The sequence below is a fragment of the Paenibacillus sanguinis 2301083 = DSM 16941 genome (assembly GCF_000374825.1).
Lineage (GTDB): Bacteria > Bacillota > Bacilli > Paenibacillales > Paenibacillaceae > Fontibacillus > Fontibacillus sanguinis.
Genome location: NZ_KB895380.1, coordinates 230,687 through 333,590, shown reverse-complemented (window position 1 = coordinate 333,590; position 102,904 = coordinate 230,687). Strand labels below are relative to the sequence as shown.

Annotated in this window: 89 protein-coding genes, 9 tRNA genes, 1 rRNA gene and 1 other RNA gene (1 of these 100 only partly in view); 75 read left to right on the top strand and 25 right to left on the bottom strand. The window is 49.0% G+C overall.

Going from position 1 to position 102,904, the window contains the following annotated elements; translation table 11 throughout:
- From C557_RS0110855 to C557_RS0110730, 26 genes are all read left to right on the top strand, one after another.
- Positions 1–237, top strand: a 23S ribosomal RNA gene (locus C557_RS0110855); the annotation flags it as partial.
- A 119-nt stretch (positions 238–356) separates the two neighbouring features.
- Positions 357–448: transfer RNA gene (locus C557_RS0110850), tRNA-Ser, on the top strand.
- A 23-nt stretch (positions 449–471) separates the two neighbouring features.
- A tRNA-Met gene (locus C557_RS0110845) sits at positions 472–548 on the top strand.
- Positions 549–557: 9 nt separating this feature from the next.
- Positions 558–633 (top strand) — tRNA-Val (locus C557_RS0110840).
- A 29-nt stretch (positions 634–662) separates the two neighbouring features.
- Positions 663–738: transfer RNA gene (locus tag C557_RS0110835), tRNA-Thr, on the top strand.
- 10 nt (positions 739–748) lie between these two features.
- Positions 749–825, top strand: a tRNA-Asp gene (locus tag C557_RS0110830).
- A gap of 185 nt (positions 826–1,010) precedes the next feature.
- Positions 1,011–1,083: transfer RNA gene (locus C557_RS0110825), tRNA-Phe, on the top strand.
- A gap of 54 nt (positions 1,084–1,137) precedes the next feature.
- Positions 1,138–1,223 (top strand) — tRNA-Tyr (locus C557_RS0110820).
- A gap of 10 nt (positions 1,224–1,233) precedes the next feature.
- Positions 1,234–1,306 (top strand) — tRNA-Lys (locus C557_RS0110815).
- Between the two features lie 144 nt (positions 1,307–1,450).
- Entirely contained in the window at positions 1,451–2,542 is a 1,092-nt protein-coding gene (locus C557_RS0110810; protein ID WP_018751887.1) for a PucR family transcriptional regulator, read from the top strand.
- Positions 2,543–2,664: 122 nt separating this feature from the next.
- Positions 2,665–3,786, top strand: coding sequence for an ABC transporter ATP-binding protein (locus C557_RS0110805; protein ID WP_018751886.1), 1,122 nt, complete (start codon positions 2,665–2,667; stop codon positions 3,784–3,786).
- A 254-nt stretch (positions 3,787–4,040) separates the two neighbouring features.
- Complete coding sequence (hprK, locus tag C557_RS0110800; protein ID WP_018751885.1) at positions 4,041–4,982, top strand: HPr(Ser) kinase/phosphatase; 942 nt, start codon at positions 4,041–4,043, stop codon at positions 4,980–4,982.
- An 11-nt stretch (positions 4,983–4,993) separates the two neighbouring features.
- Positions 4,994–6,037 carry a prolipoprotein diacylglyceryl transferase gene (gene lgt / locus C557_RS0110795; RefSeq protein WP_018751884.1) on the top strand — a complete coding sequence of 348 codons (1,044 nt, stop codon included), beginning with the start codon at positions 4,994–4,996 and terminating at the stop codon, positions 6,035–6,037.
- A 7-nt stretch (positions 6,038–6,044) separates the two neighbouring features.
- A complete protein-coding gene (gene ppaX / locus C557_RS0110790) occupies positions 6,045–6,698 on the top strand; it encodes a pyrophosphatase PpaX (RefSeq protein ID WP_018751883.1) in 654 nt (217 codons plus the stop codon).
- Positions 6,695–7,225 carry an acyltransferase gene (locus C557_RS0110785; protein ID WP_018751882.1) on the top strand — a complete coding sequence of 177 codons (531 nt, stop codon included), beginning with the start codon at positions 6,695–6,697 and terminating at the stop codon, positions 7,223–7,225. The genes ppaX and C557_RS0110785 overlap by 4 nt, the downstream gene beginning before the upstream one ends.
- 226 nt (positions 7,226–7,451) lie before the next feature.
- A complete protein-coding gene (locus C557_RS0110780; RefSeq protein WP_018751881.1) occupies positions 7,452–8,639 on the top strand; it encodes an acyltransferase in 1,188 nt (395 codons plus the stop codon).
- A 164-nt stretch (positions 8,640–8,803) separates the two neighbouring features.
- Entirely contained in the window at positions 8,804–10,006 is a 1,203-nt protein-coding gene (locus tag C557_RS0110775; protein ID WP_040676784.1) for an ATP phosphoribosyltransferase regulatory subunit, read from the top strand.
- A 60-nt stretch (positions 10,007–10,066) separates the two neighbouring features.
- Complete coding sequence (hisG, locus tag C557_RS0110770) at positions 10,067–10,711, top strand: ATP phosphoribosyltransferase (protein WP_018751879.1); 645 nt, start codon at positions 10,067–10,069, stop codon at positions 10,709–10,711.
- Positions 10,712–10,848: 137 nt separating this feature from the next.
- Complete coding sequence (hisD, locus tag C557_RS0110765) at positions 10,849–12,150, top strand: histidinol dehydrogenase (RefSeq protein WP_018751878.1); 1,302 nt, start codon at positions 10,849–10,851, stop codon at positions 12,148–12,150.
- Positions 12,147–12,758, top strand: coding sequence for an imidazoleglycerol-phosphate dehydratase HisB (gene hisB / locus C557_RS0110760; protein ID WP_018751877.1), 612 nt, complete (start codon positions 12,147–12,149; stop codon positions 12,756–12,758). The genes hisD and hisB overlap by 4 nt, the downstream gene beginning before the upstream one ends.
- Before the next feature lie 3 nt (positions 12,759–12,761).
- A complete protein-coding gene (gene hisH, locus C557_RS0110755) occupies positions 12,762–13,394 on the top strand; it encodes an imidazole glycerol phosphate synthase subunit HisH (RefSeq protein ID WP_018751876.1) in 633 nt (210 codons plus the stop codon).
- Between the two features lie 157 nt (positions 13,395–13,551).
- Positions 13,552–14,292, top strand: a complete 741-nt coding sequence (gene hisA, locus C557_RS0110750; RefSeq protein ID WP_018751875.1) for a 1-(5-phosphoribosyl)-5-[(5-phosphoribosylamino)methylideneamino]imidazole-4-carboxamide isomerase — start codon at positions 13,552–13,554, stop codon at positions 14,290–14,292.
- Positions 14,293–14,469: 177 nt separating this feature from the next.
- Positions 14,470–15,228, top strand: a complete 759-nt coding sequence (gene hisF, locus C557_RS0110745; RefSeq protein WP_018751874.1) for an imidazole glycerol phosphate synthase subunit HisF — start codon at positions 14,470–14,472, stop codon at positions 15,226–15,228.
- Complete coding sequence (gene hisIE, locus C557_RS0110740; RefSeq protein WP_018751873.1) at positions 15,225–15,932, top strand: bifunctional phosphoribosyl-AMP cyclohydrolase/phosphoribosyl-ATP diphosphatase HisIE; 708 nt, start codon at positions 15,225–15,227, stop codon at positions 15,930–15,932. The genes hisF and hisIE overlap by 4 nt, the downstream gene beginning before the upstream one ends.
- A gap of 15 nt (positions 15,933–15,947) precedes the next feature.
- A complete protein-coding gene (gene hisJ / locus C557_RS0110735) occupies positions 15,948–16,775 on the top strand; it encodes a histidinol-phosphatase HisJ (RefSeq protein WP_018751872.1) in 828 nt (275 codons plus the stop codon).
- A 137-nt stretch (positions 16,776–16,912) separates the two neighbouring features.
- A complete protein-coding gene (locus C557_RS0110730) occupies positions 16,913–17,848 on the top strand; it encodes a ribose-phosphate diphosphokinase (protein WP_018751871.1) in 936 nt (311 codons plus the stop codon).
- A 276-nt stretch (positions 17,849–18,124) separates the two neighbouring features.
- Here the strand turns inward: C557_RS0110730 and C557_RS0110725 are convergent, their stop codons facing one another.
- Complete coding sequence (locus tag C557_RS0110725) at positions 18,125–18,418, bottom strand: hypothetical protein (RefSeq protein ID WP_018751870.1); 294 nt, start codon at positions 18,416–18,418, stop codon at positions 18,125–18,127.
- A 402-nt stretch (positions 18,419–18,820) separates the two neighbouring features.
- On the opposite strand from C557_RS0110725, the gene C557_RS0110715 reads away from it, so the two are divergent.
- Complete coding sequence (locus C557_RS0110715; protein ID WP_018751868.1) at positions 18,821–20,557, top strand: tetratricopeptide repeat protein; 1,737 nt, start codon at positions 18,821–18,823, stop codon at positions 20,555–20,557.
- Positions 20,558–20,683: 126 nt separating this feature from the next.
- Positions 20,684–21,637, top strand: a complete 954-nt coding sequence (gene trxB / locus C557_RS0110710) for a thioredoxin-disulfide reductase (RefSeq protein WP_018751867.1) — start codon at positions 20,684–20,686, stop codon at positions 21,635–21,637.
- A 283-nt stretch (positions 21,638–21,920) separates the two neighbouring features.
- Here trxB and C557_RS0110705 read toward each other — a convergent pair whose 3' ends face one another.
- From C557_RS0110705 to C557_RS0110685, 5 genes are all read right to left on the bottom strand, one after another.
- Positions 21,921–22,664, bottom strand: a complete 744-nt coding sequence (locus C557_RS0110705) for an ABC transporter permease (RefSeq protein ID WP_018751866.1) — start codon at positions 22,662–22,664, stop codon at positions 21,921–21,923.
- Positions 22,665–22,667: 3 nt separating this feature from the next.
- Positions 22,668–23,384: an ABC transporter permease gene (locus C557_RS0110700; RefSeq protein ID WP_018751865.1), complete on the bottom strand. Its 717-nt coding sequence runs from the start codon at positions 23,382–23,384 to the stop codon at positions 22,668–22,670.
- Complete coding sequence (locus tag C557_RS0110695; RefSeq protein WP_018751864.1) at positions 23,381–24,295, bottom strand: ABC transporter ATP-binding protein; 915 nt, start codon at positions 24,293–24,295, stop codon at positions 23,381–23,383. Before C557_RS0110695 ends, C557_RS0110700 begins: the two co-directional genes overlap by 4 nt.
- A gap of 125 nt (positions 24,296–24,420) precedes the next feature.
- Positions 24,421–25,818, bottom strand: a complete 1,398-nt coding sequence (locus tag C557_RS0110690) for a sensor histidine kinase (protein ID WP_018751863.1) — start codon at positions 25,816–25,818, stop codon at positions 24,421–24,423.
- On the bottom strand, positions 25,815–26,495 hold the full coding sequence (locus C557_RS0110685; RefSeq protein ID WP_018751862.1) for a response regulator transcription factor: 681 nt from the start codon (positions 26,493–26,495) through the stop codon (positions 25,815–25,817). Before C557_RS0110685 ends, C557_RS0110690 begins: the two co-directional genes overlap by 4 nt.
- Positions 26,496–26,731: 236 nt before the next feature.
- Here C557_RS0110685 and C557_RS0110680 point away from each other — a divergent pair, with 236 nt between their 5' ends.
- From C557_RS0110680 to C557_RS0110600, 17 genes are all read left to right on the top strand, one after another.
- Positions 26,732–28,021, top strand: coding sequence for a DUF438 domain-containing protein (locus C557_RS0110680; protein ID WP_018751861.1), 1,290 nt, complete (start codon positions 26,732–26,734; stop codon positions 28,019–28,021).
- Between the two features lie 221 nt (positions 28,022–28,242).
- Positions 28,243–29,193 (top strand): ROK family glucokinase, encoded by a 951-nt coding sequence (locus C557_RS0110675; protein ID WP_018751860.1) that lies wholly within the window; start codon positions 28,243–28,245, stop codon positions 29,191–29,193.
- A gap of 74 nt (positions 29,194–29,267) precedes the next feature.
- Entirely contained in the window at positions 29,268–30,158 is an 891-nt protein-coding gene (gene rapZ / locus C557_RS0110670) for an RNase adapter RapZ (protein WP_018751859.1), read from the top strand.
- A gap of 81 nt (positions 30,159–30,239) precedes the next feature.
- Positions 30,240–31,184 (top strand): gluconeogenesis factor YvcK family protein, encoded by a 945-nt coding sequence (locus C557_RS0110665; protein WP_051082438.1) that lies wholly within the window; start codon positions 30,240–30,242, stop codon positions 31,182–31,184.
- Positions 31,185–31,189: 5 nt separating this feature from the next.
- Entirely contained in the window at positions 31,190–32,119 is a 930-nt protein-coding gene (gene whiA, locus C557_RS0110660) for a DNA-binding protein WhiA (RefSeq protein ID WP_018751857.1), read from the top strand.
- A gap of 106 nt (positions 32,120–32,225) precedes the next feature.
- The gene (locus tag C557_RS0110655; RefSeq protein ID WP_018751856.1) at positions 32,226–32,495 is read left to right on the top strand and encodes an HPr family phosphocarrier protein; all 270 of its coding nucleotides are present in this window, start codon (positions 32,226–32,228) and stop codon (positions 32,493–32,495) included.
- Between the two features lie 144 nt (positions 32,496–32,639).
- Complete coding sequence (locus C557_RS0110650; RefSeq protein WP_018751855.1) at positions 32,640–33,395, top strand: SIMPL domain-containing protein; 756 nt, start codon at positions 32,640–32,642, stop codon at positions 33,393–33,395.
- Positions 33,396–33,736: 341 nt separating this feature from the next.
- On the top strand, positions 33,737–34,579 hold the full coding sequence (locus C557_RS0110645) for a hypothetical protein (protein ID WP_018751854.1): 843 nt from the start codon (positions 33,737–33,739) through the stop codon (positions 34,577–34,579).
- Positions 34,580–34,857: 278 nt separating this feature from the next.
- Positions 34,858–35,238 (top strand): hypothetical protein, encoded by a 381-nt coding sequence (locus C557_RS0110640; protein WP_154656207.1) that lies wholly within the window; start codon positions 34,858–34,860, stop codon positions 35,236–35,238.
- Between the two features lie 17 nt (positions 35,239–35,255).
- Positions 35,256–35,804, top strand: coding sequence for a hypothetical protein (locus C557_RS0110635; RefSeq protein WP_018751852.1), 549 nt, complete (start codon positions 35,256–35,258; stop codon positions 35,802–35,804).
- 355 nt (positions 35,805–36,159) lie between these two features.
- Complete coding sequence (locus C557_RS0110630; protein WP_018751851.1) at positions 36,160–37,134, top strand: ABC transporter ATP-binding protein; 975 nt, start codon at positions 36,160–36,162, stop codon at positions 37,132–37,134.
- Positions 37,131–37,982 carry an ABC transporter permease gene (locus C557_RS0110625; protein ID WP_018751850.1) on the top strand — a complete coding sequence of 284 codons (852 nt, stop codon included), beginning with the start codon at positions 37,131–37,133 and terminating at the stop codon, positions 37,980–37,982. Before C557_RS0110630 ends, C557_RS0110625 begins: the two co-directional genes overlap by 4 nt.
- On the top strand, positions 37,979–38,785 hold the full coding sequence (locus C557_RS0110620; RefSeq protein WP_018751849.1) for an ABC transporter permease: 807 nt from the start codon (positions 37,979–37,981) through the stop codon (positions 38,783–38,785). The genes C557_RS0110625 and C557_RS0110620 overlap by 4 nt, the downstream gene beginning before the upstream one ends.
- A gap of 85 nt (positions 38,786–38,870) precedes the next feature.
- Positions 38,871–39,917 (top strand): ABC transporter substrate-binding protein, encoded by a 1,047-nt coding sequence (locus C557_RS0110615; RefSeq protein ID WP_018751848.1) that lies wholly within the window; start codon positions 38,871–38,873, stop codon positions 39,915–39,917.
- 160 nt (positions 39,918–40,077) lie between these two features.
- Positions 40,078–40,869 carry a DUF3298 and DUF4163 domain-containing protein gene (locus C557_RS0110610; protein ID WP_018751847.1) on the top strand — a complete coding sequence of 264 codons (792 nt, stop codon included), beginning with the start codon at positions 40,078–40,080 and terminating at the stop codon, positions 40,867–40,869.
- A 300-nt stretch (positions 40,870–41,169) separates the two neighbouring features.
- The gene (uxaC, locus tag C557_RS0110605; protein WP_018751846.1) at positions 41,170–42,579 is read left to right on the top strand and encodes a glucuronate isomerase; all 1,410 of its coding nucleotides are present in this window, start codon (positions 41,170–41,172) and stop codon (positions 42,577–42,579) included.
- Between the two features lie 21 nt (positions 42,580–42,600).
- Positions 42,601–43,608, top strand: a complete 1,008-nt coding sequence (locus C557_RS0110600; RefSeq protein ID WP_018751845.1) for a LacI family DNA-binding transcriptional regulator — start codon at positions 42,601–42,603, stop codon at positions 43,606–43,608.
- A gap of 90 nt (positions 43,609–43,698) precedes the next feature.
- Here the strand turns inward: C557_RS0110600 and ade are convergent, their stop codons facing one another.
- From ade to C557_RS0110585, 3 genes are all read right to left on the bottom strand, one after another.
- Positions 43,699–45,501 carry an adenine deaminase gene (gene ade, locus C557_RS0110595; RefSeq protein ID WP_018751844.1) on the bottom strand — a complete coding sequence of 601 codons (1,803 nt, stop codon included), beginning with the start codon at positions 45,499–45,501 and terminating at the stop codon, positions 43,699–43,701.
- A gap of 119 nt (positions 45,502–45,620) precedes the next feature.
- Positions 45,621–46,220 carry an ATP-dependent Clp endopeptidase proteolytic subunit ClpP gene (clpP, locus tag C557_RS0110590; RefSeq protein ID WP_018751843.1) on the bottom strand — a complete coding sequence of 200 codons (600 nt, stop codon included), beginning with the start codon at positions 46,218–46,220 and terminating at the stop codon, positions 45,621–45,623.
- Positions 46,221–46,513: 293 nt separating this feature from the next.
- Positions 46,514–46,588 (bottom strand) — tRNA-Arg (locus tag C557_RS0110585).
- A gap of 319 nt (positions 46,589–46,907) precedes the next feature.
- Between C557_RS0110585 and C557_RS0110580 the strand changes: the two genes are divergently transcribed.
- The 6 genes from C557_RS0110580 (at position 46,908) to eno (ending at position 54,246) form a co-directional block, all read left to right on the top strand.
- A complete protein-coding gene (locus C557_RS0110580; protein ID WP_018751842.1) occupies positions 46,908–47,939 on the top strand; it encodes a sugar-binding transcriptional regulator in 1,032 nt (343 codons plus the stop codon).
- A gap of 105 nt (positions 47,940–48,044) precedes the next feature.
- On the top strand, positions 48,045–49,055 hold the full coding sequence (gene gap, locus C557_RS0110575; RefSeq protein ID WP_018751841.1) for a type I glyceraldehyde-3-phosphate dehydrogenase: 1,011 nt from the start codon (positions 48,045–48,047) through the stop codon (positions 49,053–49,055).
- Between the two features lie 253 nt (positions 49,056–49,308).
- Positions 49,309–50,490, top strand: coding sequence for a phosphoglycerate kinase (locus C557_RS0110570; RefSeq protein WP_018751840.1), 1,182 nt, complete (start codon positions 49,309–49,311; stop codon positions 50,488–50,490).
- A gap of 58 nt (positions 50,491–50,548) precedes the next feature.
- Positions 50,549–51,301 carry a triose-phosphate isomerase gene (tpiA, locus tag C557_RS0110565; RefSeq protein ID WP_026263411.1) on the top strand — a complete coding sequence of 251 codons (753 nt, stop codon included), beginning with the start codon at positions 50,549–50,551 and terminating at the stop codon, positions 51,299–51,301.
- On the top strand, positions 51,302–52,849 hold the full coding sequence (gpmI, locus tag C557_RS0110560; protein WP_018751838.1) for a 2,3-bisphosphoglycerate-independent phosphoglycerate mutase: 1,548 nt from the start codon (positions 51,302–51,304) through the stop codon (positions 52,847–52,849).
- Between the two features lie 104 nt (positions 52,850–52,953).
- A complete protein-coding gene (eno, locus tag C557_RS0110555; protein ID WP_018751837.1) occupies positions 52,954–54,246 on the top strand; it encodes a phosphopyruvate hydratase in 1,293 nt (430 codons plus the stop codon).
- Positions 54,247–54,372: 126 nt separating this feature from the next.
- On the opposite strand, the gene C557_RS0110550 is transcribed toward eno, so the two are convergent.
- Positions 54,373–56,379 (bottom strand): methyl-accepting chemotaxis protein, encoded by a 2,007-nt coding sequence (locus C557_RS0110550; RefSeq protein ID WP_018751836.1) that lies wholly within the window; start codon positions 56,377–56,379, stop codon positions 54,373–54,375.
- A 365-nt stretch (positions 56,380–56,744) separates the two neighbouring features.
- Here C557_RS0110550 and secG point away from each other — a divergent pair, with 365 nt between their 5' ends.
- Complete coding sequence (secG, locus tag C557_RS0110545) at positions 56,745–56,978, top strand: preprotein translocase subunit SecG (protein WP_018751835.1); 234 nt, start codon at positions 56,745–56,747, stop codon at positions 56,976–56,978.
- A 364-nt stretch (positions 56,979–57,342) separates the two neighbouring features.
- The gene (rnr, locus tag C557_RS0110540) at positions 57,343–60,105 is read left to right on the top strand and encodes a ribonuclease R (protein ID WP_040676783.1); all 2,763 of its coding nucleotides are present in this window, start codon (positions 57,343–57,345) and stop codon (positions 60,103–60,105) included.
- Positions 60,106–60,326: 221 nt separating this feature from the next.
- Here rnr and C557_RS0110535 read toward each other — a convergent pair whose 3' ends face one another.
- The 4 genes from C557_RS0110535 to C557_RS0110520 are packed head-to-tail and all read right to left on the bottom strand — an operon-like array spanning position 60,327 to position 64,666.
- A complete protein-coding gene (locus C557_RS0110535; RefSeq protein WP_018751833.1) occupies positions 60,327–61,166 on the bottom strand; it encodes a PHP domain-containing protein in 840 nt (279 codons plus the stop codon).
- Positions 61,167–61,988: an energy-coupling factor transporter transmembrane component T family protein gene (locus tag C557_RS0110530; protein WP_018751832.1), complete on the bottom strand. Its 822-nt coding sequence runs from the start codon at positions 61,986–61,988 to the stop codon at positions 61,167–61,169. It lies immediately after the preceding gene.
- A complete protein-coding gene (locus C557_RS0110525) occupies positions 61,963–63,786 on the bottom strand; it encodes an ABC transporter ATP-binding protein (RefSeq protein WP_018751831.1) in 1,824 nt (607 codons plus the stop codon). The genes C557_RS0110530 and C557_RS0110525 overlap by 26 nt, the downstream gene beginning before the upstream one ends.
- Positions 63,779–64,666: a DUF8171 family membrane protein gene (locus C557_RS0110520; RefSeq protein WP_018751830.1), complete on the bottom strand. Its 888-nt coding sequence runs from the start codon at positions 64,664–64,666 to the stop codon at positions 63,779–63,781. Before C557_RS0110520 ends, C557_RS0110525 begins: the two co-directional genes overlap by 8 nt.
- A 211-nt stretch (positions 64,667–64,877) precedes the next feature.
- Here C557_RS0110520 and C557_RS0110515 point away from each other — a divergent pair, with 211 nt between their 5' ends.
- Positions 64,878–65,732: a MurR/RpiR family transcriptional regulator gene (locus C557_RS0110515; RefSeq protein WP_018751829.1), complete on the top strand. Its 855-nt coding sequence runs from the start codon at positions 64,878–64,880 to the stop codon at positions 65,730–65,732.
- 115 nt (positions 65,733–65,847) lie between these two features.
- Here the strand turns inward: C557_RS0110515 and C557_RS0110510 are convergent, their stop codons facing one another.
- From C557_RS0110510 to C557_RS0110500, 3 genes are all read right to left on the bottom strand, one after another.
- The gene (locus C557_RS0110510) at positions 65,848–66,498 is read right to left on the bottom strand and encodes an isochorismatase family protein (RefSeq protein WP_018751828.1); all 651 of its coding nucleotides are present in this window, start codon (positions 66,496–66,498) and stop codon (positions 65,848–65,850) included.
- Between the two features lie 45 nt (positions 66,499–66,543).
- Positions 66,544–67,911, bottom strand: a complete 1,368-nt coding sequence (locus C557_RS0110505) for a uracil-xanthine permease family protein (RefSeq protein ID WP_018751827.1) — start codon at positions 67,909–67,911, stop codon at positions 66,544–66,546.
- 76 nt (positions 67,912–67,987) lie between these two features.
- Complete coding sequence (locus C557_RS0110500; RefSeq protein WP_018751826.1) at positions 67,988–68,665, bottom strand: FadR/GntR family transcriptional regulator; 678 nt, start codon at positions 68,663–68,665, stop codon at positions 67,988–67,990.
- A 300-nt stretch (positions 68,666–68,965) separates the two neighbouring features.
- Here C557_RS0110500 and C557_RS23345 point away from each other — a divergent pair, with 300 nt between their 5' ends.
- Positions 68,966–70,162, top strand: coding sequence for an MFS transporter (locus C557_RS23345; protein WP_018751825.1), 1,197 nt, complete (start codon positions 68,966–68,968; stop codon positions 70,160–70,162).
- A 39-nt stretch (positions 70,163–70,201) separates the two neighbouring features.
- Here C557_RS23345 and C557_RS0110490 read toward each other — a convergent pair whose 3' ends face one another.
- A complete protein-coding gene (locus tag C557_RS0110490) occupies positions 70,202–70,879 on the bottom strand; it encodes a DUF421 domain-containing protein (protein WP_018751824.1) in 678 nt (225 codons plus the stop codon).
- Between the two features lie 307 nt (positions 70,880–71,186).
- Between C557_RS0110490 and smpB the strand changes: the two genes are divergently transcribed.
- Positions 71,187–71,666: an SsrA-binding protein SmpB gene (smpB, locus tag C557_RS0110485; RefSeq protein WP_018751823.1), complete on the top strand. Its 480-nt coding sequence runs from the start codon at positions 71,187–71,189 to the stop codon at positions 71,664–71,666.
- 133 nt (positions 71,667–71,799) lie between these two features.
- Here the strand turns inward: smpB and C557_RS23340 are convergent, their stop codons facing one another.
- On the bottom strand, positions 71,800–72,813 hold the full coding sequence (locus C557_RS23340; RefSeq protein WP_018751822.1) for a DUF2167 domain-containing protein: 1,014 nt from the start codon (positions 72,811–72,813) through the stop codon (positions 71,800–71,802).
- Between the two features lie 355 nt (positions 72,814–73,168).
- Between C557_RS23340 and ssrA the strand changes: the two genes are divergently transcribed.
- Both ssrA and C557_RS0110475 read left to right on the top strand, forming a co-directional pair.
- Positions 73,169–73,534, top strand: a transfer-messenger RNA (tmRNA) gene (gene ssrA, locus C557_RS24465).
- Positions 73,535–73,750: 216 nt separating this feature from the next.
- The gene (locus C557_RS0110475) at positions 73,751–74,485 is read left to right on the top strand and encodes a uracil-DNA glycosylase (protein WP_018751821.1); all 735 of its coding nucleotides are present in this window, start codon (positions 73,751–73,753) and stop codon (positions 74,483–74,485) included.
- Positions 74,486–75,003: 518 nt separating this feature from the next.
- Here C557_RS0110475 and C557_RS0110470 read toward each other — a convergent pair.
- Entirely contained in the window at positions 75,004–75,510 is a 507-nt protein-coding gene (locus C557_RS0110470) for a hypothetical protein (protein ID WP_018751820.1), read from the bottom strand.
- 676 nt (positions 75,511–76,186) lie between these two features.
- On the opposite strand from C557_RS0110470, the gene C557_RS0110460 reads away from it, so the two are divergent.
- Both C557_RS0110460 and C557_RS0110455 read left to right on the top strand, forming a co-directional pair.
- Complete coding sequence (locus C557_RS0110460) at positions 76,187–76,702, top strand: DJ-1/PfpI family protein (protein ID WP_018751818.1); 516 nt, start codon at positions 76,187–76,189, stop codon at positions 76,700–76,702.
- 354 nt (positions 76,703–77,056) lie between these two features.
- On the top strand, positions 77,057–79,474 hold the full coding sequence (locus tag C557_RS0110455) for a polyprenyl synthetase family protein (RefSeq protein ID WP_018751817.1): 2,418 nt from the start codon (positions 77,057–77,059) through the stop codon (positions 79,472–79,474).
- Positions 79,475–79,879: 405 nt separating this feature from the next.
- Here the strand turns inward: C557_RS0110455 and C557_RS0110450 are convergent, their stop codons facing one another.
- The 4 genes from C557_RS0110450 to C557_RS0110435 all read right to left on the bottom strand — a co-directional run bounded on the left by C557_RS0110450 (position 79,880) and on the right by C557_RS0110435 (position 82,595).
- Positions 79,880–80,707, bottom strand: a complete 828-nt coding sequence (locus tag C557_RS0110450; RefSeq protein WP_018751816.1) for a serine/threonine protein kinase — start codon at positions 80,705–80,707, stop codon at positions 79,880–79,882.
- A 191-nt stretch (positions 80,708–80,898) separates the two neighbouring features.
- On the bottom strand, positions 80,899–81,432 hold the full coding sequence (locus C557_RS0110445) for a sigma-70 RNA polymerase sigma factor region 4 domain-containing protein (RefSeq protein ID WP_240472946.1): 534 nt from the start codon (positions 81,430–81,432) through the stop codon (positions 80,899–80,901).
- Positions 81,422–81,871, bottom strand: coding sequence for a hypothetical protein (locus C557_RS0110440; protein WP_018751814.1), 450 nt, complete (start codon positions 81,869–81,871; stop codon positions 81,422–81,424). The genes C557_RS0110445 and C557_RS0110440 overlap by 11 nt, the downstream gene beginning before the upstream one ends.
- A gap of 280 nt (positions 81,872–82,151) precedes the next feature.
- Complete coding sequence (locus tag C557_RS0110435; RefSeq protein ID WP_083930115.1) at positions 82,152–82,595, bottom strand: DEAD/DEAH box helicase; 444 nt, start codon at positions 82,593–82,595, stop codon at positions 82,152–82,154.
- Positions 82,596–82,784: 189 nt separating this feature from the next.
- Here C557_RS0110435 and C557_RS0110430 point away from each other — a divergent pair, with 189 nt between their 5' ends.
- Positions 82,785–82,979, top strand: a complete 195-nt coding sequence (locus tag C557_RS0110430) for a hypothetical protein (RefSeq protein WP_018751812.1) — start codon at positions 82,785–82,787, stop codon at positions 82,977–82,979.
- A gap of 26 nt (positions 82,980–83,005) precedes the next feature.
- On the opposite strand, the gene C557_RS24945 is transcribed toward C557_RS0110430, so the two are convergent.
- Positions 83,006–83,149, bottom strand: coding sequence for a hypothetical protein (locus C557_RS24945; protein ID WP_154656204.1), 144 nt, complete (start codon positions 83,147–83,149; stop codon positions 83,006–83,008).
- Positions 83,150–83,270: 121 nt separating this feature from the next.
- Between C557_RS24945 and C557_RS0110425 the strand changes: the two genes are divergently transcribed.
- The 14 genes from C557_RS0110425 to C557_RS0110360 form a co-directional block, all read left to right on the top strand.
- The gene (locus C557_RS0110425) at positions 83,271–84,737 is read left to right on the top strand and encodes an FAD-dependent oxidoreductase (protein WP_018751811.1); all 1,467 of its coding nucleotides are present in this window, start codon (positions 83,271–83,273) and stop codon (positions 84,735–84,737) included.
- Between the two features lie 236 nt (positions 84,738–84,973).
- Positions 84,974–85,762, top strand: a complete 789-nt coding sequence (locus tag C557_RS0110420; protein WP_018751810.1) for a sensor domain-containing protein — start codon at positions 84,974–84,976, stop codon at positions 85,760–85,762.
- A 211-nt stretch (positions 85,763–85,973) separates the two neighbouring features.
- A complete protein-coding gene (locus C557_RS0110415) occupies positions 85,974–86,594 on the top strand; it encodes a DUF4352 domain-containing protein (protein ID WP_018751809.1) in 621 nt (206 codons plus the stop codon).
- A 385-nt stretch (positions 86,595–86,979) separates the two neighbouring features.
- Positions 86,980–88,290 (top strand): BaiN/RdsA family NAD(P)/FAD-dependent oxidoreductase, encoded by a 1,311-nt coding sequence (locus C557_RS0110410; protein WP_018751808.1) that lies wholly within the window; start codon positions 86,980–86,982, stop codon positions 88,288–88,290.
- Positions 88,291–88,326: 36 nt separating this feature from the next.
- Positions 88,327–89,646, top strand: coding sequence for a BaiN/RdsA family NAD(P)/FAD-dependent oxidoreductase (locus C557_RS0110405; protein ID WP_018751807.1), 1,320 nt, complete (start codon positions 88,327–88,329; stop codon positions 89,644–89,646).
- 243 nt (positions 89,647–89,889) lie between these two features.
- Positions 89,890–91,050, top strand: a complete 1,161-nt coding sequence (locus tag C557_RS0110400; RefSeq protein ID WP_018751806.1) for a cobalamin-independent methionine synthase II family protein — start codon at positions 89,890–89,892, stop codon at positions 91,048–91,050.
- 212 nt (positions 91,051–91,262) lie between these two features.
- Positions 91,263–91,961, top strand: a complete 699-nt coding sequence (locus C557_RS0110395) for a Na-translocating system protein MpsC family protein (protein WP_018751805.1) — start codon at positions 91,263–91,265, stop codon at positions 91,959–91,961.
- 129 nt (positions 91,962–92,090) lie between these two features.
- Complete coding sequence (locus C557_RS23335) at positions 92,091–93,605, top strand: ATP-binding protein (RefSeq protein ID WP_018751804.1); 1,515 nt, start codon at positions 92,091–92,093, stop codon at positions 93,603–93,605.
- A 311-nt stretch (positions 93,606–93,916) separates the two neighbouring features.
- On the top strand, positions 93,917–94,612 hold the full coding sequence (locus C557_RS0110385) for a Na-translocating system protein MpsC family protein (protein WP_018751803.1): 696 nt from the start codon (positions 93,917–93,919) through the stop codon (positions 94,610–94,612).
- Positions 94,613–94,924: 312 nt separating this feature from the next.
- A complete protein-coding gene (locus C557_RS0110380; protein ID WP_026263408.1) occupies positions 94,925–95,821 on the top strand; it encodes a glycine betaine ABC transporter substrate-binding protein in 897 nt (298 codons plus the stop codon).
- Positions 95,822–96,189: 368 nt separating this feature from the next.
- Positions 96,190–98,226: a pectate lyase family protein gene (locus C557_RS0110375; protein ID WP_051082436.1), complete on the top strand. Its 2,037-nt coding sequence runs from the start codon at positions 96,190–96,192 to the stop codon at positions 98,224–98,226.
- A 220-nt stretch (positions 98,227–98,446) separates the two neighbouring features.
- Positions 98,447–99,712: a class I SAM-dependent methyltransferase gene (locus C557_RS0110370; protein WP_018751800.1), complete on the top strand. Its 1,266-nt coding sequence runs from the start codon at positions 98,447–98,449 to the stop codon at positions 99,710–99,712.
- A 3-nt stretch (positions 99,713–99,715) separates the two neighbouring features.
- Positions 99,716–102,301: a metallophosphoesterase gene (locus C557_RS0110365; RefSeq protein WP_018751799.1), complete on the top strand. Its 2,586-nt coding sequence runs from the start codon at positions 99,716–99,718 to the stop codon at positions 102,299–102,301.
- 250 nt (positions 102,302–102,551) lie between these two features.
- Positions 102,552–102,904, top strand: the 5' portion of a protein-coding gene (locus C557_RS0110360) for a MerR family transcriptional regulator (RefSeq protein WP_018751798.1). Its footprint extends 952 nt past the window's final position; the window shows 353 of its 1,305 coding nt (coding positions 1–353); its start codon is at positions 102,552–102,554; its stop codon lies beyond the right edge, outside the window.

The window sequence follows — 102,904 nt, the reverse complement described above, 5'->3', positions numbered from 1 at the left end:
GTACGAGAGGACCGGGATGGACGCACCGCTGGTGTACCAGTTGTTCCGCCAGGAGCATAGCTGGGTAGCTAAGTGCGGAAGGGATAAGCGCTGAAAGCATCTAAGCGTGAAGCCCCCCTCAAGATGAGATTTCCCAGTATGTAAGACCCCTTGAAGACGACGAGGTTGATAGGCCTGAGGTGGAAGTACAGCAATGTATGGAGCTGACAGGTACTAATCGGTCGAGGGCTTATCCAAAAATCACTCGGAAGAGTGGCGTCAGGCTGAGCAAGCCGTGAAGAGCACTCCAAGAGAACTAACACGCAAATACGTTTCGTATCCAGTTTTCAAGGATTAATACCTTGAATTTATGGCTTGGAGAGATACCCAAGTGGCTATAAGGGGACCCTCTGCTAAGGGGTTAGACTGCGTAAGCGGTGCGAGGGTTCGAATCCCTCTCTCTCCGCCATTTTTATAAGATTAACTTAATATGGCGGTGTAGCTCAGCTGGCTAGAGCGTACGGTTCATACCCGTGAGGTCGGGGGTTCGATCCCCTCCGCCGCTACCATATTATCTCGGAGGCTTAGCTCAGCTGGGAGAGCATCTGCCTTACAAGCAGAGGGTCGGGGGTTCGAGCCCCTCAGCCTCCACCATCTATACATCTTCTTTTTTATTACACCGTGCCGGTGTAGCTCAACTGGTAGAGCAACTGACTTGTAATCAGTAGGTTGGGGGTTCAAGTCCTCTCGCCGGCACCATTTTTCTTGCGGAGCCGTGGTGTAGAGGCCTAACATGCCTGCCTGTCACGCAGGAGACCGCGGGTTCGAATCCCGTCGGCTCCGCCATTACTTCTTGATTTAAGGATGAGAACCCTAAAAGGGTTCGCCGAAGGATAAGCTTCGTTAGCGAAACACCACAGTCTCGGAGCGAAGCGCAGAGTATCCCATCGGCTCCTCCATTAAGTTTATTTTCACCACAAAGTGGGAAAGTGGACAACTTCACCACTTTATTTTTTTGACCAATTGCATATGGCTCGGTAGCTCAGTCGGTAGAGCAGAGGACTGAAAATCCTCGTGTCGGCGGTTCGATTCCGTCCCGAGCCACTTCTATGTTATATCTGGATCATTTGTGATTCACTCGGGTAACATAGTTATTATGGAGGCTTAGCGAAGTGGCCAAACGCAGCAGACTGTAAATCTGTTCTCTGACGAGTTCGGTGGTTCGAATCCATCAGCCTCCACCAGTTTTTTTATGAGCCATTAGCTCAGTTGGTAGAGCACCTGACTTTTAATCAGGGTGTCGAAGGTTCGAGTCCTTCATGGCTCATCTCTGGAAGTCGTTAACTTTACGGTTAACGGCTTTTTTTGTATTTGGATGGCCCCGGAATAATGGCAAGATTTACGCTTATGGTGAAGTGTATGATAAAATAAAAATATTTAACACTACAAAGGATCGAGGGAAAGTCAGCTCATGGATATCAAATTGCTGAAGCAGCAAGTGGAGAACATCGTGGATACGTCCTTGACGGAATCAAACTGGGAGCTTGAGGCATGGAACGGGCTGATACGGCAATCTGGAGGAAATGAGTTTGGGCCGTTTCGTCAGGGGCAGCGCTGGATTTGGCTATTGAAGTATCAGTCCTCTTCCGTGCTTGCTTTTGAGGCGGAAGCGAAGGCTATCACTGAAGCAGAAGCGAAGCTGATTCAAATGGTCTTGTCCTCCATGCATCCTCCTGTGTCCCCAATTGGCTTAAAGCGCGATGAAGAAGCTCGAAGTCTTCAATTGGGGCAGTGGTTGCAGGAGCGATTGGAGCAGGGAGAATTGGAGCAGTCAATTCCGGACAATATGCCAATCAAGACGAAGCTACGTGGGAGACTTTTACCCTTTTTGCTGAGTTGGGAGCATCAGGGGCAAGCGATTTCGTTTAATCAACTGAACAAGCTGCTTAAGAGCTATTTTGGTGGTGCTATCGTACTTGTTCCCCTTAAAGAGGACTGGTTGATTCTACTCGGAGAGGAGTTGCTCACCAGCCTTAGGGAAGATAGCGAAGAGGTTGCCGAAACGGAAAGAGAGATGTTGAGTGCGCTTTGCGAGGGGTTATATGAGCTGATTACAAATGAATGGGTTGGCGGTCTACACTTGTCCGTGGGCGATACATTGATTGCTGAAGCTGAGTTAACGGCTGCCACCTTGGCATTGCGGCAAACGTTGGCATTGGGCCGAATGTTTAATGTAACTAATCAGATTCATTTGCCTTGGGAGCTGAAGCTGGAACGACTCATTTCAAGCATACCCGAGATCGAGCGGGAGAGGTATATCGCGGAAAGAAGAGATCGCAGCACCCTGCTGCAGGAAGAAGAGACCTTTACTACGCTGGAAACATTCTTTTCACTGGACTGCAATGTAAGCGAAACAGCCAAGCGGCTCTATATTCACCGTAACACTTTGTTATACCGGCTTGATAAGTTCAAGCAGGAGACCGGACTGGATGTTCGAACCTTTGCCGACGCGGTATTGGTCAAGCTTGAGCTCTTATTGTACAAAGTCACGAAAAGGGCGTAAGTTTTTTGTGCAGTTTGTGCATAGATGGGTTTTGCCCTATCGTTTATTATATAACTATAGAATGTATCCGATTTCATAAAACATAAACACAACTAATTTAAATGACTTGGGAGGAATAACAAATGGCAGGCGTACGCTTAGAACACATCTTCAAAACATATCCGGGTGCGGATAAGGCAACTGTAGCTGATATTAACCTCGATATTGCGGACAAAGAGTTTTTGGTACTGGTAGGTCCATCCGGTTGCGGTAAATCGACAACGCTGCGGATGATCGCTGGTCTGGAGGAAATTACAGAAGGTAAATTGTATATTGGCGACCGTGTTGTGAATGACGTAGCTCCGAAAGACCGCGACATCGCGATGGTATTCCAATCCTACGCTTTGTACCCACATATGAATGTGTACCAAAACATGGCGTTTGGTTTGAAACTTCGCAAAGTGAAGAAAGAAGAAATCGACCAACGTGTACGTGAAGCTGCTAAAATTCTCGATATTGAGCATTTGCTGGATCGTAAACCAAAAGCCCTTTCCGGTGGTCAACGTCAACGGGTAGCCTTGGGCCGCGCTATTGTCCGCGATCCTCAAGTCTTCCTGATGGATGAACCGCTTTCCAACTTGGATGCTAAGCTGCGCGGTCAAATGCGTGCGGAAATCACTAAATTGGTAAAACGTCTGGAAACCACTTGTATCTACGTAACACATGACCAAATCGAAGCTATGACAATGGGTGACCGGATCGTGGTTATGCATGATGGTATCATTCAACAAGCAGCTTCTCCGGAAGAGCTGTACAACCAACCAAGCAACATCTTCGTAGCAGGCTTTATCGGTTCCCCTACGATGAACTTTGTACATGGTACTTTGGCAGAAGAAGCAGGCACTGTTCGCCTGAAAGCTGATAATTTGGATGTTGTTGTGCCTCAAGGTAAAGCGGCTGTGCTGAAAGATAAAGGCTACATTGGCAAAGAAGTGATTATGGGTGTTCGTCCTGAGGACATTCATGAAGAGCCTGTATTCCTGGAAGCTTCCCCGCAAACTGCGTTCACAGCTAACGTGTACCTGACGGAAAACCTGGGTCACGAAATGCAATTGTACTTGAACGGTGCAGGCGGCGACGGCTTGATCGCACGCGTAGACGGACGTTCCAATACACGCGAAGGCGACAATGTAAAATTGGCAATCGATATGAACAAGATTCATATCTTCGACAAGGAAACCGAACGCAACGTATTCTACAATTAATTTTTTGATCTTTACGAAAGCCGCCCTTCGGGGCGGCTTTTTTGCGGATAGGCAAACAAAATGTCATCGATATATAGTAGCAAACCGCAGCATTCAGGCGGTGAAGATTGATTTACGGAACATTTTCCATTACGATGAATACATTGAGCAATCCAGAAACAGGATGAATTTATGCCTTATCGCAGCTTATATTTGCAACCGTAGACACAATCGGACATTGTAGGTTCCGGAGTGCCGGTAGGAAGGAAGAACAGATGGCTAAAAAAGTAAAAGTGTCGGAACTGGTCAATCAGTTCGGGCTTGAGGTGATTTCCGGAGAGCAAGGATTGAAACGGACGATTACGGTGGATGATTTATACCGTCCCGGTCTGGAGATGGCGGGTTACTTTGAATATCATCCGCCGGAACGCGTTCAGATCTTGGGCAAAACGGAAATGGCTTTCTTTGAAATGCTGCCGCCTCATGAGCGTAAAGATCGTATGGAACGCTTGTGCAGCAGTGAAGAAACACCATGCATCATTCTGACACGTTCCTGGGAAGTCCCGGATGAGCTGGTAGCTATCAGTGCAGAGAAGCAAATTCCAGTGTTGCGCAGCAGCATGGCGACGACGATCTTATCAAGCCGCATTACTAGCTTCCTGGAACGGAAGCTTGCCCCTACAGCAACAATCCATGGTGTTCTGGTCGACGTATATGGTGTAGGTATGCTAATTACCGGCAGCAGTGGTATTGGGAAAAGTGAAACTGCATTAGAATTGGTCAAACGTGGACACCGTCTTGTTGCAGACGATGCGGTAGAAATTCGACAGACCTCCGATAATCAGCTACATGGTACGGCGCCAGAGCTTATTCGCCATCTGCTGGAGATTCGCGGAGTGGGTATTATCAACGTAATGACCTTATTTGGCGCTGGAGCGATTCGCAACAATAAGCGGATTTCGTTAGTGGTAAGGTTGGAGGCATGGCAGCAAGAGAAGCAATATGACCGGTTAGGGCTGGATGAGGAGACGACGCGGATTATTGATACCGATGTGCCTCTAGCAACTATTCCGGTACGTCCGGGACGAAACTTGGCGGTCATTATTGAGGTGGCGGCCATGAACTTCCGTCTCAAACGCATGGGGTATAATGCGGCTTTGCAATTTACCACCAAGCTGACGGAGACGATCGCAGAAGATATCGACGATTTGGATTAGGAGCGTGAATAATGAGCACCTTGCTATTGGACCCGATTGCCTTTTCTATCGGGAGTATAAACGTGCATTGGTATGGTTTGATTCTGGGAAGTGGCGCTTTATTCGGGCTTCTCCTGGCCATCTGGGAGGGCAAGCGATTCCAGGTTCCACAGGAGCTGTTCATGGACTTGCTGCTGTTTGGTGTACCTTCGGCTATTATTGGCGCGCGTATTTACTACGTGGCTTTTATGTGGGACGAATACAAAAATAATTTCTGGGATATCTTTAAAATTTGGAATGGTGGGATTGCGATTTATGGAGCTCTCATCGGAGCCATTATTTGTGCGGTCATTTTCTTCCGGCGCCGGGGCTATAACTTCTGGCGGATTGCGGATATTTGTGCGCCGTCCCTGATTGCAGGTCAAATGATTGGCCGTTGGGGGAACTTCGTGAATCAGGAAGCGTATGGCGGTCCTGTAACAGAAGCCTTCCTACGGGAGAATCTGCACCTCCCGTCCTTCATTGTTAATCAAATGAATGTGCAAGGGACCTTCCATCATCCTACGTTTTTATACGAGTCACTTTGGAACCTGGCAGGTCTGGTCCTGTTGTGTTTATTGCGTAGACAGAAATTTTTGCGCGCTGGTGAGCTATTTGCTTCTTACTTCATTTGGTATTCTATCGGCAGGTTCTTCATTGAAGCATTGCGGACGGATAGCCTGGCCTTCCAAGGGGCCTCATGGCTGGCGTCCTTCATAAATGGCTTGTGGGCCCCAATGACCTGGCTTGGATTTGAACAAGGTTACTTGGCCCCATCCTACGGTAATGTTCGGATCTCCCAACTGGTAGCCATCGGCCTGATTGTGGCCGCAATTGCGTTTATCATTATCCGCCGCCGCACTGTAGCTGATCTGCCTTATTATAGCGACCCGATTGTATGTACAAAGGCTGCTCCGGCTACGGTTCTGCCAGCTGCTTCAGCGACTGAAGAAGCTGCACAAGTACAAGTGGCTGACGAGCCTGCTGAGATTATAGCAAACCAAGACAATCAGGAAGAGGAAGAGAAGAAGGAGTAAAGACGACATGATCGACACCGTGTTATTTGATTTGGATGGTACTATCATCAATACGAACGAGCTAATTATTACCACATTCATGCATGTCATTGACAAGCATGGCCTCGGGCCGTTCACGCGGGAGCAGATTATTCCGCATATGGGTACCACGCTGGAGCACCAGTTGCGGACCTTCTCCGGACAGGAGAACGTGGATGCATTGGTTGCGGACTACCGAACATATAACCGGAAGCGGCACGATGAACTGATCGCCGAGTTCCCTCATGTGAAGGAAGTATTGGCTGAGCTTCATCAACGTGGTATCACAATGGGAATCGTGACTACGAAGATAAGGGAAACGACTATGCTGGCGCTTGAACGGTTTGGATTTCTTGCTTATATGAAGACCATCGTTACAGTGGACGATGTCAGTCATCCCAAACCGCACCCAGAACCGATTCTGACTGCCTTGAAAGCCTTAAAGGCTGATCCTGCCCGAACATTAATGGTGGGTGATAGTGCGGCAGATCTTCTTAGTGCCAAAGCGGCAGGGGTGCAAGCTGCGGGCGTAGCCTGGTCTCTAAAGGGCGAGATGGAGCTTCGTAAGTACAATCCTGACTACATTATTCAGGATATGACCGACCTGTATGCCATTCTCGAAGGAGAGTCGGTGAAGCCGTGAGGAAGGTAAGGCGCTATCCGGTAGAAGGCCCCAATGCATTATGGCAATTGTACCGGACAGTCAGCCCATGGAAGGGCATCCGCAACTTCATATTCATTCAGATCGCCCGGTATTGTCCTGTATTGTCGGTGAAAAATGCTATTTATCGCCGCATCCTTGGTGTGAAGGTTGGGGATCATACGGCCTTTGGCCTGATGGTGATGCTGGATGTATTTTTTCCCGAGCTGATCACGGTAGGCCGGAATTCAGTAATCGGCTACAATACGACGATTTTGGCCCATGAATATCTGATTAAGGAGTACCGACTAGGTGAAGTGAAGATCGGCGATGAGGTTATGATCGGAGCCAATTGCACCATTTTGCCAGGCGTGACGATTGGGGATCATGCCGTGGTGGCTGCTGGGTCGGTGGTACATAAGGATGTAGAGGCTGGCACCTTTGTCGGAGGCAATCCATTACAACCATTGAAACGCAGGAGTATGGAAAACGCAGAACCTTTGGAACAAGAGGGGCATAGCTACCCGTAGATCCCTCTACACCTTACTGTGATTATCAAAGCCATAAATAAAGCTGCTAACAGCCGATATTTCTCGGGTTGCTGGCAGCTTTATTTTTGCCGGTTCGCTTGAGCTTGGTGATGAGTTTCTGCGGCTTTAATATAATAGACAACCAGGGGGGGATGAATATAATTTAAGGTAGACATCTTATACATAGCTACGGGGTTCTTCTTAAATTAGCTTAGGAGTTGATGACTTGAACAAGATAGTCAAGGAGCGGCTGCCGCAACTGGAGATTTTCCGTGCGTTGGCTATTTTCAGTGTAATTCAGGTTCATGCAGCTTCGTTTGCTGCCGCTGAACAGGCGCTGGAATCGCCTTTTTATTATGTTTATAACTGGATGAACATTTTCTTCAAGATCGGTACTCCGGGCTTTATATTTTTGAGCAGCTTTGTGTTGTTCTACAATTACTATGATCGGCCAATGAGCCGCAAGCTGGTAAGCAATTTCTATAAGAAACGCTTGACGTATATCATTTTGCCTTATGTTTTAGTGTCTAGCTGCTATTTTTTTCTGATTGCCATCCTCTATCGCGGTTTTCTCCAAAACCCTACACTCGCTGATCTCAAATCATTGGGTACCGCCTTACTTACAGGAACAGCTTATACCCACCTATATTTCATCTTTATCAGCATTCAATTTTATGTGCTCCTTCCCTTCCTCTTGTGGTTATTTCAATCCTTCCGTCAAAACAGGCTGCTGTTGAGCTTGATCCTCCCCGTAGGGGTTGCCGTGCAGTGGGGATTCTTCTTCTGGAACCGATACAGTCTGCAACTACCGAATAAGGCGAGCATTGCTTTGACGTACATGGCTTACTACATGCTGGGTGCCGTGATGGCTATTTATTTCCCAACGATCAAGAGCTGGCTTACTGCAAAATGGGGTGAGATGTCGGGACGGCAGCGAGCTGGTTCTGCGGTATTGTGGATGGCTTGGCTGATAGTCGCTTTTGCCCATGTTCATCTCTGGCTAATATACCGGAAGGGAATGGGGGTGCCCGACTCGCTATGGTTTGAATTATTCTGGAATATTCATTGCATGCTGTCAGCACTGGTCCTGCTGCAATTGGCTTTTTATATATATCGAAAAGGTTCGTACACCTTGGTGGCATGGCTTACCCGGCTAGGTGAGTTGTCCTTTGGCATTTACTTATTTCACCCATTCGTGCTGCTGGTCTATCGGTGGTTGTACAACAACAAGCAGGGGCCAGCTAGTGAATCGCTGGGCTATTTACTGTACATTATAGGGGGTTCCTTGCTGTCGCTCTTTGGGTCTTGGATTTTTGTACAGCTCAGCTTCCGTTGGCTGCCCTTTGCTTCCTGGTTCCTGGGAAATACGCCAGCCTCATTGCGGCTAAGAAGCAACGGGGAGCAAGAGGGCTAGTCCATCTCTCCATAATGACTCATTCGCAACAGATGGAACGGTGTTCGGAGGCGTTGACGGTCTGAAAGCAAGTATGATAAGATATGTGATATTCTTTAATTTGGTAGATTGGTAGCACTTTAATGCGATAAATTAATTTTGGAGATATACAAGGGGTGAATTACTTGTCGAAACCAAAAGGATTTGAAAAACCGGCAGGCGTTCGCGACTATTTGCCAATTGCTGTCGATAAGCTGCGTGCGATTGAGCGTCGTGTGCTGGATTGCATGGCTGGCTGGGGTTACCGGCAGATTATGACGCCAACCATGGAGTATTACGATACCGTTGGGGTGGCAAGCTCCACATCGGATCAAAAATTGTTTAAGCTACTGAACAATCGGGGGACGACAATGGTGCTTCGCTCAGACATGACAGCCCCCATTGCCCGGGTGGTTGCCTCTTTACTAAAGGAGGAGCCGCTTCCGTTGCGGTTATCCTATCATGCTAATGTGTTCCGGGCTATTGAGGAGGAAGCGGGCAGAGAGGCGGAATTTTTTCAAACCGGTGTTGAACTGGTTGGAGATGATTCCGCCGATGCGGATGCCGAGGTCATCGCCTTGGCTGTAGCTTCGTTGCAGGCAGCGGGCGTCAAGTCATTTAAAATCGCTGTAGGTCATGTCGGATTTCTTAACGGTTTGCTAGCCGAAGCGGTGCCAGGGCGTGATGATATTCGGGAGGCGCTCAAGGAAGGACTGCTGCATCGTGATTATGTCGGCTATCGGGAGATGCTGGTTGAGTTGTCCTTATCACCACGGCAGCATGAGGAGCTTGAAGGAATTCTTCGGCTGCGTGGAGGCAAGGAAGTGTGTGGTCAAGCGTTGGACCTCAGCGCCGACCCGCTTGCCCAAGCCTCAGTCAAGCATTTGAGTCAGGTGTGGGATGCGCTGGAGGACTTCGGGGTAGCCGAGCATGTGATGATTGATTTAACGATGATTGGCGATTTTTCTTATTATACGGGCATGACCTTTGAGGGGTATGCAGCCGAATTGGGTTTCCCGGTATGCAGCGGCGGGCGGTACGATAACCTGCTGCAGCAGTTTGGAAGACCTGCTCCGGCTACGGGCTTTTCTCTGAAGACGAACCGAATTCTTGACGGTGTTCACGGTCTGGACAGCGAAGCAGAACTACCTGTGGTATTGCAATATGACGGTGCGAATCGAAAACGCGCCTTTACCGAAGCGGAGCGGCTTCGCCGGGAGGGAAAAAGTGTCTTGATGCGACGTGCAGAAAGGCCAGCGGATTTGCTGGTGTCAGGACAAATTGGGGAACGACGGCCGGGACCGTTAGGGCCTTTATATGGAGACATTCTGAACTTTGTGAGCTTCTAAAGAGGTGTAACCAAGTGTCAGTCAAGGATCTAGTCTCCCAGTCAGAAAGGAGGCCATCAATTGGGCCAGATTATAAAAGTAGCCATGCCCAAAGGGCGTATCTATAAGAAAGCATCGGTCTTGTTTCGCGAGGCAGGCATTCTCATTCCAGGGGATGTGGATGATTCGCGCAAGCTGGTTATTCCATTGCCGGAGATCGGCATGGAGTTCATCCTGGCCAAGCCGGTAGACGTACCTACTTATGTTGAATACGGTGTGGCTGATATCGGGATCGTGGGCAAGGATGTATTAATGGAAGAGGAACGGGACGTATACGAACTGCTGGATCTTGGTATTGCCCGTTGCCGTATGTCCGTTATTGCACTGCCGGATTGGAAGCCGGGCATACAGCAGAGAGTAGCGACGAAGTACCCGAATGTGGCCTCAAGATTCTTCCGTGAGCAAGGCCAGCAAGTGGAAGTAATCAAGCTGAACGGTTCAATCGAATTGGCACCGCTGATTGGTCTTGCAGATCGGATTGTTGATATGGTAGAAACCGGACAAACTTTAAAAGAAAACGGACTGGTTGAGCGGGAACAACTCTTTGAAATTACCAGCCGTTTGATCGCCAACAGGGTAAGCTACCGGATGAAGAATGCGGAGATTCAGACGGTTTGCGATGCACTAAGCAGAGTGATTCAGCGGGATCAGGTCAAGCAAGGCTAAGCAAATGGAACGAACAGCGTGGTGAACAAGTTGTTTGTCGAAGAGCGGTATGGAGCGGAAACAGCGAGTGTAAGTCTACACCGGTCGCAGGCTCCCTATGGGTTCACCATACTTTAAATAGAGCAGGGGGATGCGAGATGAAGCTGGTATCGGCAGAGGAATTCGATTTGCGGCGGGACGTGGAATACGGCTCGCCAGAGCAAAATGAGTTGGTAAAAGCCATTGTGAAGGCAGTCAAGCAGGAAGGAGATGCGGCACTGCTTCGTTATACGAAACAATTTGACGGGCTGGCATTGGAGGCCTCGCAGCTACGCGTGATGCCGGAGGAGCTGGAAGCGGCTTATACTAAGGTTGAGCCTTCCTTCGTGGCAGCTATTCGAGCGGCAGCGGAGCATATCCGGCAATTCCATGCCCGGCAGAAGCGCAACTCCTGGATGGACCTGCAAGCCGATGGGAGTCTGCTCGGCCAGATCATTCGGCCGCTAAAGCGGGTCGGAGTCTACGTTCCCGGAGGTAAAGCGGCCTATCCATCCTCCGTCCTGATGAACGTCATTCCGGCTCAGGTGGCGGGCGTGCCGGAGATTGTGATGGTGACGCCGCCTGCGACCGGCGGCAAGGAGGGGATCGACCCGTATATTCTTGTCGCCGCCGCCGAGGCGGGCGTACATGAGATCTACCGGGTCGGCGGGGCGCAAGCGGTGGCTGCACTGGCTTACGGCACCGCTACGATTGCCCCGGTCGATAAAATCTGCGGACCGGGCAACATCTACGTCGCGCTCGCCAAGCGCGAGGTGTATGGGGTCGTCGATATCGACAGTATCGCCGGACCCAGTGAGATCGCCGTCCTGGCCGACGATACAGCAAATCCCGCCTATGTGGCGGCGGACTTGCTGTCGCAGGCGGAGCATGACGAGATGGCTTCGGCGATTCTCGTGACCCCGTCCGAGACGTTCGCCAAGGCTTGTCAGGCCGAGGTGGAGCGCCAGTTGGCCGAGTTGCCGCGCAAGGAGATTGCCGGGGCATCCATCGAGCATTACGGTGCTATCCTGCTGGTCGATTCCATTGAGGCTGGCATTGATGTAATCAATAAGCTGGCGCCGGAGCATTTTGAACTGATCGTAGACAATCCGATGGAGTATCTGGGGCTGGTGGAGAACGCCGGGGCAATCTTCCTTGGTCCCTACAGCTCTGAACCGGTGGGCGACTATTTTGCCGGTCCCAATCACATCATTCCAACCAACGGTACAGCCAGATTTTCATCACCGGTGGATGTGGATGATTTTATCAAAAAGTCCAGTGTTATTTATTATAGTAAGGAAGCGCTGCTGGAGAACGGGGCTACCATCATGGAACTGGCCCGACGGGAAGGACTGGAGGGTCATGCTCGTGCTATTGAAGTTCGGCTGCGTCAAGAAGGAAAGGCAGGGGGATTGCAATGACAACGAATAATGAAAAGGTGCTCGTGCGGGAATCCAGCGTTAGCCGGACTACCCATGAGACGGATATCAAACTTAGCTTTGCTGTGGATGGGACTGGCGAGGCCAAGCTGGAGACGGACGTACCTTTCCTGAATCATATGCTGGATTTGTTCACCAAGCACGGACAATTCAATCTGGCGATGGAAGCCCGGGGAGATATTGAGATCGATGACCATCATACAGTGGAGGATATCGGAATTTGTCTGGGACAGGTGATTCGAGAAGCGTTGGGCGACAAGAAGGGGATCAAGCGGTATGCCAGCGTCTTTATCCCAATGGATGAAGCCTTGGCCCAAGTGGTGATTGATATCAGTAACCGGCCCCACTTTGAATATCGGGCGGAGTATCCGTCGGACCGGGTGGGCAGCTTCGATGTGCAACTGGTGCAGGAGTTCCTCTGGAAGCTGGCGCTGGAAGCGCGGATTACGCTGCATGTGATTGTGCATTACGGACAAAATACGCATCACATGATCGAGGCGGTCTTCAAGGCGCTTGGACGGGCGCTGGATGAAGCGACGAGTATTGATCCGCGCGTCAGCGGGGTGCCGTCGACGAAGGGAGTGCTATAGCCCATGAGAATCGCCATCGTCGATTATGGCATGGGCAACCTGCACAGCGTAGGCAAAGCCGTGGAGCGCCTTGGCTATGAGGGCTTCGTAACGGGAGATGAGGCCCGGATTGTTGCAGCGGACGGCGTGATTCTGCCGGGCGTCGGAGCCTTTGGCGATGCGATGGAGCATCTGCGAGCCACCGGGCTGGACCGCGTGGTGCGGTCGGTAGCCGCCAGCGGCACGCCGCTGCTCGGCATTTGCCTCGGGATGCAACTGCTCTTCGCGGAGAGCGAAGAGTACGGGCGGAACGAGGGGCTGGGCCTGCTGCCGGGCAAGGCAGTCCGGTTTCCCGGCACAGAAGGGTATAAGGTGCCGCATATGGGCTGGAACCGGCTGGAGTTTCGCCAGCCGGAGAGCCCGCTGCTCCAGGGCCTGGAGGAAGGACATGTGTACTTCGTTCACTCCTTCCACGTGCTGCCGGAGCAGGCGGAGGATTTGCTGGCCGTGACAGATTACGGCCAGCCGGTCACGGCGATTGTAGGCCGTGAGAATGTGCTGGGGATGCAGTTCCATCCCGAGAAGAGCGGAGCGCTGGGAATGGCCCTGTTGCGCAACTTCCTGACATTGGTGGAACGTCAAGAGGACGGAGTTTAACGTGCGTTGCGGTACTGCGTAGCAACGTTCATGACAGCTTGGTTGGCAGCAGGCGGGATGTGCTTGTCCAGGGTGAGCCCTGGGCTGCATGCCGCATGCGCGCAAACCAAGCTGTACACGTCTATTATGAGAGCAAAACATACAGGAGGGAATCACGATGTCATCATTTATCATATACCCGGCCATCGACATTCGCGGGGGCCAATGTGTCAGACTGGTTCAGGGCGACTATGACCGTGAGACGGTATATAATGCCGATCCGCTAGAGGTAGCACGTTCCTGGGAGGCCCAAGGCGGTTCGTTTATTCATCTGGTGGACTTGGATGGGGCTAAGGCCGGCCATCCCGTAAATGACGAATTGATCGGGCGCATTGCCAGCCGTGTTCAGGTTCCGGTCCAAGTGGGCGGCGGACTTCGCACGCTGGAGGATGTGCGGCATCTGCTGTCACTCGGCGTTAGCCGGGTGATTATCGGCACGGCAGCCATTGAGGATCGCGCTTTCACCGAAGCCGTGCTGGGTGAATACGGGGACCAGGTAGCTATTGGCATTGATGCAAGAAATGGGCTGGTGGCTACGCGCGGCTGGCTGGAAACCTCCGAGGTACAGGCGGAGGTATTAGCCAAGGAGCTGGCAGCGAAGGGAGCCGAGACTTTTATCTTTACCGATATTTCCCGAGATGGCATGATGCAGGGACCTAATGTCGAAGCGATCCGCTCTCTTGCGATAGCATCGGGTAAGACTGTCATTGCTTCCGGGGGCGTTACGGTTCAGGAGGACTTGCTGCGGCTAGCGAAATATGCCGATCAAGGTATCGGCGGTGCCATTGTGGGCAAGGCGCTGTACACTGGCAATATTCAACTGGCCGAGGCCATCAAGGCCGTTCAGGCCGGGAGCTAAAGTCGCTCTTGAGCAGTTGCGGGTAAAGGTGCAGGAAGGTGGCTTTTGCCAAGTTTTTTTTATAACGGAATAGGTTCTGAACTGATTTGTCTTTAGTTAGTTTACAGTGTGAGTTGCACGACTTATGATCAAAAATGACTTGTTGAACAACCTCTTAGAGAAAGGAAGTTGAACCAGATGCTCGCAAAGCGAATCATTCCCTGTCTGGATGTGAAGGATGGCCGGGTCGTCAAGGGAGTTAACTTCGTCAATCTGCGCGATGCCGGAGATCCGGTGGAGTTAGCGGCCCTGTATGACCGTGAGGGGGCGGACGAGCTTGTATTTCTTGATATTTCTGCCTCGCATGAAGGGCGGGCGACGATGGTGGAAGTGGTCAAGCAAACTGCTGGGGAGATCGCTATTCCCTTTACGGTAGGTGGCGGTATTTCTCAGGTTGAGGATATGAAGCGCCTGCTGCGCGCCGGTGCGGACAAGATTGGGATTAATACCGCGGCGGTGCTAAACCCGGAGCTTATCGCAGACGGTGCGCGCCGGTTCGGCGCCCAGTGTATCGTGGTGGCGGTGGATGCCAAGTATAACGCGGAATGGGGAGAATGGGAAGTGTACACCCACGGCGGACGAAAGGCTACAGGTATCCGTGCGCTGAATTGGGTGCGGGAGGTAGAAAAGCGGGGGGCCGGCGAGATTCTGCTAACCAGTATGGATGCGGATGGCACCAAGGATGGCTTTGATCTGCCACTCACAAGCGCTGTCAGCCAGGCCGTGGGTATTCCGGTGATCGCTTCGGGCGGGGCCGGGAACATGGAGGATTTTTACGATGTATTTACGGAAGGCCGGGCTGATGCGGCACTCGCGGCAACGATTTTTCATTATAAGGAGATAGCGATACCGGATTTGAAAAAAGACTTGAAGGTCAAAGGGGTGGAGATACGATGAGCGTAGCGGATGAACAACCATTGCAGTTACTGGTGTCGTTGGAGGAATTGAACAGGGCGATCAGGTGGGATGCGGACGGACTGGTCCCGACTGTGGTACAAGAGGCAGGCAGCAAGGAAGTGTTGATGATGGCCTACATGAACCAGGAATCGCTGCGCAAATCCGTGGAGACGGGGTTCACCTGGTTCTGGAGCCGCTCACGCAGCGAGCTTTGGAACAAAGGAGCAACTTCGGGCAATACTCAGCGAATTACGGCGTTGCACTATGATTGCGATGGGGATACTCTCCTGGTAGAGGCCCAGTCGGCGGGTCCCGCCTGTCACACCGGAGAGCGGACGTGCTTCTACCGTACGGCGGCCGTTGCCGACGATACTGCATTGCAAGCCGCTGAAGGAAGCCCTATGGCGCGGTTCAAGGTGCTGGCCGAGTTGGAGCAATTAATCGCCGAACGTGATGCTGAGCGCCCGGAAGGAGCGTATACGACGTATTTGTTCGAGAAGGGCATTGACAAGATTCTCAAGAAGGTAGGCGAGGAGACGGCTGAATCCATTATTGCTGCCAAAAATGAAGATAATGATGAGCTTCGTTACGAGGTTAGCGATCTGATCTATCATCTGCTGGTGCTGCTGCGCGAACGCAAGCTGCCGCTAGATGAGGTCATGCAAGAGCTGGAGCGGCGTCACGAACGGCCGCGCCGGGATTAAGGGGGCATTAGTCTCATGCTGATCGATTATCATACGCATCATGAACGGTGCGGACACGCTGTCGGTAAGCTGGAGGAATATATTCAGCAAGGCATAGCCAGGGGCCTGGATCACATCGGCTTATCCGATCATATGCCGCTCTTGCATGTAGACCCGGCCACCTACTATCCGGAGATGGCAATGCCGCTGGCAGAATTGCCACGTTACGTGGAGGAAGCCTTCGCATTAAAGGAGAAATATCGGGGACAGATTGAAGTTAGAGTTGGTCTGGAAGGCGATTATGTGGAGGGCTGGGAGGAAGCAATTAGCAAGCTGATCGAAATGTATCCCTGGGATTATGTGATCGGTTCGGTTCATTTTCTCGGAGAATGGGACGTTACGGATTATCGGCAGGTGCGCCATTGGGAGGGCCAGGATGCGTTGGCCATCTATCAGCGCTACTATGAAGCAGTAACCAAGGCTGCGGCTACGGGCTTCTACGATATCATGGGACATCTGGATGTGATAAAAAGATTTGGGTATAAGCCCGGAGCGGGGTCAGAGCAAGCTGTGCTGGAATTGGAGCGTACGGCGTTGAATGCGGTGGCTCAAGCAGGCGTTGCTATGGAATTAAATGCCTCCGGATTATCCAAGCCTTGCACGGAGATGTTCCCTAGCGAACGGATTTTGCAGAGGGCGATCGAGTTGGGCATTCCTCTGACGTTAGGCTCGGACGCTCACGATCCTCAGAAGCTGGGAGAACATCTGGATACAGCCAGGGCGCTATTGTACCGATTAGGCGTACGAGAGGTTGCCACATTTGAGGGAAGACGAAGAACGATGGTTGCCCTGGAATGTGACTGAGGACGGAGGAAATCAGGGCTTGCTGTGCTGGACGCTGCTTGGAAATGGATGTACGATAAAGACGAGAATGTGTGGTCAGAGATTGAACTCGCACTATAATTCGATTTATTCGAGGAGTGAAGCAGGTGGGTTCCAAGATGCGTATTTTTTCCGGTTCGTCCAACCCAAGGCTGGTATCTGACATTTGTGAACGCCTGGGTGTGGAGCCCGGAAAGGTCAAGCTATCGCGCTTCAAAAGCGGCGAGATTTATGTCCACTATGAGGAGAGCATCCGTAATTCCGATGTATTCCTGGTGCAGTCGCTATCACATCCGATTAATGAGCTGTTTGTGGAGCTGTTGGTGATGATTGATGCGGCGAAGCGGGCTTCTGCTCGTACGGTGAACATCATTATGCCGTATTACGGTTATGCCCGGCAGGAGCGCAAGTCGGCACCGCGGGAGCCGATCTCGGCGAAGATGTTGGCTGATGTGCTGACTACGGCAGGGGCCAGCCGAGTGGTGACTATGGATTTACATGCTCCGGCGATTCAAGGCTTCTTCAATATTCCGGTGGATCATTTAACGGCCCTGGATTTGATGACCGATTATCTGAAGGCGCAAAATATTCCTAACCCTGTCATCGTTTCACCTGATGCCGGACGAGCCTCCATGGCGGAGAAGCTGGCCAATGGGCTGGATTCGCCGTTTGCGATCATGATCAAGAAGCGCCCCTCGCATAATGAATCAGTGATCACACATGTTATTGGAGATGTGGCCGGTCACACCCCAATCATCATTGAAGATTTGATCGATACAGGCACGACCATCGTGAATGTGGTAGAAGGCTTAAAGGAGCGCGGGGCTGCCGATGCTTATGTGTGCGCTACTCACGGGCTGTTCTCCGGGGAAGCACTGGAGAAGCTGCAGCACCCCAACATCCGCCAAGTCGTGGTCACAGACTCCATTGCCCAGCCCGAACTGCATTCTGCTCATATCCAGGTACTATCGGTTGCGCCGATGCTGGCCCGAGCAACGCAGTTCATCATGGAGGGCGGGTCGATCGCAGCTTTATTTAAGGATCGGGGGATTTAGTTTTTAGCTTGCGTATATTTCATTTTTTGGAATAATCAAAAAAATTAAAATAAGACATCTGTCTCCTTAACAAGTAGGTGGATGTCTTTTTTGTGAGGTGGATGTCTTTTTTGTATTTAAAATAGGATTTGAATTGCATTCAGGTCATAATCTCCAACAATCTGATAAGAGCGTAACGTCTTTTCTTTGGTATTATATATGTCAATATAATTTTCCTCATAAATATTAATTTTAACATTATCACCACGAGCTAAATTTATGGAAATTTGATACACTCTATAAGGGTTTAGATTGGAAAAATTTACTTTTTTTTAATTCAATACTTGATAAGCTATGCATCAGTTTTTCGCTGTTACTCACGGTTAGTACAGCTTCCTTTTCTACTTCTGACGATTTGTCATGAAATTTTGTAATATTTATAGATGATACCTCAGAAGAACTAAACGTGTTTGTTACAAGATTATCAAAAGTAGTGGTTGGTGTAGTATCAGGCCAAAATTGAATTATAGCTATCACTAATAGGGCGAAAATAAGAAAAAGGGTATGTTTAGTAAATCTACTTTTGAACATAAATTTAGCGCCCCCTTTTGTATTCTTCGATTAAATCCAGAGGGAGCGACTCGCTCAGCGGAAGCTGTGCCCATCCCTGGGCGTATCTCGTTTGCCTTATTTCCCCCTCTTTTTATAACTAAACAAAAACCAGACCAGAGCGATAAACAATCCGAGAAAGATGCCGGTAATCACAATATTTTCCCATAAAATAGTCATAAAGGATATAGGTTCCTCCCCTCGTATAAGCTCTACAATCCCGCATATAGTCCTCTGTATATTCGTCCCGGCTGATTTATTTTCCTTCCTCTTCCGTTAAGTCCGCTATTTTCCGACAGGATTCCTCGTGGGAGGACAGCTTATACTATGGTATACTTTGGGGTGATGGAAGATTAAGTACGCTATAAAGGGGAGGTGCCTTGCTTGAAGGGAAACAAGCGACCGGCCGGAAATAAACGGGGGAAAGTGCTGCCGATCTCGATGGATGCGGGATTTTTCTTCGAGAGAGCCGTTTTCTCATTGGATCGCTATCGCTATGACAAGGCATTGAAGTATTTTCGTAAAGCTGTAGAATATGAGCCGGGCAATCCGGTGAACCACTGCAATATGGCAGGGATATTGTCCGAAATGGGAGATTACGAAGGCTCCAATGCTGTGCTGAAGACGGTACTGGAAGAGATAGACCCCGGCATGACGGAGTGCTATTTCTACATGGCCAATAACTATGCCAATCTGGATTTGTTTGAAGCCGCAGAGGAAGCGCTAGTTACCTACCTGGAGCAGGATGAGAGCGGTCAGTTCCTGGATGAAGCAGAAGAGATGATTGATCTGCTGCAAGTTGAATTGGATCGGCCGGCTAGACTGCGCGGGATTAAGTCCCGGCAGGGGGTATACGAGCATGACCAAGCTCGTTCTTTACTGGAGGATGGCAAGTTCACGCAAGCGGTGAAACTGCTAGAGCAGTTGGTACAGCAACGCCCGGATTTCTTGGCGGCGCGTAACAATCTGGCGTTGGGCTACTATTATCTTGGCCTGTTCCGTAAGGCACTGGATACGGTGGAGGAGGTCCTGACTCAGGACGGCGGCAATCTGCATGGCTTGTGCAATCTGGCTATATTTTATCAGCATGCCGGAGAGACCGAAGCCTTGGAAGAGCTTGCAAATCAGCTAGCTAGTATCGTTCCATTCCACCAGGAGCATGTGTTCAAGCTGGCAACAACCATGGGAATTCTGGGCCGTCATGAGGAAGCCTTTCACCACTTCGACCGTTTATTGAAGAGCCGGGATATTCCCAAGGATGCTTGCCTTTTTCATTATGCAGCGGTTGCTGCTTATCATACAGGCCGCTTCTGGCAGGCGCGCAAGCTCTGGAGTAAGGCCAAGGGGCACGACCCGCAGGCAGGGGTGGCCGATTTCTACTTGAACCGCCTTGCTGCTGAACAAGAAGGGGAAGCCGTGGATTCCTTGCCGGTCAATTACCAGTATCTGTTGCCTTTTGAGGAGCAGTTCAAGCGCTGGGAATCGGAAGAAGAAGGGCTGCCTTCTGAGGTAAAGGATAATCCGTTGATTCGCTCCTCCTTCTTCTGGGCATTGCGTCACGGCGACGCTCGCACCAAGCTGCAGGTCATTCAGGCGCTGGGCTTGATTGCTGATCAAGAGGTTGAGGAAGCGCTGCAAGCCTTCTTGCTGGAGCCTGACGAAGATGCCTATTTGAAGGAGATGGCTTTATTTGTCCTCCGCTGCCTCGGCGTGAGCAAGCCGTTGCCTGTTCGCTCGGGAAGTACGACTCGCATGGTAGACCCTAGCCGGGTTTCTACAGAGCTGCCGGTATGGCGCAGCGAGTGGCAAGCTGTGGTGGATTTGGCCATAGAACATATGAAGCGAAGCTTTGATCTCCAGCAACAGCATGATATGGAGACGTTGTGGGTGGACTTCATTACTAGGCTTTATCCCGAGGCGCCTGCTATCACTCATTTGGAGGGTTGGGCGGCAGCGCTGGAATACTTGACGGCCAAGATGCACAGGCGTTCTGTCACCTATGAGCAGGTGGCTAAGCGGTACAATATATCTGCCTCCACAGCCAGCCGTTATGTGCGGCGGGTGGATGAAGTATGCGGTGTGAGGGAGAAGATAGAGGCTATTTTCCCGTCTGTTCAGTAGATGAATGTGGGTAAAGCTGTTCCAACTTGGGGAAAACTTGATAGGTAGTATCTATGCAGGATACAAATTTAGCTGTTTTTGACTTGGCTTTGACCTGTGAGAGACCATCCTGAGGAGGTATAGAAGATGCACAAGACAGTGGTTATTGGCACCGGGCCTGCTGGACTGACGGCAGCGATTTATTTGGCCAGGGCGAACCTGAGCCCCATCGTCATCGAGGGGCTGGAGCCGGGAGGGCAACTCACCACCACCACGGAGGTTGAGAATTTCCCTGGATTTCCAGAGGGGATTCAAGGGCCAGAGCTTATGGACCATATGCGTAAGCAGGCGGAACGGTTTGGCGCTGAATTTGTCACAGGTTGGGTGGAGAGTGTGGACTTCTCCGAACAACCGCTTCAGGTGAAGCTGGAAGGGGACAAAATTCTGGAGGCCTCGTCCGTCATCATCTCTACGGGGGCTTCGGCCAAGTATCTGGGCATTCCTGGCGAGCAGGAAAATGTAGGTCGAGGCGTCAGCACCTGTGCAACATGCGATGGCTTCTTCTTCCGCGGGAAGAAGCTGTTGGTTATTGGCGGGGGCGATTCTGCGATGGAGGAAGCGAATTTCTTGACGCGTTTTGCTTCTGAGGTTACGGTGGTGCATCGGCGTGAAGAGCTGCGCGCCTCGAAGATTATGCAGGATCGCGCCAGGGCCAACGAAAAAATCTCTTGGGCGCTGAACCGCTCGCCGCTGGAGGTGGTCACGGCAGAGGGGATTGTCAAAGGGTTGAAGGTCCGTCATAACGAGAGCGGACAAGAGGAGTTGCTGGAGGCGGATGGCATATTTGTGGCCATCGGTCATACGCCGAACACGAAGTTCCTGAACGGAGCCATTGAGACGGACGGGCTAGGTTATATCGTTGTGAAGCCGGGAACGACGGAGACAAATGTGACGGGTGTATTTGCTTGTGGCGATGTGCAGGATACCCGTTATCGGCAAGCGATTACCGCAGCCGGGTCAGGGTGTATGGCGGCCATGGATTGTGAGAAGTTTCTGGAGGGCAGTATGGTCCATGACTGGAGTGGACTGGCAGGCTCGTAAGGTTTTTTAAGTAAAAAAGGATGCTGGCCGTATTACAATGTACCCTATAAGATAGACACTTTTAAAAAGGTCATCTTGTAGGGTACATTTTAGCTTAGAAGGTGGGCCTCGCATCCTTTTTTGTATACGATATTTGGTACAAACAGCCTCGTACATTCAGGAAAATCAGCTCAAGGCTGCCCGACAGAGCCAAGGCGAAGCCTAGACTAGGCTTGCATCCGCCGGACAGTGTGTCACTTATAACAGCCAAGTCCGGTACGCCTAGGGGGAGACGGCGGATAGGTTATATCGCCTTGCGGCGGAAATAAAGCAAGCCAGCAGACAAGAAGACGATAAAGCTGCCGATGACTGTAATGACAAGACTTTCGTAGGGAAGGTTGACGGCCACATAATTGCCGTCCCCTCCGCGTGGCATCATCGCCAGTAGCGGCTGGGCCCAAGGGTAGAACGGCCCGATCCGGGCAGAATTGACAATCAGCAAATTGGGAATCGTCAACGACACGTTGACGGCCAAAGGAGCTGCAAAGCTGGACCATATCAGTGAGATGCCAAGCTGCAAGGTCACCAGCGGCAGGCAGGCGATCAGTCCCCCGAGCAGGCTTGTGACGATCATCCCCCATGGGATCGGGGCGCTCACCTGCTGAACGAACCCAACAATCAACAGGGCGGCAAGGAATAGCAGCTGCGATAGGGCTAGCAGAGAGAATACGATGAGCAATTTGGCGAAATAAACCGCACTGCGAGAGATGGGCAGGACCAGAAGCTGCTTCCAGCCGCCGCCTATATGCTCGTACCGACAGATAAATGAAGGGAACAAGCCGGCCATAATCGGCAGAAAGAGCAGTCCGTGCAGCATGGCCATGGCCTCAAGCAAGGTTCTCCAGGCTTCGTTGTCCGGCGTATGCGACAAATCCGCAAGGACGCCAATCAATGCGGCGAGGGCGGGGCTTGCCAGAAGAACCATCCAAAGATGGGAACGGGCCATTTTCAGGCGTTCTGCGGCGAGCACATGAAGGAATGTCTTCATAGGTTAGTCCACATCCTTTCGGTTAAAGTGAATCATTCCCATGAGCAGGATGAAGCCTCCTGTCAGGAGGCCAGCCAGAATGAACCATTCCCGGTGTGGCCCGGTGAAGCCGAAGACGGGCCAGTTAAGCGGGAACTGTGCAGGCAAGCTCATCATAAACGGAGAAATGATCGAAATGGTCACCCCCAGCGAAACCGGCAAGGACGGGTTGCGGTAGGTGAGCGAAAGCCAAAGCTGCAAGGCTAACAGCGGCAAGGCTGCCAGCAAAGGATAAAAACCCATCCGTGCCAGATCAGCATAAGGCATCAGGTGGCTGTCAAATCCGAAGCATAATCCCAAGATGACCGTGCCAATGGGCAGGAGAATGCAAGATACCGACAGCAGCAGGAAGCATAGCAGGAACTTGGCGCTGAACACTGCTATGCGGGAGATGGGCAGGGCCAGCAACTGCTTCCAGGAGCTGAGCTGATGCTCCACGTTGGCCACCAGTGAACTGACCAGTGTGCATCCCAGGTACAAGGCAATTGGCACAAAGGCGCAGATATTAGTCAGCAGCCCACCCCAAGGGTCATCAGCGTACCGTACGCTCAAGTAGTCGAAGCGCAGGCCATAATTAAGCGCCTGCATGACAACGAGCCCCACAGGGGCCAAAACAATCAGGAACCAGATCCCCTTGCGGCGAATTTTCAGAAAGTCGGCAGATAGAGAACGTAACATCATAGCTGTCCACGCTCCCCAATGACCTGCATGAAAATATCCTCCAGCGATTTCTTCTTCTGCTCCACCCTGTAGATGCTGTGCCCGTTCTCTACCAGCCGTTTGACGAGATGGGCAACTTGGGCATCGGCCATTCCCGGAAAGGTGAGCACGCCGTTCGTCGCTGTTCCGCTCGCACCAAGGTCGCGGGCAATCCACAGTGCAGAATCCGGCTCCGATACAGTAAACTCCATATTATGCGCGGATTTCAGACGGAGGTTATCAATGGTATCCTGGAACACCAATTGACCCTCGCGAATAATGCCTACCTTGCTGGCCATCAGTTCCATCTCGCCTAGCAAGTGGCTGGATACCAGTACGGTAATGCCGTACTGCTCCGGCATATGCTTGATTAATTCACGAATCTCGTGAATGCCTGAGGGGTCCAGCCCGTTCGTAGGCTCATCGAGAATGAGCAGATCGGGGCTGCCCAGCAAGGCGGAAGCGATGCCTAGCCGTTGCTTCATTCCCAGAGAGAAGCCCTTGACTGGGCGGCGAGCCTCACTGGTCAGCGACACAATCTCCAGCACTTCATGGATTCGTGATTTCGGCACTTGTAGGATGCGACGGACGGCCTCCAAATTGTCTATAGCGCTCAAGTGGCCGTAGTAGGAAGGAGATTCGACGAGAGAGCCTATATGCCGGAGGATCTCCAGCTTGTCCTTGGGCATGTCACGCCCAAAGATGCGGATGGACCCGCCGGTTGGCTGAATCAGTCCCAGCAGCATCCGGATCGTTGTTGTCTTCCCGGCGCCATTAGGTCCAAGAAAGCCATAAATATCCCCTTTGGCAATTTCCAGATTCAAGTGATCAACCGCCATGCGGCCGCGATATGTCTTCGTTAAATCCTTCGTTTGAATGATCATCTCACTCACAATTTATCACCTCGTGGATGATCATATCGTCTTGAGGTTAAAAGCAAAGAGGGAGGAAGTTTAAGATTGGTTTAAATTAAGTGTGAAGACAGAAGGAGCACAAGAAGAATACGAAAGAGCGCCCCTTAATCGGACGCTCTCAAAGGATAGATTGATATTGCCGTGCCCGCTGGGGAAGTTTGTGTCTTCCAGGCAAGATACATCTCGCGCAGCAGCAGGTCGACGATTTGCAGGCCCAGGCCGGAGCCGTGAGAGGTGGAGACAACCTCCATGCCGGGCCCGTGGTCGCTAATGACAAGGGCTTCGGCTCCGTTCTCCGACTTCACCGAAATGCCCACATATCCGCCGGAGCCAGCATGGCGGACAAGATTCTGGAACAGATTGTCCAGCACCCGGCGAAAGCCCTGGGCATCTACGGTCCAATACAAAGGCTGCTCCGGCAACTCGATGTCTGCGCTAATGCCGGCCTTCTCCCAGACCGGATACCAGGCCGCAGCGCTCTCACGTACTATCCGCAGCACATCCAGCCGCTCCATGGACAAGGCGTAACGCTTGCTGGTGAGCAGGCTATAGGAGAGTAGGTGATCCATCAGCCCGGAGAGATCGCTAATTTTGGTCTCCATAAGAGAGAGCGACTGTCTGCCCCGATCCGTCAGAGGCTCTTGCCGCAGTGAATAGAGATGGCTGCCCAGCACGGTAAGCGGCGTGCGGAGGTCATGAGAGAGATGACTGATCAAGCTCTTTCGCAGCCCTTCTTCCTCCTGCTCACGCTGTCGGCTACTCTCCAGCTTGTACAGCATCTGGTTAAACGCTTGTTCTAATCGGCCGATCTCATCTGACCGTCCCTCCTGGATCGGTGAGGGCAGCCCGCTTGCTCCCGTTCGGTTCATGGCCGCTTCCAGCCGCAGCAGCCGCTTGCGAATATCGCTGAAGAACAAGACGGACAGCAAAACGAAGGAACCAAGCATGATGGCCAGAAACACGCCATAAAAGCGCCCATCATCCCGCCCCTCATTGGTAATCACCATAAGCTTGCGGGGCAACTCGAAGACCATAAAGCCTTGCTGTGCTTCTTCACTTCCGCCAATAAAGGCGACCACCGTGAACGGGTCTGCGTTCACCCTGGCCTTCATGAAAGCGATGGTATCCTCCAGCGTCCAGTGGGCAGGAACGTCAGCCTGCTCCGGGAGCTGCAATTGGGTGTTCCCCGTCGAGTCCACCCAATACATGGCGGCATCGGGGTATTTGTGTTTCATTGTCTGCAGTGTGTCCCCAATCACTTCAGGTGTGGCATTCCGTAGCTTGGCAGAGGCTTGATGCCAATCCGCTTCAATCTCGGAACCATTACCATACGGGCGAATAGGGGGGGCCGTCCCCTTGGGGTCAAGCAGCAGATTGACGCCCCAGGAAGCGATAAAGCTGACGGGAATGAGCACCGGGATGAAGCACAGTGCAATTGCCAGCAGTAGCACGTAGCGGGTCAGCAGTGATTTGCGGGGTTTGCGAAGCTTCAATGGCTTCATGCTCTCACCCGATAGCCGATCCCCCGAATGGTCTCAATGACCTCCGGGTTGGCAGGGTCGCGCTCCAGCTTTTCCCGCAAATGGCGAATATGGACCATCAAGGTCTTGTCTCCATCAAGATAAGGCTCATTCCATACCGCCTCGTAGATTTGTTCCTTGGTTAATATCTGCCCGAGGTGGCGCAGCAGAAAAGTAAATATATAAAACTGCTTCCCGGTCAGGACGATCTCTTCCCCGGTGGCTTCGTCGATAATCCGGTTCTCCTTTTCATATATTAGCAGGTGCTTCAACCGGATGGGCTCTGCGGCAGGTGATTCCCCGCTGCGGCGCAGCAGCACTTCAATTCGCGCGGCAAGCTCGTCGGGATGAAAGGGCTTGGTCAAATAATCGTCGGCAAACTTCAGTCCCTGCAGCTTATCGTCGATGGACGTTCTGGCAGATAACATCAACACGGGCAAATCGGGATATTGCTGCTTCAGACGTCCTCCAACCGTAAATCCGTCCAGGCCGGGCAACATCACGTCCAGAATCACAAGGTGCTGATGGGCAGCCTGCTCCACCGCCTGCTCGCCGCTGGTCAGCCAGGTCACATCATACCCTCGCTCCCGCAGGTTCTCACTTACCCATTCACCGATTTCAATATCATCTTCAATATATAGCAAGCTTGTTATAGGCATAGGTAAATTCCCCCCTTTTTCTATTTTGGCAAATACGAGGCAAAAAAGAAACGGGATGTAGGCAAGATTTACTCATTTCTTTTGTGACTGCAATCACAAAGTGTGAATTTTCCTCATGCTACATTGTACCTGAGAATGGTTATCATTAAAAAATATCAAGACGATCGTGAAGGTTCTATGTCTTTGCAGGGAGACGAAAAAGCTTATGATTTCTATAGAGAAGGGAGCAGTACGCAATGAGCGAGTTGATCAATAACCGTGAATTTGGGGCGCAGAGTCAAGGCCGCCGTCAGGAGCTGCTGAAGGAGATCATCAAAGAACTGCACCAGGGTAAAAGCGTGGAAGAGGTCAAGGCGCGGTTTGAAGAAGCGGTGGGTGATGTGACCGTTACGGAAATTTCAGCCATGGAACATGCATTGATGGAGGAAGAAGGCATCCCGGTGGAGGAGGTACAACGGCTTTGCTCCGTGCATACCTCCATCTTCAAGGGATCGATCGAGGAGCTCCACCGCTCATCGAAGCCAGAGGAGCAGCCCGGACATCCAGTTCATACCTTTAAGCTGGAGAACCGGGAGATTGAACGGCTGGTGAATTTTAAATTGCAATTGCACCTGGATAAATATCGCAAGGATGGTGGTGCGGAATTAACCTTCAAGCTGCTGGAGGATTTGAATCTGCTGATGGACCTGGATAAACATTACAGTCGCAAGGAGAATTTGCTGTTCCCGTATCTGGAGAAGTATGGAATTTACGGGCCAACAACGGTTATGTGGGGCGTGGATGATGGAATCCGCATGATGATTAAGGAGACGAAGGGCAAGCTGACAGACGGGAGTGCCGATAAGGAGACGGTGTGTCTTGACCTGGAGCGGATCATCAAGGAAGTTAATGAAATGATCTTTAAGGAAGAGAACATCCTGTTGCCGATGGCATTGGAGAAGCTGACCGAGGACGAGTGGTTCAGCATCGCTAAGGAGAGCGATGAGATCGGCTTCTGCTTGACGGCTCCGGAGCAGGAATGGATTCCTGAACGGGTACCTTTACAGGCCACTCCAGGGGAAGATATGAACGCGGATGCTGCTGCGGGGGCGGAACAGGGCCAACAGGAGGACCAGCCGTCACAGGGTTTCGTCAAATTCGAGACCGGGCTGCTGTCCGTGGAGCAACTGGAGGCCGTCATGAATCACCTGCCTGTAGACCTGACATTTATCGATGAGAACGATATAGTTCGTTATTTCTCTCATGGCAAGGAACGGATATTTGCCCGGACGAAGGCGGTCATTGGCCGCACCGTGCAGAACTGCCATCCTCCGCAAAGCGTTCACATCGTCAACCAGTTATTGGCCGATTTTAAGGCAGGGCTTAAAGATGTCGAGGATTTCTGGATTCCGTTCAAGGATAAATTCGTTTATATTCGCTATTTTGCGGTTCGCAGTGAAGATGGCCGGTATCTGGGCACTCTGGAATTCACGCAAAATATTGCGCCGATTCGTGAACTGGAAGGACAGAAGCGGATCATGTCTTGAGCTGGCTTGTGCCGATATTGTTAAATCTATGCATTTCGCCTACCCCGGTGTGCCCAGCGCGCGCCGGGGTTTTCCTCATTCCTTCCTGCGATAACATACGCTGAACCCCTGTTCCTGCTGGGATTTGCCACAGCTTGCTTCTCTTGACCGAATAGGAGGGTTCGCTTATAGTTGGTAACGTAGGAGAAGCATATTATTTGAGAAAAAGGTGGCTTGTAAATATGTCTGAAAACATCTACATTGGCGTTGACCTGGGCGGCACCGCAGTGAAAGTCGGCATTTGCAATGAGGAAGGTCAACTTCTTCATACCTATGAAGGCCCAACTGAAGTGGCAAGAGGTGCAGATGTCATCGTTGCCAATATCGAACACTATGTCCGCACCGTGGTGGAGCAATCTCCTTTTGCCTGGGAGCAGGTAGCTGGGGTAGGCGCAGGTGTTGCGGGATTTACAAATGTTCGTGACGGGGTTATTATTTTGGCGCCAAATGTAGGTTTGAAAGATTTTCCGATTCGCGCGATTCTGGAAGAGCGACTCGGCAAGCCGATCAAAATAGATAATGATGCCAATGTGGCGGCGCTGGGCGAAGCTTGGGGCGGCGCTGGCAAAGGCATCGACAATTGTGTCTGCTATACGCTGGGCACTGGCGTAGGCGGTGGAATTATCATTAACGGGAAAATTTATCAAGGATTCTCCGGCATGGCTGGAGAGCTTGGACATATGTCCGTTGTGCCTGACCTGGAGGCTATCGGCTGCGGCTGTGGTCAAATGGGCTGCCTGGAGACGGTCTCTTCGGCAACCGGAATTATTCGTATGGCGAACGATGCCGTGGCCCGTGGCGATCGCACTTCCCTGTCTCAGGTGGAGACGATCGCAGCCAAGGATGTCTTCGATGCAGCGAAAGCGGGCGACGAAGCATCCATTCGCATTGTCAACCGTGCGGCCTTCTATCTAGGTAAATCAATGGCTGCTGTGGCTGTTGTGCTTAACCCGGAATTGTTCATCGTAGGCGGTGGAGTATCCAAAGCCGGCGATATCCTGTTCAACGAGGTCCGCAGCGTGTTCGCCAAACTAACCCCAGCACCTGTCCAAACGGGTATGCAGATTGTTCCTGCCACGCTCGGCAATGATGCGGGTATAGTTGGAGCTGCCGGTCTGTTCTTGCGGTCTTAATACAATAAAATAGATAAATGGATGGTGTGGAATCAACGATGGGACAAGGTGAATCTCACGAGGAGGGAACTATGATGCCGGATAAAGAAGTAGGCTCGGTCGCCAATCTGATTATTATTACAGGCATGTCAGGGGCGGGTAAATCCCTGGCTGTACGAAGCCTGGAGGATCTCGGATTTTTCTGTGTAGATAACTTGCCACCGGTATTGATTCCCAAATTTGCCGAATTGATCGAGCAGTCCAAGGGCAAGATCGCTAAGGTAGCTCTGGTCATTGATTTGCGTGGCCGCGAGTTCTTTACAGCGTTATCGGAGTCCCTGGCTTACATCAAAGAGCATTTTACGATAAAATGCGAAATATTGTTTCTGGATGCCATGGACTCTGTGCTGGTGCAACGCTACAAGGAGAGCCGCCGCCGTCACCCGCTGGCTCCTGAGGGGATGCCGCTGGACGGCATTCGCCTGGAGCGTAAAATGCTGGATGAGCTTCGCTTGTCCGCTACTCAGCTTATCGATACCAGCAATATGAAGCCAGCCCAACTCAAGGAGAAAATCATTTCTCGCTTTTCGCATCTGGAGAGCAGCAATCTGTCGGTGAACATCACCTCGTTTGGGTTCAAATACGGCATTCCTATTGACGCCGATCTAGTATTTGATGTGCGGTTCTTGCCGAACCCGCACTACATTGAGCAGCTTCGTCCGCACACAGGACAAGACAGCGATGTATATGAATATGTTATGAAGTGGCCAGAGACGCAAACCTTCCTGACCAAGCTGCTGGATATGCTGCATTTTTTACTTCCGCAGTACCACAAAGAGGGCAAAAGTCAGGTCATCATCGCTATCGGCTGTACCGGCGGGAAGCATCGCTCTGTCGCTATAGCTGAATATCTGGGCCGAATGCTCGGTGCAAGCGAGATGGAAACGGTTCGCGTCAGCCACAGGGACGAGGGCCGGGATCGGTAACAAGACCCTGTGAACTCGAGTTAAGAGGTGAACCTAGTGACACATCGGGCCAAGGAACCCAGAATTCCACGGATCGTCGTGATGGGCGGAGGAACCGGACTATCCGTCATGCTTCGCGGCTTGAAAGAGAAACCGCTTGATATCACGGCTATCGTAACTGTAGCTGACGATGGAGGCAGCTCCGGGATTTTGCGTAATGAATTGCAAATGCCGCCACCTGGCGATATTAGGAACGTGTTAACCGCATTGGCTGATGTAGAGCCCTTGCTGTCTGATATGTTGAATTACCGTTTTGCAACAGGCTCGGGATTAGCCGGGCATAGTTTGGGCAACCTGATCCTGGCGGCTATTACCGATATTTCCGGTGATTTTGTAACCGCTGTTCGGGAGTTAAGCCGCGTGTTTGCGGTTCGCGGGCGTGTGTTGCCTGCTGCCGGACAGGCAGTTGTATTGCATGCGGAGATGGAAGACGGCGTCTGTGTCACCGGAGAATCCAAGATTCCCGAGGCGCGTGGTAAAATCAAGCGAGTGTTTCTGGAGCCGGAGATCGTGGAGCCTTTGCCGGAGGCCGTGCAGGCCATCCAGGAAGCCGATGCGATTCTGATCGGACCCGGAAGCCTGTATACGAGCATCATCCCGAACTTACTGGTGCCTAAACTGGCCGAAGCGGTCCTGGAGAATACGTCTGCGATCAAAATTTTCATCTGCAATGTAATGACACAGCCGGGTGAAACGGATAATTATACGGTCAGCGATCATCTGCAGGCGGTCTATGATCACGTGGGGCAGCACTTATTTGATTACGTTATTGTGAATGACGGAGAAATACCTGCACAGGTTCAAGATTTTTACGCTGAGAAGGGAGCCAAGCCTGTACAAGTGGATTGGGACAATGTTACCGGGCAAGGCTATAAGGTGATTGCGGATACGCTGGTGATGTTCCGCCGTTATTTACGGCATGATGCTGATAAATTAAGCCAGCATATTTACCAACTGGTGCAAAACTGGATTTTAAGAAAGAGGTGAGTCCCTTGTCCTTTGCGGCGCAAACCAAAAAAGAACTGACCATGGTCGAAGCCTCAGCTTGCTGCGAGCAGGCTGAATTGTCCGCGCTGATTCGCATGAACGGCTCGGTGCAGGTTTCGAACAAAAAGGTGATTTTGGATATCTCGACGGAAAACGCCGCGATTGCAAGGCGAATCTATTCCTTGCTGAAGAAGCATTTCCAAATTCATACTGAGCTGCTGGTCCGCAAGAAGATGCGTTTGAAGAAGAACAATGTGTACATTGTGAGGATTCCAGGACGGGTGGAGGAAATTCTTCGGGAGTTGAAGATCGTCTCCGAAGGGTTTATTTTCACCACGGGGATTAATCCGCAGCTTACCCGGAAAAACTGTTGTAAACGGGCATACCTGCGAGGGGCTTTCATGGCTGGAGGCTCGGTCAATAACCCGGAGGGGGCCTCGTATCATCTGGAGATCGCGTCAATGTACGAGGAGCACTGCAAGGCACTGGTGGACCTGGCTAATGAATTCCATTTGAATGCGCGTTGCATCGAGCGGAAGAAAGGGTTTATTTTCTATATCAAAGAGGGCGAGAAAATTATTGAGCTGCTAAGTATTATCGGAGCGCATCAGGCGTTGTTCAAGTTTGAAGACGTACGGATTATGCGGGATATGCGTAATTCCGTGAACCGGATCGTGAATTGCGAAACGGCCAACCTGAACAAGACGATTGGGGCCGCCGTGCGACAGATCGATAACATCAAGCTGCTGGAAAAGGAAATAGGCCTGGAAAATCTGCCCGACAAGCTGCGGGAGGTCGCGGAGGTTCGCCTAGCCCACCCTGATATCAACCTGAAAGAAGTGGGTGAACTGTTGAAGGGAACGGTCAGCAAATCGGGTGTAAACCACCGTTTACGCAAGATTGATGAGCTTGCCGAAAAAATTCGCGGTAGCTAAACTGCTTTTCGCTAGTGTGTTGCCTATTCTGTATGCTATAATGATATAAATTATATGTCCACGAATGTGATTATGTTGATTGAATTCGTATAGGGGGTAAGTTTTCATGGTCAAACACCCGGTTACCGTTCGTTTGAAGACGGGGCTCCACGCTAGACCGGCTGCGCTTTTCGTACAGGAAGCGAATAAATATTCTTCCGAAGTTTTCGTTGAGAAGGACGATAAAAAAGTCAATGCCAAGAGCATTATGGGGATTATGAGTCTTGCAATCAGCACAGGCACCGAGATTTATATCAGTGCGGAAGGTGCAGATGCCGAACAAGCAGCAAGTGCTTTAATCAGCTTGGTCAGCAAGGAAGAGTTGGAGAATCAATAATTTTCTGACGTAGGAAAACGAAGGGATGTATCCGTTTGAATAACGGGTTCATCCTTTTTTTGCGTGTGCTGCAACATTTGTCCAGTGACCACGTCTAGAAGGTAAATGTAGCAACATCAAAAATGAAAATGGAGGTCATATATTATGAAGACATGGGTGAAGCCCGCCGCAGTGTTGGCAATTGCAGGAGCAATGATAGTGGGAGGTGCCTTCCTGCCCGAAGGATTGAACTCTCCAAAGACGGTGCATGCTGATGGAGCCACTCAGCGAAATATTGTCACGGTTGAAGGAAGCGGTAAGTTGTCTGTGAAGCCGGACATCGCTTATTTATCGATAGGAGCGGCTACGGAGGCGAAGACGGCGAAGGAAGCGCAAAGCGCTAATGCAACCAAGATTGCAGCATTGACGAAGCTCTTGAAGGAGACTTGGGGGATTGCCGACAAGGACATTCAAACAGGAAGCTTCTATGTACAACCGAATTATAGCTATAATGAACAGGAAGGACAGCAAATCAAGGGATATTCGGCTCAGCATACGTTAGAGGTCACTTATCGCGATCTGGAGAAGGTTGGTCAATTGCTTGATGCAGCCTCAGCCGCCGGGGCCAACCGCATTGATAATATCAGCTTCAGTACCGAAAACCCTGATCAGTATCAAGAGCGAGTGATTCAGAAGGCCGTGGACGATGCTGGCAAAAAAGCGCAGGCTATTGCTAAAGCAACCGGGCGCCAAATTGGTGCAGTCATAAGTGTTAGCCAAGGCAGCATGGCTACGCCGATGTACAGAGAGAGCTATGACATGCTGGAAAGCGCCGGAAAAATGGCAGGTCAAAGCACTGCGATTGAACCGGGTGAAATTGATCTGCAAACGACACTGACGGTGATTTACGAATTGAAATAAAAATAGGGGAGCGGCATTTCTTACTGATTTCGAGTCAAGTTAAAAACTTTTTCTAGGCTCTGGGTTGATTCCGTAGGCTGGGTAGCACATGGAACGAACCCAGGGCTTTTTTGCTGTTTTTTGTAGAACGCTGCTGAGCGGTAACTAGGGCTTTCATTAATAGTATGGTATGAAGGGGACTAAAATGTTGGAATATTTTAACTCAATAAGTAATTAAATTTGTAGAATTGTGTAGTTCTCTCAAAGCTCTTAATGATTTGAGAAATATTTTTAATTGACATATGGTAAATTGTTCTATATAGTGATTAAAAAAAGAAAAATGTGGGATTGGAGGTATATCCTTGAATTCGTCGTATCTTGATGATTTGAAGCTCGATTCATTAGTTGACTTACTAAAGGCCACTTATACGCTAGAGGATTGGGACAAAATGATTGAAATTTCAGACAAGCTTTATCAGGCTACTCAGAAGCTCGAGGAAAATACTGAATTTAAACAATCCCAATGTGAAAGACATATGATTTACTACATCGGGCATAGCCAATTAGCCAAGGGAATTGCGTTGCAAAATAAGGGATTATATCGTGAATCAAAAGCGCTTATAGAAAAGTATAGCGACCTAAGCTGGTTGGATGATGGAAGTGATGAGGCAAAGAAGGAAATAACCTCATTCCGTATGTTTGCCAAAGCTAATATGCTGGCCGTAAACATCCTTGAAGGAGATCTTGACTACCTTGAACCATATGTTCATTTTTTAAGAGAATCCAGAATTGATGAATTAATGCCGGGTTTACTTAACATTATTGAATCTTCGTTAATTCATGGTTTTGAAATTGACGATTTGCTAGCGTCGTTTAAACATAAAATTGCTAGAGCCATCGAGTATTATAAGCATAAAAGGGCTTTATACATAATGAAAGCTCTTTATAAACTATCATTATACTATCTCACGAGAGCAGATAAAATTGTTGCAATAGATACAATATTACAAGGTTTGGAATTTTCTGATATGCTTGAAGATAATAAAGCCTTTAAAAGATTTGTTGTAATTTTTGAATCAACAAGAATGTACGCCAGTGCAGATCAGCAAGAGAGATATTCTATGATTATTGATCAAATTCTTAAGGAGGAATTGAGTAATGAAAAAAGCATATGTATCCATGATGGTCATTTTTTGCCTGCTTAGTGTAGTTTCGGGGCCTGTGTTATCCAATACAACTATTTTTACTACAAACAGCCATGGAATGGAACATTAGTTTCCAATAGATTTGAAGAAGGTGCTTACCAATTTAATTGGGGGCACTTTTTTCATTTTTAAGGTTTCTTGAAGTATTGACATCAAAAAAATCATTTGATATATAAATTATACCATATTTACCATTTTTAAATAATGGAAGGGGGCTGTTTTTAGGTTTTATGGGCTAGTTCCGATTTTTATAAATAAATGGGAAAGGTGATTGTCTAATGAGATTACTAGCAAAAAAGTTGATTACATTGCCGATGTTGGTATTTCTCTTAAGCTTTTTCTTTGGGTCCACCAGTTATGCTTACTTAGAGGTCAATGCTAGTATTGATTATGGATGTAGCCGAAGTTATGTTCAGGGTACTGTGTCTGCAGATGATGCTCCTGGAGCACCAGTATTTGAATATACCCGTGTATATATGGAATTTTACGAGGATGGTATTTTCAGAGGTTCTAAGGAAGATGATGGCTACCCTGCCTCAGGAGTTCAGACAGAATATTGTAAACATCCAAGTTCTTCAAGCTATTGGATGCCTTATAACATATACCGAGAGACGGATTCAGGTGTAGGTGATGATTTAGGTGGTAACGTATACTGGTGATAAGGAGATGATTGAAAGTGAATTTCAAAAAAAAGGCAATTATATTTTCTGCAATAGCTGTACTTGCCACGACTTTTGCTTCTTATTCATTTGCTAGCAATGATCATAAGCCTAGTTCTGAAGTTAAGCCTTTAATATTGGATGAAAAGGCAACTGTTCATGATCATAAGTCTTTTGTTGAGGTCACTAAACCTGAAGTTTTAAATTTCTTAAATGAGAGTTGGAATAAGGGAAGAGAAAAATTAATTGAGATTAAAGGTGAAAATATAAAAAACTGGAAATTAATCAATGCAGGCGATGTTGATATTGAATTTGTTAGAAATCTGGCGAAAGAGGAAGCAAATTCATTCAATAAAGCTTTCTTCAGCGAAGAAAGAAAAAATTCCTTGCAAATAGGTGATCGCTTTCCTGCCTTGCTTTTGAGCGATTCATTAGATGATGCTATTTTATTCTGGGAACGCGAAAATGGAAATATTGTTTATATTGAAATGAGCAAAACGGTTAATGCAAAAGGTATAACTAAAAATAATATTTGGTCTAATGGACCTGCTGTGGACATCAAATAGCTTCAGAAGAACTTGTTGAGCAACCGTGTAGAGTTGAACAGCAGATGTTAAGATATTTATGCAGTCTGAGTTGAGGAGTGGCGTTATTCTTCGCGGAGTATATGCCACTTCTTTTTATTTTTTGAGGTCAGATACATATGTGTAAATTATTTTACATAAAAGGTGGTTATCTTCACTGATTTAATCTTGAAAAAGTTAAGATTGTATCAGTGAATAAACTATTGTAACCCTCGGGAAAACAAGGTATAGTGAATATGCGAAAAAATCAATTGTTTAACAGGTTAAAGCCATACCAATGGATATGGCTTTTTTTTCTTAAGTGAAGTAAGTACTAAATTCAGGAGTTGATGCCAAGATGATTGAACTGGCCGCTGTAGAGAAACGCTTTGCCGGACAGGTCGCCTTGCATCCGCTATCGCTCACCATTAAGGAAGGTGAATTCCTTACCTTGCTGGGCCCAAGCGGCTGCGGCAAAACGACGATTCTGCGTATGATCGCCGGGTTTGAACAGCCCACCGGAGGGAAAATCCTGCTGGATGGGCAAGACCTGACGAATCTGCCACCGAATCGCCGGGATTTGAACCTTGTGTTTCAACATTATGCTTTGTTTCCGCATATGACGGTGGAAGAAAATGTCGCCTTCGGGCTGAAAATGAAAAAAATGCCGGCACAGCAGCAGCGGGAGCGCGTGCAGGAAGCGGTTGAAATGACGCAATTGACCGCGCTGACCAAACGTTACCCGCATCAATTATCCGGTGGACAACAGCAACGGGTCGCTATCGCGCGGGCCATTGCCAATAAGCCGAGGGTCCTTCTGTTGGACGAGCCGCTTGGCGCGCTGGATTTGCAGCTTCGCAAGAGCCTGCAAGCGGAGCTGAAGCAGTTGCAGCGAAGCCTGGGCATCACTTTTGTTTATGTGACACATGACCAAGAGGAAGCGATGATGATGTCAGATCGCATTGTCGTTATGAATAGCGGCCGAGTGGAGCAGATCGGTACTCCGAAGGAAATCTATGCCCAGCCAGCGACACTATTCTCCGCGACCTTTGTGGGAGAGAACAATGTATTCTCACGAGATGGCGAGTTATTTGCCGTTCGGCCGGAGAAGCTACAGGCGATTAGTGGTGACGCGATCAGTGGAGCCAAGCGCAGTGGCGAGGTGCTGGATGTGCTGTACCTGGGCGGTGTCCATAAGCTGGTCGTTCAGCTTGATAATGAGCCGATGCGTGTATCGGTCGTGCTTGGCGGTGAAGATGAGCGATCCTGGCAAGTTGGAGAAGCGGTTGGGGTGAATTGGAAGTCGGAAGATGAGGTGGTTATCGGCTCATGAGAAGATCAAGCTTGAATATGCTGCCGGTCCTCTTGTGGCTGTGCCTCTTTCTGGTCGTTCCCATGCTGATTGTTGTCGGCATCTCCTTTATGGGCCGGGACGACCTCGGCAATGTAGTGCCCGGCTTTAATCTGGAATCATACAAGCTGTTTTTTGATCCACTGTATCTGGGTATTTATTGGGATACGATTGTGTTGTCGGTGCTTACAACGGTATTGTGTCTACTGCTAAGCTATCCATTAGCGTACTATATTGCTAACGCCGGCCCGAGAATGCAAACCTGGGGCCTTGTCCTCATTACAGTGCCATTCTGGATTAATTTCCTGATACGGACCTATGCGTGGGTGCTGTTACTGAGGACACAGGGCGTCGTGAATGAACTTCTTCTGGGAGCTGGCTTGATTCAGGAGCCGCTGCAGATGCTGTATACCAAAGGAGCGGTGCTGCTGGGGATGGTGTATACCTTTATCCCGTTCATGGTGCTGCCGATTTATGTCGCTTTGGAGCAAATGGACAAGAAGCTCCTGGAGGCGGCTTCCGACCTTGGGGCGACCCGATGGAAATCGTTCTGGCATATCACGCTGCCGCAGACCAAATCGGGTATTATGACCGGATCGGTGCTAGTCTATGTCTCGACAACAGGGATGTTCGTGGTTACGGACATTCTTGGGGGCGCGAAAGCAGCGATGATCAGCAACATTATTCAAAGCCAGTTCCTGGGTGCTCGCAATTGGCCGTTTGGCTCGGCGTTGTCGGTCATTTTCGTGATTACGTCGCTGATTATGATCCTGCTCTTTAATCGGGCGATGACCTCACGATATCAATCGTCGCGGGAGGTGCGCTCATGAGGACAAAAGATCATTCAATCCTGGGCATACACTCCTTGCTAGTAATGATCTTCATTTATGTACCCATTGGATTCATTGTGGCGTATTCGTTTAACAGCTCCAGACTGGCTGCGGATTGGAGCGGCTTTACGTTTGAATGGTACATCTCGTTATTTCAGAACCGGCATGTTATGGAGGCACTTACCAATAGCTTGATTGTGGCTGCCGTCTCGACTATCGTTTCGACAATATTGGGTACGTTGGCTGCGCTGGCTATGCGTAAGCTGGGGAGACGCTTGAAGACGGGAATGGGCGGATTATTGTATCTGCCGATTATCATACCGGACATTATAATGGGGTTAAGCTTGCTGGTCTTGTTTAATCAAATCAACATGCCGCTGGGCAAGATAACTATTATCATCGCCCATATTACCTTTAGCTTGTCTTATGTTTATGTTGTCGTAACGACTCGATTGTCGGGGATGGGGGGACAACTGGAGGAAGCGGCTCAGGATTTGGGTGCCAGCGCGTGGCAAACCTTCCGCTATGTGACTCTGCCGCAAATTTCGCCTGGTATTATATCCGGCGCACTAATAGCGTTCACTTTGTCGCTGGATGATTTTATGGTCAGCTTTTTTGTCAGTGGACCGAATTCGACGACGTTGCCCATATATATTTACGGGCAGGTCAAACGGGGTATTTCCCCGGAAATTAACGCGCTGTGTACGATTTTGATCGTGGTGACGGTGACTTTGATTTTTCTGGCGCAATTTATGTTGAATCGTGGCAAAGGCCAGAAGAAAAAGTCTATGCTGCCATTCTGAGTTCTTGTAGTGAAAGGCTATCAGATGAACTAAAGAGCATGCATAATAAGCAAGATATTGTAAAGACAAGAAGGGAGATCGAGAATTGAAAAAAATGAAATGGGCTGGCCTGGTGCTGGCGGGAATGATGGTAACAGGACTGTTGTCCGGGTGCGGATCGTCCAAAGAAACACTCAACATTTATAGCTGGGCCGATAACTTTGACGAGGAAGTGCTGGAGCAGTTCGAGCAAGAGTTTGACGTAAAGATCAACTATGACGTGTTCGCCAACAACGAGGATTTGCTGGCCAAGATCAAGGCAGGTGGCGGCGGCTATGATTTGATTCAACCGTCGGATTACATGGTAGCTACCATGATTAAACAGGACCTGCTGGCGCCGCTGGATATGAATAATATCCCGAACTTTGAGGGGTTGGCGGAAGCGTACAAGAACCCGTCCTATGATCCGGGGAACAAATACTCCATCGTCTATATGTCAGGGGTCACGGGAATTGCTTACAACACCAAATATGTTAAAGACGAGATTGATAGCTGGGAAGACCTCTGGAATCCTGCATATAAGGGCAAAGTCATCTTATTGGACGATAACCGGGAAGTCATCGGAATGGCGCTCAAGAAGAACGGTCACTCCAACAGTTCTACGGACGAAGGCCAGATTAATGCGGCTGTAGCTGACTTAAAGAGCCTGCTGCCTAGCGTGCTAGCCTTTGATACAGATAACATCAAGCAGAAGATGATTCAGGAGGAAGGCTGGATTGCTACCGTATGGTCTGGCGATGCCTCCTTCATTGCTCAGGATAATCCGGATGTAGCTTATGTCGTGCCAAAGGAAGGCGGGACCATCTGGTCGGATAACTATGCCATTCCGAAGGATGCGAAGAATAAAGAGCTGGCTGAAAAATTTATCAATTTCATGATGACGCCGGAGATCAGTGCCAAGAACTATGAATCGATTGGCTACAGCGACCCGAATACGAAGGCAGCCGAGTTCCATAGTGAAGAATATTTAAACGACAAAATGATTAACTTGTCTGAAGAGGAACTTTCCCGTACCGAATGGCTTGGGGATGTGGGCGATAAGCTGCAACTTTATGACCGTCTTTGGACAGAGCTGAAGAGCGGCCGGGAATAGAGCGTTTCGGGGAAGACAGAGCAAATGGAATAGGTAGCGTCGTGGTTCCCCATGATTAGTGGAGAATTACGGCGCTTTTTTGTATTCTGGCTGTGTACATGAAAATCTTCCAGCAGGGTCATAATTAAAGTATTCAAAAGCAAAAGGGTGGCGATTACAGATGAAGCTAACTGTTAAATGGATGACGTTGTTTATAACTGCAGTGCTGCTGTTATCCAGTTCAAGTGTAGTGTCTGCTGCGGCAATGGCAATAGACTCCGGGATGGCGGTGAACCTGCATACGGGTGTGAATATGGGAGGAGTCCTTCCGACAGCTGCACCTAAGCAAGCCAATGTCACCATTACTAATCATACGATGGAGAAGAAAATTCCCGAGGCGTCGATTAAAGTTGATTATCCGCAGATCAGCGGGTTGAAGAACAAGTCGGTGCAGAAGAAAATCAACCGTTTGCTGAAGGAAAAAGCTGAGACATTCGTGGCCAGCTCGCTCAAGGAAGCCAAAGCGAGCCAGCCCAGCACGCCAAGCGGGAATCCTTATGAATATGTAGGCACCTACAAGGTGACCTATAACGCCAACGGGGTGCTCAGCTTGTATCAGGACACCTATTCGTACACAGGCGGCGCCCATGGTATGACTTACCGCGAGGGCTTAACCTTCCGTCTTAGCGATGGCAAGCTGCTTACGCTGGATGAGCTGCTGCGGGCAAATCCTAATTATCGCAGCATCGTTGATCCGGAGATTGCCAAGCAGCTTCAGCAAACGGAAGGCTACTTTGGCAATTTCAAAACAGTGGGACCTAATCCTTCGTATTATGTCAAGGATCAGGGGGTCACAATTTTTTTCCAGCTGTATGATTATCTGCCTTACGTCTATGGGTTCCCCGAGTATTATTTCCCGTTCTCCAAGCTGCTGCCACCAGGGGCCGATCCATTTAATTTCAAGACACGCTAAAAGATGTAGTAAAGCTGCTTGCATGGCATCCAGTCGTGTGAGCAGCTTTTTTTAAGATTATAGAATTTATAAGCTTTCAGCGGAGCTGAACAATTCTATAATCGCAAGCAAAACTGCCGCTTAACGTGGTCTGGCATCAAAGATAGTACATCGATAGATGTTTTTCTTATGGGGAGAAGGCGACAAACCTCCTTGCTTTTTGCGGTAAAACGTTTACAATAAATATCAGCTATCATAATGTTAACGTGAACATGAAATGATTGAGTTAAAATCTGAGATTAGATTGAAGGGAGCAGGGAAATGGCGAAGAAATTTTTGGGTAAAAATTTTCTGCTGAAGAGTGAGTCGGCTGAGGTGCTCTATCACCAGTATGCCAAGGAGCTGCCGATCATTGACTACCACTGTCACTTGAGTCCGCAGGAAATCTATGAGAACAAGACCTTTCGCAATCTGACGGAAGCCTGGCTGGGGGGAGATCATTACAAATGGCGGGTGATGCGGGCATGTGGTGTGGACGAGTCGTTGATTACCGGGGCTGCCGAGGATTATGACAAATTTCTGGCCTGGGCTTCGGTCATGCCGAAGCTGATTGGCAACCCGCTGTATCATTGGACGCACTTGGAGCTGCAGCGCTTCTTCGACATTCGGGAACTGTTGAATGAGCAGACTGCTCCGGCAATTTGGGAGAAAGCCAATGCCAAGCTGCAAGGGGAAGGCTTTGGAGCCAGAGACCTGATTATGAAGTCAAAGGTAACGGTGGTTTGCACGACGGATGACCCCGCGGATTCGTTGGAATATCATTTCAAAATCAAGGAGCTGGAGGGGTTTACGGCCAAGGTGCTGCCTAGCTTCCGTCCCGATAAATTTCTGGAGATCAACCGGGCAACCTTCAAGCCATGGCTAGGTAAGCTGGAAGCCGCGACCGGCAAGGAGATCAAAAGCTATGGGGACTTGCTTGCGGCGCTTGAAGCCAGAATCGACTTCTTTCACGAGGCGGGAGGTCGGGTGTCGGATCATGCGCTGGATACGATTGAGTATCGGGAGACGACCCGGAGGGAAGCGGATGCTATCTTCGCCAAGGTGTTGAGCAAAGGCAAGGTAACCCCGCTGGAGGAGAAAAAATACAAATCGTATACGATGCGTTTCCTGGGCCAGGCGTACGCGGTACGCGGCTGGGCGATGCAACTGCATATCCATGCCCTGAGGAATGTGAATACGGCGATGTTCAAGCAGCTTGGACCCGATACCGGCTATGATGCCATTAACGATGGTCAGGTAGCTGATGCGCTGGCCGGGCTGCTGGACGGCATTCAGAAGGCCGGGACACTGCCCAAGACGATTTTGTACTCACTGAATGCTAACGATTATGCCGTTCTGGCGAGCATCATGGGGAGCTTCCAGGGCGGTGGTGTTCCGGGTAAAATCCAGCTAGGCACGGCCTGGTGGTTTAACGACACGAAGGAAGGCATGATCGAGCAAATGAAGACTCTGGCTAATCTGGGTGTGTTGTCTCAATTTGTCGGCATGCTGACCGATTCCCGGAGCTTCCTGTCTTATCCGCGCCACGAATATTTCCGGCGTATCCTATGCGATGTATTGGGTGATTGGGTGGATCGGGGAGAAGCGCCTGAGGATTACGAGCTGCTCGGCCAGATCGTTACGGATATATGTTATGGTAACGCCGAACGCTATTTTGCATTTCCTGAATAGAAGGTAGAAAGGGCGCTTTTGATGTCTGCAACGATCAAGGACATCGCCAAGCTGGCGAATGTCTCACATATGACGGTCTCCCGGGCGCTCAACAACAGCCCGCTTATCAAGGAGGAGACCAGGCGCAAAATTAAGGAAATTGCCGAGCAGTTGAATTACGTTCCGAATGTGAATGCGAAGAGTCTGGTTCTGCAGCGTTCGCATACGATTGGTCTATTCTTTACAAGCATGGCCCGGGGAACATCCTCCAGCTTTCTGGCCGAGGTACTTCGCGGTGTGAACCAAGGCATCGGTGTCCAGTATAATTTAGTTCTTCGTGGTATTGATGATTATGAGCACTATACTCCGATTCACCGGCGCGCCTTTGATGGCATTTTGCTGATGAGCCAGAGCGAACGCGATGATGCATTCATCCAGCATGTACGTGAGCAGGGAATTCCCCTGGTCGTGCTGAACCGTGACATGGGCAAGCAAGATTCCGGGATTGTAAATCTGGCCTCAAATGATCGGGATGGGGCCGAGCAGCTAACCCGTTATCTCATTGCGGGCGGGCATACCCGAATCGCACTGATCAAGGGAATCTCGGGATATAAATCGACAGCGGAGCGGAATGAGGGTTATCAGCGGGCGATGGGTGCGGCAGGTCTTTCGACAAGTGAAGAGTACATTGTGGAAGGTCGTTATGACGTGGAGAGTGGATATCAGGCCATGCGGCGGCTGCTCTCCTTGCCGGAACGTCCCTCTGCTGTATTTTGCGGCAATGATGATATGGCCATCGGTGCGATGAAGGCAGCAGCCGAAGCAGGGGTGAGTATCCCGGAGGATATTTCCGTCGTGGGCTTCGACGATATCGGCTTCGCCTCCTACACTACGCCTCCGCTCACGACCGTGAAACGGCCGATTGAGCAGTTAGCTCTCATGGGGGCACGCAAAGTGCTGGAGTGGATTGAGCAAGGGACAGGCACCGGTGAGCGGGTGCTCATGGATACTCAATTCATCTGTCGGGAATCGGCAAGATCCCTGGTGTGAAGAGACTCAAAACAAACTCCAATCCTGCGGAAAGGAAAGTATTCCCGGGATTGGAGTTTGTTGTTTGAACTATTTTTTTAGAAGAGTGCTCTACTGGAGCTCGACAGGTATGAGCTGGAAGGTATTCACGTCAGCCAAGCCACGGTTGGTGATGCGCAGCTCCGGAATGACGGGCAGAGCAATCAGCGAGAAGGTCATGAACGGTGCGTTCAGCTGGCATCCAAGTGTTCTCCAGGCTTCCTCCAGTTGTTTCACCTGAGCTACGACCTTCTCTAGCGGCTGGTCCGACATCAGCCCGGCAATAACCATGGGAACGGCGGCGAGCACCTGGCCATCCAGGACAGCGATCATGCCGCCGCCCAGCTTGGCTAGTTCATTTGCAGCGAAGGCCATATCCTCGGCGCTGGTCCCCATGACCAGCAGATTGTGGCTGTCATGAGCAACCGTGGAGGCCACGGCACCACGCTTCAGGCCGAACCCCCGGGCGAATGCCAGCGACAGATCATCGGAGCCGCGATGGCGGTCGATGCAGGCGAGTGTGGCAATGTCCTGATCAGGAGCAGGACGCAGCATACCCTGGCTGTCCACCTTTATGGTAGCCGTACTCTTTTGCGTACGAGCGCTGTTCTCAATGACATCGATGACGTGAATGGTAGTTTCATTTTTACCACTGCCGTTGCTACGATAAAGGAAATCCTCAACGGTTAACGTACGCGTCAGATGAACAGACTGGCGAGCCTCCGGCGGATATTGGTAGACAGGGAAGTCGAAGCAAAGACTTCCGCTATCAAATATGACCTCACCATCCGTAATAACTGTGGAAGGCTCCATCCGGGTCAGATCGTCGATCAGCAGCACGTCTGCGAACTTGCCGGGCGCGAGACCGCCGACATCCCCGTCTACCTTAAAGTGGCGGGCCGTGTTGATCGTACTCATCTGAATGGCTGTCACCGGGTCGACGCCCTCCTCGATGGCACGGCGGACAACGTGATTAATATGGCCTTGCTCGATCAACGTTTGTGGATAGACGTCGTCGGTTACAAGGAGAATTTGGGCCGGATTGACGTGATCCTCGGTCACAACCTTGATGACTTCCTTGACATCCTGCCAGGCAGAGCCTTCCCGGATCATCAGATGCATGCCAAGCCGGAGCTTGGTCAGGCCCTGCTCCCGCGTAACGGTCTCGTGACAGGAGGTGACACCGGCAGCGATGTAGGCTTGAAGCAGGGCTTCGTCATCACTGGGGAAATGCCCGGTGACCGTCTTGCCGGCCTCCATAGTGGCCCGGATCTCGCCTAGCATCTTGGGGTCGCCATCGACCACACCAGGGAAGTTCATGACTTCACCAAGCCCCTCTACACCAGGCCAGGTCATACCGTCAGCGATGTCTTCGACGCCAAGCGCAGCACCTGCATCCTCCAGATGATCCGTGGCCGGCACGCAGGAGGGGAAGGTGGTGTATACCTTCAATGGCAAGCCTTGTCCTTCCTCGTGCATCCAGCGGACGCCGTCCCGGCCAAAAACATTGGCAATCTCATGAGGGTCCATAAAGATGGCGGTCGTTCCTTTGGCAAGGGCGGCCTTGGCAAATTCCGTGACCGATAGCATTGTGCTCTCGACGTGCATATGACCATCCAGCAATCCTGGAGAGATGTAGCGGCCATCAGCCTCAATGACCTTGGTCTTCTCGCCAATCGTATGTGCGGCGTTGCCCACGTAAGCAATTCTTCCGGCGGCAATGGCTATATCCGTGTGGGGCAGCAATTCTCCCGTATAAACGTTCACCAGAGTCCCGTTCTTGACCACCAAGTCAGCCTTCACCTGTCCCTTGGCGACATCTGCCAGCACTTGGCTAACCTCGTGTAGCTTCTTTCTCTCCGTTTGTTTGTTCATATGTTTCGGTTTGCTCCTTTGTGTTTGGCATCTGTCTCTTTATCTATTAGTTCATTTTAGCAAGAAAAGGCTGCCCCGAGAACAGTCTTTCTGTTCGGGCAGCCTTATAGCAGCGTGAATTAAGCGTTCGCCGCAGGAGTTATTTTCTCGATGACCTTGTCAACCAGGCCATATTCCTTCGCTTCAGCCGCACTCATAAAGTAGTCGCGGTCGGTATCCTTCTCAATTCGTTCCAGCGGTTGGCCGGTCCGTTCTGCCAGAATTTGGTTCAGCTTGTCGCGCATTTTGAGAATGCGACGGGCACGAATTTCAATATCTGTAGCTTGACCTTCTGCTCCACCAAGGGGTTGATGGATCATAATCTCGCTGTTTGGCAAGGCATAACGTTTGCCTGGAGCACCGGCATTCAGCAGGAAGGCGCCCATCGAAGCGGCCATGCCTACACAAATCGTGGATACATCGGACTTGATAAATTGCATTGTATCATAAATAGCCATGCCCGCTGTAATGGAACCGCCCGGGCTATTAATGTAAAGAGAGATGTCCTTCGTGGGGTCTTCCGCATCCAGAAACAACATCTGTGCGATGATGGAGTTGGCGACGACATCATTCACTTGGGAGCCCAGAAAGATGATCCGATCCTTGAGCAGTCTGGAATAAATGTCATATGCGCGCTCCCCGCGGTTGCTTTGTTCAACGACCATAGGAATATAACTCACCAATAAAACCTCCTTGAATTTGGAGCGGTTACTTAGGGGCTTGGTCCGGAGGAACGCTTCCGCTTCGGGAAGGTCCAGCGGGGGCCACAGGTAACCTCTCTTGTGGGATGTATAATTCAAATCTCGCCATCCATCTATATCAGAATAGACGGAAACGAAAAAGATTAACCTCATCATACACTAATTTGCTTGAGAAAGTCAAAGAAAGTCAAACTCAAAGAAATAAAAAAAGCACTGCGGGGTCTCCGAGGCTTGTTTTGGTTAATCATCATTGTGCTGTGTTAAAATTTAAATGGCGCGCCCGCGAGGAATCGAACCTCGATCTCAGGCTCCGGAGGCCTACGTCATATCCATTGGACCACGGGCGCAAATTTAGCGAACAAAAATGATTATATGTTATGTAGAAGAGAATTGCAAGCAAAAGCTCGTATTAGATCCCGCCCGTCCCTACCACTGCAGGAATTTTATGGATTTGCCTTCGACAAAATCCGTTCAAAACAGCGCCGTTTCGGTGCTTCTTCAAATAGGAAGGTATAAGAGCCTTGAATTATGCCAATTATACGGACAGTCATGCTTGCAACAGAGCTAAAAATTGGTTAGAATATTGGTGGGACTTAAAAAGTTAACCCGGGACATTTTAAGACCAGGAGATGGAGAGAGAAGACGAAGCTTGCAGGAGTGGAAAGCATGCGAAATGTATTAGATATTCAAAAGCAGCTTCTTCCTGATCTCATGGACATTCTCAAGAAAAGGTACACCATACTTCACCAGATCATGTTATCCGACGTCATTGGCCGTAGAACGCTGGCAACTTCACTGGACATGACCGAGCGTGTGTTGCGTGCCGAAACGGATCTCCTTAAGGCTCAAGGCCTGATTGAGATCGAGAATATTGGCATGAGAATCAGCGACGCAGGTCGGAAACTGCTGGAGGACCTCGAGCCGATTGTGAATGAGCTGTTTGGCCTTTCCAATTTGGAAGAGAAGATTCGTCAGCATTATGGTCTGCGCAAGGTCGTGATCGTACCCGGAGACTGCGAAACTTCGCCGCTGGTCAAGCGGGAGCTGGGCCGAGCAGGCGCCAAGGCATTGCTTGGAGCGATGTGCGGAAATGATGTGGTGGCGGTCACTGGCGGTACTACGCTGGCCGAGGTTGCGGATCAACTGAATCCGTCCCAAGGTGTGACCATGAAGCAGAGCTGGTTCGTGCCGGCTCGCGGTGGACTTGGCGAAAGCCTGGAAATTCAGGCGAATACCATTGCTTCCGGTATGGCGAAGCGGGTGGGAGCAGGCTACCGTCTGCTGCATGTCCCCGATTTGCTGGGCAAGGAAGCCTATGAATCGCTGGTGCATGATCCGAACATTCAGGACATTGTCAACATGATTCGCCAGGCGCGAATTGTGGTGCACGGCATCGGTGACGCCATGGAGATGGCTCGAAGGCGCAAGCTGGAGCAGGCCGTGGTTGAAGAAATTCGTAATGAGGGTGCTTTGGCTGAATCGTTTGGCTACTATTTTAATCAAGATGGTGTCGTGGTGCATAAGATGCTGACCCTCGGCCTTCGTCTGGAGGATATTCGGAAGACGGAGACGGTAATCGGTATTGCCGGCGGCAAAAAGAAGGCAAGAGCAATTCATGCAGTGCTGCGCTTTGGACATGAGGATATTCTGGTGACCGATGAGGCGGCTGCAGAGGAAATTGTCAGCAGACTAAAATAATTTTCCGTTCAAGAGGAAGCTTTAAATTAACTACCGTTTACTCATGGCGGGCTTTTCGGCCTGTCTTGAATAATAAAAAAAACGAACACTGGGAGGAACTATTCAATGAGTGTAAAAGTAGGGATTAACGGGTTTGGACGTATTGGACGTTTGGCTTTCCGCCGCATTCAAAACGTGGAAGGTATTGAAGTAGTAGCGATCAATGACCTGACAGATGCAAAGATGTTGGCTCATTTGTTGAAATATGATACGACTCAAGGCCGCTTTGACGGTGAAGTTGAAGTACATGACGGCTTCTTCAAAGTTAACGGTAAAGAAGTTAAAGTTCTGGCTAACCGCAACCCTGAAGAATTGCCTTGGGGCGATCTCGGCGTTGACATCGTGTTGGAATGCACAGGCTTCTTCACAACGAAAGAAAAAGCTGAGCTTCACTTGAAAGGTGGCGCGAAGAAAGTCGTTATCTCCGCTCCAGCTACTGGCGACATGAAGACCGTTGTTTACAACGTTAACCATGAAATCCTTGATGGTTCCGAAACGGTTATCTCCGGCGCATCTTGCACAACGAACTGCCTGGCTCCTATGGCCAAAACGCTGAACGACAGCTTCGGCATCGTTGAAGGCTTGATGACTACAATTCACGCTTACACTGGCGACCAAAACACGCTGGATGCTCCACATGCCAAAGGCGATTTCCGTCGTGCTCGTGCAGCAGCAGCAAACATCATCCCTAACACAACTGGCGCAGCTAAAGCTATCGGCCTGGTTATCCCTGAGCTGAAGGGTAAACTCGACGGTGCTGCTCAACGTGTGCCTGTACCAACAGGTTCCTTGACTGAGCTTGTGACTGTTTTGGAAAAACAAGTTACAGTTGAAGAAGTAAACGCAGCAATGAAAGCCGCTTCCGATCCAGAAACTTTCGGTTACACGGAAGACGAAATCGTATCCTCCGACATCGTAGGCATCACTTACGGTTCCCTGTTCGATGCGACTCAAACGAAAGTAATGACCGTTGGCGACAAACAACTCGTTAAGACGGTAGCATGGTACGACAACGAAATGTCCTACACTGCTCAATTGGTTCGTTCCCTGGAATACTTCGCAAAAAAAGTTAAGTAATATAGCAACGTTAAATGAGAAGCCGGATTTGTGAACCTTCTCTAATATAAACAATCCAAAGAGGAGTGACCTGCCTAGAAGGACTCCTCTTTGGTTCATGCAAGAAACACGGCATTCACACACACCCCGTTTTTATAAATAGAGATAGCTTTTCGCAAGACGCTTAGGAGAGAAATCTAGAACCAAGCCGTATATGCGCATTTTTCCGCAAGTTCTGGAAACCGCCGCGCATACCCTTAGGAGGAACGTGGATATGAACAAGAAAAGTGTACGTGATGTGGAAGTAACCGGCAAACGCGTGTTTGTTCGTGTAGATTTCAATGTACCGATGCAAGACGGCAAGATCACTGACGATACCCGGATCCGTGAAACACTGCCTACGATCAAATATTTGATCGAGAACGGTGCAAAGATTATTCTCGCAAGTCATTTGGGTCGTCCCAAAGGCCAAGTTAATGAAGACATGCGTTTGACCCAAGCGTCTGCGCGTCTGTCCGAGTTGCTAGGCAAGCCGGTAGCCAAGGCTGATGAAGCTATCGGGGAAGAAGCAAAGGCGAAAGTAAGCGCCTTGAATAACGGCGACGTCCTCGTGCTTGAGAACGTTCGTTTCTATCCAGGTGAAGAGAAAAATGACCCTGAACTCGCGAAGCAATTTGCTGAATTGGCTGACCTGTTCGTCAATGACGCATTTGGTGCGGCTCACCGTGCTCATGCTTCGACAGAAGGGATTGCTCATCACTTGCCAGCTGTATCCGGTCTTCTGATGGAGAAGGAATTGTCCGTTCTTGGCAAGGCCTTGTCGAACCCGGATCGTCCTTTCACAGCCATCATTGGTGGATCGAAAGTAAAAGATAAGATCGATGTCATCGACAATCTGCTCAACATTGCGGACAACGTATTGATTGGCGGCGGTCTGGCTTATACCTTCTTCAAGGCCCAAGGCCATGAGATCGGTAAATCCTTGCTGGACGATTCGAAGCTGGATGCTGCGCTGGGCTTCATCGAAAAAGCCAAGAAGCTCGGCAAGAACTTTGTGCTGCCTGTAGACTGCGTAGTAGCAGACGACTTCAGCGCAACAGCTAATCACAAGGCCGTTGATATCGACAGTATTCCTGCCGATTGGGAAGGCGTGGATATCGGACCTAAGACAAGCGCTATGTATGCAGACATCATCAAGAACTCCAAGCTGGTAGTTTGGAACGGACCGATGGGCGTTTTTGAGATCGACATCTTTGCTAACGGAACGAAGGAAGTAGCTAAAGCTTGCGCGGCTACGGAAGGCTACACGATCATTGGCGGCGGCGACTCCGCAGCAGCGGCAGAGAAATTCAACCTGGCAGCGGAAATGGACCATATTTCCACTGGCGGCGGCGCTTCTCTTGAATTTATGGAAGGCAAGGCGCTTCCAGGCGTGGTTGCCCTGAACGACAAGTAAGAACAAAGGTTTAAACGTTCAAAAAAACGGGATTTCACGAATTAAAGGAGTGGGCTCTGTGAGAACACCTATCATTGCAGGAAACTGGAAAATGTTCAAAACGGTTTCCGAAGCTAAGGCTTTCTTTGAAGCGGTTAAAGGTAAAGCGGAAGTAGCAGGCGTGGAAAGCGTCATCTGTGCTCCGTTTACAAACCTACCCGCTTTGGTGGAAGCGGCAAAAGGCACGTCGATCAAGATCGGTGCACAAAACATGCATTTTGAAGACGAAGGCGCGTTTACAGGCGAAATCAGCGGTAGAATGCTGAAAGAGCTGGGCGTGGATTATGTGATTATCGGACACTCCGAACGTCGTGCATACTTTGGCGAAACCGACGAGATCGTTAACAAGAAAATTCATGCTGCATTTAAGCATGGCTTGACTCCAATCCCTTGCGTTGGCGAGAAATTGGAAGAACGTGAAGCTGGCCAAACCAAAGATGTCGTGAAGGTGCAAACGGAAGCGGCGCTAAAAGGTTTGACAGCAGAGCAAGCGGCACAAGTCGTTATCGCTTACGAGCCAATCTGGGCGATCGGTACAGGTAAATCTTCTACTTCGCAAGATGCGAATGAAGTTATTTCCTATATCCGCAGTCTGGTTGAAGGACTGTATGGAAGCGACGTTGCTGCGAAAATCCGTATCCAATACGGCGGCAGCGTGAAGCCGGAGAACGTTAAGGAGTATATGGGGCAAAGCGATATTGATGGCGCGCTCGTGGGCGGAGCCAGCTTGCAGCCGGCATCATATGCCGAGCTTGTTGAGGGGGCGAAGTAAATGACAGCACCCAAACCGGTAGCATTGATCATCATGGACGGCTTTGGACTTCGCGAGCAAGTAGAGGGCAATGCAGTAGCCCAAGCGAACAAGCCGAACTATGATCGTTACTTGAAGCAATATCCAAACACAACACTAACAGCCAGCGGTGAAGCGGTTGGCTTGCCGGAAGGTCAAATGGGCAACTCCGAGGTTGGACACTTGAACATCGGTGCCGGCCGGATTGTGTACCAGGACCTGACCCGGATTTCCAAGTCGATTCGCGAAGGCGAATTCTTCAATAACGAAACGCTGGTAGCAGCGGTTCGCAGTGCGAAAACGAAGGGCAAGAAGCTGCATCTGTACGGCTTGCTGTCCGACGGTGGCGTTCATAGCCATATCGACCATTTGTTTGCTATGTTGGACCTGGCCAAGAAGGAAGAAATGCATGAAGTTTACATCCATGCTTTCCTGGACGGTCGCGATGTGGCTCCAGATAGCGCGAAGGGCTTCCTGGAACGACTGGTTGCAAAGATCAACGAGGTTGGCGTAGGCCAAATCGCTACGGTGCAAGGCCGTTACTATGCGATGGACCGTGACAAACGGTGGGATCGCGTAGAGAAATCGTACCGTGCGATGGTTTATGGCGAAGGTCCTAAATATACCGATCCGATTACGGCAGTCACTGAATCCTATGAGAAATCGGTATTTGACGAGTTCGTCATGCCGACTGTCATTGTTGACGGACATGATCAACCGATCGCCTTGGTAGAATCGGGAGATTCTGTGGTGTTCCTGAACTTCCGTCCGGACCGTGCGATTCAATTGTCCAACGTGTTCACGAACAAAGACTTCCAAGGCTTCGATCGTGGTCCGAAGTTCCCAACCGATTTGCATTTCGTATGCTTGACGTTGTTCGCAGAAACGGTGGAAGGTTATGTAGCCTATAAGCCGAAAAATTTGGACAACACATTTGGCGAAGTGCTGGTTCAACAAGGCAAGAAGCAACTGCGTATTGCGGAGACGGAAAAATACCCGCACGTAACATTCTTCTTCAGCGGTGGACGCGACGTTGAGCTTCCGGGCGAAACTCGCCTATTAATCAATTCTCCGAAGGTAGCTACCTATGACCTGCAACCTGAAATGAGTGCTTACGAAGTAGCTGCGGCTTGCGTGAAGGAGATTGAAGCGGATAAGCATGATGCGATTATCCTGAACTTTGCCAACCCTGACATGGTAGGCCATTCCGGAATGATGGAGCCAACGATCAAGGCGGTTGAAGTTACCGACGAATGTGTAGGCAAGGTTGTTGATGCTATTAAAGCTAAGGGCGGCGTAGCTGTCATTATTGCCGACCATGGTAATGCTGACATGGAAACGGATGAGCAAGGCCGTCCATTTACGGCACATACCACGAACCCGGTTCCATTCATCGTTACTGACGAAAATGTTGTGCTGCGCGAGAAGGGGATTCTGGCCGACGTAGCTCCGACGCTGCTTGACCTGATGGGTCTGCCGCAACCCGCTGAAATGACCGGTACTTCCATGATTGCCAGCCGCAAGGCTTAGTAAAGCATAATCCCAAACCAAAAATAAGGGTTCAAAAAGTCGAAACTGCTTCATGATCAACAGACGGCTTTTTGAATAACCACTTAAAAGGAGACTATTTTCTTATGACAATTATTTCTGATGTCTACGCTCGCGAAGTCCTGGACTCCCGCGGCAACCCTACTGTCGAGGTTGAAGTATATCTTGAGTCCGGCGCAATGGGCCGCGCTATCGTTCCTTCCGGCGCTTCCACAGGCGCTCACGAAGCGGTAGAGCTTCGTGATGATGACAAGTCCCGTTACCTGGGCAAAGGTGTACTGCAAGCTGTTAAAAACGTAAATGAGCTGATCTCTCCAGAAGTAATCGGTATGGACGCTCTGGATCAACTCGGCATCGACAAATTGATGATCGCTTTGGACGGCACACCTAACAAAGGCAAATTGGGTGCGAACGCAATCCTGGCTGTATCCATGGCTGTTGCCCGCGCTGCAGCTGACGCTTTGGACCTGCCGCTTTACGAGTACCTGGGCGGCTTCAACGCCAAGCAACTTCCAGTTCCGATGATGAACATCGTGAACGGTGGCGCGCATGCCGACAACAACGTAGACGTACAAGAATTCATGATTCTGCCTGTAGGCGCTCCTAACTTCAAGGAAGCTCTCCGTACTGGCGCAGAAATCTTCCATAACCTGAAATCTGTTCTGAAGGCAAAAGGCCTGAACACGGCTGTTGGCGACGAAGGCGGCTTTGCTCCTAACTTTACTTCCAACGAAGACGCATTGTCCTCGATCATGGAAGCCATCACTAAAGCAGGCTACACTCCAGGTAAAGATGTGTTCCTGGGCATGGACGTAGCCTCCACAGAATTCTACAAAGATGGCAAATACCATCTTGAAGGCGAAGGCAAATCCTTCACCTCTGCAGAATTTGTTGACCTGTTAGCTTCTTGGGTAGAAAAATATCCAATCATCACGATTGAAGATGGTTGTGCTGAAGACGACTGGGATGGTTGGAAGCTTCTTACTGATAAATTGGGTCACAAAATCCAACTCGTGGGTGACGACTTGTTCGTAACCAACACCGAGCGTCTCTACAAAGGGATCAAAGAAGGTATCGGTAACTCTATCCTGATCAAAGTAAACCAAATCGGTACTTTGACTGAAACCTTTGATGCTATCGAAATGGCAAAACGTGCAGGTTATACGGCTGTTATCTCTCACCGTTCCGGTGAATCCGAAGACAGCACGATTGCTGACATCGCTGTTGCAACCAATGCAGGTCAAATCAAGACAGGTGCTCCTTCCCGTACAGACCGTATCGCCAAATACAACCAATTGCTTCGCATTGAAGACCAATTGACTGACCTGGCTCAATACAACGGCTTGAAATCTTTCTACAACCTGAAAGAGCATCGTTAAGATTTCAAGAATCAACCCATCTACAGTATGAAACATAAAATAAACCCCTGCGGACCGCAGGGGTTTATTTTTGTTTCAGTCATATTTTCACAGGTCATAGTATGTTGTTTCTGTTTTCTAAAGATTTTAAGCTTTAAAAACTTTGATTTGTTCCTTCAGCTCATTCATTAAATGATGCAAGGATTGCGCAGATGCTTCAATGCTTGTTATAATGGCTGACTGCTCTGTGGAGGAAGCAGCCACGGATTGGGCGCTTTGTGCGGAATCCTGGGCAATCGTCAGCATGTCTCCCACCGAAGCAGCAATCTCCTCAGTACCGGCGGATATCTCTTGTGTTGTTGCCGAGACGTCTTGAATCTCGGAAGAGACATGGTGTATGGAACCACGGATTTGACTGAAGGAAGTACCTACCTTCTCCATACGTTCAATCCCGGTATCGATTTCACCAATGCTGTTCTTGATTGAATCCGCAGCCTGAGCGGTGGAGCCCTGAATGAACTGAATCAATTCAACGATATGGGAGATGGACTCGTTGGTCTGCTCCGCCAGCTTCTTCACTTCTCCAGCCACAACGGCAAATCCTCGTCCTTGTTCGCCTGCACGTGCAGCCTCAATCGAGGCGTTGAGGGACAATAGCGCTGTCTGATTGGAAATATCGGATATCACATGGACGATATCGCCGATTTGATTGGAGTGAGCCGCCAATTTCTCAATGTCGGCCGCTGCCTGGTTGGCGGTAGACTGGATTTGTCCCATTTGTTCAATCGCCGATTGGACCTCCAGGTAACCGTGCTCCACTTCTCCAGACACAGCTTCTGCCCGTTCCGATACACTGCCGGAAGCTTCGGCAATCCGTTGTACCCCAACCGCCATCTCTTCGGTAGCTTGTGCGGATTGCTGTGCACCTTGAAGCTGAGTTTGGGTGCCGCTGGCGACTTCTTGAATTGCCGAGGTGATCTCCGCAGTTGCGTGGGAAGATTTCTGCGTATTGTTCAGCAGCTCATGGGAAGCGACATCAACTTGACTGATGGTATGATTAATTTGCCGAACCATCCCGGATAACGAGTCGATCATCAAATTGATATTTTCACTCATTTGCCCAATTTCATCCCGCGATTTCACCGAGACTCGTTCACTGAGGTGGCCGGCAGCCACCTTGGTCATGACTTGGGAAATGGCCTTGATGGGCTTGACGACCAGTCTGGCCAGCAGTACAGCAACAGCTGAAACAATCAGCATGGTGGCTATGACGAGTACGATAGACAAGTTTCGAGCTTTAGTGACTTTTGCAAAAATTTCGCTGGTCGGTACTGTGATGACCATTTTCCAATGCGTACTGGGGATCGTGCCGTAGTAGGCAATCACTTCCTGACCCGTCTCGTCTTGGTATGTCATGGACCCGCTTTCGTTGCCCAGAATGGTGGTTACTGCCTTCTGCAGATCTGGAGTGGTGGCGTAGTCCTCCATCTTCTTGCCAAACCGTTCAGCATCCGGGTAGCTGTAGTAGACTCCGGTATCGGAGATCACATAGCCGTAACCGGTTTCGGCTATGCTGATCTTGTTGCTCTGCGCAGTCAATACATCCGGGGTGATGGAAAAAGCAACACCGCCCATGAATTCGCCCGATTGGTTATTGACGGGCACAATGGCCGGTATTATATATTTATCAAGCGCCTTAAGATAATTCATCTCGCCGATGGCTGGTTTGCGGCTCTCTTTAGCTTTAAGAAAATAGTCGCTTTTTGATATATCGGACGTCATGCCAAGCATATTCAACAGCTGCCCGTTCTTGTCGATGAGGCTGTAACCCTCCGACTGGCTGTCGCTTTGCTCCAATATACTGAGCAGCGGAAATATATCCTCGGCTTTGCCGGATTGAAATTTCGGGTTTTGCTCAATTAACTGTTCCACCGCAGAGGATTTGGACAATACCCATTCATCGATCTTATCGATGTTCATACGCAGTGTTGTCTGGGCCAATTCGTTGCTGTCTTCCTTCGTGACACCGCCGAAGTAGTTGATTAAGAAGATACTGGCGGCTAGCAGAGGGATCAGAGATGTCGCCAGAACAATCAACAGTAGCTTGGTCTGAAAGGACATCGACTTACTTGTAAGCTTACTTTTGCTAGACATATTATTAACCTCCAATGACTGACTTGTGTATAAAATATGAGTTAAGAAAATATTACCATGAATAAAAGGGCCAAATTGGCACAATATGTAGAATTTTGGCACTTAAGTTGGGAATTACTGGGCCTTGGAATGAGAAACCTCGTTGACGCTGAATGAATTGTAGTGTAATTAAACTGCTGGCTGATCTGGAGTGAACAGGTAATTAGGAGTATTGGCTTGAAGCGGGAAGTTTTGATGCAATATTAATGGAGAACAGTTGTTAATTTACGGGTGTCATGGTACAATAATAATGCTGTTTTTAAATGAATGATAAACTCGAAGTATAAAGCATAGATGAAATGATTCTTCCTTAGGAGGTGGATTGAATGGATATTTTCTTGAAGGTATTGCTCGTTATTTTCTCGATCGGCTTGACCGTTGCTGTATTGTTGCAGAAGGGGAAGAGCGCAGGTCTGGCGGGTGCCATCTCCGGGGGGGCTGAACATCTCTTCGGTAAGACCAAAGCCCGTGGTTTGGAACTGGTGCTGGAGCGTGTAACGATCGGCTTGGCCGTCGGCTTCTTCGTTTTATCAATCGTGGTTGCTGTTGTATTGGAGTAGATCGAATTCAGGCAAAGCCTGCTTTTCCTTTGGGGAAGGCAGGCTTTTTTTGATTGATGCAGCTGCAAGTTTGGTGAACTGGCAGCCAATATGCTGAACAATTGCAGTGGTGCGTCATAGTGATGTTACCCTCCAAACCCCTAGATTAGTTCATAGGCTTTGGAGCAATGTGGTAAATTTGTGCAGAGTCGGGGCATGGCAAACACGGATGTACCGCGTTAAATTCGTGTATACTAGGGGTATATACAACTAGAGGAATAATATAGAAACGAATTGACTAAATACATTACCGGTGAACGATGAGGGGCCGGGCTTGAGGTGAAATTATTTGAATTCAATTACAGACACGGATTTGCTGGACTTTATGCGGGAGACTGCCTACAAGCCAATGACGTATCAAGAGCTGGAGGAGCATTTCGGTATCCACGATGCCGGGGAATTTAAAAGCTTTCTGAAAATGCTGAATCGTTTGGAGCAGGCGGGTGAGATTATTTTAACCCGTACGCATCGGTATGGTGTGCCGGAACGGATGGATTTGGTGCGCGGACGATTGCAAGTACATGCCAAGGGTTTTGCTTTTCTTATTCCTGAGGATAAGGAACATCCCGATGTGTATGTTCACGCCAATGACTTGAAGAGTGCGATGAACGGAGACACCGTGCTGGTACGCGTCAGCTCGAAAAGTGCGGGCGGAGGCAAGCTGGAGGGTGAGGTTGTTCGCATCGTTAATCGCGCTGTGACACAGGTGGTTGGTGTATTCCAGCATAATGAGACCTATGGTTTTGTTATAGCCGATGATAAAAGGATCAACAAGGATATTTTCGTCCCGCTGGAAGGGTTCGGCGGTGCGGTTGATGGTGAGAAGGTTGTAGTCAAGATTGTGGAGTATCCCGAGGGACGGTCTGCAGCCGTTGGACAAGTTATCGAAATTCTGGGGCATAAGGATGATCCGGGCGTTGATATTTTATCGATTATTCGCAAGCATCAATTGCCGGAGACTTTCCCCGATGAAGTCATGGCTGAGGCTCAGGCTACACCTGAGACCATCGCCGAAGAAGAAATTATTCGTCAGCGTCGTCGTGATCTGCGGGACAAGGTGATTGTCACCATTGATGGTGAGGATGCCAAGGATCTGGATGATGCGGTTCATGTAGAACGGCTGCCAAGTGGCAATATCCGGCTCGGGGTACATATTGCTGACGTCGGATACTATGTGCGGGAGAATTCAGCGCTGGATCAGGAAGCTTATCAACGGGGATGCAGCGTATACCTGGTGGACCGGGTTATTCCGATGCTTCCGCATCGTTTGTCCAACGGGATTTGTTCGCTGAATCCGAAGGTGGACCGATTTGCGCTGTCCTGCGAGATGGAGTTCAACGAACAGATGAAGGTGGTTAACCACGACATTTATACGAGTGTTATTCGGACCAAAGAACGCATGACTTATACCAATGTTCGCAAAATATTGCAGGAGGAAGACCCTGAGGTCACAGAGCGTTATGCCGATCTGGTGGATACCTTCAAGCTGATGCAAGAGCTGGCTATGCGGCTGCGAGCCAACCGCATGCGGCGTGGGGCGGTTGATTTCGATTTCGAGGAATCGAAGGTTATCGTTGACGAGGATGGCAAGCCAGTTGATATTATCAAACGCGAACGATCTATTGCCGAGCAGATTATTGAAGAGTTCATGCTGGCAGCCAACGAAACGGTGGCTGAGCATTTTCATTGGCTGAAGGTTCCGTTTATTTACCGGATCCATGAGGACCCGGATCAGGAGAAGTTGATGAACTTCATGGCGTTTGTGGCCAACTTTGGCTATACCGTCAAGGGCAGTAAGGGTGACCGTGTACATCCACGGGCATTGCAGACACTGCTGGAGAATATTCAGGGCACGAAGGAGCAGACGGTCATCAGCACGATGATGTTGCGTTCCATGAAGCAGGCCAAATATGATGCGGAGAGCACGGGCCACTTTGGACTGGCTGCCGAATTCTACTCCCACTTCACCTCTCCGATTCGCCGTTACCCCGATCTGGTGATTCACCGCGTCATTCGTGAGGTGATCGAAGGCGGAGGCGCGCTAAGCGAAGCGCGGCAGGAGTATTTGGCCAGCCGGATGCAGGACATTGCTCAGCAATCGTCGGAGCGGGAGCGTATCGCGGTGGAAGCGGAACGGGATACGGAGCAGTTGAAAAAGGCGGAGTATATGCTGGATAAGGTCGGGGAGGAATTCCCGGGCATGATCAGCAGTGTGACGAGCTTCGGGATGTTCATCGAGCTGGAAAATACCGTCGAGGGGCTGATTCGGCTTAGTGCGATGACGGATGATTATTATCACTTCCACGAGCAGCATATGGCGTTGATCGGGGAGCGGACGTCGAAGATCTATCGGATCGGCGATGAGGTGAAGATTCGCGTGGCCCGCGTGAATATGGACGACCACACCATCGACTTTGAGATGGTCGATATGAAGCCGCGCCGTCGCGGGGACGGCTTTGCCGCCCGCGAGGGGTTCGGCGGCGGCCGGGACGGCAAGCCGGGCAAGGGCGGCGGCAAGCGCGGCAAGGAGCGCGCCGGGAAAGGCAAGCCGGCGGCGGCAGGCAAGGCTGCCGGGAAGGCCGCCAAAACAGGCGGCAAGAGCAAAGGCGGCGCAAAAAGCGGCAGCAAAGGCAAGGCAGGCCGTCGTGAGGCCGAGCTAAGCCGTGGCTTTGCCGGCGGCGGCTTGGCTGAACCGGGCCACGAGCCAGCGCGGGGAAGCGGTAAGCGCAGCAAACGCGGTAGCGGGGGCATTGCGCTTACCGGTCCGGAAGGCGCTATTGCACGCGCCCGCGAGGCTGTAGGGGATTCTCCCGCAGCAGCAAGCTTTGGCTTCGGCTCCGGCAAGGGAGGTTATGCCTCCGGGACGGTGGCCGTGGCCCGCGATGGCGGGGGTGGGTATCGCAGCGGCGAGGAACGCGGCTCGCGGCGGAAGAAGCCGTCCGCAAGCGGGAGCCTGGTCGGCGGCGCTCGTGAGGAGGTGGCCGGGGAGTTCGCCCCGGGACGCAAGCGGAGCGGCAAGGGCAAAGGCAAGAGCAAGGCGGGCGGCGGGAATGCCACCGCAGCCTTCGTCCGCAAGAAGAAAAAGTAAAGCTGAAAGTTGCCGGGTTCATTCCTCGCTTTAGGATAACACCCTTTGGCGAAGGCGCCGCTCTAAGCGGTTTTCCCAAGCTAGTAGGGAGGGCCAGCTATAGTGAAAGAAAAAAACAGCAAGTGCCGGGACCGGACACTTGCTGTTTTTTTTGCTTACCGTGATAGCAGTTGCATGGCCTGTAAAGCATGTTTGCCTCGTCGGAGAGACGATCATGAGTATCACTGTGATGCGGCCGAAGCAGCGGAGGCTCCGGGAGAAGAACCCGGGATGGAGCCAGAAGTAGTGGTCTGAGCAGCAGGGCCTTCCAGCTTAACCAGCCGCTTGAGCAGCTTCTTCAGCATAACGGAGGCTTTGACACGAAGCGTCAGGCTATCGGATACATGAACCGTATGAAGGCGGCTAAGAATGGCTTGCTTCAACTCGGCTACGGTCTCACAGGCATGAGCCAGCTCGTTATATATGCTGCCGTATTGCAGACATTGATGGGTATCGCTGCCAGCTGTAACTGGCTTGCCTAGCTCGGCAGCAAGCTGCTCTACGTTGGCTTGGTTGACCTCATTGCCATATTCATACATATCCTTGGCATTCAGATCAAAGGCGTCCAGCCGCTCCAACTGTTCCCGGCTCAGATGATGAAGGGGTGTGGACTTGCGGAAGGGATGAGCTCCGATCTTCAGCAGCGGATAGCGCTCAGCCAAGGTCATTAAATCGTCGAAGGGAATGAAGTTGCCTTTTTTCGTGTAGTCTTCCAAAGCTTCTCGTACGCTGAGAACATGCTCCTTGCGTCCGATGATCAAGATATGCCCGTTTTCGTGGATGTCGACCTCCATGCCCGGGAAGATGCGCAGCTTGCCAGCCTGATAGTATTCCCCGTTGAAGGGGTAGAGGCGGTCGAGATGATCATAAACGTCATAAAACCGGCGTGTATTGAAATGCTCGGTCAAAGCGAGGGCATCCAGTCCGTTCGCGATGGCTTCGGCAATCATTTCTTCGTAATAGGCCGGGGAAAAATCGGTGGCCTTGGATAACTTGGCATGGGTATGCAAGTCAATTTTCATCTAAAACACTCCTTGGTTGAGCCAAAATAGAACTGCAATATACAGGGCGCTGCCGCCCAGGAACGCAAAATCATGACGTTGCCATTTGAGATGGGCCAGCTTGAGCTTCTTGGCGGCAGGATTGCGCATGCCGTAGGAGAAGCCGCGTGTCTCAAGTGCTTCCACCGTGGTACGTGATCGCTTGGCTGTGGCCAGCATTAATGGGAAGAAGGCATAGACGAGCAGCTTGAGGTAGTGCACCCCCAGCCGCCAGTAGAGTATGCCATGGCGTTCGGGTGCCTGGCCCCGCAAGCGGTAAGATAGCAGCACGTTGCGGAACTCCTCGAACAACACCGGCAGAATGCGATAGCCGTAGGATAAGCTGAACGAGAAGGCTGCCGGAACGCCTAGGGCAAGCAGGCCGTCGCTAATCTTCTCCGGGTCCATGCCAGAGAAGACAGTGATGCTGGCTAATGAGACGACAGACAGCTTCATGGTCAGCTTTAATAGAGGCAGAGCCGACGAGATATCTCCACCAAAAAATAATGAGATTATGAACAGCCAGCCGACCTGTCCAATCAGGCCCAGGCATAACACGAGAATGATGAACGGAGATACCCGGGAAAGCCAAGTGGTAGCGATCATAAAGAGACACATGCCGCCCAGGATGAGGTAGCTGCTAATGAACCACGGTACGATGGCGAAGAACAGATACCACATCAATATGCCCCGTGGGTCCAAGCGGGACAAGGAGGCGTGGCCGCTGCCGTAGGCAGTGTTCATCAGCTCCAGCTGGATACGGTCGAGCGATATTTTGTTAAACCAGTTGCGCACAAGCTCCATCCGAGTGGGACTCCTTTCCTGCAAGTTTATAGCTTAGCTGCTGAGCCAGCTCTGCCGGGGAGCCGCAGGCCGGACGAAGGCCAAGGGCCAAGGAAAGCTGCATGCTTTGCGTGAGAGCGAGTCCCGCCTGCTGTACCAGATGCGGCGAGGCAAAGACCTCTTCCGCTGTTCCATCAGCAAGGATGCGGCCTTGATGCATCACGATAACGCGCGTGGCCCAGCGATGCACAAGCTGCATATCATGGGTAGCAATCATAACGGTGCGGACGTGATGTCCCAGCTCTTCCAGCGTGCTGAGCAGTTCCTCGCGCGTAGCCATATCCAGGTTGGCTGTCGGCTCATCCAACAGCATGATGGCAGGCCTGATCGCTGCTCCAATCGCCAGAGATACCCGGCGCTGTTGGCCGCCGCTAAGCAGACGGGCATCCCGCTGCTGCAAGTCCTCCAGCCGGAAGCTCTGCAGCATGCGCTGAAGAATCTCGTCTGCTTCGGAATACCCCCGTCTTTTGAGACAATAGGAAATTTCCTTATGCACACTGTCCTCGATAAACATATCCTCCGGGTTCTGGAAGACGAATGCGACATCGCGAGAAAGCTGTTCCATCGATACCTTGCCGGTCTCTTGCTCCAGCACGGTTACCACTCCCTTCGAGGGCTTGGCGATTCCGGCGATCAGCTTCATCAGCGAGGATTTGCCCGCCCCGTTGTTGCCGACCAGTGCGATACGTTCTCCCTCATGGATATGGAGATGAATATCGTGCAGCACGTTTTGTTCGGCTTTGCGAATCGTGCGGTATTTCAAGCTGGCCCCCGTAAATTGAATAACGGTATTGGGGTTGTTGTCAGCTCGTGCCTGCTCCCTGGCGGTCGGGATTAGGATGGGGCGGCCCTGCTGCTGCAATTGCTCTGGCAGGCCTTGCGATGGCTGCATTAGATCGGCAAAATAACCGATCGCTTCCTCAGTCGTGATGGGAAGTCGGGTCCAAGACTGAGTAGCCAGCAGTGCTGCGGCTTGGGTGACCTCGGGCGGCTGAATACCCAGACGTTCCAAGTCTGCCAGACTGCCCAGCGCCGCCGCGACCGGGCGCTTCCACAGCACCCGGCCATGCTCTAGCAAGCAGACTTCCTGGCAAAAATCAGCGATAAACTCGGTATGATGCTCAATGACAATGATGGTTTTGCCATGAACCTGGTGAAGCTGCCGCAGCACCTCGTAAACCTGCCGCGCATGGCTGGGGTCTAGCTGGGATACGGGCTCGTCGACGATGAGAATTTCCGGCTCCAGCGACAGCACGCCTGCCAGGGCAAGCAGATGCTTCTGGCCACCGCTAAGCTCCCAGATATAACGGTGCTGCAGGTCGCTTAGGCCACATAGCTCCAGAGCGCGTAGCGCCCGTTCCCGGTAATCGCCCAGTCCGTAGTTCAGTGGAGCGAAGCAGGCCTCATCCAGCACGGTAGGGCGCACCAGTTGATTGTCAAAATCCTGATAGACGTAACCTACGTGTTTGGAGAGGACGGCGACGTTTTTTTGCAAGGTAGACAGGCCCTGAACCCGTACCTCGCCTTCAAAATCTCCGGAATAATAATGCGGAATCAATCCGTTGAACAATTTGCATAAGGTTGATTTGCCGCTGCCATTGCCGCCGATGATTGCCGTAAAGGTACCGTGCTCGATGGTCAGAGAAGCGTGATCCAGCACGGGCTGTCCAGAGCCGGGATAGGTAAAGGTCACATCGGATACTTCAATGGCGTATAGCGCTTCTTCTGACCGTGTGGCCTTCATAGTAGTATCAGGCATACGGCGAATTCTCGATTTTATTGCCGGACCGGTCATTTCGGCTCTTTCTGGAGCGCAATACAAGCAGGGTAACAACCGCGATGACAGCGGCAACGCCAAGGCTCAGCCAAATAGCTCCGATGCCAAAGCGATCAGCAAAGCCGCTGTCCCATTCCCCGATATTCCAGTCGGTCTCCGACAGGGATTCAGCACCAAACGCGACTAGTGCAAGCGCGATGCCTGTAATTACCAGCTTGGGTGAAATAATGCCGCCTGCTTCGTAACGTGTAGTGGATACACGTGGTTTGATTCCGAGCAAGGGTTCGATTTTGCCATATAGCCGCGGTACCAAATAAAGAGTCGGGAGCAAGGCGAACAGAATGCCGGAGAACAGGACGTCGTTCAGGAAGCTGACGCCTTCGACGATGACGACACTTTCAGCCAGGCCGGGAACGGCTTCAAATTCCTCTACGCCAATCCATACTTTCCCGATATCGACCAGGCTGCTGCACAGTTGGTGAATAATTACACCCGTCATAGCGGCGATCCCAACCTGCATCCGGTTCTGCGGATTACGAACCAGGCGCCCGGCGACGTACATGGCAAATGAGAAGGTCAAAAATTTCTCCAGTTCTCCCAAACCTCCGAATTGGCCAAGCATCAGCTCGCCGAAGATGACTTCGCCCAGCGCCGCGCCAATGGCTGCGTACAAGGGATGAAACAAGATGCACAGTGTCAATGGAATAAAGGCGAAGTACTCTACAGATAGTTCAATCGGTCCCAGTTGGAAGCTGGGGATGAGCTCGGTAAACATGTTGGACAAGCCGTACAGGGACATGGATAGCACAAAAATCATCATTTTCTGCGAAGACGTGAGGGTGTACACGGTCTTACTGCTCATGGGAAGAGCCTCCTTGGCATATTTTTTTATGAGGTAGTGCTTTCAGTCTAGTAGCGGAGTATTAAGGGAGAGGAGCCTTTATGTCAACGCATCGTAATATTTTTTACATAATGAAAACAATGTAATAAAATTTGCATAACAAAAGCGAGCTAGAATGGAGTGGAGTTGCTAGAAAAGGCAGGAAACAGGCCGTAAAGGAGACCTGAAGGTCATGACTTTCATTCAACGTTCGGTATTTTCGGATAAGGAGAAGTTTTCATCCAGCCAATTAAAGATCGCCGGGTTCGTCGAGCGGCATCCGGATGAGGTGTTGTTCATGACAGAGCAGGAGCTGGCAGACCGTATCGGCACGAGTATCGCAACGGTATCCCGATTTTGGCGTACGGCGGGGTATGAAAACGGCAAGGAGTTCAGACATAAGCTCCGTTCTTTGATGGATACCACACCGGCCCATAAGCTGGAAACGACGATCTCGCGGCTGGACCCCTCCAGTCTGCCAATCAAGATGCTGGAGCAGACGAGTGTTCATTTACGGGAAACGGCGGAGCAGACAGACCCGGAGGAGTTGAAAATGGCGGCTTCACTGATGGCTGGGGCCAGGCGAATTTATGTGTATGCACCGGGACCTTCTGTAGCACTTGGCGATCTGTTGTTCTACCGGCTATCCAGATTTGGCATGTCGGTGCGAATGATGGCGGCAAGTGGCCATGAGCTGCTGGAGTCGCTGGCTCATTTGCAGGCGGACGATGTGGTGCTGCTATTTAGCTTTACCCGGCTCTTGCCGGAGAGTGAGGTTATTCTGGATTGCGCCAAGCGGGCGGGCTGTCCTTCGGTTATGATTACGGATCGGGAGGAGTTCTGCTATGCTACGGAGCTTGCAGCGTCCTTCTTAGTCAGCCGGGGTGAGATGGGAGAGTTCCATTCCATGGTGACCCCGCTGTTGCTGGTGGAGCAGATGATCTTGAGCATAGGCTTGCTGAGCAAGGAGCAGGTGCTGTTGAAGCTGGAGGTATTGAGTGAACTGCGAGCCAGATACGCGGATCGGCTCCCGCGGGGGAAGGCTTAAAATGAAGTGAGCTAACCTTCTCGGGAAAGCTAGGCCAGCATTAACAGCGAATGGAGACCTACATTGTTGCAGGCCTCCATCTGGTCATAGTTTATTTGTAAAGATGTATAGAAGATTACAGTGCCATCTTGGCTTTAATTTCATCAATAATTTCGCTTGTTGGGCTTACTTGGCCAAATTCGTAAGCAATCACACTGAGGGTTGTGCGTTGAATTTGATCGGCTGAGATGGCCCCCCATCCCATGTCCGGGTAATCCATCGGGGCATTGGCATCGCTTAGGAAAATGACCTTGTATTCCCGGTGCGCTCCATCTCGTACGGTAGTCTCGCAGCACACATTGGTTACCGTGCCGCAAATGATGATCGTGTTGATATCGTTGGCCCGCAAAATGGTATCCAAATCGGTATCGTGGAAGCCGCTATAAAACAGCTTGTCTACAATGATATCCTGCGGTTCCGGAGCCAGTTCATCAATAATTTCAACCCCGCTTATACCTTTCTTGAGAATTTCATTAGCATTCGGATACATATCGAGGAAGCGTCCGGTGTCACTGCCGTCGCCACGGACGATGTGGCGCAGGTAGATTACAGGCATGCCGGCAGCCCGGGCGGCGGTATTAAGCTCCTGGATGTTCTCGATAATGCCTGCAGTTCGAGGCACGTATAGTGCTTCGCCTTCCTTGCAGAATACATTTTGCATATCCACGACAATGACGGCTGTCCGCTTCGGGTCTATTTCCCATTTGACTTTATTATTAATACTCATCAGTAGCACTCTCCTTGAATTGGTTGTTAATGGTGTGTCGCCGGGTTAAGCAGCTTCTGTTGGCATAGGGTCTTGTGGCTTCAGTGCGGCTTCGCGGCGTTCGAGCATAGGACGAATCCACACGTTGATGGTTGTATTCAGCACAATCAGCATGACAACGCCGACGAGCATGGGTTGTGTCACAATACTTTGAATGGCGAGCGGGAGTCCCGCGGTCAGTTCTGCCGGTAGATACATGGTGCCAAGGGAGATAATGAAGGAAGAACCGGCTACAGCCAGATTCAGTTCATCCCATTTGACTTTACTCACCATCTGAATTCCACTAATGGCAATGATCCCGAACAGGATGGTGGAGGCAGCGGACAGGACGGCTCCGGGGAGCGAGGCAATAAACAAGCCAACCTTGGGAATGAGTCCTAAAATAACGGACATCACACCCGCGGTCATGGTAACATAACGACTGCCAATGCCGGAAACGCGGATGATCCCGATATTTTCAGGATAGGAGGTTGTTCCGAGCCCACCAAATACGGCGCCCAGTGTACAGCCGAGAAATTCGCCGAACAGGCCGCGGTTGACGCGGGAGCTGTCCAGCTCTTGCTTGCCCCATTTGGTGAGAAGGGTATACATGCCCACCGCTTCCGCAGAGGCTTGCAGGAATGCCAGCAGCATCAGGATGACGACGGGAATGGAGATGCCGAATCCGAATGGAAAAATCTGTGGCAGACGGAACCATCCCGCGGAGGCAACGGCTGAGAAATCTACGGAGCCGAAGATGGAGAAGAAGATCGTGCCTGCAATAATTCCCCAAAGAAGGGCGCCGCGGCGGATAATGGTGTTCCCCCCAAAGATCATGCAGACGAGTACACAGACCACAGTAATGAGGGAGGCAGTAAAGTTCATGCCGATGTTGGCGCTGCCGAACCAGTTCTTGAGGCCGATGTCGGCAAGCTGAGCCCCGATGATGACCAGCAGGGTGCCGTAAACGATCGGAGGGGCAATAAATTTATTGATGTGGCCGATGAGGCCGAACCTGCGAATGGGAATGGCCAGCAGCATAAAGATGATACCTGCTACAGCCATGGATCCAAAGGCTGTGCCCAGTCCGACGCTGGCGCTGGCGGAAAGGATGGCCACAAAGAAGGCGGCGGTAGGGCCTTGAACCACCGGGAGTCGCAGCATTTTACCCGATTGCAGGATCGTCACCAATCCCGTAGTCAGGAAGCAGGCTTGAATCAAATAACCAACAACTTCAAATTCGAGACCCAGTGCTTGACCGATCAGAACCGGAAACAGAAAGATCCCGGTTAAGGCTAATAAATGCTGAAAGCCATAAAGAACGTTGGCGCCAAAGGAAAGCTTCTCCTCGATACCGACCTGCAGGGTTTGGTTGTCTTCGTGTTCGTGATTCATGGTTAGTCCCCCTTTAAAAAATAGAAATGGATAAATATTCAACATATCATCAGATGTTTGTGGAAAGACAAGATCATCAGATGTTTACGACATCAATATTTTGTGCGGCGGCTTGCTTGGCTTCTTCACTGTTCTGGTTCACGATAGAGTTGTACAAGGCTTCGTGATAAGCCGTATTGTCTTCATACTGCCGGGTATCCAGAAGGAGTTGACTTAGCATTTCCTTCAAGCTTTCCACTACAACCTTGTACATTTCGAGCAAAATTTCGTTCTTCCCAGCCTCTGCCACCGTGATATGAAAAAAGATATCAGCCTCCACATATTCAGTGTAGTGGCCTTTCTCCAAAGCTTCTTGTCTTTGATCCAAAGCGGATCGCATAAGGGTAAGATCAGAAGTAGTTCTTCGCACAGCAGCCAACCCGGCCAGCTCAATTTCTAAAATGCGGCGAGCTTCCATGACCTGCGTATAGTTCTTTGGAGTAATCGTCTGGCTTACACCTTTGAGGTTGGAGGATACTGAGCGGATATAGGTTCCATCGCCTTGACGCACTTCCAGCAGACCGGCATGGGTCAATACCTTTACAGCTTCCCGAATGGTTGATCTTCCTACGGCCAGCAGCTTCATGAGCTCCGGTTCCGGGGGCAGCTTGTCCCCGCTTTTGTAATGACCAGACTGTATGAGACGTTGCATTTGATCCAGCACTTCATCAACCAGTTTGCGGCGTGGAATGGCTTTAAACTCTGGGTATGCCATCATCAGCCTCCTTTCATGTCAGGTTTTATTACTTTTTTCGATTTTTCTGCTCGTTTTTCATATGATGTTTCACAGTATAGGGGGCTATTTGTAAAAAATCAAGCTATTTTTTTATTTTGTGTAAGATAAACTGACATCAAAACTTGACATAAGCTTTAAAATGGGCGTATTCTAAATGGCGAGGAAACATCAGATGACTGATGTTATGAGAGTAAGGTTATACGAGTAAGGTGAAAGATAATACGATGTTGCAAGAGACTTGCAGGAACTGCAAGTCATATTGTGAGGACAGGAGACAGGATGGAAACTAGACTAAGCAGCCTGCCGTGGGTGCACACAAATTATTTAATGATTCGACTTTTACTGTTTGGAGCAGCCTTGTTTATTTTATCTTCCCTCTATGTAACGGTTCCGCTGCTTCCGGTATTTGTTGATCAATTCCATATTGGTGCAGGCCAGGCAGCCTTGTCGGGAAGTGCTTTTTCTTTGTGCTTCGCTACAGGCTGCCTGGTCTATGGGCCCTTATCCAGTAGAGTAGGGCGCAAACGTACTATGGTTATAGGGCTGGCCGTATTGACCGTCGCTACAGCTTGTGTCGGTTATGCAACAAGCTTCGAGCTCCTGGTATTGCTTAGAGCCTTACAGGGGGCAGCGGCAGCCACATTTTCGCCTGTGGCTTTGACTTATGCGGGAGAGACCTTTCCCCCTGAGCAAAGAGTGACGGCAATTGGCTTCATCAGCTCGGGATTTCTCATGGCCGGGATCTTTGGACAGGTATGGGCAAGCTCATTGGCTTCGTTGATCGGCTGGCCTTGGGTATTCAAAGGCTTGGCAGTGTTATATCTGCTGGTGCTGATGCTTCTGGCATTATGGTTGCCGTCTTCTCCTATACAGCCGGGCTTGAGACGGCGAGAGGATAAGGTAGAAACTCCACGCTGGTATGTGGTGCTATTGCGGCGGGACCTGCTGCTGTGCTATGGGATTACTTTGACCATTTTGCTTTGCTTTGTAGGGATGTATAGTGTGCTGGGGTCACTTCTGAGCCAGGCTCCGTATCAACTTGGAGAGATGGATATCTTGGGTATTCGTTCTCTTGGAATGATTGGGATGGTGTTGTCCTTCTATGCGGGCGGAATGTGCCGAAAATGGGGCAAGCTTAAGGTGCTTCGCGTCGGATTAGGCGGTTCGCTGGCGGCGTTGGTTGTCATGTCCTTAGTACAGCAGCTGGTGCTGTATGTGGCCATGAGCGTAGTGTTTGTAGCGGGAATTGCCGTGGTGGTGCCAGCCCTAATTTCCCTGATCGGGGAACTTGGCAACGAGAATCGGGGTGTGGCGACCTCGGTCTATACCTTTGTGTTGTTTGCCGGGGCCAGCGTGGGCCCGATTTTAGCCGCATCGTTGCTGGGAAACGGGCAGACTGCGCTGCCGCTCCTTGTCTTTGCCGGTATTTTATTGGCGGCCTTTGCGTGTTCACTGTGGGTACGAGTGTCGGAGTAAGCTGAAAGAATTGAGATGGACAACTCCCTTTGAAGTCATCTAATGAAATATCGGAGGTAATTGCTCCAAGTCCGGTTCTTGCGTCAGGGTAATGTGTAGCATCTTTTGCTCGTCAATGGTAGCCAGAAAGATATCTGATATTTGCAGCTTGCGGCGCCGGAGTTGCTCCTGAACCCATTGCTCTTGAAGGCCAAGCCTGTTTAGCAGGGGGGTGTTGAGCTGACCTTCCTTAATCAGCGGATAAGACAACGGCTGGGCCGGCTGTTCCATCACGCTCAGCTTGCCGCTGCCCTCCAGGACGGCAAGTTCTACTGTACTGAGGTCAAACACCTGGTTTTCTCTCAGCATCTGCAGCAGGCTGTCTACAGAATATTGAGCTTTTTTCAGATTGGTATGTACGATTTTGCCTTGATGCACAACGACCAGGGGTTCAAAGGTAATAAGCTTGCCGAATCGGCGGAATCGGATCGTACCGTGCGCAAATAGCTTTTGCAGCAGGCCAATCATGAGCACCGCAAACATGATCCCAAGATGCTTCACGTCGGTCTCGGCAATGTCAGCTCCGACTACAGAGCCTAGTGTCAGCACGATCAGAAAGTCGAACACGGGCATTTCCCCGATCGATTTGCGGCCCATAAATAAAGTAATGGCCAACAGGAACGGGTAGATCGTGATGATGCGAACTGCTATCAAGCCAAGCGTAGGCAGAAGTTCCAAGCGTAGGGCTCCTTTCTCGTTCGTAATGGATCTCAGATAGTATGACGGGCAGATAGTTGGAATGAGATTTTCCTGACGAAGGCCTGTTCTTATTGTTCATTGAAAACGACAAATTTATCCGCATTTATGGAGGCCTACTGGGCATGAGGATGACCCGACACAAGACGCTGTGATAAGCTGCTATTGGTTGATGTGGGGCAGTTCGCAGGTGTTTTAGCCTAGTGTTCTGACCTTGCTTTTGCAGCTTTGAATTGTTACAATAAATGTCTGATCAACTGCCTGATGCAGCTTCAGAAGGAGGATGGACATGGGTAAAAAAAATGATGGCAAGGTGCTCGCACAGAATAAAAAAGCTTCCCATGATTATTTCATCGAGGATACCTATGAAGCGGGCATGGTGCTGACCGGTACGGAGATTAAGTCGATTCGGAATGCCCGGGTGAACATTGGGGATGCGTTTGCGACCATTCGCAACGGCGAAATTCATATTCATAACATGCATATTAGCCCGTTTGAACAGGGAAATCGCAGCAACCCTGCGGACCCGACGCGGACGCGCAAGCTGTTGATGCATAAGGTGCAGATTAGCAAGCTGCTTGGTTTGTCCAAGCAAGATGGCTATTCCATCGTCCCGCTGAAGATTTACATTCGTAACGGGTACGCGAAGCTGCTGCTCGGCTTGGGCAAAGGGAAAAAGCAATATGACAAGCGAGACACCGCGGCGAAGCGAGATGCCCAGCGCGACATCCAGCGTGCTTTGCGTGAGAAGCAAAAGGTGGCCAGGTAGGTTGCCTCGGCGACCATACTTTTTGGAAAAGCAATACCGAATGATAAAAGAAAACCTCAGTTTGAACGACAATGATGTTCCCATCCTTTGTTGTTCAAACTGAGGTTTATTTGTTGTACTTGTGGCTATTGGTTTACATTGAGGTTGGTGGTTCCTTGCGTTCCTTCTCAATATCAAACTTGGATTTGAATCGATCTTCCTCCGGCGTTGAGCTTACGTTTTGAGCTTGGGTAGAAGCTGTAGCATCTGGGGAGAAGGTCTCGGGAGCTTGATCGTTATTTTTGTTTTTACCCCGGAGCTTTCTAAATAACCAAGCAAACGGAATAATGATAAAGAACCAAAACTTCTTGATGACTACCAACAGAATAGAGATTAATCCGGCCTTCTTGGCAACGACCAGCCCGGCACCGCCCAGGATCAACCCCGATAATCCGGTAGAGGAGGATTTGTCGATGGACGGGTCATAGTCTGTATAGGCTTGACCTGATACAGGGGTCAACGACGGTAGAATTTCCGCTTCAAGAACTTTGCGGTCAGCATCCAGATGATCTTCATCGGACACGAGAATTACGGATATGTATCCTAAACGAGTGAGAATGCGTGAATTGTAGTTAATGAAGGGTTCTCCTTGAGAATCCTTGAGCAGCAGGGCCCAGGTCAGACTGCGCAGGCTCTCGTCATAGTGTGGAGGTGCAAACCACCCCTCGATGCTTAATTGGCGATCTTCAGGAAGCTGCTTGTTCGCCTCCTTTTGCCCGGTCCTGTAGCTTTTCAACAGATCATCAGCGTCGATGTCGGCTTTGTCCTCATCGGAGATATGTCCGGACTCCTCGTATTCAAAGTATACGACCCAATTTTGATCTTCGGCCGCGGGCTCGATGTAACCAATCTCGGACTGCGTAGGGATTTCCTTAATGGCCTCTAGCATCGCGATGGTATTGTCTGCGTCCAGAAAGAAATAGTTCTCTGGCAGCGTGAGCTTAGCGATATCTCCCAATAAAACCTCCTGACTGTGCCCCTCTACCCAATCCAATTGGGGATCGGCTTGTTCAGCATTAACGCTGGCTGGTAAAGCCAAGGTGCCGATGATCAGCAAGAGCGACATGAGCAGCATGCCGAGCTTGCTATAAACGTTATTTCTCTTCATAACTTCCCTCCACTGTCAATTTCCTATCTTTTTTATCATCGGAATTTATTTGCAGAAAATTGAGGGGGAGAGGACATTATAAGACTTTAGATTCAGAGTGGGCGTGTGCTGACTTTATTTAAAAATGTGGTCAGCACCTTGTCGGAGGGCCGAAATGGAGAAGAAACAGTGATACATCTGCCCAAGGATAGTTGGCTTGATTTTGGAATGTGGAATTTGGTACAATAAAGTTCCTTGGTCTATCAGATTTTCCAGCAACCCACAAGGTATTGGGGACTGAAAATGTGTTATACTAAGCATGTTTCTAATCAAGACGATGGTTAGCATTCCGTGCTCAGCCGTCCATTCCAAATTCGGGGGCGTTTTTGGATTCGACGGGGGTAGATCGAGCGTGGGTTGCGGGTAGTGGGGACGCGTCCGCTTTATCAACGCTAAAGCCAATTAAATGGCAAACAACAAAACAACTACGCTTTCGCAGCTTAATAACCTGTGAGCGTGCTCCTCTCCTGCATCGCCCATGTGCCGGATGTAGGGGCTAACCTATAGTGGGATACGCTGCCACATCTCCGCCTGGGGTGTGCTGAAGAAGACAATCAGGCTGACCTGAAGAGAACCTTGTTGTAGGGGGTCCCCTCAGGTGACATCAAAACTACAACTACACCCGTAGAGGCCTATGTGGCGTTGCCTTCGGACAGGGGTTCGACTCCCCTCGCCTCCATATGTTAAATCCACAACCCAATCCGGTTGTGGATTTTGCGTTTCAGGGAGATGCAGCTTTAAGATAAGCTCGACGTGCTGAATCCAATATTTCTTACGTAAAGTAGTGAAAAAGGCTAATTTCAAAAGAGTATACTAAGATCGGTGTGGGAATAATTCTCATTTTGCGGGTTTACATATTTAGATAGTTTATCCATAATCAATTTATGGAGGTGGTTCGGTGGAAAACAAACCAATCATATTAAGGCCTACGGTTAAACGCGTCATTCAAAAGGGAGAAGGACACTCATCGGACGGGGACGATTCGTGGCTACATCCTGAGGTAACTGAGGAAGGGCAGTTTCAAGAGAAAGTCCGCAACATAATAAATCAGCTGATTCTAAAGCAGGGACTTCCTAATGTTAATAACTTTTATGCAGATTCAGAACATAAACAGCGTAATTTAATGAAATATTTAAATGAACTATTTTGGGTTAAGCCTACGGTTATGTTTATTGGTGAGGCCCCAGGTATCAAAGGTTGTTTTCATACAGGCATACCCTTTACGTCCGAACGTCTGATTAAGACCGGTCTTGTTGAACGTCATTTTAATACGGTTCAGTTTGAAGTAAGCGATAATACTTATGAACGATCGGCGGGCTTTATTTGGGAATGCATTGCTTTAATGCCTAAACCGCCTGTCCTTTGGAATGTATTTCCACTCCATCCATATAAAATCATTGAAGAGAAATTGGAAAACAGAGCTCCAAATCGGGCTGAAAAGGAATGGGGAAAAACCATTTTAAACGAAGTGCTTAGTTTATTCCCTGGAATTAAGGTGGTAACCGTTGGAAACCATGCTCGAGAAGCTTGCTTTCACCTAGAGGTTGAAACAGCAGGTCATTTGATACATCCCTCTCGACAGGTTAGTCGGTTTCGGAACCAATTCAATATGTTATTGGAATTGCTTGGGTAACAACTACAGTATATTGGATTCCTAAGTTACCCCTCCAAACAACCTCAGCAGTACGTGACGGCGAATTGTGGTTTTGAACAGCCACGGTTCGCCTCCATTTAAGTACTGAAAATAGTAGGGAAAATCAGACGATGAGCATATCGACGATATGCCAAGCGTCTGATTTTTTTATGGTGATTTTACGAAAGAGGGATTGAATAATCTGCTTTTGATTCGAGGTATCGAGTAGATTCCAGCTGTCTCTCAGATTGCCGAATGAACGCTGCTCGCACTTCAATGTATGCCAACAATTGTGCAACATTGACAGCATCAAGAAGGCCGTTGCTCTGCCATCTATCACCGCAGCACCGAGCGCCCAACAAGCTCATATACGTAAGTAGGGACAGCTAAATTTACAGGTCGGCAAGACTCATTTCCACAATCTGGCCAATAATCTCTGGATGACGGCCGGTGGATATAACCTATAGATAAAAAATCCCGCTGACCTTTAAGGTTGACGGGATTTTTTTGAAAAATTATTACTTGGTTGCTGTTTTAAATTTAGATCTAATTTGGTCAAAGTTATTTTGGTTTTCAGCGACTTCTGAAGGGCTATATCCAAAAGCCACTTTCCCATCTACAACAAGAAGTATCAATTCTTTAGTATCTGACTGTATGAGTACCAATGATCCCGATTTCCCCTCTTCTTCAAACGGAACAGACTCAGCCGCAACAGGATTTTGTAGTTTATTTTCATCTGTTGTTTCAGCAGATGAAACTAACTGGAAAATGGCCTTTACTTCAGGATGAACGTGTTCTTCCACAAATTTCTCTTTACTTTCCTTGTTCCCATTCAAGAAGTCATTGACATAAGACAGCGCCAGAGATTCATCCGGAGTTAATTTCTTTTCCTTCTCAACTTTAGTCGAATTTGATTCAGAAGAGACCTGACTACCAGCTGCGCTTGATGGTTCGTTATTTGCAGAACATCCCCCTAATAGGGCAGCAGTTAAAATGACAGCCGATATTAACATTCTTTTTTTCATAATTATCCCCCAAATATAATAGTTTACAGAAACAAGTCTATCAGAACTAGGAAAATCTTTCTATAAGAATCGCCATCATAAATCCCAAGCGCTTGGGATTTTGAAAAGCCCCACCAATCGTAGAATTAACAGGGCAATTAATTTCAGTACTTAGCGGAATCCATCCCCTCGCCTCCATATGTAGCACCAGTGACGGATACCATTCGGTGTCCATTTTTGCTTGCTTGTACTCGAAGGGGTGGATAAACCGCTTCGGCTCTAGGGCTTTGGGCTTCTCTGATGTCGAATACAAAATATCTTTGATGATGTACGTGGCGGTACCTCTCTATGTAGAAGTTTTGATGTCACCTAGGAACTCCCCGTAAACGCTTTCCCCTCAGGCAAGACTGCTTGTCTTATTCGATTCGTCACAGGCGAAGAGGAGACAGTATCCTACTTAAATCGAGTTTATTCCGATGAATTGACGATATATTGTTTTCATTCAATCTGGTAAATGAAGCAGCCAGCTGTAACCTAAATCTTATATAATTGAGATCAATATTGTGAGTATCAAAGGAGTGACAATATGAATGGTCTGCGATTCATTGAATTAATTTAGCTCTGCTGACTGTGATGAGTCTGGGAATATGTCCGGCAGTGCGTTGGCTATGAAGAAATAAGGAAAGCAGGTAAGCGAATGAACACACATGTATTCATATATGATGGATTTGTAAGCTTTGAAATCATGTTAGCAACGTATCTTATGAAAACTCAGGGGGAAATCATTACCGTCGGTTTAAATGCTAATCCTGTTAGGTCGTATGAGGATTTTGATGTTGTCCCTAAAGTTGAGCTGAGCCAAATCAATAGTGACGAAGTAAGCTTATTTATAATTCCCGGAGGGGATCACACGGATTTGCAATCCAATCCTCAATTGATCTCTTTCCTTCAGAATCTGGATGCCAAGCAGAAGTGTATTGCGGCGATTTGTTCAGCCGTGAATTTGTTAGAGCATGCTGGGATCTTGGCGGATCGACAACATGTTGGGAATGTGGGGAATACTGACCTGGTAAGAGTGGATAAACATATAATTACAGCCAAGCCTAATGGATATGTTGATTTTTCTATAGAGATAGGAAAGGCTTTTAATATTTACGCCGATGAAGATGATTTGCTGGAAACGATTGATTTCTTTAGAAATTTTAAAGGCTAAGCTATTAGGTGCTTCAATAAATAATGTACTTGCTAGAGAGGGTATTCTTCGGTCACATTATGCGGCTTCGGGACAGTCTCTTTGTACTTTAGGTCAACCAAATATTACGGGTTGGCCTTTTTTGTCCATGGAGAGGGTTTTACAATGGACAGAATTAAATCCTTAACCCTTCATTTATAGTCCTCAAACATTCAGAGTCTGAATGTAGCGGCATTATATTATATCTTTAATCACAGGGGTTCATAATGAAGATATAGAGGGAATGATTTGAGTCTTGTGGGCGTCGGGGCTTGATGCAACCTAATCCGGATAAGTCCGTATAATAGCGTATCTAACAAGAAGGGTGTCAAAAACATGCTTCAGGAAGCAAAAGGAAATCATTTTTTGAACCAGCCAGAATTGGCCTACCAAGCGGCTGAGTCAAAGGCAGCCGATTATTTTCGCAGGCTGTATGATCATGTCATGGACAAGAGCTATGAGGTTGGGCTGACTGAAGACTTTTCCGTTTGGAAAAAAAGCCATGTACCTTTCATGTCACGCTGGTTACCTTATCTTCACAAGAAAAGCAGTCCAGGCGATTCCCTTCACTACAAGCAGTATATCCATCATTTGAATAAACAAGGAAAGTTAGATGTCTATTTAGACCGCAGTTTATCTTACATTTATATGCGTGATCTTGGCAAAACGCTTGCTGATCCAAAGGTGGGCGTCCGGATCAGTAGTGCTGTGGCCGAAGTGAAGCAGCAATTGATTCGTTCGTTGGAGACTTCGCAGGATGCTGAGCTTTCTTATGTCAGTTTGAGCGGCTGGTATCGCTGGGGACAGAAGGAAGGCACCGAGGATACGGTTATCTGGCTGAGCCACAAGCTAAAGACGGTCCATGCGCGGCTGCCGGAGGAGCTTAATCCAGCCCAGGCTCAACGAAAGTTGATTAAAATTATCGCCGGTGTGTTGCTGCATGTCATGGATGAACTGGATGATTTGGAGGAGGAATTGCCAAGGGCAGAGCGGAGCTGCAGGCTCGATCATGCGATTCGTCTGGGTTATTATTATGGGCTGACCTACCCGTTTATTGATGATATTCTTGATTCAACCTTGATTACGGAGGAGGAAAAAGAGCGGTACTCCAATATTATTCGCAGTGCGCTTTTGACGGGAACGGTATCGGATCTGGAAGAATGGAGCGGTCAGCAAGTGGAGCTTATGACCTACATTCATGCTGAGCTCAGTGAGGCCTTCTTGTATATTCAAAAGCACCAGTCCCCAAGCACCCGGCACATTTTCTTTGAGCAATCGTATGTATTTTTTGAAGCTCAGGATCGGGATCGCAGAAAAAAACTGGGTAATCCGGATTATACCAATGAACAATTGTATCTCACAGTAATCTTGAAATCAGCCAGCTCGCGGTTAATTGCAAGATCGGTGCTTAGCGCCCCCTTGGATGAAGGTTTTGATGACCGAACGTTTTATTACGGGATATACAATCAGCTTGCCGACGATTTTGCGGATATGTTTGATGACCTGAAAAATGGCGCGGTTACTCCCTACACCTATTTTTTGAAGCATCATCAGCAAAGGAACGATATCGTAAATCCCTTTGAGATGTATTTAGCCGTTATTTTCCATCTGATCCATCATGTGTACCAGTCTGATTTCAAGACGAGGGAAGTCATTCTGGACCGTGTCATTAACGGATTAAGGCGGGCGCGTGTTCGGCTTGGAGCTCAAAAGTATCAGGAGATTATGGGCTTATTGACCAAGCGGATCTCCAGGTTCAATGTCATGCTGCAGCGATTGGTACGAACGGCATCAGATGTAGATTTTTTCGATAAGCTTCTAAGAGACGAACTGTTGAACTCTATAAATTCTGATCGGGTGCAGCAGGAAGAATTCTGGCGTCTATCTAGCGAGGTTAGGGAAAGACTTAACCAAGAGCTGCCTCTGGCTAAAGCCAGCACAGAGAAGGCAAACGGCGGCTCCACCTCTCTGGTAGCAGCAGCTAACTATAGTCTTGCAGGAGATGGCAAACGACTGCGGCCGATGCTTGCTTGGGTGATGGGGGTTAAGGCGTATGGGCTGTCGGAGGAATCTATGATGCCGCTGCTGAAATCCCTGGAATATATGCATACTGCATCCTTGATTTTTGATGATCTGCCTTCACAGGACAATGCGGCAACACGCCGAGGTCGAATGACGCTGCATGAGGAATATAACAGTGCGACAGCGGAGCTAAGTGCGTTGTTATTAATTCAAAAAGGGGTGCAGGAGCAGGCCATGCTCACAAAGTTTGACCCTAGCACCGTACTATCATTGATGAGATATTCTGCCGAAAAAGCCGAGGAAATGTGTATCGGACAGGGGATGGACCTCAAATCGCGAGGACAGCTGCTTACTGTGGAACAGCTTCGCCAATTATGCTTTCTCAAGACAGGGGTTGCATTTGAAGCTTCGCTTGTCATGCCGGCCATTTTAGCGAAGGCGACGGAGGAAGAGCTGAAAAAAATCAAGCGCTTTGCTTATCACGCCGGTATTGCCTTTCAGATTAAAGACGATCTGTTGGATGCTCAGAGTAGCGAGAGAGAGCTTGGTAAGCCCGTCGGCCAGGATCGGCGCAATAACAGCTCCACCTTCGTATCGATTTTGGGCGAAGCTCAGGCTGAGCGGGAAATGTGGGAGCATTATTGTGAGGCGATGGAAGCCCTGCAGCAATTCCATATAAGTACGGTTTATTTAAAGCATATTTTGGGTTATATAGTTCATCGAGACCGTTGATGGCTCCAGTCTTTTTGTTGTGCACCATGATCAGCTTGCAAGGAATTGAAAGCTTGCATAGCTGATATTCTTGGAATAGGGACGTACAAACCATCTATCAATCACCGATCCAAAAGGAGGATACTAATTATGTTCAGAAAATTAATCGCAAAAATCAAGCACACCCTTGCTGAAACGGGTCGGGGCCACGGTTACTCCAGCAGTCACAGAGGCAGGGGGAGACGTCAATATCACTATAGCTCATCTGATCACAGAGGACGCCGGATGCCAAGACATTATTCCAGCAGTGACAGAAGACCCATCTACAGTCACTCTTCCTCAGACCGCCGTTATAGCAGAGATCCACGGGGGCATAAATACTACAAAAATCGGCGTGGCAGCTCTAGCTAAGAGCTAAGGTTTAGTTTAGCCGAGCTCTGAGCCGGCCAGCATATCCTTCAAATCTTCAATCAAATCGTCGGAGCAACGGTAAGGCTCTTGTTCCTCCAGCAATCTGTGAAGCACCTGTTGCAGGGAGGGAGATAGGTTGAGCTCCTGCGACCAACTCATCTCCTTACGATCATCTTCAGGAGTGTATTGGGAATATAGCATGAACAACATAAAGTGCCCGATATCGAACAGATCGGATTGAATCGTAGCAGGCTTTAGCGGCTTTGAGCTGTCAGGGCCTGTTTTTTCTATAGAAGTATGGTTTGCCGAGGGCAGATCGTTTAAGGCTTGGGCAAGTCCAAAATCAATGAGGTAAAGCTCGCCCTCTTTAATGATGATATTAGGAATGCGCAGGTCCAGATGAACAAATCCCTTGGCATGAACATGCTGTACTCGATTTAACAGCTGGAGGGTCCATTCGACTACTTCTTGTTGGCTGAACACATAGCCGTCACGGAAAATTAAATCCTCTACGGTACTACCCTCGACATAATCAGTGACTAACCACCACGAACGATTCTCTTGAAAATAATCAAGCACACCCGGGATGAAGAGGTGATCCATTTTGGAAAGCACTTCACGTTCCCATGCCAGCATAGCTTGTCCCACGCTTTTCTTGCTTGGCTTGGCCTGTTTGACCGCAACCACCTGCTGTGTAATTTCATCTACACAACGATAAGTAATACCGTAGCTGCCCACACCAATTTGCGATTGTACCTTAAATCTCCCACGACCGATGAAGCTCCCTTGTTGTAGAGGATAATCCAGCCATGCGTGGTAGAATCGCCTCCAAAATTCAAACATGTCAGCCTCACCTCGCCCTGTAAATAATGGTTGTTAAATACTATGATAGCATGTTGCATTGGGCTCGTGCGATGTAGGGTTGAAGTAACTAGTGATTCTCATTGATGGTAGGTACTGCTTTTGGGTGATTAGAAAATACAACCTTGTTCTGAAAAAATTTGAATAAACCAAGTAATTGTAAATCACCTCCTTCATTCATCTCTAGTCCAATACTCGGTTGCTTTTTTTTGGAGTTGTGTTATTAAAGACTGAATCTGCTGAACGGGAATCCTCAATTCATTAGAAATTTCATCTAGTTCTCCTCCATTTAACAACAGCAATAGTATCTGCTTTTCTGTTGAGGGCAAACCTTCAATGAAATAGTTCACATCAACAATAGTTGCATCAACAATAGTTGCATCATCTGAAAAAGATTTAAAAAAATCTAATCCTGGGCCAGATTCATTATAATGAGATGAAGCATCTAACGAGAAATGAGATTCAGCTTTTTTCATCGCCCATGCTTCTTTGTTCTTTCGGCCCATAATTATTTTAAATTGCATTATAAAATACTTTTCAAATCCTCCGTATTTCGTACTATAAGTACGGATGGCGTGAATAAGTGCTAAAACACCTTCGGCAATTCGATCCTCATGTTCTATACCTTTATAAGAGTTTCTGCATTCTTGAACAATTACAGGAAAATAATGATTCACTACATCGGCCTCGGTAATTTTAGCCATCATTCTGATCCTTCTTTGAAATCATGTCTTGCAATCCATTTTTTCTTGGTTTATTAGGGGTCTTTCTGGAGGGGAGTGGTGTTATAGTAGGAATTAATTTAGCAAACCACAGATTCTCCTTCTCTTCAACAGTATAACTAGCTGGCAGTGATACTCCCCGTCTTCTGATTATTTCCAATAGCTCAGAAGCCTTAATTTTTCCGTTTTTAAGGACCTGGAATCCTTTCTCAGGCATCTCTTTCAATAGAATTTCTACTCCATCCTTCTTTATTGCTATAGTGATTCGCTTAGGAACACATTCACAGAGCTTACTATTTAAATAAATTCCCCTTTCCTTAGAAACATTCAGCAGAAGAACAGGTTTTGGAGGTCCAGGTAAAAACCAATCAAATTGACTTTCATCAAATTCAGGTCCTTGTTTTTCATTGATATAATTGATCATGACTTCATCTCCATTCGATTTAGTTGCTAAGCCCAATATACTTTGCCTCTATATATTTCTGCTGTGACAATTATCAGTGTATTGCATTAATAAAATATATACATTGAATTTCTAATTTCGATATATTGTTATTATGAGCCACTTATAATATCCTTAAGTAGTAACTGTCAGATAAATATATCTGTGGATTGAAAAAATGTTTATATTTTTTGTATGCGAAAAAACTACCATTAACAGAGCCTTCTGTTGAGGTAGTTTTTTTGGGTTCATAGTCACCGCATCACAATTCCGCTCCCGTATATCCCATTTTCCTATAGCCCTTCGCTCTTTTCTTGAACATAGCCATCAATATAGGGACCTGAAGGTCAACATAGTCATAAATTTGCACCTCTTCTTTATTTGCGTGACTGCGATGCAGGCGGCCAGCATATTGCTGTAAAGTGCCCGACCAAGAGATAGGATGAACCAGAAAAAGGGTGTCGAGTCTAGCATCATCGAAACCTTCGCCAATCAACTTGCCGGTAGCAATCACTACTCGCTCCTGATCATCCGGAATAGCAGCAATTTTAGCGCGTAGAGCCTCACGCTGCTTCTTGCCCATTCTACCCTTTAACACAATTACATTTTTGGCAAAAGGCTGTAGTCTTTCTGCAAAATATTCAGCATGAGCAATTCTTTCAACCAGTAGCAATGGAGAGCGGCCTTCATCCAGGCAGGTAAGCAAATCATCAAAAATCAGAGTGTTGCGCTCTTCGCTACATTTTCTTCAACCAGTAGAGCAAATCATGAGCAGCTTGAGACAGCGTTACGCTAATCGCCCGGCTTTCTTGGATGAACTGGATCAGATCAATCGTTGATGATATGATGGATTTCCAATATATGGGTCGGACATGAAAGCACCGTGTGAGGGTGGATGGAGTTCAAAGGGAACTGGGAAGGCAAGTTTATCTATGAGAACAAGATGACATATGGTCAGATTATATTTGCCCAGGATGGTCAGGTGATTTCCAGCGACGATAATGCTTTGCAACATAATTACGAGCCGGGATATGAGTCGATTCCGGCCTTGTCTGTATCTTACCATGCCAATTGTAGACAAATGGATTGAACAGGTTGTAAGTAAAAAGAAGGCTGTTAGGTGCCCGATACATAAACAGCTCTATCAGCTACGGATAGTTCGATTATTTTATCATAGTCGCCTGCTAAAAAATTTGATGGTATTTCAGCTGTGGGCAAGGATGGCAGTTGAGGTGTATGTTGAGTGATGTCTATAGCCATCCCGGTGGCCCCCCCCTTCTAGGCGGCCGCCTTTTTCCACACAAACACCCCTGTTAATTTCCCCCTTTTCTACCGATAATACAGTTGAACTAATTACACATAGGGAGTGGAACAGACGTTGATGGGCATGAAGAAGCTTTCAAGGTACATGGCGTTGCTGCTGGTGATGGTGCTGTTTGTGCAGGTACCGGGTATTTCTTTGGCAGCAAAGGGGGGGACTGCGGCAAAGGAGGCTGCTTCGGCCAAAACCTCCAGTGGTGGGGTTCTTCATTATGATGTGGTGGTTATCGGCAGTGAGCTTCAGGGGGTGCTGCTGACCAAGTCCGCCCGCGATCAGGGGCTGGATGTGCTGATTCTTGACCCGCGCAGCAAGCCGGGCGGGGAGCTGATTCAGGGTCAGATGATCGTGCTGGACGAGCCTAATGATAATAAGGGGCGTAGTCTGGTTCAAGGGGCGTTGAAGCCGCTGTATGCCAATTATAAAGCAGGGGATGTTCGCAAGCTGGCTTCATTTAAGCGGTTTTATCAGAAGCTGCTTCAGGGCATTCCGCTGAAAAGCGGGATCACCATTGAGTCGGTGAAGACTCAGGGAGTTGGCAGCGATAAGACGATGAAGTCACTGACCTACAAGAACAGACTCGGCGGCCAGTTTACGGTTGAGGCGGATTACTGGGTGGAGAATACGGACTTCAACGCGCTTAGCAGTAAGCTTGGAGAGAAACGCATCCCGGGGATGGAAAGCATATATGCCGGGCAGAAGCCTGATTATATGGCTGCTACATATATGATGAATTTTAAAAATGTGAATTGGGGCAAGCTGCATCAAGCGGTGCTGGAGGATTACCCGTTGACCAATGTCCGTAAGAAATACGGTGCTAACACCTATGTGGACTGGAATTTTGCCGCAGGCTTCAGCAACATTACTTACAAATACAAGCCGAAGGACAAGCTGTTTATGCTGCGGGGACTCAATGCAACGTATCAGAAGGACGGCGATGTTGTGATCAATGCCCTGCTCGTGTATGATGTCGATCCTTCTAATCCGAAATCGGTAGAGAACGCGGTAAGCAAGGCGAAGAAGGAAGCGCCGTATATCCTTGCATTCTTGCAGAAGAACATTCCTGGGTTTGCCAAAGCGAAATTGGGCGAGCTTCCAGAATATTTATACATTCGCGATTACAACCGATATGAGACAAAATACGTGCTGGATTACCATGACCTGATGTCGAGCCGGATGTTCTGGGATAATGTCACGATCGGTGGATATGCCGTTGACCTGCAGGCGACACGGGTTGTTACGAAGGGGATCGAATATGGCAAGCCGGATCGCTACGGGATTCCGCTGCGTTCCTTCATGCTGAAATCGTATGACAATGTACTTGTCGCAGGCAAGAATGTCGGAGCAACCATCAAGGCCTATGGCAGTGCCCGAATCATGCCCACGACGGCTCTTGCGGGTCAGACAATCGGCATCATTCTGGGTCGGGAGCTGAAACAGGGCAGACGCCTGGATGAGCTGACCCAAGCCGACTTCAAGCGAATTCATCAGTATCTAGAGAAGGATTACAAGATTGTCGTGAGTAAGTAGGGCGCAGCAGCAGTTGTACGCACACTTGTAAGCAGACTTCACCCGCTGCCCCCAGCCCTCAGAAGCATGAGCAAGAGACTTACGGGGAAGGAGGCCCTACCTGAGAACAATCCCAATCCTAGCCCAAAGTCTAGGCCCAGCCACCTCTTAAGACGGTTATGTCACGTAACTAAGGTAGTTATAATGGGTTTATAAACTTAGAGCGTGACTTTATGAGCTAAAGGGAGTGTTTGATGATGAAGGCAACAACAGAAGCGCCTGCAATGGCCAAGATGGGGAAGGTGAGTTGGGCTCTTTTTAACTCCAAAACCTATGCGACGATTCTTTACTTTCTGCTGTCTCTCCCGATGGGGATTATTTATTTGACACTCGCGATTACGGGGCTGGTTCTATCCGTAGCTTTGACACCGATATTTATCGGAATACCGATGTTTTTTGGAGTGGCTAAGCTGCTTCAGGGGATGGTAAATTTTGAGCAAGGTGTGATTCGACATATCTTGGGCTTGCCGACTCCTCCTTCAATTCCACAACATTCACAGGCCGAAGCCGGGCAAAATGGGTTCAAGCGTATGGTAAAGGGGTTTGACGGTGCATTATTTACTAGAAATGTCCTGCTTGTCCTGCTCCGGTTTGTCACAGGTATTGTTTTCTTTGTTGTGATGGTGACAGCCCTCGCCTTGGGCATCGGGTTCATTGCTCTACCTGTGGTGCATATCATTTTGATGAATGAACTTCAATTGGATATTTTAGAAAATAACCTGTTCCAGTATTTCCACATCAATTGGACCTATAATCAGCAGTATTTACTCTATGTAGGCCTCGGCGTAGTGCTCTTTTGGAGCGCTCTTCGTGTGGTGAATGGTCTGATGCAGATCCAGCGCAGAATGATGTATGTGGATGAATCTTACATGCAGCAGCCGTCGCCCGAGCCCGTCGAAGCACCGCAATTTTATACGCCTGCCGAGTCACCTTATGGGGACTTTCCGGAAGATCAGCCCGGACAAGAGAAGGTATGGATAGCTTAAGCAGTGTTGAAGTAACGAATCATGGGGGGCTTTGGCTATGCATTTGGCATACCAAGGCTCCCTTTTCATTTCCATTTAACAAGTGAGTTGCCTTCTAATCAAGGGTAGCTGGCAGAGGTAATGTTCCGTCATTAAAAAGACGAAAGTAAGCAACCAAATAACCCTCTTGTATGGTAATATGTACTAATAGATAAAAGAGGGGGAGAATGTTTTGAGAAAAATAAGCTTAGGCATTTTAGCGTTGGTATTGTTGGTATTGGTTACTGCATGTGGAGGTGCTGCCTCTACGCCACCAGAAGCGCAGAAGGCTGATACCGCTACACAGGATCAAGGTGCTGCAAATAATTCAGGTAATGCAAGTAATGAGCAAACAGAAGAGGTTGTTGCAGAAGAGCAGGTTCAGGAGCCTGAAGAAACAGAGGAAGTTAGCCTGAAAGTAGGGGACAAGTTTAACCTGAGTGATTGGGAAATTGTGCTGAATTCCTTTGAATTTAATCAAAAAGTCAGTGATGATTATTTTTCTTCCAGCGCAGATGAAGGGAACAAGCTTTTGATTCTGAACTATACGGTGACCAATCAAGGAACGGAAGCAGACAGCTTTACGGCCATGATAGGCGGAGTTGAGATGAAGGCTCTCTTTAACGACAAATATGAGTACAATTATACGATTACGATGATTGATAAAGACCTTAGCAATGAAACCGTAAAGCCGCTAGCTTCAAAAACGGGATTTGTGGTCATGGAAGTTCCTGATACCGTAGCTCAATCGGAAGATGGCTTGGTATTAAAACTCGCGCAGGATGAGGACAAAGCAACGATTACCTTAAGATAGCAAATCTGAAAATCCGTAAAAAGCTGTTGTTGCTTTATAAATGGTATTAGAGAAAGGCCGTAAGAGCATATTTCTCGTCTGCTTCTTCACGTTAATCATAAGATCAATTTACATTATATGAAAAAAACCGCAAGCGAAAGAGGATTTACCTCAAGGCTTGCGGTTTTTTGTGCTATTTGGTTGCCGTATCTGCAAGAGCCCCTATCTCTCTTTTATGAAGTCTCTAACAGGAATAATTCCTCGATCTTTCGTGAAGGATGGTTCTAAGCTAAATGGGGGCCGTGGCATAGAAACGTGCTTCCTTGCCAGCATTAAGAGGCGCTTCCACTTATGCTATAATTAGAAAATATATAAATCCATTGGATAAAGGGTGCAATGAACAATCATGTACGATTATCGGGACGCTGTGCACCACAAGCTGATTATTATCGGTGCAGGGGCATCAGGACTTATGGCTGCCGTTACGGCGCGGGATTTGGGCATAGATACCGCCATTCTGGAGGGAAACGACCGGATTGGCAAGAAGATCGCCATGACTGGCGATGGTCGCTGCAATATTACAAATGAATCCACGATGACGGGGACAGACGACGAAGGGATGGCTTTGTCACGCAAGTATTACGGGAGTCAGCCAGGGTTCCCGCTACCTGTGTTGCAGCAATTCGGGATCCGTCAAACCATTGATTTCTTTCATGTGCTTGGACTGCCGCTGACAAAATTGAAAGAGGGCTTAATGTATCCGATGTCGCTGCAGGCTGCATCTGTGGTGGATATTTTCGAGCTTGCTCTGGAGGAACGGAACATTCCGGTTTACCTCAACAACAAGGTTATGGATGTTGCCGTATCGGCTGATCATCCGCGATTCAGAATCACATGCCGGGCCGAGACCGGGGAGCAGACGTTCTATACCAGCGAGTACCTGTTTCTTTGTACAGGAGGTCTTACCGGGCAGAACGCTGGAACGGATGGGTCCGGGTATACGCTGGCAGAGCGAATGGGGCACACCTTGATCAAGCCTTTGCCGGCCATCGTGCAATTGAAGGTGAAGTATCCCTATCAGAAGGGGCTATCGGGCATCAAGCTCCAGGGACAAGCCCACCTCCTTGTCAATGGCAAAATCGTCCGTAGCGAAGTTGGTGAAATTCATTTCACGGATTATGGCTTCTCCGGCCCACCCATTCTACAGCTTGGACGGGAGGCAGCGGTTAATCTTGCCAAAAGAGATGACGTGACGCTATCCATCGATTTGATGCCGAACCGGACGGTGGAAGAGGTTACCCGGTTTCTGGAGACGAACTGGGGATTGTTCGCGCACCGTACGGTCGCGGAATCCTTCATCGGCTTTTTACACAAGAAGCTGGTCAACGTCTTGCTGAAGGAAGCGAAGATCGATCAAGAGCCGGGCCTGCTGTGCCAGGATCTCTCCTGGAAAACGAAAAAAATCTTCTATAAGCTATTAAAGTCCTGGGAGTTCAAAGTCACCGAAACCCATAGCTTTGAGCACGCGCAAGCGACAGCAGGCGGGATTGCTACCAAAGAGCTTAACCCGGGTACATTGGAATCCAGGCTCGTGCCTGGGTTGTATTTGGCCGGGGAGGTCATGGATGTGGACGGAGACTTTGGCGGGTACAACCTGCAATGGGCCTGGAGCTCCGGCTATACGGCTGCGATGGCGCTGGGCAAGCATCTTTTCTAATGAAAATATCGATAAAAAGGAATGGTTTCACCACCTATGAATAAATCTCAACCTTCCAAGCATCACGAGCTGCTCATTATCGGTGCGGGCGCTTCTGGCCTGATGGCCGCTGTTACTGCGCGAGATCTGGGGATCGATACCGCTATTATTGAAGGCAATGACCGTGTGGGCAAAAAGGTATTAACCACCGGGAATGGCCGCTGCAATATTACAAATAAATCGACGGCAACGGGCGGGGACGAAGCGGCTAATCTATCGACCAAATACCATAGCAATCAGGCGGAATTCCCACTGCCAGTGTTACAGCAATTTGGCGTCCGGCAAACCGTTGATTTTTTCTCTGTGATTGGTCTCCCTCTGGTGGCTATTGAGAATGGCCGGATGTATCCAATGTCGTTACAGGCTGCATCTGTGTTGGGGGTTTTTCAGATTGCACTGGAGGATCGCAATGTTCCGATATATTTCAAGACCAAGGTGGTAGATGTAATCGTATCGAAGGGACACCCGCGATTTACGATGGTGTGCCAGACAGATGCTGAAGAACAGGTCACCTATACCAGCAATTATCTCTTCCTTTGTACAGGCGGCCTTACGGCTCCAAAGACAGGAACGGATGGTTCCGGTTATACACTAGCCCAGCGATTGGGGCATACCTTGATCGACCCGGTGCCCGGGATTGTCCAGTTAAAGCTGGATAGTCCGTATCTGAAGGAGTTGTCTGGCGTTAAATTTGAGGGTTGGGGTCACATCATCGTTAATGGTGAGGTCATCCGCAGTGAATATGGCGAGGTGCTGTTCACGAATTATGGCGCCTCTGGCCCGCCCATTCTCCAGTTAAGCCGAAAGGCTGCGGCTCAGCTTGCCAAAGGACACAAGGTGATCTTATCGCTGGATATGATGCCGGACCGGACGGATGAAGAGGTTGTCGATTTTCTCGATACACATTGGGCGATGTTTGGACACCGGACGGTTGCGAAATCTCTGATCGGCATCTTGAACAAGAAGCTGATCCCTGTTCTCTTGCAGGAGGCGGGAATCGATGAGGACCAGAACCTGCTGTGTCAGGATATGTCTTGGAAGACCAAAAAGGTCTTATGCCGCCTGATGAAGCATTGGGATTTCATCGTGACGGATACCAACGGATTCCCGAACGCTCAGACTACAGCCGGTGGTATTGATACGACAGACCTGCAAGAAGGAACGCTGGAATCCAAGCTGGTGCCTGGGCTTTATTTTGCCGGTGAAGTGATGGATGTCGATGGTGATTGCGGGGGCTATAACCTGCAATGGGCCTGGAGCTCCGGCTATACGGCTGCAACGGCGCTGGCTAAGCGTATGGCTGGTAACAAATCATGAAGCTAACATCAATCTGAACATTATTCAATAGTCGATATGGCAAAAGGCCTCCACTCATTGGAGGTTGTGGCGAGCACTTTGAAACAATTTTCTGTGGATAGATAATTTATAATGTTTAATTATTGGATATAGCTAAAAACTATAACTAGATATGGCTTTTGAGTATTACACCCCGAATGGTCTGTTATGCTACAATCAAGGCATTACACGTGAGCATGAGAGCCACCCGAGGAGGTTATTGAAATGTGCGAAAGATTCCAGACAGTAGGGAGCTTGCTGCGACCGTCTGAGCTATTAGCATACAAGACGCAAATTGAGCATCGGGATGATATTAGTTATCCTTTTTATCAGGATTTTGCAGGTTATAAAGAGTGCGAGGCCAAGGCTATTGAGCATGTAGTTAACAAGCAAATCGAAAATGATTTGGCGGTCATTACCGATGGCGAGTATTCCAAATCGATGTGGCATCTGGATTTTGTCTGGGGCTTCAAGGGCGTTAGCCGATACATTGCCGATCATGGCTATTTCTTCCGGGATATCGATGGAACCTCGAAATACGAGACACGGAAAGACATTGGCCTTCGTATTACCGATGAATTGAGCGGAAAAAATCATCACTTTATTGAAGTATTCAAGCAATTGAAGACTCTTGCCGGTGAACGGGAAACGAAGTTATGTGTCCCTTCTCCATCCCATATCTTCGGGGAGCTGTACTGGTCGGACAATATTGGCGGCCCGGATGCCGTTTATCAAACGCGTCAGGAGCTTAAAGCAGGTCTTGTTAAAGCCTACAAGGAATTTGTCGAGGATTTTGTTGCTGCTGGCGGGAAAATTTTGCAATTTGACGATTGCTTGTGGGAGCTGTTTGCCGATGACAATCCGAACTCTCCATATACGGGCGAAAATATTAACCAAGAGGAAGTACAGGCTTTAGCGGATGAATTCATCGACATTAATAATACTTTGATTGATTTTGGACATAGCCTGGGCTTGAAAATGTGGACGCACAACTGCCGTGGCAACTATGATTCCCGTAATATGGGCGGTGGCTCTTACCTGAAGGTTGCCAACCTGTTCTTGAAGCAGCTTAAGTATGACCGCTTCTTCCTGGAATGGGATGATGAACGCGCGGGTTCGCTGGAAGCGTTGGCTGTATTCAAGGATAAGCCAAACACGGAAATCGTACTTGGCTTGTTGTCCTCCAAGACCAATACGTTGGACGATGAAGAGCGTGTCCTTCGTTTGCTGGATGAAGCTTCGAGCATTATCGATAAGGATCGGCTGTTGTTGTCCCATCAATGCGGCTTTGCCTCCTGCGATGGCGGTAATGAACTAACGGAAGACGAGCAATGGGCGAAAATTAACCAAGGCCAAAAAATTGCCAAGCAATATTGGAGTAAGTAAAGCTTAGACATCTTAAAAAGAGCTATTCTCCCGATATCGGGTGGATAGCTCTTTTTTCCTATATTCACGGATTATCGCATAAATCCAAACAAAATAAGACAAAATGCAAAGGAGGAAATTTGTCAGAATGGTTGAACCCTTACCCGGGTAAAGATACAATAAAAGTGGGTAAAAGATGTGATGCTTTTACCTTAAGGCAAGGATGAGTGTTGATGGATCAAGAGAAGAATATCCAGATGGAACTGGCAAGTCATGTCGGAAGATTGTTGCGAGAATCGTTCGGCAAGGGTCCGCATTCGGTTCGTGTAAGTATTCGTCGACCGTTTGTAGTATTTTACATGCGAGGTTTCCTGTCTCCTACAGAGAAAATTTTATATGAGCAGGATGAGATATATGCTATTCAGCATACAAGGAATTTGCTGATGAATACGCTTATCCCTGAGATTAAAGCCTATACCACCTTGATTGCTGGTATTCAGTTGCAGGAGTTTTATTATGACTGGGGATTACATAACTTGTCCGGAGTATTTGTGGGAATGGAAGAGGATAACGGCAGGGTTAAAGCGATCAAGCAGGAGGAATATAGCGGGAAACAAGAAATTCATCAGGAAATTGTAGAAATGAGTCGCTGGGTAGAGAAATCCCCGGAAGAGACCTATTCGTGCCGACTTAATGACCATACCTTGCTAATTATCCGTAGTGGAATCTTGATCAGTATTGAGAAGGAACTCATTCGGCTTGGCTGCGAGAGTCAGTTGAAGATGGCTAAGCGAAACCTGGAGAAGAGGTACTTACATAATAACAACCGTTTTGAAGCATTATTACATGCGAGGATTAATGATGTTTTTGTGGATTGGGATGTACATTCGGACAAAAGCGTAATCGTCTTTGCGCTTAGTCCTAATCTCTAAAGAGGTATTAATGCTCCAGACATCATGCTGGGCATAAGCCTGGATAAAAGCTGCGCTTGCTGGCTCTTATTTAGGCTTTTTTTATATTTAAAAATAAAACAATCTATGTATCGAAAGGATGTGCTTCTTGTGCCTGTATCCAATGGAAACCAGGAGGTAAGTGAATCCGATCTTAGATTGGATCGATTAGCTTCAGTTGGCCAAATCGCCGCAGGGATTGCGCATGAGGTTAAAAACCCATTGACGGCTGTGAAGGGCTTTCTTCAACTGCTTAAAGAAGAATCCAACCATAAATATCTGGACTATGCCTATTCGGAGTTGGAGAACGCTATTAGCACCCTGCAAAATTTGCTGAGTGTATCCAAGCCGGATTTGGAAGATGAGCCCTTTGACATCATTGACCTTACAGCTGAATTGGAATCTTTATTATACTTATTTCAGGAAAAGACTTACCAGATTGCGATTGAACGTCACTTTTTGAATACGGATGCTAGAGTGTACGGGAAGCGGAATCAATTAAAGAAGGCTTTCTTCAACCTTCTGAAAAATGCCTTCGAGGCCATTTCTAACCGGGGAACCATCAGGATTAAACACTATGAGGCAGGGGAGCATCTAGTCATTGTCATTTCGGATACGGGGATTGGCATACCGGAGGATAAGCTAAAGCTGCTGGGAACTCCGTTTTACACCTCCAAGGTCGAAGGAACAGGAATGGGATTAACGCAGGCGTTCTCTACTATTTACGAGCACGACGGCATGATCAGGGTAAAAAGTGAAGTTGGGAAGGGCACAGAATTTACCGTCCATCTTCCGATTTATAAAGAACGGGGAGGGGTTGCTGTGGAGTTGAAGTATGAACCGGGTCAAAGTTTTTCACAGTTTTACGAGTCTAACCAGGATGTTTTCTTTCAGTTGCTTAAGCAGCAAGGGGAGAAAATCTTGAATATGGTTACATTGGCGGATCTGGACGCAGGATATATTCTCGAATCTACTCATGCCGTGGTGTGCTTGCTTAATGAACAAAATGTAAATGGCTTGATTCTGCATGCCAAGGAGCACGGCAGAAACTGGGCCAAGCATAATCTGGATTTAATCCTGAAGCTGGAATGGATTCAAATGCTGCGTCGGGCTTATTGGGACCTTTTGTTTCATTACTACAAGGACAGTGGACAACAGCAACAATCCCTCTTTGACCTGGGGCGGGAAATCAATGATCATATAGATTCTTATGAGAAGCACTTTGCTTCGAGCTATATGGAATGTAAAAATGAGCAGTTCTATGCTCAGTGTGAGATGAGTAGCCAATCTCTTGCACAGATTATTCCTCTTGCGGACGGCCTGGCATTGCTTCCGGCTGCAGGGATATGGGATGTTCAAGGGGATCGGAAGAATCAGGATTTTATTCTAGGCCGCATTTATGAGTTAAAGCTGCATCAGCTGATCATTGATCTATCAGGAATTTCCTATATTAACCAGTCGCTTGTCTCCCGTTTCAATCATATTGTCCAGGGTGCCTTTTTGCAGGGCTGCAAAGTGACGCTTACTGGCATGTGTCCGGAAATGTCAAGTATGATAATGGAACTGGGGATAAATTTGCATGAGAAGGTCGAGACGAGGGGGACCGTTCAACAGGCTCTTGGATAATATGTAATTTAAATAACATTTAACATTGCTAAGCATAAATGAAATCAATTAAAATAGGTGAGGGCAACAGATATGATGCTATTGCCTTAAGAAAGATATCGCAATGGCCACGTTCGCCCCATTAACCGTAAACACTGTAGGTCGTAATGAACCAGAGATAGCGCTGGACATAAGCCTAAATAAAAGTTGCTTAGCAACCTTTTATTTAGGCTTTTTTTTGTTGAATCAGAATTGATGACGAGATTATAAAAATAACCAAAACTATGAGGGTGGAGCTTGTGTTACCCAGACTGAGGATGAATTGACTAACTATGAACAAGAATAGTTTCCAAAATAAAATAGCAAGCCATATTGGGAAAATGCTCCGCGATACCTTTGGAAAGGGCCCACAGTCTATTTATGTGAGCATAGACCATACGTTTATTGTGATTTATTTACGGAACTTTCTGACGCCAACAGAGAAGCTTCTTTTCAGCCAAGGACAAATTCGCACGGTTCAGCATACCAGAGATATCGTAATGGCGTCACTAATTCCTGAAATAAAGGCTTATCTCACACTTCTGACCGGAATAAATACGGTGGAATTCTATTATGATTGGGAACTGCACAATCGTTCTGGTGTGTTAGTCGCACGTCAGGCGGAAGAGTGGGCTGAGGAGCTGGCGACACCGATGACCTATGAAGGGAAGGAGCCATTGCATCAGGAAATTGGTTGGATTAGTGATCAAATTCAGAAAAGGCCTGATGAAATCGATTCCTTTATGATTAATGATAGAACGTTATTGATCACTCGCTCCGGTGTGCTCATCGATCTGAGCAAGGAATTGATGGGGCTTCAGCTTGAAGAGCCACTGAAGCAAGCCATTAATCACCTGGAGAAGAAGTATTTGCGGAATAATACGTCCATTGAACAAATATTCAATACGACAATTGTGGATGTATTCGTAGATTGGGATTTTGCTGCGGATACTAGCATTATTGTGCTTATTTTGATGCCTGCCAGTTAATTAACCAGATGAGGCTTAATGAGATGAAGCAGATGGCCCCCAAAATATTTTTTTTAAGCTAGCATTACCAGAAGACGAATTTGTAGGATAAGTGAGCATGCAAGAGAAATAGAAATCATACCAGAGCTAATTTCATACCGTTTTTTCTGTATGTACGCAATAAACGCTGTTTTCAATTTGTGATTAATGTCGTTGTTTGTTATCATAACGTTGTCGAATTGGAAAAGCGACTGTCGTGTTTCATCAAATGTGGTTTTACACTTCTGCAGAATGTAATGCTGACTTAACAACTGTCAAAGGGGAAAACACAACATGAAGAAAACGAGAATATGGTTGATTTTTATTAGTCTGATGGTGGTGCTCATATTAGGAGCATGTTCGTCTACTATGGCCACGGGTGAAGGGAATGAGTCTGTTGGCGAACAGGTTGACTATAAAATTACAGGAACGGATGCAGGGTCGGGCCTCATGAGATTGACGGCTCAAGCTATGGAAGATTACGAGTTATCAGATTGGACATTGCTAGAGAGCTCGGCAGCAGGCATGACTGCAGAGCTGGACAGAGCATATAAGCAAGAAGAGCCCATTGTCATTGTGGCCTGGTCTCCGCATTGGATGTTTAATACCTATGAGCTCAAGTATCTGGACGATCCGAAGCTGACTTACGGGGAGCCCGAGGAGATACGTACTATAGCACGCCTGGGGTTGCAAGACGATCATCCCGTAGCTTACGAATTCCTGGACCGGTTCCTCTGGACGTCAGAGGATATGGGAGAGGTTATGATAGATATTCAGAATGGCCTGGAGCCGGAAGCCGCCGCAGAGAAATGGGTCAAGGAAAATGAAGCCCAGGTTCTGGAATGGACAGAGGGGCTGGAGCCTGTGGATGGAGAAGCCTTCACCCTCAGTTATGTTGCCTGGGATTCCGAAGTGGCAAGCACCAACGTAGTTCGCTATGTGCTTCAGGAGAAGCTTGGATATGAGGCACAAGCCCTGCAGGTGGAAATTGGGCCCATGTGGATCGGTGTCGCTAACGGAGATGTGGATGCGATTGTAGCAGCCTGGCTTCCAGTGACCCATGCGGATTATTGGAGCAAATATGGTGACCGTCTGGAGGACCTTGGAGCCAATATGGTTAATGTGAAATCGGGATTGGCTGTGCCTGCGTATATGGAGAATGTGAACTCCATTGAGGATTTGCAGTCCTAGTGATCTCATCTTTCAGAATCATACATCTTAACCACGGAAGCGGCCTGAATCGGCCGCTTTTTTGCCGTCTTTGGTTGCCTTTGGCAGTGGGAGTATTTTACCTTTATCCCTCACAATCAGGCCATTCCATGATCGATTTATGAATTTTTTGGTAAATAAAATATAATTTAGACCGTTATACATATAATCTGTATTGCTTCGTTGTGCGTTCCCCGGAACGTCATGGCGATGAGTTGGAGAGGAAGGAGGGGAGAGCAGGAAGTTTTACCGATTTTTAGATAGCGCTTACATTTAAGAAAGGCAAGTAAAATGAATCGGGAGGATTGTGCGTGAATACACGGATTCGTCTTGCGATAAGTCTGGTTTTAATGTTTTCCCTAGCGATTTCCTTAGGGGCAACAGGGTTGCCGAGCCATACCGCTCATGCTGCGGGGCTCACCATCACCAAGAGCGGGGGCTGGAACGAGACGGCGTATGTAGAATGGGCGCCGGAGAGCAATGCCATAGGTTACAACGTGTATGTGAAGCCTGCGAATGCGTCCGATTCCAGCTATCAGCAGCTAGACAATGAATTAATTAGAAAATATCCTGCTTACTGGAGAGCGGATGCCGTAGGCCTGACCGCCGGGAGCTATGTCATGAAGGTGGAGGCCAGACGGGCCGATGGCTCGTCTACGGCGGTTGTGTCTAACTCGCTGTCCGTAGCTTCACATGATAGATCGGGCTTTGCTTTCTCCTCGAATTCGCCCTTCGGGACCGGATCAGGGGCCTATCAGGATAATGGGACACTCAAGAATGGAGCTCAAGTGCTGTATATTACCTCTCAGAATGCACGCACCGTCACCCTTGATGTCATTACTAATAGCTCAGGTCGCATCCAGACCGGAGTAGGCTTGGGAGAAATTCTGAACCTCAGACAAAAGGGCTACGATACGAGGCCGTTAGCTATTCGCTTTATTGGCAAAATTACAGCTAGCGATTTGAGCGGACAATTGAACAGCGGCGGTTACCTTCAGGTGAAGGGAAAGAACAACTACGCCGAGATGAACATGACGCTGGAGGGCATCGGCAACGATGCTTACGCGTATGGCTGGGGGATTCTGCTGCGGGCAGTTGGCAATGTAGAAGTGAGAAACCTGGGGCTGATGCTCTTCCCGGATGATGGCATTTCCATGGATACCGGGAACGTCAATGTTTGGGTTCATCATAACGACATCTTTTATGGTTCTGCGGGGAGCGATGCGGACCAGGCCAAAGGAGATGGCTCCACCGACCTGAAGAAGGGCTCGACCTACATCACGATTTCCTATAACCATTATTGGGAATCAGGCAAGGCCGCTTTGGTGGGATTAAGCGAGAGTGCCGAGTTCTTCGTCACCCTCCATCATAACTGGTTTGATCACTCCGATTCCCGTCATCCGCGGATTCGGGTGGCTTCCGTGCATATCTATAACAACTTCTATGATGGTATATCAAAATACGGGGTTGGCGTAACCACCAGGGCTTCGGCGTTTGTAGAGGCCAATTACTTCAGACATGCCAAATATCCAATGATGAGCTCACTGCAGGGCACCGATGCTTTAGGGGAAGGTACCTTTTCCGGTGAAAATGGCGGTGTCATCAAGGCGTACAACAATATTATCGTGGCTGCCGACAGCTTGATCTATGCCAACTCCAACAGTGGTACGACATCGGCCCATGCCACCTCCTTTGACGCTTATCTGGCTTCATCCAGAAATGAAAGCGTACCCAGCTCGTATAAAGCCTTAAAGGGAGGGACGGCTTACAATAACTTTGATACCCGTGTTGACCTGGGCGTATCCAGTTCAAATATCGATAGCGTGGATGTAGTCGAGCAAATCGTAACGGAGGAAGCGGGACGGCTGGATGGCGGGGATTTTGACTGGCAATTTAATAACGCTGTGGACGATACGTCCTATGCAATGAACACGGGATTGATGAATAAAATAAGAGGCTATACCTCGCAGCTTGTTTCCGTTGGCGGCAATTCATCCACATCGCCCGAGCCAGAGCCAGAGCCGGAACCGAATCCGGGTACAGGCCCGATTACCGGGGAGCACGCACATAACTTCACAACGGCCGGAACCAGCAGCGATTTCTTCAACATTCAGGGGAATCTGTCTACGAGCAAGGGCACGGTCGTTTACAAGGGGCTAACCTTGACGCAGTGCTTGAAGATCGAGACAGCTACACGTATTGAATTTGCCACCGCAGATGCTTCGACTCTAACGCTGGTATTTAATCAAGAAAGCGGCAAAGAGATCAAAATCGATGGCACGAACTATACTTTAACGAACGGTGTGGTGAGCGTGCCGCTTGCTCCTGGCGCGCATACTATCACCAAGGCGGATTCGCTTAATCTTTATTACATCGAGCTGCAATAAATTGAATGGATAAGAGCTAACGCAAAGCGCTCAGCCTGACTCAGGCTGGGCGCTTTGTAATACTTTCACCCTGTTCCTGCCCCGGCCATTGGGCTAGAGTAATTTCTAGAAACAATGTGTTGAAGAGCATATGCGGAGATCGCAGGAGAGAAAAATGATTTTACTCTGCTCCCTACACAAATGATGACCTGCAATTGATTCAGAAAAGGAGTCGAGAGAAATGGCTATTGTGCAAGTGAAATCCAATCATCCGCAGTTTTCCTTCTTGATTCGTAAAAATCCCAATTCCGGCATGATGTTGCGTTCCATCCGCAAGGGCATGGCCTACGGTTGGTACACGGATGAGCAGACCTTTAACGTCTACTTCAAGGATGCCGATAATGAAATTTCATATAAGGAGCATGAGCAGGAGAGCTTCGAGTATTTGAACGTATCCCGGTACAATACACCGTTATTTCCGCTCAACGTGATTAATGAATTTTTCGCTTCGCCGCTGAAGGCAGCGCATGAGCAGGATGTGGAGGGCTATGAGCACACTTTCTTCATCAATATGATCCATATTGAGCTGCCGCGGTACATTGAATTTTTTGCGAAGCATCTTCCGGACTTTACATTTGAAATGACCCCTCTGGCGCATAAGAGCTATTCGCTCAAGGTGACGACAAGAACGAGCTTGTATCAGTTGCTTCATGTGGTCAGCGTATTATGTCTGTTCCTGTCGATGTTCGGCAATGAGTTTATCGATATCTCGGAAAGCGTGCTCGATAAATACATCAAGAGCTTGCATGTGATGGATGCGCCCTTTTATATCCGGCATCTGTTTGTCCGCAACTTCCTCTCTTCCCGGGATCGGTTCAATAAATATAAGAACCTCGTGGAGAAGACGGATCGCTACGACATCCAGTTTGCGTATGGAGGAACGGCGCTGCAACGGAGGAACTATATTACGGGCCGACTTGCTTTTGACAAGTCGATATTGGATGTGGGGTGTGGGGAGGGATTTTATGCCTTTCCGTATGCGAAGAAGATCGAAGGCAGCTATTATGCGGTGGACATTAACGAAGAAGCGCTGGAGAAGGTCAATAGTAAAGCGAAGACCCGAGAGGTGGACAACATTGTTACGTTCCCTTCCATTGATGGGTTCTTGAAGGACTATAACGGGGAACGAGTCGACATCATTCTTACCGAGGTCATTGAGCATATGAGCCAGGACGAAGCGGCCCAACTGATTCGCCAAATCAGCAGTCAGGTGGACTTCGAGCAGTTTATCATCACGACCCCTAATGCGGATTTCAACCGTTATTACGAGCTGGAGAATTTCCGCCATGATGATCACAAGTGGGAAATGGGAAGCGATGCCTTTCAGCAATGGGTTCAGCATGTGACAGCAGGCTCCGGTCTGGGGGCTGAATTTGTAGCAATGGGTGACCGGGTCAATGGGACTCAAACGACGCAAGGTGTTATTTTACAGAGAAGGGGGAACTGAATCGTGGAACTTCAAACACGGGTGCATACCATATTTATGCTGATTGGTCCGACGGAATGTGGTAAAACAACGTTTGCCCAAGAGGTGCTGATGCCTAGGCTGCGCTTTAAGGACCAAGGCAGAAAGGTCAGAGCGAATATTCAATACCTGTCTTCGGATCAGATCCGGCAAGAGGTGCTGGGGTATGATTACGATAAATACGAGCAAGTCATGCTGGAGGCCAGTGAACAGGCATTTCATCTGTTATTCACAAGGTTGAAGATGGTCACCTCTTTCCCGGTGAATGCCGAGTTTGTCATCATTGACACAACCGGGTTGTCCGAGGATTTCCGGGCTAAAGTGAAGGAGGTTGCCTTCGAGAACAACTATAACCTGGAGGCGATCGTTTTTGACTACCGCAAGCGGGAGGATTATTACGCCTCTGAACGCTCCAAGAAGCTGATAACAAATCATATTAACCGTCTGAAAAAGGAAGTGCTTGGGTCCCTGGCCCGGGAAGGCTACGGCCAAGTTCACAAGGTGCGTGCGAAGGACTTCTACTTGCCCGAGCAGGGCACGGCAAATCCGGAATACAACATCCTCATTGAGGATTGGGATGCTTATCTGGCTACCCATCTTCCACAGGATCAGCATTATATCATGATCGGTGATGTGCATGAGTGTGTGGATGACTTGAAGGGGCTGCTGATGGATCACGGCTACCAATTCGCCGAGGGCAAGCTGGTGGTCCCTGAGAAGCTGAAGCAGACCAAGCTGGTTCTGGTGGGGGACTGGATTGATAAGGGGAAGCATACGAAGGAGATCATTGAATTTCTTTACGACCACCAAGAGCATTTCTACTTTGTGTTGGGGAACCATGAGAACTTTGTCTCCAAATACATGAAGGGCGAGCTGCAAGGGGTCGATCAGGAATTGGTTCATACGTATTTTGATTCTACGCAGGCGCTGGCGCAGGATTCGGAGCTGCTCTCCAAATTCATGCGGCTGGTCGAGATTTCTCAGCCTTTCTATCGATATATCGGCGGCAGCGGATCGTCCTTTTATGTGACCCATGCTCCGTGCCGGAACAAGTATATCGGTAAGCTCGATTCTAATTCCCGGCGGCATCAGCGTAATTTCAGACTGGACAGAGAAGAGCAGGTGGAAGGTCAGCTTGCCTTCCTGAGCCAGGAGGCTGTCAGAAATCATCCTTATCATATATTTGGCCATATCGCAGCTAAGCAAGCCTTTAAAATAGGCAACAAGCTCCATATCGATACGGGGGCCGTGCATGGCAACCAGTTAACTTCGGTTAGCATCTCGTTCAAGCCGTTCCTGAAGTCGCATAAATCACGGCAGAGTGTATTTGAAGAGAGTTTACCTACCTTATTCCAGCAAGAGCGTAAAGTAGCTGTTCGCGATCTGGAGGAAGAGGACCTGCGTAGACTTCGTTATTGCTCCGCGAACAAGATCAATTTTATATCCGGTACGATGTCCCCGGCTGACAAGAATGAACAAACTCAAGAGTTGGAGTCCCTGAAGGCTGGACTGGACTATTTCCGGGAGCGGGGGATTCAGCAGGTGGTTTTGCAGCCCAAGTATATGGGCTCCAGATGTAACGTCTACCTGCATGCCAATATAGAGGACTGTTATGCGGTCAGTCGTAACGGCTACAAGATCAAGCGAGTAGACTTGACCGAAATCTATGGGAAGCTGCTTCACAAGTTTGGTGGCTATATGGAAGCTAACCAGATCGAGCTGATGATTCTGGATGGAGAGCTTCTGCCGTGGCAGGCGCTTGGGGCCGGGCTGATCGACAAGCAGTTCAAGCCTATTGAGCAGGCTTTGGCGACGGAATTAGCTTTCTTGCAAGAGAACGGGTTCGAGGAGTCGCTGAATAAGCTGGTCTCGGATTATGATGCCAGCGGGTTCGAGCAGGACCAGTATCGCGTGAACAAGTCGGCATTAAGCGACAAGTATGGAACCACCCTGTACCAGAACTACAAGCATTTGCATGATCTGCGCAAGAGCTTTGTGCCATTGTCCGAACATGTCCAGGCTTACCAGACCTATCAGAGACAGCTTGAACTTTATGGAGAAGAGGCGGATATGGAATATAAGCCATTTGCTCTGCTGAAGCTCGTCTATGCCGATGGTCGGGAGGAACTGCCTGATTGGGGAACATCGCGGATGTACCGGTTCCTGTCCGAGGATGAAGCGCGGTCGCTTGACCTGTCCGAGCCGGGAGCGCTGGAGAGCGCAGAGCAATATTTCTCGCAGCTGACCCTGGAGAATCAGATGGAAGGCATCGTCATTAAGCCGGAACGGTGGAATGGCAAGATCGTGCCTTATATGAAGGTGCGGAACCCGGACTACCTGTCGATTGTCTACGGTTATGACTACAAGTTCGAGCATAAATACCGCAAGCTGCTGAAGCAAAAAAATATAAGCAAAAAGCTCCGCACCTCGCTGAACGAAGCGCAGCTGGGTAAGCAGATGCTTGCCATACCTCATGGCGCAATCACGCCTGATCATGAGGCTTATAAGCAGATTGCCGCCAGCCTGCTATTTGAGGTAGCCCAGGAACGGGAGATCGACCCTCGTCTGTAGCAGGTAAGATCAGCTATATCCTTTGTCCATCTAAATGCTCTATGACAAAGGATTAGCTGTTTTTTTTAATTTTTTTCAAAGAAGCTATTGTGACGCTCGAAAGCTTCAGCTACGATGAAGACAGAACGTTGCGACAGCGTAACAGAGCTGATACCTATCTGGTACCTATTATATAAAGTGAAATTTTTCACAATAATTTCGATCTTTTTCTATTTTGAAACTGATCTTTTAATTTAAGGGAGGATTAATCTTGAAAATCGGGGAGTTCTCCAGGAGGAACCATATCACCCAGGATGCGATCCGCCACTACATCGACCTGGGGTTGCTGGTGGTAGATAAACGAGGCTCGCGTTATCATTTTACTGAACAAAACAATAGCGAGCTGCAAGACATTCTGATGCTGAAGGAGCTGGATTTTAGCCTGAACGAAATTCAGAGCATTTTGTGTTTTAACCGGCTCGAAGGGCAACGCTCGAATGATTTTCGCAGCTTCCTGCTGTCCTTACTGGAACGGAATAGGGAACGGGTGAGTGAGAAGCTTAAAAAATTTGTTGAGGTTGAACAAATATTAAGACGTAAAATTGAGGAGTTGAATGTCGAAGA

Excerpts from the sequence above, each read along its gene's own strand:
- ade (WP_018751844.1), bottom strand. The coding sequence starts at position 45,501 with ATGAACAAACAAACGGAGAGAAAGAAGCTACACGAGGTTAGCCAAGTG.
- C557_RS0110395 (WP_018751805.1), top strand. The coding sequence starts at position 91,263 with ATGGATCAAGAGAAGAATATCCAGATGGAACTGGCAAGTCATGTCGGA.
- C557_RS0110525 (WP_018751831.1), bottom strand. The coding sequence starts at position 63,786 with ATGCCTGATACTACTATGAAGGCCACACGGTCAGAAGAAGCGCTATAC.
- C557_RS0110450 (WP_018751816.1), bottom strand. The coding sequence starts at position 80,707 with ATGTTTGAATTTTGGAGGCGATTCTACCACGCATGGCTGGATTATCCT.
- hisJ (WP_018751872.1), top strand. The coding sequence starts at position 15,948 with ATGCTGATCGATTATCATACGCATCATGAACGGTGCGGACACGCTGTC.
- C557_RS0110650 (WP_018751855.1), top strand. The coding sequence starts at position 32,640 with ATGAAGACATGGGTGAAGCCCGCCGCAGTGTTGGCAATTGCAGGAGCA.
- C557_RS0110675 (WP_018751860.1), top strand. The coding sequence starts at position 28,243 with ATGTCTGAAAACATCTACATTGGCGTTGACCTGGGCGGCACCGCAGTG.
- rapZ (WP_018751859.1), top strand. The coding sequence starts at position 29,268 with ATGCCGGATAAAGAAGTAGGCTCGGTCGCCAATCTGATTATTATTACA.
- C557_RS0110700 (WP_018751865.1), bottom strand. The coding sequence starts at position 23,384 with ATGATGTTACGTTCTCTATCTGCCGACTTTCTGAAAATTCGCCGCAAG.
- C557_RS0110725 (WP_018751870.1), bottom strand. The coding sequence starts at position 18,418 with ATGTTCAAAAGTAGATTTACTAAACATACCCTTTTTCTTATTTTCGCC.
- C557_RS0110570 (WP_018751840.1), top strand. The coding sequence starts at position 49,309 with ATGAACAAGAAAAGTGTACGTGATGTGGAAGTAACCGGCAAACGCGTG.
- hisD (WP_018751878.1), top strand. The coding sequence starts at position 10,849 with ATGAAGCTGGTATCGGCAGAGGAATTCGATTTGCGGCGGGACGTGGAA.
- hprK (WP_018751885.1), top strand. The coding sequence starts at position 4,041 with ATGGCTAAAAAAGTAAAAGTGTCGGAACTGGTCAATCAGTTCGGGCTT.
- C557_RS0110500 (WP_018751826.1), bottom strand. The coding sequence starts at position 68,665 with ATGGCATACCCAGAGTTTAAAGCCATTCCACGCCGCAAACTGGTTGAT.
- C557_RS0110655 (WP_018751856.1), top strand. The coding sequence starts at position 32,226 with ATGGTCAAACACCCGGTTACCGTTCGTTTGAAGACGGGGCTCCACGCT.
- C557_RS0110580 (WP_018751842.1), top strand. The coding sequence starts at position 46,908 with ATGCGAAATGTATTAGATATTCAAAAGCAGCTTCTTCCTGATCTCATG.
- C557_RS0110705 (WP_018751866.1), bottom strand. The coding sequence starts at position 22,664 with ATGAAGACATTCCTTCATGTGCTCGCCGCAGAACGCCTGAAAATGGCC.
- eno (WP_018751837.1), top strand. The coding sequence starts at position 52,954 with ATGACAATTATTTCTGATGTCTACGCTCGCGAAGTCCTGGACTCCCGC.
- C557_RS0110470 (WP_018751820.1), bottom strand. The coding sequence starts at position 75,510 with ATGAAAAAAAGAATGTTAATATCGGCTGTCATTTTAACTGCTGCCCTA.
- C557_RS0110690 (WP_018751863.1), bottom strand. The coding sequence starts at position 25,818 with ATGAAGCCATTGAAGCTTCGCAAACCCCGCAAATCACTGCTGACCCGC.
- C557_RS0110550 (WP_018751836.1), bottom strand. The coding sequence starts at position 56,379 with ATGTCTAGCAAAAGTAAGCTTACAAGTAAGTCGATGTCCTTTCAGACC.
- C557_RS0110455 (WP_018751817.1), top strand. The coding sequence starts at position 77,057 with ATGCTTCAGGAAGCAAAAGGAAATCATTTTTTGAACCAGCCAGAATTG.
- C557_RS0110510 (WP_018751828.1), bottom strand. The coding sequence starts at position 66,498 with ATGAGTATTAATAATAAAGTCAAATGGGAAATAGACCCGAAGCGGACA.
- hisF (WP_018751874.1), top strand. The coding sequence starts at position 14,470 with ATGCTCGCAAAGCGAATCATTCCCTGTCTGGATGTGAAGGATGGCCGG.
- C557_RS0110600 (WP_018751845.1), top strand. The coding sequence starts at position 42,601 with ATGTCTGCAACGATCAAGGACATCGCCAAGCTGGCGAATGTCTCACAT.
- C557_RS0110460 (WP_018751818.1), top strand. The coding sequence starts at position 76,187 with ATGAACACACATGTATTCATATATGATGGATTTGTAAGCTTTGAAATC.
- C557_RS0110380 (WP_026263408.1), top strand. The coding sequence starts at position 94,925 with ATGAAGAAAACGAGAATATGGTTGATTTTTATTAGTCTGATGGTGGTG.
- C557_RS0110625 (WP_018751850.1), top strand. The coding sequence starts at position 37,131 with ATGAGAAGATCAAGCTTGAATATGCTGCCGGTCCTCTTGTGGCTGTGC.
- C557_RS0110375 (WP_051082436.1), top strand. The coding sequence starts at position 96,190 with ATGTTTTCCCTAGCGATTTCCTTAGGGGCAACAGGGTTGCCGAGCCAT.
- C557_RS0110640 (WP_154656207.1), top strand. The coding sequence starts at position 34,858 with ATGAGATTACTAGCAAAAAAGTTGATTACATTGCCGATGTTGGTATTT.
- C557_RS0110810 (WP_018751887.1), top strand. The coding sequence starts at position 1,451 with ATGGATATCAAATTGCTGAAGCAGCAAGTGGAGAACATCGTGGATACG.
- C557_RS0110520 (WP_018751830.1), bottom strand. The coding sequence starts at position 64,666 with ATGAGCAGTAAGACCGTGTACACCCTCACGTCTTCGCAGAAAATGATG.
- C557_RS0110630 (WP_018751851.1), top strand. The coding sequence starts at position 36,160 with ATGATTGAACTGGCCGCTGTAGAGAAACGCTTTGCCGGACAGGTCGCC.
- hisH (WP_018751876.1), top strand. The coding sequence starts at position 12,762 with ATGAGAATCGCCATCGTCGATTATGGCATGGGCAACCTGCACAGCGTA.
- C557_RS23340 (WP_018751822.1), bottom strand. The coding sequence starts at position 72,813 with ATGAAGAGAAATAACGTTTATAGCAAGCTCGGCATGCTGCTCATGTCG.
- C557_RS0110620 (WP_018751849.1), top strand. The coding sequence starts at position 37,979 with ATGAGGACAAAAGATCATTCAATCCTGGGCATACACTCCTTGCTAGTA.
- C557_RS24945 (WP_154656204.1), bottom strand. The coding sequence starts at position 83,149 with ATGGCTATAGACATCACTCAACATACACCTCAACTGCCATCCTTGCCC.
- C557_RS0110610 (WP_018751847.1), top strand. The coding sequence starts at position 40,078 with ATGAAGCTAACTGTTAAATGGATGACGTTGTTTATAACTGCAGTGCTG.
- hisB (WP_018751877.1), top strand. The coding sequence starts at position 12,147 with ATGACAACGAATAATGAAAAGGTGCTCGTGCGGGAATCCAGCGTTAGC.
- smpB (WP_018751823.1), top strand. The coding sequence starts at position 71,187 with ATGGGTAAAAAAAATGATGGCAAGGTGCTCGCACAGAATAAAAAAGCT.
- C557_RS0110370 (WP_018751800.1), top strand. The coding sequence starts at position 98,447 with ATGGCTATTGTGCAAGTGAAATCCAATCATCCGCAGTTTTCCTTCTTG.
- C557_RS0110680 (WP_018751861.1), top strand. The coding sequence starts at position 26,732 with ATGAGCGAGTTGATCAATAACCGTGAATTTGGGGCGCAGAGTCAAGGC.
- gpmI (WP_018751838.1), top strand. The coding sequence starts at position 51,302 with ATGACAGCACCCAAACCGGTAGCATTGATCATCATGGACGGCTTTGGA.
- C557_RS0110505 (WP_018751827.1), bottom strand. The coding sequence starts at position 67,911 with ATGAATCACGAACACGAAGACAACCAAACCCTGCAGGTCGGTATCGAG.
- C557_RS0110385 (WP_018751803.1), top strand. The coding sequence starts at position 93,917 with ATGAACAAGAATAGTTTCCAAAATAAAATAGCAAGCCATATTGGGAAA.
- C557_RS0110445 (WP_240472946.1), bottom strand. The coding sequence starts at position 81,432 with ATGATGGCTAAAATTACCGAGGCCGATGTAGTGAATCATTATTTTCCT.
- C557_RS0110440 (WP_018751814.1), bottom strand. The coding sequence starts at position 81,871 with ATGATCAATTATATCAATGAAAAACAAGGACCTGAATTTGATGAAAGT.
- gap (WP_018751841.1), top strand. The coding sequence starts at position 48,045 with ATGAGTGTAAAAGTAGGGATTAACGGGTTTGGACGTATTGGACGTTTG.
- uxaC (WP_018751846.1), top strand. The coding sequence starts at position 41,170 with ATGGCGAAGAAATTTTTGGGTAAAAATTTTCTGCTGAAGAGTGAGTCG.
- C557_RS0110430 (WP_018751812.1), top strand. The coding sequence starts at position 82,785 with ATGGAGTTCAAAGGGAACTGGGAAGGCAAGTTTATCTATGAGAACAAG.
- C557_RS0110420 (WP_018751810.1), top strand. The coding sequence starts at position 84,974 with ATGAAGGCAACAACAGAAGCGCCTGCAATGGCCAAGATGGGGAAGGTG.
- C557_RS0110515 (WP_018751829.1), top strand. The coding sequence starts at position 64,878 with ATGACTTTCATTCAACGTTCGGTATTTTCGGATAAGGAGAAGTTTTCA.
- C557_RS0110425 (WP_018751811.1), top strand. The coding sequence starts at position 83,271 with ATGGGCATGAAGAAGCTTTCAAGGTACATGGCGTTGCTGCTGGTGATG.
- secG (WP_018751835.1), top strand. The coding sequence starts at position 56,745 with ATGGATATTTTCTTGAAGGTATTGCTCGTTATTTTCTCGATCGGCTTG.
- hisA (WP_018751875.1), top strand. The coding sequence starts at position 13,552 with ATGTCATCATTTATCATATACCCGGCCATCGACATTCGCGGGGGCCAA.
- C557_RS0110405 (WP_018751807.1), top strand. The coding sequence starts at position 88,327 with ATGAATAAATCTCAACCTTCCAAGCATCACGAGCTGCTCATTATCGGT.
- hisIE (WP_018751873.1), top strand. The coding sequence starts at position 15,225 with ATGAGCGTAGCGGATGAACAACCATTGCAGTTACTGGTGTCGTTGGAG.
- C557_RS0110805 (WP_018751886.1), top strand. The coding sequence starts at position 2,665 with ATGGCAGGCGTACGCTTAGAACACATCTTCAAAACATATCCGGGTGCG.
- C557_RS0110400 (WP_018751806.1), top strand. The coding sequence starts at position 89,890 with ATGTGCGAAAGATTCCAGACAGTAGGGAGCTTGCTGCGACCGTCTGAG.
- ppaX (WP_018751883.1), top strand. The coding sequence starts at position 6,045 with ATGATCGACACCGTGTTATTTGATTTGGATGGTACTATCATCAATACG.
- C557_RS0110410 (WP_018751808.1), top strand. The coding sequence starts at position 86,980 with ATGTACGATTATCGGGACGCTGTGCACCACAAGCTGATTATTATCGGT.
- C557_RS0110685 (WP_018751862.1), bottom strand. The coding sequence starts at position 26,495 with ATGCCTATAACAAGCTTGCTATATATTGAAGATGATATTGAAATCGGT.
- trxB (WP_018751867.1), top strand. The coding sequence starts at position 20,684 with ATGCACAAGACAGTGGTTATTGGCACCGGGCCTGCTGGACTGACGGCA.
- rnr (WP_040676783.1), top strand. The coding sequence starts at position 57,343 with ATGCGGGAGACTGCCTACAAGCCAATGACGTATCAAGAGCTGGAGGAG.
- C557_RS23345 (WP_018751825.1), top strand. The coding sequence starts at position 68,966 with ATGGAAACTAGACTAAGCAGCCTGCCGTGGGTGCACACAAATTATTTA.
- lgt (WP_018751884.1), top strand. The coding sequence starts at position 4,994 with ATGAGCACCTTGCTATTGGACCCGATTGCCTTTTCTATCGGGAGTATA.
- C557_RS0110535 (WP_018751833.1), bottom strand. The coding sequence starts at position 61,166 with ATGAAAATTGACTTGCATACCCATGCCAAGTTATCCAAGGCCACCGAT.
- C557_RS0110665 (WP_051082438.1), top strand. The coding sequence starts at position 30,240 with ATGGGCGGAGGAACCGGACTATCCGTCATGCTTCGCGGCTTGAAAGAG.
- C557_RS0110730 (WP_018751871.1), top strand. The coding sequence starts at position 16,913 with ATGCGTATTTTTTCCGGTTCGTCCAACCCAAGGCTGGTATCTGACATT.
- C557_RS0110530 (WP_018751832.1), bottom strand. The coding sequence starts at position 61,988 with ATGGAGCTTGTGCGCAACTGGTTTAACAAAATATCGCTCGACCGTATC.